This is a genomic window from Maribacter sp. MJ134 (assembly GCF_003970695.1).
Classification (GTDB): domain Bacteria; phylum Bacteroidota; class Bacteroidia; order Flavobacteriales; family Flavobacteriaceae; genus Maribacter.
This window is the reverse complement of sequence record NZ_CP034570.1, coordinates 3,863,990-3,979,332: the sequence shown is the minus strand read 5'-3', so window position 1 is coordinate 3,979,332 and position 115,343 is coordinate 3,863,990. Positions and strand designations below refer to the sequence as shown.

Here is a 115,343-nt window from a genome sequence, read left to right as displayed (position 1 = left end):
ATAATTAATTGCGGTCGGATTTCCAAAAAAGGAAATCCTTGCAATTAACTATCTTCGGTACAGGCGGACATTTTCCGTTGGAAAAGTCCGCAACTAATCATACACGAACCGTTGTAGGTAATATGAAAAAGGACATTCCACATATTAAATTTAATCCTTCTTCAGCCGAAAATTTTGGGTTTGAAATTCTTCCAATTGAAAAAATTGCTAGAGAAAAGGAACAATACAATCACAATCCTGAATTACCACATCAACTCAAATTTTACAATTTAGTTTTTTTTACAAGCGGTTCAGGAAGGCATTTTATTGATTTTAATTGGTTTCCAGTAAAAGAAAATAGTTTAGTATATCTGACAAAAGAGCAAGTTAATGCATTTGATTTTTCAAAAAACTTAAATGGTTTTTGCATCATATTCACAGAGGAATATTTTGTTAATTGCTTTTCTCATTTGCCTGAAGATTTTGTATTTAGATTGTTCAACCCACAATTGTTTTCACCAATTCTTCAAATTCCAAAACAATCTGATTTCAAAACTTATTTCAAGCTATTACAACAAGAATTTAATAACACAGAGACATTCAATCAGAAAGCAATTATTGAATCTTTATTTGTAATTCTTATTTCAAAAGCCGAAGATTTAAAGAAAAATCAAACTTTTCATATAACGGATTCTTCAAAAATTAAAATCTTTCAAAAGTTTACTTCTTTACTTGAGTCTCATTCTTCAAAAAGTAGAAGTGCTGATTTCTACGCGAAAGAATTAACTATTACCTATAAACACTTAAACACAATCTGCAAAGAGTTGGTAAATAAAACAGCAAAAAGTGTAATTAATGATTTTGTAATTCTACAAGCCAAAAGAAATCTAATTAATTCAAATCTAAAAATTACAGAATTAGCTTATAAATTAGGTTTTGAAGACCCAACCAATTTTTCAAAATATTTTAAAAAGCACACGAGTTTAACCCCAAATTCGTTTATTAAATCAATACCTGAATAGATTTGGTTCGATTTTAACCATTATTATCTCGTTATTAATCTTCCGCTTACACAAGAGTTGTTTCACCTTTGTATCAAATAAAAATCAAAGAAATGAAACAGCTAATAATGACAGTTGCAACAGCAATTTTAATTGCTTCTTGCGGTACTAATCAGAAAGAATCAAAAACAAAAAACACAGAAAAAATGGAATCAAAAACAGAATTAACAAACAAAGAAAAATCGGCAGCATTATTAGAAAGTCTTGAGAATGGAGACAAATCAACCATTGCGTACATCAATCCAACAAACTATAAACAACACAACCTAGGAGTTGCTGATGGTTTAGAAGGTTTTGGAGCCGTACTGCAAAATGCACCAGAAGGCGGTTTTAAAGCAAAAGTTCTTCGTTCTTTTCAAGATGGAGATTATACCTTTTCGCATACTATTTATGATTTTTTCGGACCAAAAGTTGGATTTGATATCTTCAGATATGAAAATGGACAAATAGTTGAGCATTGGGACAATCTTTCAGCAATAGAAGATGTAAACCCAAGTAACCGAACACAAACAGATGGAAGTACTACTTTAACTGATTTGGATAAGACTGAAACTAATAAAGCAATAGTCAAAGATTTTGTAAATACTGTTTTAGTAAATGGTGGTTTTGATAAAATGGGGAACTATTTTGATGGAGATACTTATATTCAGCACAATTCAATGATTGGAGATGGACTTTCAGGATTGGGGAAAGCTCTTGAGGAAATGTCAAAGAATGGAATTACAATGGTTTATGAAAGAAATCATATCGTGTTAGGAGAAGGTAATTTTGTGCTTGCAGTTAGTGAAGGACAGTTTGCAGGAAAACATACTTCATTTTATGATTTATTCAGAATTCAAAATGGCAAAATTGCAGAACATTGGGATGTAATGGAAACAATTGCACCAGTTTCTGAACATAAAAACAGTAACGGAAAATTTAACTTTTAGGTTAATAATACTACCTACAACAACGGTAACCGTTGCACAAGCTTAAATTCTGAATGAAACAGCTCCGTTTAAGCCTTTTTAAGGGGCTTTTTTCATGTCGGCTCAGAAACGGAAGTCCAAATTCCGATGCGTCATGGAAGCTTGAAACTGGTTTTGGAGCACACTTTTGGCCAATGCCTTCAAAGCAAGCCGTCCCGCCCCGCTTTCTGCCCGTTTTCGTTCGAATTTCAGGTACTTCTTCAAATTGTAGGCGATGGCCGAAAGGTGCATCACCTTGTTGGCCTGTGCAAGGCCGATGGTGTTAATCTTGCGCATGCCCATGAACTGGGTCAGGGTACCGAAGACCGGTTCCACGGTACTCTGGCGTTTGCCCTTCATGTACCTCCCCTGTGGACTGTTGACCCTTTCGTTATTACGTTCGTATTCTTCCCGATAATAGGTCACCGAGAACTTCTTCTCCTGTGCACTCTTTCCCAGACACGTGCTACGTATCGGACAATCGGTACAGACATGCTTCCTTGCCCTGTATTCCTTCTTTTTCGTTCCCGTACGGTAGTCCTTGAAAACCTTGGTGAAGGGGATCACCTTGCCTTGGGGACACAGATAACGGTCATGTTCCCCGATGTACTCGAACCCATCGGGACCGCCCTTGTAGGTGCCGTGGGGCGGAATGAAACTCTTCAGTCCCATGGTCTCCAGAAAAGCATAGTTCTCACCGCTACTATAACCCGTATCGGCCACACAGTTCTCGAACACCAAACCCTGTTGCCATAACCTTCTTTGTAAGCGGGGTACGATGTCCCGTAGCTGTTGATTGTCCTTTCCGTCGGCATGGTACGCCCTGATATCGGTGATCACGTGGTGCGCCGTGTCCACGCTCAATTGGGAGAGGTAGTTCAGCTTCCGCGCCTTACCGGGCTTTACGCTTATCCTGGCATCGGGATCCGTGGGACTGTCTTGCCTCCGACGAGCGAAGCGAGAGGAAGGCATTGTTGCTCGTGTATTTCGACCCCTTGTTCCCGGAACCGGGACGTTGATCTTGGTCTTTTGCCCATCTCTTGTTACGGCCCTTTATCGCGTCAAGTTCCCTCTTGCTCGCAGTAATACCCCGTTGACCTTCATCCGATCTATCGTTCTTGGATTTACGGTGGGGTCCTTCTCTGTCCATTGAACTGATCGCACGTATCTTTTTCAGATGCTCCTCCAAATCATCTTCGGGCACCTTCAGCTCCAAGGTATCCATACTTGCGTTCGCCTTTACAGGGGCCGAATCGATCGCCTGCGTATGGCCGCTCACCATACCCCTCTCCACGCACATGGACAGAATATTGGTGAACGCCTCCTCGAAAACGGACTCCGGGAACAGTTGACGGGTCCTGCTTATGGTGCTGTGCCAGGGCAGCTCCTCATCGATGTCATAGCCAATGAAAAATAGGATGTCCAAGCGCATAGAACAATGGTCGATAAGCTTGCGGTCGCTGATGATGTTCTCCAGATAGCCCACCAAACACAGCTTGAAGAAAACCACCGGGTCGATGCTCTTCTGGCCGCTCTCCCCATAATATCCCTTGGTCAACCGATAGAGGAAATCCAGATCGATTGTACCTCTTAAGCGTCTATAAAAATTGTCCTTTGGTATACGTTCGCTGAGCTGGAAGCTCGCGAACAGCTTTTCATGGTAGTCCTTCTTTCCCTGCATACCTAAAGTTACGATCCATCTCACGATCGGCAATGATTACGACCCGTTTTTTTCCTAACTTGTGCAACAGGCACAATGCCTAAACGTAATGCGGGTTTTTGGGCAAAATCGAAAGGTCTGCGTATATTTATGAGGTCGCTAAATCTTTGGGATTTAGCTTTGGACAAAAAAAAGAAAAAGCGAAACCAAAAGCTTTAGCTTCGTGAGCAGACGGAAACGAAAAGTTTCCTTGCCCCCGCACTACGTTTAGCCGAGACCGTTGTGTTTCATTATCAATAACAATATGCCAATTAATATATACGTAGAAAAAACTAGAGAAAAACTAGATTGGTTATGTTGTAGCCTTCCCTAAAAATGTAGCCTTACCCTTTCTAGGACATCGCTAAATTCATAAAAATATCTTAATGACCTCCTCCTGTAGCCTTCCCTAAAAATAGGATACCTGAAATATTTCCCTTATAAGCATCCGATATTTAGACATCTACTTTTTAAAATAGTATAAAACTGTAATTTGTTTGACCAAAATTAAAAAAGCCGACTTTCAAAAGTCGACTTTTTCCTTTGTACAGGCGGAGAGACTCGAACTCTCACACCTTGCGACACTAGATATCAAATCTAGCTCTACCAACTCCGTTAGCCATTAATTTCGTTACACTTATATAAATTTAAAATCAAAATTGCGTGCAATCTGCGTGCAACCAAAAATTAAAAAGCCTTTCAATTTCTTGAAAGGCTAGGTTTTATTGGGTGGGCCCTACTGGATTCGAACCAGTGACCCCCTGCTTGTAAGGCAGGTGCTCTGAACCAACTGAGCTAAGAGCCCTTAACGGGGTGCAAATATAGAATTCTTTTAATAAGTCCAAAAGAAAAATCGCAAAAAATTAAAGTACTTCTGCAACCACAAAAGTACTGCCTCCGATATATATGAAATCAGGTGCCAAGGCATTAGACTTTGCGCTATTGTACGCCTCTTTAACACTAGAATGTACAGACCCTTTCAAGTTAAAAGCTACTGCCTTATCTTGTAGTGTATTAGCCTCCAGACCTCTTTCAATATTAGGTTTACAAAAATAATACTCGGCCTCCTCAGGAAATAGCGAAAGGATACCCTCTAGATTCTTTTCTTTCACGAACCCCAGAACAATATGTAATCTAGAATATTTTTCTTCTTTCAATTGCATTAGAACTAACGCTAAGCCTTCCTTATTATGCGCCGTATCACATATAATTTTAGGGTTTTCTCCCAACTCCTGCCATCTGCCCATTAAGCCCGTGTTATCCGCAACCTTTAAAAGACCTTCTTCAATATGAATCTTCTTTATGGAAAACCCTTTAAGAGCCTGAAGAGCTGCAAGAACTCCCTTTATATTTTTATTTTGGTAGTCACCTAATAAATCTGTTTTATAAGATGGATAATGCCCTTCACTCGCAAAGGCCAAAGTAGTCCTACATTCTCTGGATTTATCATGGAATACCAGTGCCGTTTCCGGTTGATATTCACTAACAACTACAGGCACTCCTTTTTTGATAATTCCGGCTTTCTCAAAAGCGATCTCCGGAAGCGTATTGCCAAGTACATCAGTATGGTCATATCCAATATTAGTTATTAAGCTAACCTCTGGGGTAATTATATTCGTTGAATCTAATCTACCTCCTAAACCTACCTCTATAATAGCGATATCTACCTCTTTCTCTGAGAAATAATCAAACGCCATACCAACGGTCAACTCAAAGAATGATAGCTTTTGATTTTCTAAGAATGATTTGTGAGCAGTTATGAATTCTACTACTTTGGCTTTACTTATCGGCTTTCCGTTTATGCGAATTCGCTCTCTAAAGTCCTTAAGATGGGGAGAGGTATAGAGTCCAACTTTATACCCTGCTTCCTGCAAAATCGAGGCTAACATATGACTACTGGAACCTTTGCCATTAGTCCCAGCAACGTGTATACTCTCAAAGTGATTTTGAGGGTTGTTTAAGTACGAAGCAAATGCTAAGATCCCATCTAGTTTGGAATTATAAGCTTTTTTTCCTTTTTGTTGATACATTGGAAGTCGAGCGAACATCCAATCAAGAGTCTGCCTGTAGGTCACTCTCCCAATTTAAAGTTTACGACCACAAAACCTACTTGCTGACTAGGAGCATTAGCATCTAAATTCCATTTATGCATAAAAGCTGTTTTCCTTGCCGGTTCCAAAAGACAGGCACTATTATTGGTCGTACCGCGAACGCCCGGAGTTGCACTAATGACCTTACCATTTCTATCAACTACGATTTTTACGACCACCCTTCCAGATTCATTACACTCCTGAGGAACTTTACCTTTATTAACCAGTGACCTGCCATTAAGACCATACCCGCCTGTTCCGCTTCCAGAACCTGGTGTTCCATAATAACTAGTGGCATAAGGATCACCATCAGGACTTCCTTTATCTCCTGACCTGTTATCATCGCCTTCGCTACCAGTTGCAGTACCGTCCGATTTATTGAGACCACCCATCAATTCATCCAACTTTTTCTTTTTGGCCTCCTGTTCCTTTCGAGCGCGCTCTTCCGCATCCTTTTTTTGTTGTGCAATTTTAGCAGCCTTGGCTTTCTCACGTTTTATTTTATCTTCAGCTCTTTTCTTCTGCGCTCTTGCGGCGTCCTCGGCTTTCTTCTTGGCTTCTTCCGCCTGTTTTATTCGAATAGCTTCCTCGCTTTCTTTGGTCAACAACTTTTCGGCAGGAGCTTCTTTTTCTACGACTTTTTCAGGTTCTTCTTCTACCACTTCTTCCTCGACCACTTCCTCAATCACCTCTTCTTGTTCGGTAGGTTCAACAGGGGGCGTCTCCAGCGGTTCTAAACGGATTTTTTCCTTAGGTGGTACGGTGCCACTTCCAAAATCAGTGGTGCCAAAGTTTACGGATATTCCGTTTTCAATGGGCGGGTCCATATAAGTTAGACCAATGTAGAATAAAACCAACAACAAAACACTTAACAACAGTGTTGTAAGTGTAAAGGATTTCTTTTTGTGTCTCGTATCTAAAAATGCCATTTAGTTAGGCCGCACCGCCAAAATGACCTTGTAATTATTCCTGTTGGCAATATCCATAACGTTGACCGCTTCTTTAATGGCAACGTTTTCTTCTGCTCTTAGAATAATAGTAGGTTTTTCTTGACCTTCAAGTGCTTTTTTTAATTCAATTTCAATGTATTCTCCGTTTATTCTCTGGTTGTTCACAAAATACTGTAAGTCTTTATCTATGCTTACGGAAACATTTTGTGTATTGGTAGACTTTCCTTTCGCTTTCGGCAACAATAAATCCAATGCGTTGGGCGAATTTGCGGTGAGCATGAAAAATATCAATAACAGAAAAACAATATCCGTCATAGAGGACATACTAAAGTCTGGACTCACCTTATTTCTTCCTTTCAATTTCATAATGAAAAATTAAAGTGGTTCGTTCAATAAATCCAAAAACTCCACAGCATTGGCCTCCATCTTGTGCACAACCTTATCAGTTCTGTTAACCAAGTGATTATAACCCATATAGGCTATAATACCAACGATTAAACCTGCTACCGTTGTAGTCATCGCCGTATAAATTCCTGACGCCAACGAACCCATTTCTGCCTGTCCTCCACTACTTGCCATTTCATGAAAAGCCAAAATCATACCAATTACGGTTCCAAGAAAACCAATCATGGGTGCGGCTCCTGCTACCGTGGCTAATACACTAACATTCTTCTCCAGTTTGTAGACCTCTAAAGTTCCTGCATTTTCTATGGCCGTATTTATATCATCTAAAGGTTTTCCGATTCTAGAGATACCCTTTTCGGTTAACCTTGCCACAGGAGAATCTGTCTGAGCACATAAAATTTTTGCTGCTTCCAGCTTACCGGTGGTTACATGATCCCGAATCTGGTTCATGAAATTTTTATCAATTTTGGAAGCGGCATTAACCGCTAGTAGACGCTCAAAATAGATATATAATGCCACGCCTAACATAAGAAAAAGGACGGTGATTATAACTACACTTCCCGTTCCTCCGTTAAACACCAAATCCATTACGGATAGTGTCTTTTCTTCAGATAGTACTTCACCGGTGGAAACGTCTTGAGCCAAATCTTGAAATAATAACATAGTGTTCTTGATTATCAAATTTGCCTTAATAACGGTGTTTTATCGATAAAATTATCCGTGCAGGACAAAATCTCGCAATAAAATAAAAGCAGCTGCACCACTAATAAAACCTACGAATGCCAGCCAAGCTATCTTTTTTAGATACCAGAAGAAATCTATTTTTTCCATTCCCATAGCTACTACCCCGGCCGCAGAACCGATAATGAGCATACTACCCCCTGTACCAGCGGAGTAGGCTATAAAGTGCCATAAAGGGCTATCCATTGGTTCACCGAACATCCCCATACTGGCAGCTACTAAAGGGACGTTGTCTATGACCGCCGAGCCTACACCGAACAACAAAACAACTATATCAGTGTTTGGAATGGCTTCATTTAGGCTGCCTGCATAATTGAACAATATTCCCAAGGATTCCATAGCCGCCACGGCCAATAATATTCCCAAAAAGAAAAGAATACTCGGCAGTTCTATTTTGGACAAGGAGTGATGTACAGGACTGTGATGACCGCCTTCTTTATGCTCGTCCCCATCAACACTGGAAATACTAAATTTCTTATTACTATAGATTTCTGCAAAAGTAGCCACTACAGCCAAGGACAACATCATACCTACATAAGGTGGTAAGTGGGTAACCGTCTTAAATATTGGCACGAATAAAATTGCTCCGAGACCTAAATACAACATAGTAGAACCGTATTTTGATTTTGGACTCTCATCTTCCAATTTCCCATCAATCAGACCTTGAAAAACTTTAAACCTTCCAGCAATAAGAACGGGTACTAGCATACAAACAAGAGATGGTAGTAAAACATGTATTACCAATTGCGCCGCGCTTACCTTATTTGCTATCCATAACATGGTTGTAGTCACATCTCCAATAGGAGACCAAGCCCCTCCAGCATTTGCAGTGATGACAATCATACCCGCAAACCAAAGCTTTGTTTCCCTGTCCTTAATTACCTTTTGAAGAATGGTTATTAATACTATCGTTGCAGTAAGGTTATCGATTATTGCCGATAGCACGAAAGCCAATATGGAGAACAACCACAACAACTTTCCTTTTTTCTTTGTTTTAATAAAACCTTTTATGGTAGCAAAACCATCGAAATAATCTATAATTTCCACGATAGTCATCGCACCCAAAAGGAAAAAGAGAATTTCAGCAGTCTTACCCAAATGGTGTAAAAGTGATTCCTCCATTAAATGCATTCGACCATCGTGAGTCATATTAGAAAAACCATCCACTAAACTTTGCTTGGCCGAATCAAACCAGTTTTCATATCCATCTATACCCAAAGCTATTAATGCCCATAAAATGGCCATCATTGCCAATGCTGGTATTAATTTGTCTATTTTAAGATTGTGCTCTAAGGTAATGGCTAAATAACCCGCCAAAAAGACTATAATAATTATGGTTTCCATTATGAGTTGGTTTTAATGTTCTATTCTTTGGAAATGTGAAAATACAATCAATTTATAAAAATTGAAATTCCCTAAAGATATTTAAAAATGTCTTTCTTTCCATACTCCTTACCATATAAAAACGAAGTTTACTGAAAGTCAAACTTTTAGAAGTTCGCATGAAATGAAATTAATCCATATTATAAAGACTAACGGCAATTTAACTAGTGCGCCCCAATACACAAACCAACTCCTTTTGACGCTCATATTCTTTAAATAATACAAGGAATCCACGTATATTTGTTATCTCAATAAAATCACCTTGAAACATGGATTTTTCCTTAACTGAAGAACAACAATTAATACAACAGGCAGCAAGAGATTTTGCCCAGAATGATTTGTTTCCCGAAGTAATCGAAAGAGATGAAGAACAACGATTTCCTAAAGAAGAAGTTAGGAAAATGGGGGAACTTGGATTTTTAGGGATGATGGTAAATCCTAAATATGGCGGTAGCGGATTAGACACCTTATCCTATGTCCTGGTCATGGAAGAGCTTTCTAAAGTCGATGCTTCATCATCTGTTATTGTATCCGTAAATAATTCCTTGGTCTGCTGGGGTCTTGAGACCTATGGCACGGAAGAACAGAAAGAAAAATACCTTACCAAACTTTCTACAGGAGAAATCATCGGTGCGTTTTGCCTTTCGGAACCTGAGGCAGGAAGTGACGCCACTTCACAAAAGACCACCGCTTTGGACAAAGGAGACCATTACGTTATTAATGGAACTAAAAACTGGATTACAAATGGTAGTTCTGCCGAAGTGTATCTTGTTATAGCCCAAACCGATAAAGACAAAAGACATAAAGGCATAAATGCCCTTATTGTTGAAAAAGGTGCCGAAGGATTTGAAATAGGTCCTAAAGAGAATAAATTGGGTATTCGCGGCAGCGACACACATTCCTTAATATTCAATGACGTAAGGGTTCCAAAGGAAAACAGAATCGGCGAAGATGGTTTTGGCTTTAAGTTCGCAATGAAAACCTTGGCAGGTGGCAGAATAGGAATTGCAGCCCAAGCATTGGGTATTGCAGCAGGGGCTTATGAATTGGCCTTAAAATATTCCAAAGAACGAAAAGCATTTGGTACGGAAATAAGTAACCACCAGGCAATTGCTTTTAAGTTAGCCGATATGCATACACAAATAGAAGCGGCAAGACACTTGGTGTACAAGGCTGCATGGGATAAGGACAACGGCAACGACTATGATTTATCTGGGGCAATGGCCAAATTATACGCGTCGCAAGTTGCGATGGAGACTACCGTTGAAGCAGTCCAAATACATGGCGGAAATGGGTTTGTGAAGGATTACCATGTGGAACGTTTAATGAGAGATGCTAAAATAACCCAGATTTACGAAGGCACTTCAGAAATACAAAAAATCGTTATTTCGAGAAGTATCCTGAAAGGATAAATCATTATTTCGAACGATACCCCCTATTTATTTAGACCTAAATATCATTTTTTACTCAGTAAAAGCGTTATCACCCTCATAATTGAGGGCGATTTTGTTATAATCAATTAATATAACGAACTACACCCGCTAAAAGATAGGGCGCGTCACTTTTAACTTCTAAATTTATCAATCTGATAAATTGAGCATGCGAAAAATATGTAATTCAATATATTTTAACGTTTTTTCCTAAACGTTGAATATAATTATCTATTTGGATTAAAATGATGAATATTTTTCACATAAAATGATATTTTTGAAGAAATACCATAAACTATGAGACTGGAAAAGCAAGGACTATATTTACCGGAATTTGAACATGACAATTGTGGAGCAGGTTTTATCTGCAGTCTTAAAGGAAAAAAGTCGAACGACATTATTCATAAGGCCCTAGAGATATTAGACCGGTTAGAGCATAGAGGTGCCGTAAGTGCGGACGGAAAAACTGGCGATGGGGCAGGAATTCTAATTGATATTCCACATGACTTTTTCCAAGATGTTTGCGACTTTGAATTGCCAGCGCCAGGGGAATATGCGGTGAGCAACGTCTTCTTTCCAAGAAAAGAAAATCAGCGCTATTTTTGTATTTCTATTTTTGAAGAAAACATAAAAAAGCAAGGACTACAACTTTTAGGTTGGAGAGATGTTCCCGTAAACCGTTCCATTCCCGGAAGAATAGCTGCTGAAACAGAGCCTTTTGTAAAGCAACTTTTCGTAACCAAAGAGAATAAGGAACAATCCTATTTCGATTTTAACTTAAAACTCTTCGTTGCAAGAAAAACGACAGAGCACACCATTATCAAGTCCAAGCTTTCTGAAAGCAAATTCTTTTACGTCCCCAGCCTATCGACCAAAATTATAATTTTCAAAGGCTTACTGATGCCTCATGATATCAGTCTATATTATACCGACCTGTTAGATTCTAGGGTAGTAACGAGATTAGCACTGGTGCATCAGAGATTTTCAACGAACACCTTCCCGACGTGGGACTTGGCGCAACCGTTCCGATACATGTGTCACAATGGAGAAATCAATACCCTCAGAGGTAATGTTTCAAGGATGTTATCCAGAGAAGAGTTATTGGAGAGTGAATTATTCGGAGATGAGATAAAGAATGTACTTCCTATAATATTACCTGGAAAATCTGATTCGGCCACTATGGATATGGTCGTAGAGCTCCTACTTATGACCGGGCGTTCGCTACCGGAAGTAATGATGATTCTTGTGCCCGAAGCTTGGGAAAAGAATGACGAAATGTCCGCTGCCAAGAAGGCATTCTATGAATACCATTCCTGTATGATGGAGCCTTGGGACGGACCAGCTTCCATTCCTTTCACCGACGGTAATTATATTGGTGCCGTACTGGACAGGAACGGACTACGCCCCTCAAGATACTCTGTTACCAAGGACGATTATGTGGTGATGTCTTCCGAGACAGGTGTGGTAGAAATTGCGCCTGAGAATGTAGAATTTCACGGTAGACTAGAGCCTGGGAAAATGTTCCTGGTGAATATGGAAGAAGGACGAATCATCAATGATGAAGAGATAAAAGAAAATATAGCCAAAAAACATCCTTATCAAGATTGGTTAGACACCAATCTGGTTCACCTCAAAGACATTCCATATAACGACTGTCCTTTGTTCTTAGGAGAAGCACCTCTTGAAAAGAGAAAATCCGTTTTTGGATATACCCTAGAAGATATAAATACCATTATTCTTCCTATGGGAAAAACAGCAAAAGAGCCTATAGGTTCTATGGGGTCGGATACGCCCATTGCAGTTTTATCGCAACGTCCACAACTCATTTATAACTATTTTAAGCAGCTATTCGCACAAGTTACCAATCCTCCTTTAGACGGTATTCGTGAAGAACTTATTACGGACATAAGTCTTACCTTGGGAAGTGACCGTAATATCTTTGAATTTTCGGAATTGCATTGTAGAAAGCTTAAAATTCAAAATCCGGTAATCTCAAAAGAGGATTTAGATAAAATCAAAAATTATGACGTTAGTCCGGATTATCAAGTAGAATCGATTCCTATATTGTATGAAATCAACAAGGGTCATAATGGACTAGAAGATGCTTTAAACGCTATTTTAAACAAAGCCTCTAAAGCTGTAGATAATGGGACTAATATCATTATTCTATCTGATAGAAATGTAGATAAAGATAATGCACCCATTCCTGCATTACTAGCATGTTCTTTTGTAAACAGCGGTCTTCAGAAATTAGGTAAACGCTCTAAATTGAGTATCATTGTTGAATCCGCAGAACCGCGCGAAGTACATCATTTTGCTCTATTATTCGGTTTTGGAGCAAGTGCGGTCAACCCCTATTTGGTAAATGAAATCATTGGGGAACAAATTGAAGAACTGGACATTACCGAATTCACGTTCGATGAGGCAATAAAGAACTACAATAAAGCAGTTGGCAAAGGCATCCTTAAAGTGATGAATAAAATAGGGATATCAACCCTTAATTCTTATCGCGGTTCTCAACTTTTTGAATGCATTGGTATCAACACCAAAGTAGTGGAAAAATATTTTCCGAATACTCCTACGAGAATACAGGGTATAGGGCTTTATGAGATTGAAAAAGAAATCGCGAAAAGACATCAAAATGCTTTTGAGGATACCGAAGTAGCGGCCAACCTAGATTTAGAAATTGGTGGTGAATACCGTTGGAGACGTGATGGTGAGAAACACATGTTCAACCCATTAAGTATAGCAAAACTTCAAAAAGCGGTTAGGGGCAATGAACCCAATACGTACAAGGAGTTCTCTAAAATGGTCAACGAGCAATCTCAAAACCTTATGACCATACGAGGTCTTTTTGAATTCTCCAATTACGACCCCATTCCATTGGAAGATGTAGAGCCATGGACCGAAATCGTTAAGCGTTTCAAAACAGGTGCTATGTCTTACGGTTCTATTAGCCAAGAGGCGCACGAAAATCTAGCCATTGCCATGAACCGTATTGGTGGTAAAAGTAATTCCGGCGAAGGTGGTGAAGATGAAAACCGCTTTTATAAAAATGCAACGGGTGATTGGAGAAACAGTGCTATAAAGCAAGTAGCTTCAGGTAGGTTCGGTGTTACATCCAACTATCTAACAAATGCTACCGAAATACAGATTAAAATGGCCCAAGGCGCCAAACCTGGCGAGGGTGGACAATTACCGGGACCTAAAGTAAATCCGGCCATTGCTAAAACAAGAAACTCTACACCGTGGGTCGGTCTTATTTCACCACCACCCCACCATGATATTTATTCGATTGAAGATTTATCGCAATTAATATATGACCTAAAATCGGCCAACAGAGAAGCTAGAATCAATGTGAAATTGGTTTCAGAGGTTGGCGTCGGTACCGTTGCTGCAGGAGTTGCTAAAGCAAAAGCTGATGTAGTTCTCGTTTCCGGATTTGATGGCGGTACCGGCGCATCGCCATTGACGTCCTTAAAGCATGCGGGGCTTCCTTGGGAACTGGGTATCGCAGAAGCACAGCAGACCTTAGTCATGAACGACCTTAGAAATAGGATAGTTCTAGAGTGCGATGGTCAGCTAAAAACGGGGAGAGATGTTGCGATTGCATGTCTCTTAGGTGCCGAAGAATTTGGTTTTGCCACTGCGCCTTTGGTAGCTTCTGGATGTATAATGATGCGTGTTTGTCATTTGAACACATGCCCGGTAGGTATCGCAACTCAGAATCCTGATCTACGAAAAAAATTCAAGGGAAAACCGGAACACGTTGTAAACTACATGTATTTTGTAGCTCAAGAGCTACGGGAAATCATGGCGGAGCTTGGTTTTAGAACAGTTAACGAAATGGTTGGCCAAGTTCAAAAATTAGACCGTAAAAAAGCTATTGAACATTATAAAGCGGCAGGAATAGACCTTACTCCAATTTTACACCAGGTAGAAGTGCCTGCGGGAACAAAATTTTATAATACCCAAAAACAACAACACGACGTCAATAAATCAATAGAATTCGATATTATCGCAAAAGCGAACCCATCATTGTTTAGAAAGGAAAAACTTTCGCTAGACTTTCCAATCTGCAATACGGATAGGGCCGTAGGTGCTATTGTAAGCAATGAAATATCTAAAGTTTACGGCGCACAAGGGCTACCCATCAATACGCTAAAATTGAACTTTACAGGCTCTGCTGGTCAAAGCTTCGGGGCATTTGCTACAAGAGGACTTACGATGATTGTCAATGGAAATACGAATGACTATCTCGGAAAAGGATTATCAGGCGCTAAATTGGTGATTAAAGTTCCGGAAAATTCAACCATAATCCCCGAAGACAACGTCATAACAGGAAACGTAACGCTTTATGGTGCCACCGCAGGTAGAGCCTATATAAACGGAAAGGCAGGGGAACGTTTTTGTGTTCGGAATTCTGGTGCCAAGGCGGTAGTCGAGGGTATTGGAGATCATGGATGTGAATATATGACCGGTGGTATTGCGGTAATCCTAGGGGAAGTAGGCCGTAATTTTGGTGCAGGTATGAGCGGCGGTATAGCCTACGTTCTAGATGAGAATAAAACATTTAAGCAACGCTGTAATTCAGAAGCACTAAATCTATTGGAGGTTTCTGAAGATAATGACATCAAACAGTTAAAAGACCTGATTGAAAGTCATTATAATTCAACACTAAGCCCGCTGGCACAAAGAATATTAGAAAATTGGGAGGCATATTTACCTAAATTCATAAAGGTTTTACCGGAAGAGTATAAACAAGCGTTGATTAGGTTGGAAAAAGAAAAATTACAAACGATATAAATCGAAAAAGGAGATGGGAAAGATAACAGGATTTTTGGAATTCGATAGAAAAGTAGAAGCTTACAAACCAGTAGAGGAGCGCATAAAAAACTACAAGGAATTTACCGTACCCTTAAAAGAAAAAGAACTAAAAGATCAAGGGGCTAGATGTATGGATTGCGGAATTCCTTTTTGTCATAGTGGCTGTCCTTTAGGAAATTTAATTCCTGATTTTAATGACGCCGTATATCGAGGAAAATGGGAAAAAGCCAGTGAAATTCTACACTCCACCAACAATTTTCCTGAGTTTACGGGTCGTTTATGTCCGGCGCCATGCGAAGAAGCCTGCGTTCTGGGAATAAACGAAGACCCTGTTTCCATAGAAAATATTGAAAAAAACATTGTCGAGACCGCCTTTAAAAAGGGATGGATTACGGCCAAACCACCACTAACAAGAACAGGTAAAAAAATAGCGGTAGTTGGCTCGGGACCAGCAGGGCTCGCCGCTGCACAACAACTTAACAGAGCTGGGCATACCGTAACCGTTTTTGAACGTGATCAAAAAGCAGGAGGACTTTTAAGATATGGAATACCTGATTTTAAAATGGAAAAACAGGTTATAGACCGTCGATTAAAAGTTCTAGAAGAAGAAGGCATCGTATTTAATTGCGGGATTCATGTTGGTATTGATATAAAGGCGGATGAGCTTAAAAATGATTTTGACGCTTTAGTCCTCTCTGGCGGAGCCACGGTAAGAAGAAAACTTCCTATAGAAGGGGCCGACCTAAAAGGTGTTGTACAGGCTATGGATTTCTTAGGCCAAAACAATAAGAGAGTAGACGGCATTAAGGATTTGGGCAATGAGATTAAGGCTACGGACAAAGATGTAATTGTCATTGGCGGTGGCGATACCGGATCCGATTGTATTGGAACATCCTTTAGGCATGGTGCCACTTCTGTCTCGAATTTTGAAATTATGCCAATGGCTACAACGGATAGACCAGAAGACCAACCTTGGCCATTTTGGCCCATGCGCCTTAGAACAAGCTCTTCTCACAAGGAAGGGGCCGAACGTTTCTTTAGTACTTCTACGAAGCGGTTCGTAGGCGATAGCGAAGGAAATTTAACAGGATTAGTAACGTCAGAGGTAGAGTGGATAAAAAAGCCTGGACAGCGACCAGAATTAAAGGAGGTGGAAGGAACCGAAAAAGAATGGAAATGTGAACTGGCTTTATTGGCATTAGGTTTCACCGGTTCGGAAAAAACGGTGGCAGAACAGTTGGGATTAGAATTAGATGCAAGAACCAATGTTAAAGCATCGGAATCTGACTACCGAACAAACGTGCCAGGTATTTTTGTGGCGGGTGACCAAAGGAGAGGACAGTCTTTAATCGTTTGGGCAATTTCAGAAGGTAGACAAGCAGCCCATCATGTAGACGCCTTTCTAATGGGTGAGTCTAAACTTCCGCTAAAAGGTGAAGGAGATTTACCAAGGATTTAATCTTTGGTCACTTTGCTTCCCCACCAGTTATCATCGGGTTCATAGTCTTCTGAGAGCATCAATTGCCTTTCCCTTTCAAGAGTTGGTAATTTTTCATTTATTAGCGTTTGTAATCTTGCTTGATATTTTTGCCAATCAAATAAGGTATCTTTCTTAGGATAACGAGCACCTATGGCGCTAAGCCAGTTTAATAATTTATCTGTCTTTTCTCTAGTTATGTCCGGATGTAAGGGCGCCACATTATGTTGCTCTCTGGGGTCCTCTAGGAGGTTGTACAATTCACAAACATCGTTCTCCCAATAATATATCAATTTCCAATGGCCTTCAAGAATTATGGATGAAGGGTCTCCCCCCTGATTGCCATAGTGAGGATAATGCCAATACAAAGGCCTTTTTACTTCAATTTTTTGCCCTTCTAATAGTGGTTTCAGGCTAATGCCATCTGTATGTTGTCTAGGCAAAAGATCAACACCTACCAAATCCAAAAGAGTAGGGTAGAAATCAGCTCCCGTAACAGATACATCTATCTTTTGTATAGTATTATCAAGCCATGGAACTTTAATAACTAGAGGTTCTCTTATTCCACCTTCCCATTGATAACCCTTGCCTCCTCTCAGGGGCGCATTCGAAGTCGAAAAAGCATCACCTGATGCCACACCTCCATTGTCCGAAGTAAAAACGACAATGGTATTTTCTTCAAGGTTGTTATCTCTTAATGACTGCAACACAATTCCTACCGCTTCGTCCATACGCTCCACCAAACCTGCATAAACGGGATTATCCTGTAATCGCCTAATGGGAAGTACCCTCTCCATTTCGAAACCACTTTTAGCTATTCCCAGTTTCGCTGCTTTATTCCTATACTTACTCCATCTTGTCTCATCTGTTTGAATAGGACCATGAACCGCGTAGAAAGATAAAAAAGCTAGAAAGGGAGTATCCTTTTTTGCGCTTATGAAACTTGCTGTTTCACGAGCTAGTCTTATGGAAAGATTTTCTCCATTCTCCTGGTTTTCCAATTTAGGATTGTTCCAAGGTGAAAAGTACCCTCCTATTGGACTTCCCTTGGACCATCCTCCCTTATTAATATCAAATCCATGGTCCTTTGGATAAGAACCTTCTTCACCTAAGTGCCACTTTACAGCGAAAAAAGTTTTATATCCAGCCAGCTATAGAGCTTCTGCTAGCGTTGTATCCCTTGATGGCAACTGACGTACATACTCGGCCGGCAGTAACTTATCATGGCGCTGTAGTGTACGCCAATCCGAACCGGACTTGGCTCCAATCCAATCCGTTATCCCATGTCTAGCTGTAAATTTCCCTGTCATAATACTTGATCTGGAAGGACTGCAAACTCTGCTCGTTGCATACCCCTGTGTGAATATAACACCTTCCTTCGCCAGTTAATCAATATTTGGAGTTTCATAAAAAGAGCTTCCCGTATAACCCAAGTCCATATATCCCAAATCGTCTACGAGTATAAAAACAATATTCGGATTTGTTTCTACTCTTGTTTTCTTAGCTTCACACCCCATCAAAAGAATGGTGTTAAGTAATAACCAAACCAATCTTGTATTCATAAATACTGGAATTTCAACTAAAAATACTAAAACTAACTTCAATATGGCCTATACGGATAAATCGGTACGGTTATTGACCCGAATATGTTGGAATTTAAAGCTAATGATATGAAGAAAAGTATACTTGGTATGTTGGTCATAGTAATCCTTCAATCCTGCATTCCTATACGTATAGCCCCAAAAATAAAAGACTACCAGCTAACTAAAGGCAAAAGGTTTAAAAGAAGCCTACCAAAGCGACAAATGTTTGTATTTGAAGACCCTAAAGATGTTAATGAATTCTATAATTATGTCAATACCAAATTTAACCTAGACTACATAGATGTATATGACGATATACCATTCTCCATAGCCAACAACCAATACTTTTTCTCATTTTATGAAGTTGATATCCCAAACAAAACCATTAATCTAATACCTTTAGCAGTTGATGCTATTTTACAAAATGCAGAAATAAATCCCGTTATGGATGGGCTTTACGAGACAAGACAAGGTAATTGGTATATAGCAATAGAGGTGTATAGTGATACGGAAAATGATTGTTTAGAACCTGAATCGGTCTCGCGACCGGTCGTATCGGAATTCCTTAGAAATCTCAAAAACGAGTATTTGGCCTCTTCCAATTACAATGAGGTCATATTCAAGAATTAAGACAAAAGAGTTATCGCTATTTTTCATACTGAAAACGTTAAGCTTTAACACTTGTGAATTAAGAGCACTTCTACCTTACAGATTCTTTCATTTATGGATGAAGAACCATAAATCAACAAATTTTCCCATAAAAAAACCCCCTTCACTTATAGTGAAGGGGGTTTCGAAGTAAGGCGGCTACCTACTCTCCCACTTGGTATAGCAGTACCATCGGCGCAAACGGTCTTAACTTCCCTGTTCGGAATGGTAAGGGGTGTGCCCCGTCGCCATGGCCACCTAAAACTGTAGCCCCCCTCGTTCCCCCCGAAGGGGGGATGCAAAAAAGGGCAATGTTTTTAAAGCACTTCCGTAAAATGTTCCCCTTTGGGGAACCCGGAGGGGCTTTGACATAATAAAGGAACAGGTACCCAAAAAGAAAGTAACGTCGTATCCGTTACGTAGAAGCGAGACGGTCGTACAAGTAATGACGAAAAAGGAGTTGCACCCCCGTCCGGGGACGGGGGATGCGTGTGCGCAAGCCTGACGGGCAATTAGTACTACTCGGCTACGGACGTTACCGCCCTTCCACCTATAGCCTATCGACGTGGTCATCTCCCACGGCCCTTTAAAGAAATCTCATCTTGTGGCCGGTTTCGCGCTTATATGCTTTCAGCGCTTATCCGATCCCGACATAGCTACCCAGCAATGCCCCTGGCGGGACAACTGGTGCACCAGCGGTCGGTCCGACCCGGTCCTCTCGTACTAGGGTCAGATCCACTCAAATTTCTAACGCCCGCAGTAGATAGAGACCGAACTGTCTCACGACGTTCTGAACCCAGCTCGCGTGCCACTTTAATGGGCGAACAGCCCAACCCTTGGGACCTTCTCCAGCCCCAGGATGTGACGAGCCGACATCGAGGTGCCAAACCCCCCCGTCGATATGAGCTCTTGGGGGAGATCAGCCTGTTATCCCCGGCGTACCTTTTATCCTTTGAGCGATGGCCCTTCCATGCGGAACCACCGGATCACTATGCTCTTGTTTCCAACCTGGTCGACCTGTATGTCTCTCAGTCAAGCGCCCTTGTGCCATTGCACTCTACACACGATTGCCAACCGTATTGAGGGCACCTTTAGAAGCCTCCGTTACTCTTTTGGAGGCGACCACCCCAGTCAAACTACCCACCACGCACTGTTCTCTCCTTGGAGAGTTAGGCTTCAGACAAGCAAAGGCTGGTATTTCAACAATGACTCCACCACACCTGGCGATGCGGCTTCAAAGTCTCCCAGCTATCCTACACATTGCTTGACCGAAGTCAATACGAAGCTATAGTAAAGGTGCACGGGGTCTTTTCGTCCCACTGCGGGTAACCGGCATCTTCACCGATACTACAATTTCACCGAGCTCATGGCCGAGACAGTGTCCAGATCGTTGCACCATTCGTGCAGGTCGGAACTTACCCGACAAGGAATTTCGCTACCTTAGGACCGTTATAGTTACGGCCGCCGTTTACTGGGGCTTCAATTCAATGCGTCGCCGAAGCTAACATCTCCTCTTAACCTTCCAGCACCGGGCAGGTGTCAGGCCCTATACGTCATCTCTCGATTTTGCAGAGCCCTGTGTTTTTGATAAACAGTCGCCTGGACCTCTTCACTGCGGCCCCCCATACAGGGGGCGACCCTTCTCCCGAAGTTACGGGTCTATTTTGCCTAGTTCCTTAGCCATGAATCTCTCGAGCGCCTTAGAATACTCATCCCAACCACCTGTGTCGGTTTACGGTACGGGCTGCTTCACTCGCTTTTCTTGGAAGTCGATCCGCTGGATTATCACCTTGACCGTAGTCTCGGTGTACTATCGGGGCGTTACCGCTCCCTTCAACGTACAATTCCGTCTGTACGCACCAACTTCTCGCCTCCGTCACTTTTAGCGTGAGCAGGTACGGGAATATTAACCCGTTGTCCATCCACTACCCCTTTCGGGTTCGCGTTAGGTCCCGACTGACCCCCAGCTGATTAGCATAGCTGGGGAAACCTTGGTCTTTCGGCGTGCGGGTTTCTCGCCCGCATTATCGTTACTTATGCCTACATTTTCGTTTGTAGCTCCTCCAGCATCCCTCGCAGGTACACCTTCAACGGCACTACAATGCTCCCCTACCCCTCTATAAATAGAAGTCACGGCTTCGGTGATATACTTATGCCCGATCATTATCCATGCGGAACCGCTCGACCAGTGAGCTGTTACGCACTCTTTAAATGAATGGCTGCTTCCAAGCCAACATCCTGGCTGTCAATGCAGTTCCACCGCGTTATATCAACTTAGTATATACTTTGGGACCTTAGCCGGTGATCCGGGTTCTTTCCCTCTCGGACATGGACCTTAGCACCCATGCCCTCACTGCGCAGAAACATTTCATAGTATTCGGAGTTTGTCAGGAATTGGTAGGCGGTGAAGCCCCCGCATCCAATCAGTAGCTCTACCTCTATGAAACTATCTACACGCTGCACCTAAATGCATTTCGGGGAGTACGAGCTATTTCCGAGCTTGATTGGCCTTTCACCCCTACCCACAGGTCATCCCAAGACTTTTCAACGTCAACGGGTTCGGTCCTCCACTATGTGTTACCACAGCTTCAACCTGCCCATGGGTAGATCGCACGGTTTCGCGTCTACTACTACTGACTATGGCGCCCTATTAAGACTCGCTTTCGCTACGGCTCCGTTCCTGAAGAACTTAACCTTGCCAGTAAAAGTAACTCGTAGGCTCATTATGCAAAAGGCACGCCGTCACCCCGAAGGGCTCCGACCGCTTGTAAGCGTATGGTTTCAGGATCTATTTCACTCCGTTATTCACGGTTCTTTTCACCTTTCCCTCACGGTACTGGTTCACTATCGGTCTCTCAGGAGTATTTAGTCTTGGCGGATGGTCCCGCCGGATTCATACAGGGTTTCACGTGCCCCGCACTACTCAGGATACCACTATCTGAAAGTTCCTTACCTATACCGGGCTATCACCGTCTATGGCCAAGCTTTCCAACTTGTTCTAGTTCGTCACTCATCGAATGTCGTGGTCCTACAACCCCGTTATTGCCGAAACAACAACGGTTTGGACTAATCCGATTTCGCTCGCCGCTACTATCGGAATCACTTTTGTTTTCTCCTCCTCCGGGTACTTAGATGTTTCAGTTCCCCGGGTTTGCTTGCTTTCGCATGACATATCTTCAATATGCCGGGTTGCCCCATTCGGATATCTACGGATCATATCGTGTGTGCCGATCCCCGCAGCTTTTCGCAGCTTATCACGTCCTTCTTCGCCTCTGAGAGCCTAGGCATTCCCCATACGCCCTTTTCCAGCTTGTCGCCAAACCTTCTTGTTTGCTTACTTATTATGTATTCGTACTCTTTTCTGTAATCGCACACCATAAGGCGTACGATCAAGATTCGTGTTTCTTTCTTTTTAGGTATATACGACACTAATGTCGTATATCCTGTTCCAATATGTCAATGAACGTTCATGCCGGACTTGATCCGGCATCTCCTCGGCAAGGTACCGACCTTGGTCGGTGCTATCCCTCGGAGTTTCCCGCATGCGCGGGAATTCGTGGAGAATATCGGAGTCGAACCGATGACCTCCTGCGTGCAAGGCAGGCGCTCTAGCCAGCTGAGCTAATCCCCCAATTACTAGTAGTTAGCAATCAGTAGTTAGTAGTTAGTACAACTACCACTCAACTTCTAGAATTTCCTGTTCAGTATTTCAGTCTCAATGAACGTTGCCCGGTTCTCCCTTAAAAAACCCTTGGGCCCATTAGTAGTCCCAGGCAGACTCGAACTGCCGACCTCTACATTATCAGTGTAGCGCTCTAACCAGCTGAGCTATGGGACTGTCCCTACACTACAGCTCCCTAGGAAGCGTGTAACGTATTTACTTATATATCGTAATTGTGGAGCTGTTGTAGATAGTGATGGTCAAAATCGAATTATAAATCGAAAAAACGGGACCGGGAACTTCTTCCGAAAAGGTCAGGGACCGTCCTTAAAGGACAATCTCTAGAAAGGAGGTGTTCCAGCCGCACCTTCCGGTACGGCTACCTTGTTACGACTTAGCCCTAGTTACCGATCTTGCCCTAGGCCGCTCCTTACGGTGACGGACTTCAGGCACTCCCGGCTTCCATGGCTTGACGGGCGGTGTGTACAAGGCCCGGGAACGTATTCACCGGATCATGGCTGATATCCGATTACTAGCGATTCCAGCTTCACGGGGTCGAGTTGCAGACCCCGATCCGAACTGTGACAGGTTTTGTAGATTCGCTCCGCCTTGCGACGTGGCTGCTCTCTGTACCTGCCATTGTAGCACGTGTGTGGCCCAGGACGTAAGGGCCGTGATGATTTGACGTCATCCCCACCTTCCTCACGGTTTGCACCGGCAGTCCCGTTAGAGTCCCCATCATGACATGCTGGCAACTAACGGTAGGGGTTGCGCTCGTTATAGGACTTAACCTGACACCTCACGGCACGAGCTGACGACAACCATGCAGCACCTTGCAAATTGCCCGAAGGAAAAGGTATCTCTACCCCTGTCAATATGCATTTAAGCCCTGGTAAGGTTCCTCGCGTATCATCGAATTAAACCACATGCTCCACCGCTTGTGCGGGCCCCCGTCAATTCCTTTGAGTTTCATTCTTGCGAACGTACTCCCCAGGTGGGATACTTATCACTTTCGCTTGGCCGCCCAGCACTCAAGGTGCCGGACAGCTAGTATCCATCGTTTACGGCGTGGACTACCAGGGTATCTAATCCTGTTCGCTCCCCACGCTTTCGTCCATCAGCGTCAGTATATGGTTAGTCAGCTGCCTTCGCAATCGGTGTTCTATGTAATATCTATGCATTTCACCGCTACACTACATATTCCGCCAACTTCACCATAACTCAAGACGACCAGTATCAAAGGCAATTCTACAGTTGAGCTGCAGACTTTCACCACTGACTTAATCGCCCGCCTACGGACCCTTTAAACCCAATAATTCCGGATAACGCTCGGACCCTCCGTATTACCGCGGCTGCTGGCACGGAGTTAGCCGGTCCTTATTCTTACGGTACCGTCAACAAGCTACACGTAGCCCTTTTTCTTCCCGTATAAAAGCAGTTTACTACCCATAGGGCATTCTTCCTGCACGCGGCATGGCTGGATCAGAGTCTCCTCCATTGTCCAATATTCCTCACTGCTGCCTCCCGTAGGAGTCTGGTCCGTGTCTCAGTACCAGTGTGGGGGATCCCCCTCTCAGGGCCCCTACCCATCGTAGCCATGGTAAGCCGTTACCTTACCATCTAGCTAATGGGACGCATGGCCATCTTCCACCGGCCGAAGCCTTTAACCCTTTCACGATGCCGTGAAAAGGTACAATGGGGCATTAATCTTCGTTTCCAAAGGCTATTCCCCTGTAGAAGGTAGGTTCCATACGCGGTGCGCACCCGTGCGCCGGTCGTCAGCGGAGTGCAAGCACTCCCTGTTACCCCTCGACTTGCATGTGTTAGGCCTGCCGCTAGCGTTCATCCTGAGCCAGGATCAAACTCTTCATCGTTGTTCTGTATATATTCGTCCCAACCATTCCAACGTCCGTCCACGGCCCCGATTCTCTCGATTTAATTCTATTCTTCCCGAAACCCTAAGGCCTCGGGAAATCACTTGATTCTTTTTCTCTACCTAAAAACCGAAACGGTGACCCCGAAAGGCACCACTCAGCTCTTATTCTCTCCACAATATTTCAATGAACTCCTGTAATCCCCTAACGACCTCAAAACATCACTGCCTCCGCGTCAGTGCCTCAAGTATCTCTCAAAGCGGGTGCAAATATACGCACCCTTTTTGATTCTACAACACATAAATCAAAAAAAAAGTAAAATAATTTAAATAAAAATATAATGGTTTGATTTTGTGGTGATTATGCACTAAAAAATTGCAGAATTTTAGTCATGAAAAGTTAAATATCTGTAAATCAATCTTGTAATTAAAAGCCCTAAATTCAAAGAAAAAGTCAAATCACTAAATCACAGTGTTTTAAATTGTGCCTACGAAAAGAAATTCCAAACTAAACCGAAGCGAATTACAAAATCACGGTAGGGATAATTTGGTGCGGCATAAAAGTTGTAGCCACTAAAAGAAGAATTGAAATGTTCTGCTTTTAAAAATATCCTTGTCTGTTTGATCCTAGCGTTTATAAAGAAATCCAATAAAGGAAAACCACCCAACTCTTCCGTATTCTGAACATGAAACTCTCCCAATAAGGGGTTGTATGCATCCATATTGTAAGACGTAAAGTATTTAAATGTAATACCTGTCTGCAAAAACATAGCTTTTTTAAAAACATCTGAAGAAAAGTACACCGTATTCCGTGTAGTCAACTGTGGGACATTGAGGACATTTTCATCTTGACCAACCAATTGGTACATGACAGTGTTGTTCAATGCAAATTTACCTAGGCGCAATTCTTTAGCATATTTTACTTTGAGATATGAGATACTCTCACTGTTCTGCACCGGTTTAATGTTGGCATTTTCCGTCCCCTCCTCTATATCCGCCAAAGGATTCAGCCCAAAATACGTATAGTTATCTATATTAGTATATTTTGCCGATAGACTACCCAACCACTTAGTGTCTAATGTAAATTGAAAACTATTTATCCGTTCTTTATCAAATCTAGTGGTGTTTTGCCAATTGTAATTAAGGTATTCACTTTGATACAGCAAGAAATTAAAATCTGGCATTCTAGATGAAGAATGAATGGAAAACTTCGCTTTGTAATCATCATTGATATTATATTGAACTGTGCCGTCGAAAATACTTCCACTTAATTCTCCCGACAGATTATATTTAAAAGAGCCGTCTATCTTAAAACGTCTAATTTGCTTCTCATAATCCCCTCCCAAGGCAATTTCATTTCCTGCGAGCTGGTTTTGTATGGTCTCTCCAGATTCCGTAATTAAGACACTATCAAAGAAGTAATCATAATTGTATAGATTAAGACTTGCCTTTAAATTACCTAGCGTACTATTATAAAATGACGCGCTGAATTGATTATAAAATGTCTTTAACGAGGCCTTATCGTTAATCGATGAAAGAATGGCTTCCCCAAAGTAATCATTATTTGAAGTCTGAAGGTATTGATAGTATTTAGTTTCGTAGTTAAAAACATGACCAATAGATAACGATGTTTTTTCTACGAAACTTGAATCCTTACGTTTTCTAACCAATTTATATTGATGGTCCAAATAATATCGTTTCCCCAGAATTTTATTATCCGCATCACTAAACCTAACATCAACTTTAGGCCTATCTATGAAATCAGGATCGCCGGATTCAAATTGCAACTCTTTTTCCGTAAGACCTCCATTTTCCTGGGATAAAATATCCTGGGCCGCAATGTGCGCCCTTAGATTATACCTGCCGTTCTTTGAGACATAATTCGCCGTAGTTTTAAAATTACCGGACTGTATCTGGTCAGAATTATATTTCCCGAGAGACCTATGCCCTTTATATCCAACGGAAAAATTTAGCCGTGGAGAAGTATTAAAGGTAAGCATAGCGTCCAATAACTGCCCCTCTTCCAGAGTGGTCTTAAACAGAAGGTCCGTCATTGGAGTGGCCACATTATAATAGTCGATATCCTGTATTTCAAAATAATTATAATGTTTGGCCTTCGCCCCTAGATTAGGATAGAAATCGTTTCTCTCAAAATCTACACCTAACTTATTGTATGTCTGCCCAATGTTAGAAAACGACATTAGTTCAAAATCATCTCTGCGCAGATAATTGTACTTGTATTCTTTATATACGGTAAGCGTTGTATCTAAAAAGGTAGTGTCCCTAGCAAATGAGATAATTTTGTAATCTTTTATAGTAACCTCTAAGCCCTCGTTCTTTTTCTTAGGTTTAAGGGAATCCGGTTTTTGTAAACGCGTCAAAGAATCAGAAACCTTTTTTGCGGGATCACCTTCTTGTGCAACTAGCACCTGAACCATCAAAAGAAAAATAACTACCAGGAAATATTTCATGCAAACTTATTACGAGAACAAAGTTAATTTTTTTGTTCCTAACATAATGTGAAAGTTTTAGGAATAAAAAAGTCCTCACATATGTAAGGACTTTTTTATTTCTGCATAGATTCTAATTATTCAAAAGGAACTACTTCGTTAGATGATTTATTTGCTACTAAGATATCGTTTAAGTCTATGGCAGTCGTGGCCGTACCGGCCTCAGCATCATAAGTAATGGCATCTAAATCTGCAACTACAGCCGAAATAAATGAAGGTATAACACCGACTGTCCCGGGGTCACCTTCGTTCACGTTAGGATTTAATAAAATTTCATTTTCATCAATAACCAATTTAACGCCCATGTCAACTAAACGCAGACCTTCGGCGATAAATACCTCTTGTCTGGTTCTGTACAAAAGTGATAGACCAGCATCATCATCATTCATTGCAGCGATATCTGCAGCTGTCAATGAAGTTCCGGAAACTGATGGAATATCTACATCACCTGACTGTCTATCTAGAACAAGACCGGTTCTTCCGTTTACCACTACATCGGCATTATCCGGTCGAGAACCTTCGGCTACTTGTGAACGTTGTTCAATTGAATCGTCGATAGTCCTTACTTCACGTGTTGCAATCAAATCTAACAAAGCCGTTAAGTTTGTTCTAGCAGCATTTATATCGTTATCTGACAAAGCTGCTTCAGCCAAAATTAAATACGCCTCTTCTGCTTTCATATAATGTACAGGCGCATCTTCATTAGGGTCAAGAAAAGAGTATTTAGGATCTAAAAAGTCTAATGTTGGAAGTGGTTGCAAGTCATCAAAAGTAGCTCTCTCGTACAATGCGTCTTCAAAAGTATTACTCGGTCCGTTTGATTCATCAAACTTAACTGTTCTATCAAAATCAGTACTCAATGCTAGAGCTGCATTTGCGGCGCTTACAGCCTCACTTTTATTACCCAAGTAATAATTCGCTCTTGCTTTCGCTAAATGATACTCTGGCTTAGCATTGATACCTATTGCTACATCAAAAGCGGTTATGGCGTTTTGGTAGTGCTCAGCGGAAGTAATTGGCACCCCAACAGGCTCCTGAGGTAAAGTAGAAAAGTACATCGCAGAAATTAAATAAGAAATCCCTTCGAAATAATTGAATTCCGCTTCAGTCTCAGCATCATAATTTGGATCACCAGGTCCAACTGTTTCTTTACCGAAAAGAGCTAACTCTCTTAATCTTTGAATATCTCTCTGGGTATCTCTCATATCCGGGTCAGTAATCTGCATATCTAAACCATCTAAAAACTGGTTAAAGAATGTTTGCGTATTTACATAATTATCAGCACCTAGTTCCGCTAGAATTAACGTTTCTTGAAATACCAAAGCCAATTGCCTTTCTACACCAGATAACCAGATAGAGGCCGAATTTGGTTGCCCTACAACAGAAGCTTCAGAAAGATTAGGGTTCTGGACTTCTTTGAAATTTGTCACATCACCAAAATCGCCCGTACATCCAAAGGCTATCATGGCTAAAGAAAATATTATTAATTTTTTCATTTTTACAATTTTTTATTAAAATTCAAACCTTAATGAAGCTATGTATGTTCTTGGTGCAGATTCGGTACCGTAAGCAAACCCGCCACTTGCGAAACCATTTTGTGCAGCAATACCCGAACCTGTAGTTTCAGGATCGAAATTACCGGCCGTCCAGTTGAATGGATTTGTGACAGTAACCCCAAAACGTATATTACTAAACAAAGGTGCAGCGATATCACCAAAATTATAAGAAGCCCCAATATTTCTAACCTTCAAGAAGTCATTGTCAAAAACAAAGAAATTCACATAGTTGAAAGGTGATGTTGTTCCAATTAAATCTTCCGGAATCCCAGTATTATCAACTCCTCTTAAGTGCCGTAACAAGAAACTCAAATCTGTTATTTGACCACCAAACTGATAATCTGCGGTTGCAAAAAGGTTAAAATTACCGTAGGTATAATTTAAGCCCATCGAACCAAAATTAGGAGCAAAAGTATCTCCTAAAGCAGTATTAGCCTCAAACTCATAAGTACCATCATCTTGCAAAATTGCAGCTGTTCCCCTTAAGTAACCCAAACTTTGTCCTTCTTCAACAACAGAACCCAATACATTGAATCCACCAACTACAAAGGCTGGAGCACCACCTGAATCCGTTACTATGTTTTCATTAGTGTTATAAGAAAGATTAATACTAAGGTTTTGCTTTTCAGATTGGATTAAAGTGGCATTTAAAGCAAGCTCATAACCTGAGTTCTCCACTTCTCCAATGTTTTGGATTTGATTGGCCTGACCCGATGATGGTGGATCTTGAGGCGTAAATAGCGCATCTTCAGTAATACCCTGATATCTTGTACCGCTCAAATACAGTCTGTTACTGAAGAAACCTAACTCCAAACCAAATTCAGTTGTTTTAACTCGCTCTGAAACCAAATCTGGATTCCCTTGATTTGCAAAAGTAAATGAAGGCCCCCCAAGGAATGGATTCTGATTAAATGTTCTATCTTGATCAAATGGTTGTGCAAAATTAGTTGCCTCACCATAGTTACCCCTTAACTTGATTGTGGAAATAATATCGCTGATACCTGAGTTTATATAGAAATCATGGTCACTTAAGTTATACGTAAGCCCAATTTTAGGTAGTAATAATGGGCTGGTATTATCTCCTGATATAGTATTCTTATCCAATCTCCCTCCGAACTCCAAGAAAGCAACATCATAAATACCTATGTTCTCAAGGAAGTATAAACCGTAGTTTGCATTTTCCAAAACAAAATCAGAAAAAGTTTGTTCAGAGAAATTATTCAATGACCTAGTGCCATCTACACCACCAGAACCGTTAAGTCTATTTTGTCTATCCGATGATCTAAAAAACTGACCTCCTAAAATTGACACAAAGGAAAAATTATCGGTATTCGCTTTATGAGTAAGGTTAACATCTGTTGTTACGGTGAAAGCAGATCTTAAAACTCTTGTAAGATTACCTTGATCCGTAGTCCCAGGAGCAATTGAACCCAACTCTACTAAAAGGGCATTACTTTGTAACTCTTCCTGTACCGTATTCCTATTGTCTATACCTATTGTCGCGTTTACCTGAAGAGCATCGCTAACATCGTAAATAAATTTATTAGAGGCTGTGAAACGATTGGTATTGCTAGAAATATCCACCAATTCCCCGATTCTTTTGTACCTAGCGGTCTCCTCCTCAAATTCTGCATCGGTAAATGCTTCTGTATCGCCACGAGCAGACCCCTCTAAATTGGAAAACCTTGAAAAACTAGTATTGGCATTATAATCTAGGTTAGATTCAAAGTTAACATAAGAGAAAGATCCTTGATATCTTAACTTGTCCGTAACATTTGCAGTTAAACCGAACGTAAAAGTTCTTCTTATTTGCTCGTTTATATCGTTAAAACTATCATCCTTATATAAACTTCCACCAAAGTTGTAGGTGAATTTCTCCGAACCACCACTCAATCCAAGTCTATATTGTTGAGACCAACCTGGTTGGAATATAACATCACCTGTTCTGTCATATCTAAGAAAGTCTTTTGTGGCACTAATAGCACCAACATTGCTTTCAAAGTAAGCAGCTCCTTTTCCTGCTTTACCTTTTTTAGTAATGATTTGAATAATACCATTCGCGGCATCTGCCCCATATAACGTAGTTGCGGCACCACCTTTAATATACTCAATTCTTTCGATTGATTCCGCCGGTATGTCAGCTAAAGCCGAAACATTAGCCCCACCAGTTGCGATACCTAATTGGGGATTAGAGTTTAGATTATCAACACGAACACCATCTATAATCACAACAGGTGTCGCCGAAGATGCTGCTGAAATCGCACCACGTGTTCTAATAATGGCAGCCGTACCAGGCTGTCCTGAACTTAACCTTATTTGAGCACTTGGCGTAGTGGACTGTAATAATTGATCAATTTGATTTGCAGGCAACTTATCAATATCTTCAGAATCTAAAACATCAACTGTTGTTGATAGCTTTCTTCTTGCAATACCGGAACCCTGCCCAGTAACGATTACTTCCTCAAGCGCTTCGGCAGATTCTTCCATCTGTACGTTAATCGTGTTGGAAGAACCTACAGTCATATTGACTGTTTTTTGCCCTATATAACTGTAACGCAATACCTGACCCTCCGCAACGTTGATGGAATATTGTCCGTCAAAATCTGATTGTGTTCCGTTAGTTGTACCTACGACGACCACGGAGACCCCCGGGAGAGGCAACCCACTCTGGTCTGTAATTGTACCGGAAACTGACTTTTCCTGTGCGTAAGAAAATGAGATGAAAACCATCATTAAAGATGTTAACATCCATGCAAACTTCTGTTTCATAGAATTAGTTTTTGAATTAGCTTGCGTCAAAAGTCTAAAAAATTGCCAAGTAATCCAAAAGTATCTTATGAGATAGCCAATTCTTGTTAAAAAACACTTATTTATTATTTTATTCTTAAGTAAAGTATTTATTTTTTGAATTTAATTTATTTTTTTAACTTTTTTGATTCAAATCTTATACGACGATTTCCATCATAAAATATCTGTTATGCTTAAAAGATTCCACCGATTTCCAGAAGAAGCAGGAACTGATGAGGCAGGAAGGGGTTGTCTGGCAGGTCCGGTTACGGCAGCAGCTGTAATTTTACCCGAAAATTTCGAAAATATCATCTTAAACGATTCCAAACAACTATCAGAGGTCAAAAGGGAACTATTAAGACCCGTGATAGAATTCGAAAGCTCAACTTATGCCGTAGCCCATGTCTATCCTGTTGAAATCGATGAGATAAATATTCTGAACGCCTCTTTCCTAGCAATGCACAAAGCCATCGATCAATTAAAGGGCCATTTAAAATATATCATAGTAGACGGAAATAGATTTAAAAAATACCGCGAGGTTGCTCATGAATGTATCGTTAAAGGCGATTCTAAATACATGAGTATTGCCGCCGCTTCGGTCTTGGCTAAAACCTACCGCGATGAATACATGAATCAGATACACGAAGAGTACCCCATGTACAACTGGAAAAAAAACAAAGGTTATCCTACAAAAGAGCATAGGGAGGCGATTAAAAGATATGGTATAACAAAATATCACAGAAAAAGCTTTAGACTACTTCCGGACCAACTAACACTTGAACTCTAAAAAGTATAAATTTGCTAAAAGCATTTTTATGAGGTCTTACTTGTCACTCTTATTAGTCGTTTTGCTCTTTACGGGTTGTAACCCAGAAAGAACCGATGAAGCTTCTTTTTTAAGTCTCGTTCCTGAAAATTCGGCGCTTTTGCTCAAAATCGACGCGCTAGAGGCTTTAGAAAATGACATGGCCGAGAATAGCATTGTTTCCGAAATGAGGAAAGAAGTATTTGCCAAAGCAATTGCTGAAAAAATGAGACCTCTTAACTATCTCGAAGGCGAAACATCTGGCCTGTTAACCCTTTCGATTTCTGATACTACCAATTTTGACTTCACTTTCATTATCACCGATTCTACGGCAACAATTGATTTGGATTCCATAATAAACAAAACAGTGGAATCCATTTCTTATCAGAACTACAGCTTTAAGAAGTACCAAATTGAGGAAACTACTTTTTTTTCTTCCAATATAAGAGGAGCGGACGTATTGAGCTCCTCACAACAAATACTTGAAAATATTATTGAAAATTTAGACGCCAACAATTTTCCTTCTCCGTTGGAAAAACTTTACAAAATAACAAATGCTCATGGACAACACCATCTCTGGGTTAACTTAAACGAAGTAGATGCACTTTTAAATCATTTATTCAATGAAACCGATGATATCCAAAAATTGTCTGAATATGCCGACTGGGTTTCCCTTGACATTAATCTAGATAATGATGGCGTATTATTAAACGGCATCGGAATAGCCAACGACTCCACCGATTACCTAAGTCTATTTTCAGGGACTAAACCTAAACCTAGCATCACACCCGCACTCGTACCTAAAGATGTTTCAATTTTTAAATCGTACAATGTAACGGACTATCCACTTTTTGCGCTAAACCGAGAAAAATATTTGAACAGCAGTATGGTTGAAGATTCTCTTCTTAATACCATTGAAGAAATAGGACTAGCAGAAGTTAATAATGAGCAGATAGTTCTATTACAGACTTTTGGCACTGCTACCATAGACGACTATCTTACGACCATTATAAGTAGTTCTATTGAATACCAAGGAAGTGAAGTCTTAAAAATTCAGCCTACTAGCTTCCTAACCGATTATCTTCACCCTATTATTACCGATTTTAATCCTAGTTACGCCAGCATTATAGAAAATACCTTTGTTTTTTCAGCTACAGAAGAGACAATAAAAAAAGTGATTAGCAGCAACAAAAGCGGCGAAGTACTTTACAATACAACCTTACTTAAAAACACCCAAGATATTACCACTTCGGCTTCTTCCATATTCACTGTAGCGTCCTCAATAGGCCTGCAAAAGAGTCTAAGCGAATATAATTTAAATGAGATAGGCAACTTTCTAAAAAGAACCAACTTAAAGGACTATGTATTTGGCTCTCAGATAGTAGCGGATAATGCCTTCTTTCATGCAAGTTATTTCGCAAAAAAAATCAGCAAAAAACCATCTAATCGTGGTGTTGTTTCCCTGTTTGATTTTCAAACCGATGCAGCCATTGCCACGACTCCCCAGTTCGTAAAAAATCATAGGACCAACAAACAAGAAATCATTGTACAGGATGAAAACAATGTCCTTTACCTTATATCCAACAAAGGAAAAATCATCTGGAAAAAAGAGCTAGCGAGTGCCGTTCAGGGTAAAATACATCAAATTGATATTTATAAAAACGGAAAACTTCAATTGGCTTTCACCACCAATAACGAATTCCTGGTTCTAGACAGAAATGGTAAGGAAGTGCAGCCATTTGCCATTAAACATGAAGGTGGTAACCTCAACCCTTTAGCCGTATTTGACTATGACGGTAAAAAGGACTATCGTTTTGTAGTAACCCAAGGAACAAGGGTTTTTATGTATAATAATAAAGGTAAGATCGTTTCGGGTTTTAAATATAAAAAGGCCGAAAGTGATATTCTCGGCCCTCCCCAACATTTTAGAATCAACAGAAAGGACTATTTATGTTTTAAATTGGCCAATGGCCAGCTCAAACTACTTAACCGTGTGGGAAATGTAAGGGTCAGAGTTACTGAAAAAATAGACTTTTCGGAAAATGACATCAAACTGTATAAAAATAAATTCTCCCTAACCACAGCAAAGGGTGTGCTCTACCAAATAGACGCCGGTGGTAAAATAGAAAAAACGAACCTGAACCTTAATGCGGACCACGGTATGGATGCCACATCTAAGACCTTGTCCATTATCAATGATAATATCCTGCGTATACGAGAAAAAAAGGTAGCCTTGGATTTAGGGGTTTATGCACCACCGGTTATCTTTTATTTAAACGATAAGATTTATGTATCGGTTACAGATATTCAAAATCAAAAATCTTACTTATTCGATAGTCAGGCCAAAGCTATAGCGGACTTTCCTGTGCAAGGTTCCTCTATGGCTGATATGGCTGACATTGATAATGATAGAAAACCTGAAATAGTCATTAAAAATCAGGAAAACTCCATTATCGTGTACAAATTACATTGATACAGGTTTTAGAATACTTTATAAGACGTATCATACCAACCGTACGATCAGGACATCATTTTTTGAAGGTTTTATTTATTTTTAAAATCCTGAAGCGTTATCGGCAAAACATGCCCTACTTCAAATATTACAGATATACCTTATTACTAAAGACACTTAAAATGAAATCATTCCATCCCCTACTAAAGCCACTATGCTTTATTTGTATATTTCTTTTCTCCTGTTCCCAAGCCAACGGCCAATTCCTAAAAAAATTAGGAAAAAGGGCGGAAAAAGCTGCGGAACGCGCTGTTGAACGTAGGGTGGACAAGGAAGCTACCGAAAAAACGGACCAGGCCTTGGACAGTATTCTAGAACCAGGCTCAAAAGGAGGCAATAAAACACAAGTTCCTAAAGGAGTAGAGACGCCTTCCCCAACAGAAAAACCTGATAACGGCGCCATATCCGGCGATGGGGAAAGACAGCCAACTTCTACTGGACCAAAAACTTTAAAAGTATATAGTAAGTTTGATTTTGTTCCAGGTGATAAAATTCTATTTTCCGATGATTTCTCTAATGATTTTGTAGGTGATTTTCCGTCTAAATGGAATACCAACGGCTCTGGAGAAATTGTTTCTTTCGATGATGATTCTGGTAATTGGTTTGAACTTAAAGGAGGTAGAAAAACGTATCAAATAGCGAATATCAATGAACTGCCTGAAAACTATACTATAGAATTTGATGTAGAGACTATGGGTATTGATAAGAAGACCTCCTCTGCCGCCAAACTTGTGGTGATTATAGATGAAAATGATAAGTTCGGCTATGGAAAAAACACGGTGTACGCATATTTACCGCTGTGCCAATATATTGAGCGAGATATTCGAATTTGGAATAATGTCAATGGCTCTAATATCATTGACAACTACGTTGGTGCGGATATAAGGGAAGACATTATTTCTAGGCCCCATATATCCATAGCGGTTAATAAAGAACGATACCGCCTTTATATCAATGAAACTAAACATATTGATATTCCCAAGCTTATTGCCCCCAATGCCCCTTTGAACTCTTTAAAATTTCAACTTGTTGGGATCAATGAAGGCAAGGACAGGGTTTTTATCAATAATGTAAAGATTGCAGAAGGCGGTATAGATCTAAGAAGAACCTTGATGAAAGATGGAAAAGTATCTACCAACGGTATTCTTTTTGACTCGGGGTCGGCCAATATACAGCCACAATCCATGGGCATCATTAGACAGATTTATCAGGTATTGCAAAAGGACAATAAATTGAATTTAAATATTGTCGGGCATACGGATGCCGATGGTAATCAAGATGCCAATCTTAAACTTTCTAAGAATAGGGCCGAAGCCGTAAAAAATGCATTAGTCAGTATTTATTCAATTGAAGAAAGCAGATTATCCACAGAAGGAAAGGGAGCCTCAGAGCCTATGGGTGACAATAGCACTATAGAGGGCAAGGCACAGAACAGAAGGGTAGAATTCATAAAACAATAACAAATAGTACACAAACATGAAAATTAAACTTTTATTAAGTCTGGCATTACTTTGCGGAACATCTATAATTTACGCCCAATCTACCAATTGTAGTAGGTTTTATCCAATGGACGAAGGCACTTCCTTTGAATACACTTCGTATAACAAAAAAGGAAAGACCGAAGGAAAATCTAGCTATAAAGTAACATCTGTAGAGAACGATGGAGACACTACCGTGGCAACCATGGATATTTCTTTTGAAGACCAAAAAGGAAAAAAAGTTTATGATACCAATTACTCCTTTTCCTGCACAGGAAATATGGTCACCGTTGACTATGAGTCTCTTGTTCCCCAACAAATGTTAACGCAATACGAGGATATGGAAATGGAAATAACAGGAACCGATATTGAGCTGCCCAATGATTTGGGGGTAGGCCAAGAATTAGAGGATGCGAACGTGACTTTAAAAATGAATATGGGAGGCATAAGCATGAACACTACGGTGGACATGGTCAATAGAAAGGTGGAAAAAAAGGAAAACGTTACTACGCCCGCCGGAACGTTCGAATGCTTTGTACTTTATAGCGAAAACCAATCCAAGGTGATGATGGCAAAGAGCAACTTCCCGTCAAGAGTATGGTTAGCCGAAGGCGTGGGCATGGTAAAGCAGGAGACCTATAAAAAGAACGGTGACTTAATGAACAGTACGGAATTGACCAAGTTTAGCAAGTAAGCCTAATTTCATAATACAGAATACGAAACCTCGGTCTATACCGGGGTTTTTTGTTTTATCAATTTAGATTCAAACAGTACATTAAAATGACGCAGTAATTTCTCTTTTACTTCTTCCATATCAACTTCTTGCTTACCTAACTCAATATTTAAAGAAGTAACGGCCTTATCCTTAATTCCGCAGGGAATCATCATATCAAAATAGCCCAAATCCGCATTTACGTTTAAGGCAAATCCGTGCATTGTTACCCAACGGGAAGCTCTAACACCCATAGCGCAAATTTTTCTGGCAAATGGCGTTCCAACATCCAGCCAAACTCCGGTTTCCCCATCGGAACGCTCTCCTTTTACACCGTATTCCTCCAAGGTTAAAATAATTACTTCCTCTAAAAATCTAAGGTACTTATGAATATCCGTAAAGAAATTATCCAAGTCTAAAATGGGGTACCCTACTATTTGTCCAGGGCCATGATAGGTGATATCCCCACCCCTATTGGTTTTATAAAAAGAGGCTCCTTTTTTGGTGAGCTCCTGCTCACTGGCCAAAAGATTCACAAGATTACCGCTTTTCCCAAGGGTATATACATGCGGATGTTCTACTAACAAAAAATAATTAGGTGTCTCCAGACGTAATCCCTCACGTCTATTCCTAATCTTTACATCGATAATTTGCTTAAAAAGAAGTTCTTGGTAATCCCAAGTTTCCTTATAATCTTTATGCCCTAAATCTTGAAGATAAACCTTCTTGTTCATTACTACAAAGATAAGAATTGTTAAGGCCTAACTTATTGTTCTAGTTCCACTTCTAAATTCAGAATTTTCGGGTTCTTCATCAACTCTAAAAATCCAACTTCATAAATCAATGTTTTGCCATCTGCACTGAAGGTAGCTTCCTCCGCAGAGGCCGATTTTACCCGCTTGGGAAAATGATACTTCAGGGTGTACGTAGAACCGGTTAAAAAGAGCTCTGCCCCAGCCAAGCTATCAACGGCTTGTTGATGCAGTTGCGCATTCAATATTTTAGCCGTTCTCGAAAACGAATTTCCTTTAAAGCTATAGGAAACCTCCGAACTTTTAGTGTCGTTGGATAAGAATTGTGGTTGATTGGCTCTTCCTGCGGGACTCAAAGCATCCATATTCTGAAATGTATTGAAGGCATCACCAATTTCGTCAATGTTCTCGAAACTTGAATACATGTCAAACTTCATTTCTTGTGTGTCGGGATTCATGACCATATGAAGGTTAAAAGGCTCTAATTTTTTAAGTTTGGCTTGCTGTTCTGGAGACAATGCAGCTATACTATCCTTTTTCTCCTCTAAAAATTGCTTAAAGGACAACGTGGAGTCAATTGCCTTTTCGGTGCCTGCCATCATCTCATCACCACCCATTTGCATTAACTCGGACCCGTCAAAGTTGATACTGATTTTCCCGGAACCATTTTCTTCCAAGAATATTTCTTCCGTGAAATTACAGGATACCACTAGGGCTAAAAGCACTAGTAATAACCCCATCTTAATTTTGAACATAGCTATTTAATTTGGATTGTTGAGGATGACCAAAGCCGCAATAACGCCAGGGACCCATCCGCAGAAGGTCAAAAGTAGCACAATTAAAAATGACCCACAACCCTTTCCAATAACCGATAAGGGAGGAAAAAGAATGGCTAATAAAACACGAAGAATACTCATTAAATTATGATTTTGATTGATGTACTTATATGTCGCCAAAGCACCTGTATTGTTACAAAATCATCTATTTTTATCGCTCTAATGTATTACTATGAGAATTTTATCTATTGTACTACTCTTCTTTTTGGGCATTGCCCAAGGCATAAGTCAATACATTTTTAGTGGCGAAATTTCCCGCACAGCGGAAAACAGAACGGTTTATCTTTCATTGGTTGAGAATTACAGAAAATCTTCTCGGGTATATGCGGACCAGATTCTTAAAGAAACACAGGCCGATGCCGATGGTTACTTTAAGTTTGAAGGTGATAATCTTTCCGAACAAAATAGAATATACAGAATTCATACGGATGGTTGTGAGGACAACGCCGAAGGAGGAAGTCATTTTTTGAAGCATTGTCCTGATACTCAAAGTGTGCTTTTCATTGCAAAAAAAGGAGACACTATTCTGTTTCCTCTTTTAGAAAACAACCAACCGCTCTGTGAAATAAATTCGACCAATAAAAATGCCGATCTATTATTGGAAATAGATTACCTCAAGGAACAAATGATTCTGGATTTTATGGAGTACAACAGTAAGGCCAATGAATTGCTGACTTTCCAAAAGTGGTTCAAAATTTTTCAGGAGTACGGTGAGGAGAGTGGGGAACCCTTAGCAGAACTTTTTATTTATGATTTTCTATCGGATAGGGCAAGCGAAACATACCCCTATTATGTAGTAGATGCTAAAACCAATCCGTACTATTCACAATTAGCGGAAAGACTTGAAAGCCAATACCCCAATGCTACCTTTACGCAACAGTACTTGAACGAAATCGCAGCGGACCGGCTCCTTCAGAACCAAGAGACGTCAAAAGCCGATAGTAAAATTTTGATGTATTTGGTCTACGGAGTACTTGCAATTATGCTATTACAAGCAGTATTTTTTAGTATTAAGTTTATCAGGACAAAAAAGCGCACAAAAACACCGGAAAAACTTACCAATCAGGAGCAAAAAGTTTTCAACGCCATACGCAAAGGCAAAACCAATAAAGAAATCGCCTCTGAATTATTCATAAGTCTAAGTACCGTAAAAACCCATATCAATAATATTTACAAAAAGCTAAGGGTAAATTCTCGACAGGAGATAAAAAAGATGTGATTACAAACTACGAGACTTTCATCCTGTCTCAACTATAATTACATTTCCACCCATATTACTAAGGTTTCCACTAAAATCCACCTAGGGTCTAGTCCCCATTTCCACCTGAATCATTAAAAGACCAGCCCTTATTTTATTGAAATTCGGTTCTCATTTAAAATGTATATTTATGAAAACCATTTCTTTATTTATCCTTGCAGTAACTACCACGCTTTTTATATCTGGACAGGAACTCAACCAAGAAATAACCTTGGAAAATGGAAAAAAATTCCTAATCGGAGAAATAACAAAAGAAGGCTTGACCCAAACAACGTACAACGGATGGTATCAACCAAACTATGACCGTTATACTGTAAACCAGTCTGTAATAGAACAATTCAAGGATACACTTAAACACTATCAAATACTTGTTTTTTTGGGAACCTGGTGTGGTGACAGTAAAAGAGAAGTACCACGTTTAATGAAAATTTTGGTTGCTGCGGAACATCCCTCTAAAAATTTAAAAATCGTGGCCCTCGACAGCAGAAAGGACCACTACAAAAAAAGTCCGGATGGCGAAGAGTGGGGATTGCAAATCCTTAGGGTTCCCACATTTATTTTCTACAGAAACGGCAGGGAACAGAATAGAATTATAGAAACGCCTAACAGGAGTCTTGAAGAAGATATGCTCCAAATCATAACTTCGGATAATTACATCGCCAACAAAGCAAAGTCCATGCATTTCGATTGAGTTCTAAGCGCTTGGTGTTACCTGTAACAAATTAGGTATCCTAAAACATGGTTTCTGTTTTCCTTTTGTGTCCGCTAGATTGAAAGATTAGCGCATCTTACCTATCTTTGCGCCTTTAAATAAATTGCGATGCAGCTATCCGAGCAAGAAATTATTAGAAGAGAAAAGTTGGCCAAATTACGGGAGATGGGTATTGACCCTTATCCTGCGGCCCTATACCCCGTAAATGCTACCTCAGAAAGCATAAAACAGGATTATGAGGAAGGAAAAAGAGTTGTTATCTCCGGTAGATTAATGCGTAAAAAGGTACAGGGAAAAGCTTCTTTTGGCGAATTACAGGATAGCGAAGGCCGCATACAGGTCTATTTTAACAGAGATGAAATCTGCCCAGCGGACGACCATACCAAGTATAACGAAATCTTTAAAAAACTTTTAGATTTAGGGGATATCTTAGGTATAGAAGGAGAGCTTTTCACCACCAAGGTCGGGGAGAAGACTGTCCTTGTAAAAGACTTTACTATTCTCTGTAAGGCCTTACGACCTCTACCACTCCCCAAGCAAGATGCAGAAGGCAATACCTACGATGAGTTTAACGACCCAGAACTGCGCTATCGTCAGCGCTATGTGGATTTGGTGGTTAATCCCCATGTAAAGGAAACCTTTGTTAAGCGTACAAAGATTACCAATAGTATTCGCCAGTTCTATAATGAAAAGGGCTACTTGGAAGTAGAAACCCCTATTTTACAACCTATTCCGGGTGGTGCCGCTGCTAGACCATTTTTAACGCACCATAATGCACTAGACATACCGTTATACCTCCGTATTGCCAATGAGCTGTATTTGAAAAGATTGATTGTAGGCGGATTTGACGGGGTTTATGAGTTCTCTAAGGATTTTAGGAACGAAGGTATGGACCGTACCCACAATCCGGAGTTTACGGTGATGGAATTGTATGTGGCCTATAAGGACTACAATTGGATGATGGACACCACCGAGGCACTCTTGGAAAAGGTTTCCATAGATGCCAACGGCACATCGAAAGTAACAGTCGGCGAAAATGAAATTGAGTTTAAAGCGCCATATGCGCGGGTTCCAATTTTGGAAGCCATAAAAGTTCACACCGGTGTAGATGTTGCAGGCATGGGTGAAGAAGAATTACGCGAAACAGCCAAAAACCTAGGTTTAGAAGTGGACGAAACCATGGGCGTAGGCAAGCTCATAGATGAGATTTTTGGCGAGAAATGCGAACATTTTTACATACAGCCCACTTTTATAACGGACTATCCAAAAGAGATGAGTCCGCTGACCAAACAGCACAGAGATAACCCTGCCCTAACAGAACGTTTTGAGTTAATGGTAAACGGAAAAGAATTGGCCAATTGCTATTCTGAGCTCAATGACCCTATAGACCAACGCGAACGTTTTGAAGAGCAGTTACGTCTTTCCGCTAAAGGCGATGACGAAGCCATGTTCATTGACCAAGATTTTTTACGAGCCTTAGAATACGGTATGCCCCCAACTTCTGGAATAGGCATTGGTATAGATAGATTAGTAATGCTTTTGACCAATAATTCCTCTATTCAAGAAGTATTGTTCTTCCCTCAAATGCGGCCGGAGAAAAAAACTGTGGAGTTGACAGAGGAAGAAAAGGCCATTGTAGCTATTTTAAAACCTGAGGGAACCATGGAACTTGGAGCCCTAAAAATGCAAGCGGGGCTTAGCGGTAAAAAATGGGATAAATCCATGAAATCCTTAGCCAAACATGGCCTCACCAAGGTAAATAAAACAGATGAAGGTTTATTTGTTGAATTAACAGCTTAAGCGTCTAAGGGACCACACTTTAAAAATTAAAATTTGCTATATTTATGATTGTTGGCAGCAGCTGATACATTGTAATTTATGTGCAAGAATTTATTTTTAAGGCGTACAGGTCATCTTTTCGTTGTATTGATTGGGTTTTTAATTCATTCCTGTCAACACAAAGAACAGGTAGATTTTAGCACCCAAATAAAACCCATTCTCAACAATAACTGCATTACATGTCATGGAGGGGTCAAAAAAAGTGGAGGTTTTAGCCTTCTTTTTGAAGAGGAAGCTTTTGCAAATACCAAATCAGGCAAACCGGCAATAATACGCGGAGATGCTTCTGGAAGCGAGTTTATCAGAAGACTAACGGAAAAGGACCCCGAACTACGTATGCCTTATGAAAAACCTCAACTATCCGATGAAGAAATAGATTTGCTCACTAGATGGATCGATGAGGGTGCGAAGTGGGGAGAACACTGGGCTTATTCACTTCCTGATAAAGTGGCGGTACCACAAAAGACAGCAGAGGCCGGTTTTACACCAGAAACTTATTCTACGTTTTTACAGAACGATATTGATCACTTCATCAAGGTACGTCTAGACGAAGAATTTCTAACCCCTAATGCACCGGCCCAGAAAAATACCATCGCCAGGAGATTGGCATTGGACATTACAGGTTTACCGCCAAATAAAAAATTGCTCCAAGACTTTGAAAATGAAACCATTTCCTATGAAGCGCTGGTAGATTCTTTGTTAAGTCAAGAAGCTTATGGTGAAAAATGGGCCACTTGGTGGTTAGATCTGGCACGGTACGCAGATTCTAAGGGATATGAAAAAGATATGGGGCGTTCTATCTGGAAATACCGCGATTGGGTCATAAAGGCATTGAACTCCGATATGCCGTATGATCAATTTACCATAGAACAGCTGGCGGGAGATTTACTTCCAGAACCAACGGTAGACCAATTGATCGCAACGGCCTTTCATAGAAATACCATGAACAATGATGAAGGTGGTACTGATGACGAAGAATATAGGACCGCTGCGGTGATAGACCGCCTCAATACGACGTTTGAAGTGTGGCAAAGCACTACCATAGGTTGTGTACAATGTCATAGCCATCCGTACGATCCCTTTAAACACGAGGAATATTATGAGTTACTCTCGTTCTTTAACAATTCTCGGGATGAAGACACGCCAGACGAATCACCTATATTGAGGTTTTACACTCCAGAACAGCAAAGAAGGGTAAGCAACGTAATGCAATGGGTTAAGAAATATGGTGATGAAAAAACAAGCTTAGCCTACAAAAACTTTTTGCAGTTTACCGAACCGGTTTACAAATCACACTTCTTTACAAAATTTAATAATAGCGTGTACGATGACCATGCCTCTGTTGTTTTCTGGGATGACGGCAACCTCATCGTTGAGGACGCTCACACCAAAAATGCCGGTCGGGTTTATTTGAATTATCGCTCGCATTATAACGGCACAACAATGATTATCCGGGAGAATAACGCAGCGGGGTGCGTTCTTGGAAAATTTATCGTCAATAAGACATCAGGAAATACTACCGGTGCGTTTCCTTTAGAAAAAATAGACCGTAAAACAGATTTGTACATAGAAACGCAAAATACCAGTGTCGCTAAAGAAGTGAATATCCTCAACGTTTATTGGGTCGGGTTTATTGAAGACCTACCTGGCCAGAACCAATTAGGTTGGTCCAATGTGCACTCCGATTTTATTACGGCCCTGAATGCCGAAACGGAAACGGTACCTATCATGGTAGAAAATCCTAGATACATGGCCAGAACCACACAAATCTTCGATAGAGGAAGCTGGCTCACCAAAACGGATACGGTTTTACCGGACACCCCAGAGAGTCTTAACCCGTGGAACTCATCGTGGACCAAAAATCGTTTAGGGCTTTCCAAATGGATAGTGGACAAGAAAAATCCACTTACCGCCAGAACTTTAGTGAATAGGGTGTGGCATCAGATTTATGGTAGAGGGTTGGTGGCTACAGTAGAAGATATCGGGTCACAATCAGAGCCTCCCTCCCATCCTGCTTTGTTAGACTGGTTGGCAATACGCTTTATGAACGAACATGATTGGAGTCTAAAGGTATTGATCAAGGAAATTGTTTCTTCCGGTACTTACAGACAGAGCTCCAAAGGAACGCAAGAGTTACATGAACTAGACCCAGAAAACGAACTATATGCGCGGGGTCCAAGAATACGTTTAGGTGCAGAGCAGATCAGGGACCAGGCCTTATCCGTATCTGGATTATTAAGTACTAAAATGTATGGCCCGGGCGTGATGCCCCCACAACCCAAAGGCGTTTGGCAAACGGTTTATAACGGGGCCGATTGGGAAGAAAGCAAAGGGGAGAACAAATATCGCAGGGGTATCTACACCTATTTAAAACGCACGAGTCCCTATCCCTCGTTTCTGACCTTTGATGCTGGTAGCCGTGAAGTTTGTATGATTAGGAGAACCCCTACCAACACTCCCCTACAGGCACTGGTTACATTAAACGATCCCGTATTTCTAGAAGCTTCCTATCATTTGGCAAAGAATAACTATGTACCTAACGACATCGACAAAAGTATTGCTCAAAGTTATGAGACAGCTACTTTGAAAACCATCTCACCGGGAACCTTAGACGTTCTGAGAACGCTTTACAAAACTTCAGTGGAACAGTTTTCAAAAGACAAAAAATCCTCAGAAGCGTTTCTTCATTTTGAAACACGACCCACACCGGAATTAAGTGCGTTGACCGTGGTGGCCAATGCAATTATGAATTTGGATGAATTTTTGACAAAGGCATGAAAAACGATATTGTACACCGTTTATTACACGAAAAGTTGGCGCGAGAAGCCCAGGCCAAAACACGGAGACACTTTATTAAAAGTTGCGCTCAAGGTATGGGAGGACTAGCCTTAAGTTCCATTTTTATGGGATGCGACCCTATGACCAAACCAAAAAAAAAGGGCCGGAACGCTTTATCTGAAAGAGATTTAAATCCGTTCGCTACCCTTGCACCGCCTTATGCGCCAAAAGTAAAATCTGTCATCTACTTGCACATGGCAGGGGCTCCTTCGCAATTGGAGATGTTCGATTATAAGCCCGCACTACAAAAATTAGACGGTAAAGATTGCCCGCAATCCTTGCTAGAGGGAAAGAAGTTCGCTTTTATTAAGGGCACTCCCAAGCTAATGGGACCACAAGCAACATTTAAACAGGAGGGAGCATCCGGGAATTGGGTCTCTAATTTTTTACCTCATTTTAAAAAAGTGGTAGACGAAGTCGCATTTCTGAAAGCGGTACACACGGACCAGTTCAATCACGGACCGGCACAGCTCTTTATGCATACGGGCAGCGCTCGACTAGGGAGGCCTAGTATTGGTTCTTGGGCCACCTATGGCCTAGGTTCCGAAAATCAGAATCTACCAGGATTCGTGGTCCTGACTTCCGGAGGTAATACACCCGATGCAGGAAAAAGTGTATGGGGTAGTGGTTTCCTACCCTCTGTATATCAAGGTGTGCAGTGCAGGTCCGTAGGCGACCCCGTGCTCTACATCGAAGACCCAGAAGGTATTACCAGAGACTTAAAAAAAAGCACCATAGATGCCATCAACCAGATCAATAAAGAGGAATATGCAAAATATGCCGATCCTGAAATTTTGGCCCGTATCAATCAATACGAAATGGCCTATCGTATGCAAATTGCAGTTCCCGAGGTAATGAACATCAATAACGAACCAGAACATATCAAAGAGCTATACGGTGTTGAACCAGGTAAGGAATCTTTTGCCAACAACTGTCTCTTAGCACGTAAATTGGTTGAAGACGGTGTGCGTTTTGTACAACTCTTTGATTGGGGATGGGATACACACGGAAATGCCAGGTCTGGCTCCATTGACCTGGGCTTGCGTAATAAGTGTCGCGAAATAGATAGACCCATTGCGGCGCTGATCCTAGATTTAAAGCAACGGGGACTGCTGGAAGACACTCTTATCGTCTGGGGTGGTGAATTCGGAAGAACGCCAATGCAAGAGAACCGTGGAAATAAGAAAATGGCCTATAAAGGAAGAGACCATCACGGTGATGCCTTTACCATGTGGATGGCCGGCGGAGGCATTAAAAAAGGAGCCTCTCATGGCAGCACCGATGATATTGGTTTCTACGGTACGGACGGTCGTGTATCCGTCCATGATGTACATGCTACCATTTTACATCTCCTTGGTTTTGACCATGAGGAGTTCACCCATGAGTTTCAAGGCAGAAATTTCAGGTTAACAGACGTAGAGGGTAGCATTATTAAAGAGATTCTGGCCTAGGTTCTAAAAAATTATCCTCCTTCTTTTTTGTCCAGAGCTTAAATTAACTTGAAATAATGAGAATATTTATAATAATATCGATATCCCTCTTTACGCTGAACACCTTTTCGCAACAGAAAAAACAACTACAATTCTTCCAGACCAGTTGGGGCCGAACGGTTTCTTGGGATGCTTTTTGTGAAAAGACAAAAGCCTCTGGCTATGACGGTATAGAAACATGGTTACCATCGGATAATGAAGATCGTTCGGAATTAGAAAAGGCCTTGGCCAAATATAATTTAAAGGTTGCATTTTTAAACGGAACGAATTCATCAATCCCCTTTAAAAAAAGTTTGTCCAGATACACAGCAAATTTTAAAACGTTGATTGCCTTAAATCCCGCCTACATCAACTCCCATACGGGAAACGACTTTTTCACCTATGAACAGAACAAGGCTTTTATTGATGCGGCAAATACCATAGCAAAAGAAAATAATATTCCCATCTACCATGAGACCCACCGCGGTCGGTTCAGTTACAACCTTCCAGATACCAAAAAATATATGAAGTCTATTCCTGAACTAAAATTAACCTTGGACATCAGTCATTGGATGGTAGTCCATGAATCTCTGCTTCTAAACAAAGACGAAGAACTGGAAGAAGTTCTACAGCGCACCCATCATATTCATGCAAGGGTTGGTCATGCCGAGAGCCCACAGGTAAATGACCCTGAAGCCCCTGAATGGAAAAAAGCAGTAGACCGCCATATGGATATCTGGGAAAAGGTGATTCGTCTAAAATGGAAAACACAAGATGTATTTACCATAACTACGGAGTTTGGCCCAGCGCACTATATGCCCACATTACCCTATACACAGGTGCCCGTAGCAGACCAATGGAAGGCAAATAAATATATGATGCGCGCTTTAAAGGAACGTTTAAACATTGATTAAAAAGACATGGAGGTACTCACCCAATTACTTGGCAGGCTGCATCCTCTAATTGTGCACTTACCTATAGGCTTTATCATCCTAGGGCTCCTAATGTTATGTTACTACCGCAAACAGCACACGTACCCGGAGGCCGTAAATATCATTTTTCTCTGGGGAGGTTACACCGCCCTATTGGCCTGTTTCACCGGCTATTTACAGTATTTGGGTGAAGGCTATGCCTTTGATACGGTTAAGTTGCATCTATGGTCCGGGATTATTACCGCCTTGTTCTCTTTTTTAATGTATGCTCGTTTAAAGAAATTGAAATTAGTGCATTTCCTGACCAAGATTCCTGTGGTAACACTTTCGATTTTGACACTTGCTTTAATTTCCTTCACTGGTCATCAAGGGGGAAATATAACCCATGGGGCCGACTACTTAGTGGAACCTTTACCGAACAACATAAAAGAAGCCTTAGGTTTTGAAACTTTTGAGGAAAAGAAAATAGTGCTTTCTGAAAACAATTGGGAAAATGCCCTGTTGTATGATGATGTGATAAAACCTATACTCAATAATTCGTGTGTGAGTTGCCATAATCCAAAAAAAATAAAAGGAGGTCTTCTTCTGCACAATGAAGTAGGCATACTTGAAGGGGGTGAGAACGGTAGTATTCTTATAGCCGAAGATGCAACCAAAAGTGATTTATTTGTACGAATGAATTTACCTCTCGAAGATGAGGCCCATATGCCCCCAGAGGGCAAGAAACAGCCCTCCAAAGAAGAGATAAAGCTGGTAGGAGCTTGGATTAATGCCGGACACCCCTTTGAAGGCACCGTGCAAGAAAGTGGTCTAGAAAAAGAGCTGTTCACTTCTTTCTTCCCCAATGAACAAACTTATGATTATCCACAAATTGAAATACCGGCGGCTACTCTGGACAGTATACTATTAGTAAAAAGAACAGGTGTACATGTAGACCCCATAAGCAAGTCTACAACCTTCCTGCGGGTTTCCTGTCTTAATAAACCTTCTTTTGCGGATGCTGATTTTGAAACCCTGCTCCCTATCGCCAACAATATCGCCATATTGGATCTGGGCAACACACAAATAACCGATACTATTTTTGAAAAACTCATACAACTCCCCCATCTAACCGTATTAAAAATGGACCATACGAGCATTAGTGGAAAGGATATTGCCTTATTGAAAATCCTACAACATTTAAAATCCATCAATCTTACCGGTAGTAATTTTGAACAAGAGTATTTAAACGATTTTGCCGACTTTACGAATTTAAAACAACTTTACCTGTACAAGACCAAGGTAAATCCTAATACTACATCGACCTTAAACAGGGATGATATCCACATAGATTATGGAAACTACACCCTACCTCCGATTCCTTCTGATTCCATTATCTATTAAGATATCCAAATTCTCAGAAAATGGCGACGCTTTTTTAATTACTAAATAAAAAACATAGCTTAGAAGCCCTAATGCACACCAACTATGACCTTAAGCAGTAAAATAGGGCTCCTATTAGGACCTATACTCTTTCTAATAGCCATTAATCTTCCTAGCGCACTAATAAATGAAAACGCGGATGCTGTTATTGCCGTGGCGCTTTGGATGATTATTTGGTGGATCACCGAGGCGGTCTCCATATCGGTTACCGCCCTGCTGCCCTTACTTCTGTTCCCTATCCTTAAAATTATGCCTATGGGGGAAGTGGGTGCCAATTACGGCAGCCCCATCGTCTTCCTGTTTTTCGGAGGGTTTGTCATGGCACTGGCCTTGGAAAAGGTGAATCTGCACAAACGTATTGCCCTATCCATCATAAAAATAACGGGCACTACCCCGGATAAAGTGGTCCTAGGGTTTATGATCGCTACGGCCGTACTTAGTATGTGGATCAGCAACACGGCCAGCACCGTGGTAATGCTCCCTATAGCCATGTCGGTAATACAGCTGCTCATTAATGATGCCGATGGTTTTACGAAACGGGACCGTAATTTTGCCTTAAGTGTTATGTTAGGCATTGCGTTCTCCGCTAACGCCGGTGGTATTGCCACGGTCATTGGTACGCCCCCAAATTCCGTTTTAATCGGGCTTTTGGAAAATGAATACCAGATAGAGATTTCTTTTCTTAAATGGATGGTCATAGGGCTACCTTTTTCCATTATCATGATCAGTATGTGCTATTTGGTATTGGTAAAATTGATGTTTCCCAGCGGAACTCTAAAGTTCAATGCCTCCAAAGAAATTATTACGCAAGAGCTCCGGAAATTGGGCCCGACAAGCAAAAGAGAAAAAATGGTGCTGATTATTTTCGGAATTACCATATTCATGTGGATTTTTAGAACTGTCATCAATAGCATTATCCCAAACCTGGGGCTATCGGATACGATGATCAGTATTTTTGCTGCCATTTCCCTCTTTGCAATTCCTTTTAATCTCAAAAAGGGAAGTTTTATCCTAGAATGGAAAGACACGCAGCAACTGGCTTGGGGCATCCTTATACTTTTTGGCGGTGGTTTGGCCCTGGCCAAGGGTATGTCCGTTACCGGTATCGTAGATTTGGTCGCCGGTCTTATCGCAGAAAGTGATATTAGTGTGCTCTTGACCGCTACCCTACTTATTTTCTTGATGCTCTTTATGACGGAACTTATGAGCAACGTTGCCCTAGTAGCCGTATTGGCTCCCGTAGTTGCGGGTATCGCCCTAGGTTTAGGGCTTCCTATTGTGTATTTATTAATACCCGTTACCATGGCAAGCAGTTGTGCCTTTATGCTACCTATGGCCACACCACCAAATGCCATTGTATTTGCAAGTGGCTACATTAAAGTCCATGAAATGGCCAAAGCAGGTATTCTACTTAATATCCTCGCAGTGGTACTATTGGTAGGACTTTTTCAATTTATACTTCCCTTACTTTTTTAAAAAACAAAGCCCCTACTGCAGTAAGGGCTTCTAGCTTGACTAATTCAGAAAATAATTCTATATCTTCTTTCTTAATAGACTTCAAAAAGTTGAAATTGTTACAAAATCCGACTTATGATTTCATTAACAATTCCTTCGAATATTTTTTCGGTTCTTTGAAAAATGCTCAAACCAACACTAGAAATGACTAAAAAATTACGCTTCGCATTACTCACACTAGCCTTCATATCAAGTTATCAAACTACAGAAGCGCAAATCTTCAAAAAGAAAAAAAGTAAAACCGAAAAATCCGATGAAAAGCCAAGTAAGGACAAGATAAAACCTTATAATAAGGTCGTTACTAAAGATGCCAAGACGGACAAAGGTCTTTTTGACGTTCATGTGGTAGCGGACAAACACTATTACGAAATTCCGGATTCCCTGTTCAACAAAGAAATGCTGATGGTGAGCCGTATTTCCAAAACTGCGTCCCGCATAGGATTTGGCGGGGGAAAGATAAACACGCAGGTATTGCGTTGGGAAAAGAAAGACAAGAAAGTATTGGTACGTGTGGTGTCTCACGATGTGGTCGCTGCAGATTCCCTACCCGTGCACGAAGCCGTGGTAAACTCTAATTTTGAACCGGTACTGTACGCTTTTGACATAAAGGCCTTTAAGAAAGATTCCTTGAATCCGGCTACGGTAATAGCGGTTGATGATATTTTCACCAAGGACACCAAGGCTTTTGGCATGCCAGAATTTTATAGGAAAAGATATAAAGTTTCCCGCTTGGACGATAGCCGCAGTTTTATTGAAAGCATCAAGAGTTATCCCTTAAACGTGGAAGCCCGTCATGTAAAAACCTATTTGGCCAGTGCACCGCCGAGCAACGGCAGTCTAGGCTCTATTTCCTTAGAAATAAACAATTCCATGATCCTATTGCCCGAAGAACCTATGAAACGCCGGTATTTTGACCGCAGAGTGGGCTGGTTTGCCAGAGGACAGGTAGATTACGGGCTAGATGCGCAAGAGAGCAAGACCGTTACCTTTTTGGACCGTTGGCGTTTAGAGGTAAAGGAAGAGGATATAGAAAAGTATAAGCGCGGGGAACTGGTAGAACCTAAGAAACAGATTGTCTACTATGTGGATAGAGCTACACCGGAGCAGTGGGTACCTTTCATAAAACAAGGTATTGAAGATTGGCAGGTTGCCTTTGAGGCCGCCGGATTTAAAAATGCGATCATTGCAAAGGATCCGCCGACCAAGGAAGAAGACCCGGAATGGTCCCCTGAAGATGTTAGGTATTCCGTGGTGCGTTATTTGGCCTCGCCCATACCCAATGCCAATGGTCCACATGTCAGTGATCCACGGAGCGGGGAAATTCTGGAATCTGATATTAACTGGTACCATAATGTCATGACCTTGTTGCGAAACTGGTTCTTTGTACAGACCGCCGCTATAAATCCTGACGCCAGAGGTGTGGACTTCGATGATAAGGTCATGGGAAGACTCATACGCTTCGTATCCTCGCACGAGGTGGGTCATACCCTAGGGCTACCCCATAATATGGGAAGTAGTGTGGCCTACCCGGTAGATTCCCTAAGGTCTGCAAGTTTCACCAAAAAATACGGCACCGCACCCTCCATAATGGACTACGCCCGTTTCAATTATATTGCACAACCCGGTGATGAGGGCGTTGCCCTAATGCCAGATATTGGAGTTTATGACAAATATGCCATACAATGGGGCTACAAACCTATTTTGGACAAGACGGCAGAAGAAGAGAAAAAGACCTTGGATAGCTGGATATTAGAACACGCTGGTGACCCCTTGTACAGATTTGGCCATCAGCAAGTAGGAGACATCGTTGACCCAAGTTCACAAACGGAGGATTTAGGGGATGACGCTATTAAAGCAAGTAGCTACGGTATCGCCAATTTAAAACGTATTGTTCCCAAATTGGTGGAATGGACCAAAGAGGACGGTAAGAACTATGACGACCTGGAGACCCTTTACGGACAGGTAATTTCACAGTATAATAGATACATGGGCCATGTATCTAACAATGTGGGCGGCGTCTATGAGCATCACAAGACCTATGAGCAGGAAGGGGCCGTGTATACGCCCGTGGCAAAAGCACACCAAGCCAACTGTATGGCCTTTATCCAAGAAGAACTTTTCCAAACTCCGTACTGGTTACTGGATCAAGACATTTTTGGCCGTACCCAATACTCAGGTTTCGTGGAACGTATCAGGTCTATACAGGTGCGAACCCTTAACAATATGTTGAGCCTCGGTAAAATGGCGCGGCTTATCGAAAATGAGACCGCCAATGGTTCCGATGCCTATTCTCTGTTGCAAATGATGGGCGATCTAAGAAAAGGTATTTGGTCAGAATTACCCGCTGGTAGAAAAATAGACACTTACCGTAGAAACCTGCAGAAGGCACATATAGACCGCCTTGCCTATTTGATGACCGCGGAGAACCAGAAGAAAAAACCTGACTTTGGTGGGTATCAGAAATCCACCGTGGTAAACACGAGCCAATCGGATATTCGTTCCTTGGCCAGAGCCGAACTGAATAGTTTAAAAAGGGAAATCAGAAATGCGGCGTCCAGAACATCGGACCAGATGAGCAAATATCATTTACAGGATACCGCAGAACGTATTAACATGATTTTGGACCCAAAATAAGCGTTAAAAATAATGTAGGATTTTGCTTACATTCGATGAAAGGCAAATTTCTTCGATGACCCGATTTACTAAACCACATACAGCGGTATATTGCCATCAAGAAAAGCCCATTTCACAACAATGGGCTTTTTTGCGCTACTCTGTGTGCTACCTTTGAAGTGTAATCAAAAACCCCCAAATCATGAATAACAAATTAAAAAGCCTTGTTTACCTCAGCTGTTTTATGATAATGGCAGTATTGTATCATGTAGATGCATCTACGGAAACGGATAAAAAAGTAGTGGATACCGCACAGACCACCGAAGCGGATATCACCATAAACCCATTTACCCAGGACTTAGGCGAATAAAAGATAGCCACTTATACTAACCCCAAATCAAAAGCACGGTAAACACCGTGCTTTTTTAGTACTACCCTTTACTGTTCCAAGAAAACGCTTCATACAGTAAAGCAATACCACAGCAGTGTACCGTGTAAAACGCTTCCTACTATAAGGCTTTTTTCTTCCCCTTATGGCATCAACATATTGCTAGTTAATAATTACCCAAAATAGGTGTCCCCATTAAACCTTTGTTCTAAGTAGTGGTCATACCCATGAAATCAATAAAATAGATAACATGAAAAAAATAGTATGTGCAATGCTTGTCATGGCAAGCATTACGGTAGCCGCCCAAAGAGATGAAATGCGTGGACGTGAAAATTCCATGAAAGATTTAACTACGGAACAAATAGCGACCTTACAGACCAAAAAAATGACCTTGTCCCTTGACCTGAACGAGGAACAACAAAAAAAGATGAAGTCCTTGATAACTAACCATGTAGCGGCCCGGAAAGCTAAGATGGAAGCGCAAAAAGCTAAGAAGGAAAGTAGAGAAAAGCCTACGGCAGAGGAGAAATACGCCATGCAAATGGAACGGCTAGATGCCAAAATTGTCCAAAAACGAGAGATAAAAGCCCTATTGACGGAAGCGCAGTATAGTAAGTGGGAAAAGATGCAGCACAGGAAAGGAAAACATCGAAAGGGCGAGCGTAAAGAAGCGAGAAGAGGCGAAAGATAGTTTGGTTGGTTTAGTGATGGATGAAAAACCTTTGCATTAGCAGGGGTTTTTTATTTTCTATACAGTCATCTGATATAATCTATACGTTCATTTTATATAAATCGTGCATTAAATATACCTATAAACTTATATAAAATAACCGTACGTTTATCTTGTATTTCTATGTTACTCTAGGGCCATTTGATATATTTTGTACCTTTTGGGAAATTATTAGATATACAGACTTATAAACGAGTTAGAGCAAATTTAAAAAAATGAAAAAAACACTTTACATATTATTAATTCTATTGATTACCGCCTGCAACTTTGGAAAATCACAAAATTCGAATAATGGAATGATTAAACAAACCGAATTGACTAATGTAAAACTAAAAGATTATGGATTTTTAGATTGTATGTATAGAGACTCCTATTTTCCAAAATTTCTCGTGGACAAGTGTAAAAATATACTAGTAAATATGTGTGGGACTATCGAAACGGAAACGCCTGAAAATTTAGAAGAACTCTATAAAATAACACAAAGTGCTACTGATAAATTAAATGATTTGGAAGACGAATTTTTTGAAAATAATAGCGAAATTGAAACTGGAGCAAGAGAATGTTTAGGAGCTAATTTTGCATATATTTCTGAAGCTTATGGATTTGACGCTGATGTAGAAGAGTTAATCGCCACAAGAAACTGGTAAGAAAACTTGCTCTAACACAGCCTAAACGTAATGCGGACTTTAGGTCTAAATCTAAAGGTCTGTGCATATTTATGAAGTCGCTAAATCTTATGGATTTAGCTTTGGACAAGAAAAAATAAAACTAAACAATAAGCTTTAGCTTCGTGCTAAGACGGAAACGAAAAGTTTACTTGTCTCCGCACTACGCTTAGCCCAACCGTTGTGTGTAATTTGAGAAAAGCTAATGCAGAAAACAGAAATCATAGATAAAAATCAACTTTTTGAACTGATTGAATTCATTCTTTTGGACTCAAAAACTGAATTCTATGAATCATATTCTGAAATGGAGAAAGAATTAATTCGGATAAACAGTTTGTCTGAATTCCGAGCCTACTTTGACAATGGAATTGCAAACGGAAAAGTACATTTCGGATTTGGAATTTATAACCCTGAATCGAAAGGCAAGTTATTTACCTCTAAAATAGAGCTCAATCCTAAACATTGTGACGGAAAAACTTACCGCTATCGAATAGATGGTTGGGCAATAATCTTAATTCAGCTTGACTTGCAAAACGGAGAAAACCGAATTGAATGCAGAGTTTCTGTAAACTCAAAGAAAAGAGCTGAAAACTGGAAAAGCACAAATCCTGAATTCGGGAATCCGGAATTATGGGAATGGAAAATCGTGGAAAATACTGCTAGAAAAATAATCAACCAACTAAAAAAAACTACACACAACAATGGTAACCGTTGCACAAGCCTGTGATTTTCAAAATACAGATTGAATACAAGTCCCTTTAAGGGGCTTTTTTCTTGTCGGCTCAGAAACGGAAGTCCAAATTCCGATGCGTCATGGAAGCTTGAAACAGGTTTTGGAGCACACTTTTGGCCAATGCCTTCAAAGCAAGCTGTCCCGCCCCGCTTTTTACCCGTTTTCGTTCGAATTTCAGGTACTTCTTCAAATTATAGGCGATGGCCGAAAGGTGCATCACCTTGTTGGCCTGTGCAAGGCCGATGGTATTTATCTTTCGTAGCCCCATGAACTGTGTGAGCGTGCCGAACACGGGCTCGACCGTACTTTGCCGCTTGCCCTTCATGTACCTCCCCTGTGGACTGTTGACCCTTTCGTTATTACGTTCGTACTCTTCACGGTAATAGGTCACCGAGAACTTCTTCTCCTGTGCACTCTTTCCCAGACACGTGCTACGTATAGGACAATCGGTACAGACATGCTTCCTTGCCCTGTATTCCTTCTTTTTCGTTCCCGTACGGTAGTCCTTGAAAACCTTGGTGAAAGGGATCACCTTTCCTTGTGGACACAGATAACGGTCATGTTCCCCGATGTACTCGAACCCATCGGGACCGCCCTTGTAGGTGCCGTGGGGCGGAATGAAACTCTTCAGTCCCATGGTCTCCAGAAAAGCATAGTTCTCACCGCTACTATAACCCGTATCGGCCACACAGTTCTCGAACACCAAACCCTGTTGCCATAACCTTCTTTGTAAGCGGGGTACGATATCCTGTAGCTGTTGATTGTCCTTTCCGTCGGCATGGTACGCCCTGATGTCGGTGATCACGTGGTGCGCCGTGTCCACGCTCAATTGGGAGAGGTAGTTCAGCTTGCGCGCCTTCCCGGGCTTTACGCTTATCCTGGCATCGGGATCCGTGGGACTGTAATGCGTCTTGTTGCTCGTGTATTTCGACCCCTTGTTCCCGGCACCGGGACGTTGGTCCTGGTCTTTTGCCCATCTCTTGTTACGGCCCTTTATCGCGTCAAGTTCCCTCTTGCTCGCAGTAATACCCCGTTGACCTTCATCCGATTTATCGTTCTTGGATTTACGGTGGGGTCCTTCTCTGTCCATTGAACTGATCGCACGTATCTTTTTCAGATGCTCCTCCAAATCCTCTTCGGGCACCTTCAGCTCCAAGGTATCCATACTTGCGTTCGCCTTTACAGGGGCCGAATCGATCGCCTGCGTATGGCCGCTCACCATACCCCTCTCCACGCACATGGACAGAATATTGGTGAACGCCTCCTCGAAAACGGACTCCGGGAACAGTTGACGGGTCCTGCTTATGGTGCTGTGCCAGGGCAGCTCCTCATCGATGTCATAGCCAATGAAAAATAGGATGTCCAAGCGCATAGAACAATGGTCGATAAGCTTGCGGTCGCTGATGATGTTCTCCAGATAGCCCACCAAACACAGCTTGAAGAAAACCACCGGGTCGATGCTCTTCTGGCCGCTCTCCCCATAATATCCCTTGGTCAACCGATAGAGGAAATCCAGATCGATTGTACCTCTTAAGCGTCTATAAAAATTGTCCTTTGGTATACGTTCGCTGAGCTGGAAGCTCGCGAACAGCTTTTCCTGGTAGTCCTTCTTTCCCTGCATACCTAAAGTTACGATCCATCTCACGATCGGCAATGATTACGACCCGTTTTTTTCCTAACTTGTGCAACAGGCACAAAGCCTAAACGTAATACGGACTTTAGGGCTTAACCGAAAGGTCTGTGTGTATTTGCCAAGTCGCCAAATTTTTAAATTTGGTATATTTAAAACGAGAAAAGATAAATAACAAAATTTAAAAAATTCGGCTTTAGATTAATCTGAAAAGTATCGTTCATAACTGCCCTACTTTTCTTATACTAGGCCGTCAGACTGTCTAAAAACCTCTCCATTCTTGATAACCCTGTTGATTACTTTTAGGCCGGGATCTTGACCTTCGGCACATAGGGTCGTAATTTAAGGATATGAAGTACATAGAAGGAAAAGACCGTAGGCAGTCCTCCCTCTTTCCCATATCCCTGGAGGACGCCATAGACAACGAAAATACCGTAAGGGCCGTGGATACGTTCGTGAACGGCCTGGATATGGAAAAACTGGGGTTCAAGGTACATTTCCCTGAAAACGGCAGGCCGGCGTACCGGCCCGCCACTTTGCTCAAGCTCTATATCTATGGCTACATGAACAAGCTTCGTTCGAGCAGGCAGCTCGAAAAGGAGTGCAGGCGGAACATCGAGGTCATGTGGCTGCTCGAGGGCCTTGCCCCCGACCATAACACCATAAGCAATTTCAGGAAGGACAACCCCAGGGCCATCAAAAGGGTCTTCCGCGCCACCGTCGAGATCGCACGCAACTTCGGCCTTATCGGTGCCACGTTGATCGCCGGTGACAGTACCAAACTGCGCGCCCAGAACAGCAAGAAGAACAACTACAACCAAAAGAAGATAGACCGCCATATCGCCTACATCGACAAAAAACTGGAAGAGTACCAAGGGCAGCTCGAAAAAGGCGACGGGGACAAGGAAAGTATAAAGGACGATATCGACCGACACGGCAAAAGAAGGGAAGGGTACAGAAAATTGGAGAGGGAGCTAAGGGAATCCGGACAGGAACAGATCTCCACCTCCGATCCGGAGAGCCGCCACATGATAGTGCGCAACAACATTACCGAGGTCGCCTATAACCTACAGGCCACCGTGGACTCCGAACATTGTATACCCATCGATTACCGCCTGACGGGCGACAACGACACCAAGGCCATGGGGAACATGCTGCGGCGGGCCAAGACCATCCTGCGGACCGACCGCTTTACCGCACTCTACGACAAGGGGTACCATACCGGGAGCGAGTTCAAGATAGCCGACGACCTGGGCATCGATACCCTAGTGGCCGTTCCCGGAATCGGAAGGGCGTCACAGGCACCCGATCCAGCGTACAATGCCGAACGTTTTGCCTATGACCGGGAGGAAGACACCTATACCTGTCCGCAAGGGCATGTCCTGAAGAGCAACGGAAGCCGGTACAAAGGGCGCAACTATTATTTCAAGCAGTATAGAACGAACGCCTGCAAAGGCTGCCCTGTACGGGAGCTATGCACGACCGCCAAACAGAACGGGAAGATCGTACAGCGAAGCGAGTTCAAGGAACATACCGACGGAAATGCACGGCGAGTGGCACAAAACCAAAATCTGTACAGGAAAAGACAGGCCATCGTAGAGCATCCCTTCGGCACTATCAAAAGGCAATGGGGGTTCGACCATGTAATGACCAAAAGGACAAAGGCAAGGGCCTCGGCCGATGTGGGACTCATATTTATCGCCTACAACCTCAGGAGGATCCTCAACCTGATCGGGAATCAGCCCATTTTGCCGGCATACCTGACTTTAACCGCCATTTTGGGCAACCTAACAAAGGGGTTGGCCCGTTTCCGGACCAAATGCCGTCCAAAAATTATAACCGCACATTTTGGCCCACCAACGGGCAAAAGGATTATTTTCGATTATATTTAAAAAATCCGGCAGGGTTTTTAGACAGACTGCCGTTAGGCAACATTTTAAGAAACCTTTTACCAAATAAAAAATAATTACTTATCTTTGACGTTAGTAACGTAAAACGGTAATATGATTATCTCCTTTGGAGCGAAGGACACCGAACGGATTTGGAAAGGTATCAGGGTTAAAAAAATGCCGCTCGAAATCCAAAATATCGGACGTCGGAAATTGAGAATGTTGAACAACTCACAGGACATTGCCGACTTACGCATCCCTCCATCGAACCGACTTGAAAAGCTTACCGGAAAATTGAAGGAATACCATAGCATCCGGATCAATAGGCAGTGGAGGATTATGTTCATCTGGAACAACGGAAACGCAAGCGAAGTGGAAATAATCGATTACCATTAATAAAAAAATTATGGAGAAGTTATCGAACATCCATCCCGGAGAGATCTTGAACCTCGAATTTTTGGAGCCTCTTGAAATTACCGCTTACAGGCTGTCAAAAGACTTAAAGATACCGCAAACAAGGATTTCGGAAATCATAAAGGGCAATCGCCGGATTACGGCCGACACCGCTTTACGATTGAGCAAATATTTCGGTAATTCCGCAAAATTCTGGCTCGGAATCCAAGACGATTATGACATCGAGGAGGAAAAGGAAAATAAAGAGAAGGAACTCGATCAAATCAAACGGTACGCAAGGAAAAACGTTGCCTAACAAAACCTATACGCAATGCGGGCGTATGTGCCTTCCTGAAAGGTCTGGGCGTGTTTTCGGGCACCGCAAAATCTTTTGGATTTTGCTTTTACGCGGGACAAGATAAAACCAAAACAAAAAGATTTTTGCTATCGCATGGCGGGAAGGCATTCGCGTGCCCGCCCCGCACTGCGCATAGCCAAACCGTTGTGCATAATTATGAAGAAACTATTTTTCATTTTAATAATGACTTTTTCAATCCAATCTTTCGCTTGTTCTTGCGAATGCAATTGGGATTGTAGATTCGGAGCAGTTTCTGATAATCAGGAATTCGTAGCACTTATCAAAGTCATTGAATACACGGATTATTTGGAACACGGAAATGAGAAATTTCCTTATTCGATAACGGTTGAAATAATTAAAAAATATAAAGGTTCTGAATCTCGAAAACGAATAAAAATTTGGGGAGATAACGGAATGTTATGTCGACCATATATTGAGGAATTTAAAGTTGGAAAGTACTATTTAATTGCACCCTCAAAAATCAAATACGACTCAAAACCTGAACAAAAGAATGATTATGACTTATTTTCCTGTCATACCGATTATTTAGAAGTGGATTACGACAAGAAAATTGCATACGGAGAATACTCTTGGTGGAGGAAAGAAATTACACTTGAAAAATTTGAAAGTAAACTGGAAAAATAACTATGCACAACAATGGTAACCGTTGCACAAGCTTAAATTCTGAATGAAACAGCTCCGTTTAAGCCTTTTTAAGGGGCTTTTTTCATGTCGGCTCAGAAACGGAAGTCCAAACTCTGCGCATAACGCTTTACACGACCGGACTGCATCACACAAACATTATAACCATTATCATACAGATAACGGGCTATACCTTGGTGATAGACCCCAGTAGCTTCCATGACGACCAATAGTTCCACGCTAGGGTCAACCGAACCCTTTAGCCAGTTCAAAAGCGCTATATAACTAATATAAATCAATAGACAACAAACTTAGGATGGCTATAATTAATACGGGTTTTGATGCTTAACGCCTAGTTTTGTGTATACTTAGAGTGTCCGCCAAATCTTTGGGATTTTACATTTTAGTGGGACAAAGAAAAAAAAGAAAATCTATCAATCTCTTGAGCTAACGATTCTATTCTTGTGTAGGAAAATTATACTAAATTTGACCCTTATTCAGAATTTAAGTGAAAAGGTTACCAAAAGATTATGGACAAATACATTGATTCGAATCCAGAAGCTGGAAAAAGATTCTATAAGGACTTTTTCGACAAGGGAAAAGTAACAATGCTGAACTTACTGAAATTTCGAGTGAAAGCTGATTACACAGGTTTTGAAAATCTTAGTCCTGAAAAGGAAATCAGCGGGGAGGAAGCATACCAGTTGTATATTGACAATACTTTAACTGAATTAATTAAAGCGGGAAGTCGAGTATTATACTATGGAAAGAGTAAAGATTTTTTAATCGGCCCAGACACTGAAAAATGGGATGCTGTTTTAATAGTGGAGCACGAATCCGTATCAAAGTTTATGGCTTTTGCGCAAAGCAAAGATTATATAGAAAATGTTGGACATAGAGCTGCCGGGTTGGAAGATTCTCGATTATTACCAACGACTGAAATAAAAACTACACCTAACAAAGAACTGAGTTAAAAACAATCACTAATTGAGCTAATTTTGAAACAAAGTTTTCATCATAAGGCATCCACTTTTTACCGAATTTACGGTTACAGCGCAAAATGAGCTATGCTTTTTCGCAATGAGCCATAGGCAAACCGTTGCCATTAATTATAGAAAATCATGACCATAGATATCATTGGAGCAGGAATAGGAGGATTAACTACTGCAATTGCATTTGAACAAAAGGGTATTAAAACGAGAATATTTGAACAAGCTGAACAAATAAAAGAAGTTGGAGCAGGAATTATTTTAGCCAATAACGCAATGCAAGTTTATGAAAAGTTAGGTTTACGAAAAGTAATTGAGGAAAATGGCAACCCAATATCTTCAATGAATATTACCAAATCATGTCTAAAACCACTCTCCACAATTGATTTGTCCTATTTTGAACAAAAGCGCAACATAAAAAACATTGCAATACACAGAGGGAAATTACAACAGCTATTGACAGACAAATTAAAATCAACTGAAATTACTTTAGACCATAAACTCACTTCAATTGTTAAAAATGGGATTGATTACGATTTAAACTTTAAAAATGGACATCAAACACAATCATCAACGGTTATAGGAGCTGATGGACTAAATTCTATAGTTCGTCAAAACATATTCCCAAACAATAGTATAAGAAACGCGAAGCAAATATGTTGGAGAGGAGTTACGGAATATGAATTACCTCTAAAGTTCGGGAATGAACTGAATGAGGCTTGGGGAAAATCAGAACGCTTTGGATTTGTTCAAATAGCAAAAAATAAGGTGTATTGGTATGCTCTAAAATCATTCAAAAAAAATATGAATGAGTTTTCAATCAATGATTTAAATGAATATTTCAGCAATTACAATACAATAATTAAAGACATCATAAATTCAACTAAAAAAGAACATATTAATACTGCAGAAATTTCAGATTTAAAGCCCACAAATACTCGGTTTAAGGGAAATGTATGCTTAATTGGAGACGCTGCACATGCAACAACCCCAAATATGGGACAAGGTGCTTGTCAGGCTATCGAAGATGCTTATGTGCTTTCAGAATGTTTAAACAAATATAAAATCACCTAAGCATTTGCGGAATATCAAAAATTAAGATTACCAAAAGCACATCAAGTAGTAAAAGCAAGTTGGATTGTGGGGAAAATGGCCCATCTTTCTAATCCAATATTGATTGGTCTGCGTAATCAAATGCTGAGATCTATACCTTCTTCTGTTAATAGGAAGCAGAATGAGAAAATTTTTCAATTGGCAAAAATATGACGACAACCACAGTACTATCCGTACTCTTATTTGTGATTTTCAGTGCATTGGGTTTTATCCATTTCTATTGGTTTTTGGGAGGCAACTGGGGGCTTGATAAGGCTCTACCTACAAAAGAAATTGGAGAAAAAGCAATCCAACCACCTAAAATTGCCACTCTTATTGTTGGCGTAGGTTTAATTTTATTTGGCTTGATCTACTTGATAAGAACAGGTCTAATTAATATCGTAGTTCCTAGCTGGATAATTTCTTATGGAAGTTGGTTAGTTCCTTCTATTTTTATTTTACGAGTGATCGGAGATTTTAATTACGTTGGGTTGTTTAAAAAAATAAAGAATACCGAATTTGCGAAAGCCGATTCAAAATGGTTTATCCCTTTGTGTTCGACAATTGGATTATTTGGAATTTTGATACAACTTATGGATAACTAACCGGCAGTGACAAAGGTTAATATCATACCTCTTAGAAACCAAGACATCTAAATATGACGACTGTGATTTTATAGGGCTCTTGGTACTACGGTAATCTTTGACCAGATTATTTCTTATGCCAAAAAGGCTGCGCAATTGTTAGCGCTGAATATCGGTCGAGCAATGAATTTTTCAGCCTCTTTTGTAAATATCGATGCCAATGGATAACTTGGCTTTTGTAGTATGTTCTGTTTTTACGTCTTATTGTTTTGGGTTCCTTTTAAGATAAACAACATACTGCTTTTACCTAAATGTTATAAACGATAAGTTATTTGATTATTAATGGATAGAAAAAAAATAGTAGAAATAATCAGCAATCACTATTCACCATTGACCCCTGAATGTAAACTTGATTTAATAACTAATTCTAAACTTTTAGTTCTCCAAAAAGGCACAGTTCTGGTAAGAGGAGGACAATTCTCTGATAAAACATTTTTTATTGTAAATGGATGCGCAAGAGCATACTATTTAAAAGATGGAAAAGATATTTCTGACTGGTTTGCGTTTGAAAATGAGTTCATTAGTTCAATAAATAGTTTTTTTCTTAACATTCCTAGCCCTCATTTTATAGAACTAATTGAAGATTCTGTATTGCTAGAAATATCAAGAGGAAATATAGAAATATTATCGAATACATATCATGATTTTGAACGATTAAGTAAAGTGGTTGCGATAAAAACAATGTTGAAACAACAAGAAAGAATTACCTCTATGCAATTTCATTCTGCAGAAGAGAAATATAAAAACCTTTTATCCATCCATCCTGATATTAATCAAAGAATTCCTTTAACACATATTGCATCATATATAAATATTACACTTGAAACCTTAAGTAGGATAAGAAAACGTTTAACCCGAATTTGATTTAGGTCAAATGATAGCTCACCTTTTAATGCCAACTTTGCAAAAAAAAGATGAAACGAATCCATTATATATCAGGAATAACGATTACAATTTTTATGGCTTTACACTTGTTCAATCACATGTTTAGCCTCTTTGGAGCAAATGCTCATATTGAAATGATGGGCAGTTTACGTAATGTTTACAGAAATATAATCGCAGAAATCATATTGTTCTTTGCAATCGTAATTCAGATAATTTCAGGAATAAAATTGTTCCTAAAAAAACGAAAAAATGTGTCCACTTTTTTTGATAAACTCCAAATATGGACAGGGCTATATCTCGCCTTTTTTTTAGTAATTCATTTAGGGGCGGTTTTATCGGGCAGATTCATTTTGAATTTAGATACTAATTTTTATTTTGGTGTAGCTGGTTTGAATACCTTTCCTTTCAACCTATTTTTTATGCCCTACTATGGACTCGCTATTATTTCGTTCTTCGGACATCTTTCGGCAGTTCATTCAACAAGAGTGAAAAAAGAACTATTCGGGATTCAACCATACAAACAGTCTTATGGGATTTTGATTATTGGAATAGTTTTGACTCTGATCATATTATACGCATTGACAAATGGATTCAATGGAGTAGAAATACCAAAAGAATACGATATACTTATCGGAAAATAAAAACGAAATAACCAAAGCGCTACCAACTTTCTTATATCGAAGTTTTGGGACACACAGACTTTATATCTGCGTATATTTGATAACCTTAGTGTTTATTTACAGCACGAAATCATACATAAACACCCTATAGGTACACCAAAAAAGGAAGCTAAAAATTAAACGGAATAGCCAAAAACCGACCAAAGTAGGCACTAAATAATCAGAATTATGAAAAAACCAAGCAACCGAATGACTTTACTAGTAACACTCTGCATAGTGACTTTTGGATTACAAAGCTGTGAACAAAAGCAAAAGGAAGAAACGCAAGAAGTTGAAAAAGAGGTAATCGTTGAATCAGAGAAACCTGAATATTTCCTCTTGAGACCAGAGGTGGAAAAAGCATACGGATATTCCCATGCCGTGAAAATAGGAAATGACATTAAAATTTCTGGAGCGGTGAGTATGGACAATGAAGGAAACCCCACAGCTGTTGGTGATATAGAACAGCAGATGAAAAACTGTTACGCAGATTTAGAAAAAATATTAAAACACTATGGCTGCACCTTCGACGACGTAGTTAAAGAAGATATTTTTACAACGAATATGGCACAGATGCTTGAAAAATCGGCTTACCGAGCTGAAATTTATAAAAACGGATTCCCTACTGGTTCCTGGCTTGAAGTAAAGGGGTTAGCATTACCTGAATTTATGGTTGAAATTGAACTTGAGGTATATAAAGCAGAATAAAAACAAACCCAAAACATACAAATAATAGCTTGTCCAGGGCTTGCCCAGGACGTACCCGTGCCTTTTTTTATACGCACGAAATGCGTAATACGTAAACAGCCAAGGAATGAACGGAAATTTTATTGATGCGTTTAGATATAGTTTCAAGAAAAAACATATTACATTGGAAAGCAATTTTTCCCTAATTCCAACCGATTATGGGAATATTAGAGTGTTTGATACTAAAGGTAACAAACCGGTAATACTAGCTGTTCCTGATGGACCAAACGTTATTGAACATCATAAAAATCTGATTTCAAAATTATCGAGAGACTTTAGAGTAATTTGCTTCGAATTCATTGGTGTAGGGCTTTCCTATCCAAATTCAAAATATGACTATTCGTACGCTAAAGCATCACAACTCATTATAGACCTAATGGATATTTTAGGTATTAAAAGGGCCATACTTTGCTTTTCTTGCTCCAACGGTTTTTATGCCATCAAAACAGCGGAACAATTTCCTGATCGTATAGTTCATTTATTCTTATCACAGACACCGTCTATACATTCAATGGTGGAGTGGACCACGATTAATATTCCAAAAGTACTAAGGTATCCTATAGTAGGACAAATCGTAAATTCGTTTTCAGAAAAAAAATTCGCAAAGACTTGGTACCGATATGCATTACCTAAAGAAACGGACAAATCAGCCTTTGTAGCTACTTCCTTGGACAACTTAAATAAAGGCGGTTGTTTCTGTCTTTCAGGACTTGTTCAAGGGCTTGAAAAAGAAAGCTTATCAAAACTAAATGTGTTGGATGTACCATCGACTTTAATTTGGGGCACTAAAGATTACACCCACAGGAACACGGACCATACATCGATACTGGAACACTTGCCGAATTGCGGAATAATTGAATTTGAAAATTGCGGACATTTCCCTGAACTTGAAGATACGAATAGATATAGTCGGCTCTTAAAGGAAAAATTAAACTGGTGAAGTACGTCCGCATAGCTTAAGAAAAACCGAAGAAAAGACAAATCCTTTTTTAATCCAAGACATCTTTGTTCAACACCTGTAAACTGCATAATCAGGTTTTTAGAACTTATTCGGTATAACCATTTTCCGTTTTAACATTTTTTTTCAAACGCAAATCTCATCAGAAGATATTCTCGTTATTGTGATTGAAAATTGCTTTGTTTACCAGCTTACTGACCACTACTCTCAGTCCCAGCATCTTACACTTTTACGTGTAGATGACCCATTGATAGATTGTTTTGCCTCATCTTACTTCCCAAAGAAAATATATAAACTTCATTTCAACTTTACACATTGACCAATATCATTTTTTACTATATTTCCATTAACAACGTCCAAAAACATGAACAAAAAGTGCTGCCCCAAATGTTTTATATAGCACTACTTCACCAAATATTTAAAATTAGAAATGAAAAGAATTAGCCTACTACTCATCCTTTTTTTAGGGTGTGCATCAATGTTTTCACAATCTGGCTTGTATAACCTTAATCAAATCGAAATAAAAAAAACCTATCAAGAGATTAGCCCCTTGGGAAAATACAGATATGATAGTTTATCGTACGATAGAGCTAAAAATCAAAAAGAGTACGTTTTTGAGACCTTCAAGTATAAAAGTGATGAATTTGAAGTAGGTGGTTACTTATGCCGTCCAAAAAAAAACGATTGGTAAAAAGGTTCCGGTAATTATTTACAATCGAGGGGGGACAGGAAATTTCGGCAGACTGTCCGAAGAAGATTTGCCGGACTTTTACTGGCTTGCTAAAAATGGATTTGCCGTATTTGCATCTGACTATCGCTTCGTTGGCGAAATAGGCAAACTAGACCAATCAGGAGGAGATGATGTCAATGACGTTATTAACCTGTATGAGATTATAAAGAAGATTGATTACGTAGACAGTAGCAATATCTTTATGATGGGTGTTTCCAGAGGTGGAATGATGACCTACCAATGTCTCAGAAAACTGAACATCAATGCAGCCGCGGTGGTAGGTGGTGTTGCGGACCTTAAGCTACAGGCCATGCAAAGACCTATTTTCATAAACGGTTGGTCCGATTTAGAAGAAGAATATAATTACAAAGGATTAGCCAATATTTTACCCGATTTCAACAAGAACAGTGAAAAATATCTCAATGAGCGTTCTGCCATTGAATGGGCCGATGAAATAAATACCCCTGTTTATATTTTACATTCCAGACAAGATGGAAGGGTGTCCGTTACCGGAGCGATTACACTTGTGCAGCAGCTTGATAAGTATGATAAAGATTATAAATTCAAGATATATGATAGAAAAAGTCACGGCTTACCCTATTCAAAATTTGATTCGTTCGAGGAAATTATTAAATGGTTCAAAAGCCATACAAACTAACATTTTTCAACAGAGACTGCTATAAACACCTGTTTCCCAGCTGTTTAAAGACTTTGTGTATCGCTTCTGAAAGTCGTAAGGGTTTTATGTTTATGAAGAAGAAATTTAAAATTGCATGGCTATTCTTAATTTGTTTTGCTTTGATGGGCTGTCCCGCCGGTCATTTTCATAACTATGAATACTTGGGCACGGAATTACAGAGCGATCATCTAGATTTTACTAGAATCCCACTCAATAACGAGACTGATATACTTATAAAAGCTGGCTACTATTTTGAGTTTATCAATCAAAAAGAAAATGGACTAACCGTAATCGTCAAGGCAAATCCGGCGTTTATCTTAAATGAAAAAAGCATCATCAAAAAAGTATCATCATCACTGTTCGGAGATTTTGAAAAAGTGGTCAACCTACCCTATACCGCAAGGGTATATGATACCATTAATACGCTGATGTATAATTTAGCACTCCAAAAGAAAAACGAAACAAGCACACTAAAATTGTTAACTAAAGATACGATCAAGATTCATCTTAGCAACGGGAAAGCTTTACATTTCGTAAAAAAGGCTGAATAGAAGGGTAGTTAATATAATCCCGTCAAATGGTTTATAACCATCCATAAACTTCTTATTATCAGTAGTCCGTCTGTACTCACTAGGGCTGATTCAAAACAATCACCCAAGATTAAAATAATTCACATATTCATAGGCATCGGGCTTGGTCGCAATGTGCTATCTTTAAACCAGAGCTATAGTATTCGTATACCGAAAAAACCACAGCCAATAGTGCTGTTCTCGACACTTAATACATTCTATAAAAATGAAAAGAACACTGGTAATTTTAATAGTAGTACTTATTGGTTTACAAATAAAAGGACAAAAACCTAGAGCAAGGGACTTAGGCGTACCATTTGATGGCGAAACGGGCCTATTCAATGCCATAACCGATTTCAAAGGAGTAGAGGTCGGTTACAGTACCATCATATCAAGCAAAGGAGAGAATACGGTTGGGAAAGGTCCTGTTAGAACCGGAGTTACGGCCATTTTTCCTAGAGGAAAAGCAAAAAAATTCAGTCCGGTATACGCAAACTGGTATAGCTTGAACGGTAACGGAGAAATGACGGGTACGACCTGGGTAACCGAATCGGGTTTTCTGGAAACCCCGATTATGATCACCAATACCAACAGTGTTGGCGTAGTACGCGATGCCGTTTTAAAATGGTATGTAGACACAGATTGGTATAGCGGCGAGGATTGGTGGTATACCTATCCGGTAGTGGCCGAGACCTACGACGGTTTCCTAAACGATATTTATGGTTTTCACGTAAAGGAAAAACATGTATTGGAAGCGATACAGGACGCAAAATCCGGAAAAATTGCCGAAGGAAACGTTGGAGGAGGCACCGGAATGATGTGCTTGGGCTATAAAGGAGGTACAGGAACTTCTTCCAGAGTTTTTAAAATAGAAGAGGAAGCTTATACTGTAGGAGCACTTGTTCAGTCTAATTTTGGGGCAAAGTGGAACCTGTCCGTAGCCGGTGTACGCGTTGGCGTAGAATTAAAGGACACCTTGAACTACAAGTTCAACGGACCACCAAAATCTAGAAGACAGGAAGGTGACGGCTCTATCATCGTTATCGTGGCTACCGATGCACCTTTACTACCCCACCAACTAAAAAGAATTGCCCAAAGAATTCCTCTAGGGGTAGGAATCGTTGGCGGCAGGGGAAGTAATGGGTCAGGGGATATTTTCCTAGCTTTTTCTACAGCCAACGAAAATGCTTTTAATAGGGACAAAACTACTACCGTAAAATCCATGCCCAACGACAAATTAATGCCTGTTTTTGAAGCAACCGTGCAAGCAGTAGAAGAGGCTATTATCAATGCAATGGTAGCGGCGGAAACCATGGAAGGAATTAATGGAAATACGGCCTATGCCCTGCCACACGACCTCCTCAGGGAAACACTTAAGAAGTACAATCGGTTGAAGAAGTAAAAGTTTCAAGCCGATTCCTGATATGATTTTGAAATGCATGAATTAAAAAACTATAGGAATGATCGATTTACTTCCCAAGTGGATTTCAGTACTTTTCATCGCTACCGTTCTACTAACTATTGCTTTTTTTCACTACGCGAACGGAAAACCGAAAAATTTAACCATTTTTATCATTATATGGTCCGTAATACAATCCATACTAGCGTATCTCGGTTTTTATAAAGTGACCGATTCCATACCACCGAGATTTGGACTCGTCTTACTACCGGCTGCGCTTATTATTTTTTACGGCTTATTGCCTAAGCAACAAAAATGGATTTTTGAGAAAAGAAATACAACAATCAGTACTTTTTCACATGTAGTTCGCTTACCTGTAGAACTAGTCCTCTATGCGCTTTTCACTCATAAGATGGTTCCTGAACTAATGACGTTCGAAGGAAGAAACTATGATATCCTAATGGGGATTACGGCTCCAATTATGGGATGGCTATTTCTTAAGAAGAAGGTAAACAAACTTATTTTATTAGGCTGGAATACCACAGGACTTTTGCTGGTACTTTTTATACTCTTCAATGGAATTTTATCGGCAGAATTACCCTTTCAACAATTTGGATTTGACCAACCAAATCGAGGGGTGATGTACTTCCCTTTTATTCTCCTGCCAGCTACAATTGTTCCAATTGTTATTTGGACCCATATTTCTGATATTATCAAACTAAGAAAAGAAATAAAATCCTTACGCTAAAATCATTTTTTTTAATCATTTAACCTGCAGCAGAAACCATATCCTCTATCTTGAAAAAACTAAACCTAGAACCCATTAATTATGATAGGCATCTTTTAATAGGTAAAAGAGGTAGGTTCTACCATTTATGAGACCAGTTTCAAAATATTAAAAATCTATCTTTTCTAATGCCATGATGGTTTTATCCAAATCCTCATAACTTAAGGCATCGTTTAAAAAGTAGCTTTCAAAGGCACTTGGCGGTAAATAAACGCCCTCTACCAACATGCCATGGAAAAATTTTTTGAATTTATCATTGTTCCCCTTGGCCGATGTTTTAAAATCTACTACGGGCTCATCAGTAAAATGCACGGATAGCATACTTCCAAAACGGTTGATTTGATAAGCTACCTCCTTGTTAGACAAAACCTCATCTAATCCCTTGTGTAAATACGCGGTTTTCTTCTCTAGGCTTTCAAAAATCTGAGGCTTGTTGTTCAGTTCGGTAAGCATTGCTAATCCAGCGCTCATGGCCAAAGGATTACCGCTCAACGTACCCGCTTGGTACACAGGTCCGTCCGGCGCCAAATGATCCATAATTTCCGTTTTGGCAGCAAAAGCACCTACGGGAAGACCACCTCCAATAACTTTACCAAAAGTGACGATATCCGCTTGAATTCCCAAAGCTTCCTGTGCTCCACCTCTTGCCAAACGAAAGCCTGTCATTACCTCATCAAAAATGAGTAAAATGTCCTCTTGCGTGCATAAGGTGCGAAGCCCTTTCATAAACTCGTCCGTGGGAACAATGCAACCCATGTTCCCTGCTACGGGTTCAATAATAATAGCTGCGATTTCTCCCTTATTGGCCTGGATGAGATTTTGAACTCCCACTAGGTCATTATAATCAGCCAACAAAGTGTCTTTTGCGGTTCCTTGGGTAACCCCTGGACTATTAGGACTCCCAAATGTAATGGCACCACTACCTGCTTGGATTAGAAAAGAGTCCGAATGTCCGTGGTAGCAACCGGCAAATTTTATAATCTTATCCTTACCGGTATAGCCACGGGCCAAACGCACAGCACTCATACAGGCCTCCGTACCACTATTTACGAATCTAATTTTATCAATATTGGGCACCATGCTAATGGCCAATTTGGCCAACTCGGTTTCAATTTCGGTAGGCATTCCGAAAGAAGTTCCTTTCTGTGCTTTTTCTATAATGGCATCGATTACCGGAGCATGGGCGTGACCCAAAATTAACGGCCCCCAAGAAGCGATATAATCAATCAACTTGTTCCCATCCTCATCGTACAGATAAGCGCCCTTGGCCTCCTTCACAAAAATGGGGTCTCCTCCTACCGCTTTAAAAGCTCTTACAGGAGAATTTACACCTCCCGGAATATACTGCTTTGCCTCCGCGAAAAGGGCACTGCTTCTTTTATATATCATTTATTAATTGTTAATATCGGTAGTTCTTACCATAAGTTTTTGTCCAACGGAAAGATTGGCGTTTTTAAGATTGTTCATCTGCATCAACTGATCTACAGAAACGTAGTATTTACGCGAAAGTGCGTACAAGGTGTCTCCCTTTTTTACAACATGTACGGCATCAGTTTCCGTGGCGACTACTATTTTATTGCCGTACCCCGCTTTTGAAATTTCGGTATCGTACTTGTATAATTGATGTTTTTCTATGAGATAAATTAATTTTTGTGGATACCTTTTATCCGTCGCATATCCCGCTTTTCGAAGTCCATACGCCCATTTTTTATAGTCCGTATTTCGATAATTGAACAAAAAAGCATAGCGACTTCTGGTCGTCAGGAAAATACTATGGTCTCGAAAAGAGAACATAGGGTGATTGTACTTTCTAAAACATTCTCCTTTTTCATCATCATCATGAAAATCATAATCACCTTGCCATCCCTTATGACATTTAATGCCAAAATGATTATTGGTCTTCATGGCCAACTCACCCTTACCATAGCCACTTTCCAAAAGTCCCTGTGCCAGTGTAATACTTGCAGGTATCCCGTAGGCCTTCATTTCTAACTGTGCGATTTCTGAAAAGGTATCAATATATTCCGGAATGGATGCTATGCTGAAGGCAATAAACTTTCCGGAATCATTGGGTAAGGAAGTGTCCGTATTGGAAGAAGTTGCCCTGGTCTTCGTTTTTTTTCTTTTACGTTCAGAAAGCACATTCTTCGTACGTAGATTATCGGAGTAGGCCTTCTTCGATTTACAACCCACCACAAGGATGCTCAGCATCAAAAGCGTTACTATATTCTTTTTCATATATGTAGCAAAGGTAATTTTTTCTTTTTCAGCCTAAGGTTCATTCCCGCAATACCCTGAAGCCCTCCTGTATGAATGGCCAATATCTTGGTTCCTTTTGCAAAATTATCATTCTTAATCATATCCAACAACCCATAGAGCATTTTTCCCGTATAGACGGGGTCTAAAGGTATACCTGTTGTTCGTTTGAATTTATTGATAAAATGTACCAGTTCGCCAGTAACCTTACCGTATCCGTTAAAATGATAATCGGATATCAGTTTCCAGTGCTTTTCGGTAGTCATTTTGGTAATCTCCTCTTCTAAGAATTCCCCTTTCAACGCTGCAAACCCCATAACTTGTTGATACGGTCGTGAGGAATTTATCAGGCCGGCCATTGTACCACCTGTCCCCACGCAAGTACAGACCATATCAAAATCTTCGTCGGCCTGGGTCAAAATCTCCTCACAGCCTTTTATCGCCAAAGAATTAGTGCCTCCCTCGGGAACTAGGTAAAAAGGGCCATACTCCTCTTCAAGTGTTAGGAGAAAGTCCAAATCGGTTTTTTTCCTATAAGCTGCCCTAGAAATAAATTTAAGGACCATACCGTTCTGATGCGCCATGGCCAATGTCGGGTTATCTTGCCATTTATCCATTAATTCCTCTCCTCGGATAATCCCTACCGTCGCAAGACCCTTTTCCATTCCGGCATAGGACAAAGCGGCAATATGATTAGAATACGCCCCTCCAAAGGTGATTAAAGTCCGTAGGTGTAGATTTTGAGCCTCTTGGAGATTATATTTTAATTTTCGGTATTTATTTCCAGAAATCAATGGATGCAGCAAATCCTCTCGCTTTAGAGCCAGTGTAATTTCTTTTTCTTTTAAAACTGGAAGGTCTAGGTAACTATTTTTGGACTGCAATTAAACTTACTTTCAGTGACAAAGGTATTTAATAAAGCTAAACGGTTTGCGTTGCGTTAAATAGTTCAATTGATTTTCATTCGCATAGGCCTCTCTTTCAAAGCTTATATTCTGATAGGCACGATACGTATCCAAGTACAGTAAAGAACGTAAAAGCCATTCCGTCATATATAAAATATAGAAAGGAAGTAACAGTAATTCTTGCTGTTGCCTTAAATGTATTTTCTCATGATTTATAAGAACAGCATCCTCTTTTAAGGAATTACTTTTCAAGAATATAAATGGCCAGAGGGAAAGGCCCACATAGTTTTTATAAAAAAAATGTTTAAAAACTAAAATCATTGTTGCACTAGGAATTGATGCTAAACAAAGATAATTCTTACAAGGGAGTCTACGTTAACTTAATTGTTTTCTTGCCAACAAAACCGATAAAGGGTAAAATAGCTTGATATCCATAATAAAACTAGTGTTTTCCAAGGCTTGTAAAAATGGTTATCAACAGAAATTCTTTAACTTTACCTGTACTACAATGCAAGGGCTCGAATGAAAAAAATAATTCCTATTGAAGAAGGGGACTTTTACTGGTCCGATGAAGGTTATCGGGTTTTTACAAAGCAGTTTCATTTAAAAAGAGGCTACTGTTGTGAAAGTGGCTGCAGGCATTGTCCTTACGGGTACGACCCAAAAACTAATCCCCAATAGCGAATAAGCTATGTTCGGCATGATTTTTGAAGCTTAAATAAACAAGAAAAAGTCCGTAAACTTAAAAGATATTGTTATGAATAAATTAAAATTACTAGCGCTACCAATCCTTGCCCTGCTGTTCTTAAGCTCCTGTTCTTCAGTTCGTGTGCTATCCGATTATGACCAGAAGGCTGATTTTAACGGCTATAAATCATATGCCTTTTATAAAACGGGTATTGATAAGGCGCAAATATCCGACTTGGATAAAAAAAGGATTCTTAGAGCTATAGAAACGGAAATGGCTTCTAGAGGTTTCGTAAAATCCGAAAATCCGGACATACTCGTGAGTATTTTTACCAAAGAACAAGAAAGAGTTGATGTCTACAATAACAACTTCGGCTGGGGAGGCTGGGGAGGTTTCGGCGGATGGGGCTGGGGCTGGGGAGGTCTCGGATGGGGACCTGGACTCGGCTGGGGCTGGGGAGGTGGTAACCTTGTAAGTACTTCAACCGAAGGATCGCTTTACATTGACCTTATCGATACCAAGAGTAAGGAACTGGTGTGGCAAGGAAAGGGAGAAGGAACACTCGCCAACACCAAGAACATTCAAAAGAAAGAACAACGTATTCAACAATTTGTAGCACAGATTTTGGAACAATACCCACCTGATGCGCTAGTATCCAAATAAGAGAAACATACTTTTCAAAAAGCCTGCACGGTACATTGTACTATGCAGGCTTTTTATATATTTACAACAAAGGAAAATATTGCTGATTTTTAGCCTCATTGAGTACAAAGGCACTTTTTACCGCACCTATGTTCGGTAAGGTTGCAATCTTTGATTTCGCAAAATCATAATAGGCATCCAAATTTTTTACGGTTACCTTCAACAAAAAATCGAACTCCCCTCCTACAACATAACACTCGGAGACTTCGTTGAATTGCTTTACTTTTTCCAGAAAATCGTCCATTAAACTGCCTTTTTGAGCTTCGAGGGACACAAAACTGAACACGGTTATACTTCGTTCAATTTTATCCGTATCCAAAACAGCTACATAATTCTTAATATAACCTTCCTTTTCTAACCTTTTGATACGTTCATAAACGGGTGTTTTGGTGAGACCCAACTGCTCTGCTATGGACTTTGCGACCGTCTTTGCATCCTTTTCCAGGATTTTTAAAATTCCGCGGTCAATAGCATCCAATTTCTCTAACATACAAGTTCCTTTTAATTCGTTCAAAAACCTTTAAATTCTATACTATTTCCTTTTTATAAATACTATTAAAGGAAATATCTCTAAAAAATTATAATATATATACAATAATAACCAAAATAAATATCTTTATTAGAAAACCGTTTTTATGTATCATCTTGCTCAGGCCAACATAGCTCGTTTCAGAGCTCCTTTAAGTCATCCAACGATGAAGGAGTTTGTAGACTTCTTGGAGCCGGTGAATAAATTTGCGGAGGAAAGCAAAGGCTTTGTTTGGCGTTTAAAAGACGAGGAAGGTCGCTCTGCCTCTTATCTAGAGTCACCCTTTCAAGATGAAATGATGGCCATAAACATAAGTGTCTGGGAAGATATGGAATCTTTTAAAGGCTTCGTTTACGGCTCTGTGCACAGTTATTTTTTGAAGCATAAAAAGAAGTGGTTTGACCTTTCCAAACCATCACAATTTATATTATGGTGGATAAAAGCAGGTGATACACCAACGTTAACCACTACCAAAGAAAAATTAGAACTTCACCAATTACAGGGAGATTCTCCCGAGGTATTTTCAATGCGCTCCTTGTACGATGCGGAGGGAAACCCTATTAAAACACACTAACGATGACCTACGAAAGCAATCCTATTCTAGACAAGCTTCCCAAACATCTGAAGCAGTATATAAAGCCTCAAAATTACGAGGAGTACACTGCTATAAACCAAGCGGTATGGCGTTATGTTATGCGCAAAAACGTAGATTACCTTAGCCAGGTAGCGCATGGTTCTTATCTAGATGGTTTGCGAAAAACCGGTATCGCCGTTGACCATATCCCAAATATGTATGGCATGAACCGTATACTAAAAGATTTAGGATGGGCGGCCGTTGCCGTGGACGGATTTATTCCTCCAGCGGCATTTATGGAATTCCAAGCTTATAACGTTTTGGTCATCGCATCGGATATTCGCCAGTTGGCGCATATTGAATACACGCCCGCACCCGATATTATTCATGAAGGTGCCGGCCATGCTCCCATTATCGCCAATCCCGAGTATGCTGAATATCTAAGACGTTTTGGTGAAATTGGCTGTAAAGCGGTCTCTAGCGCAAAGGATTTTGAACTCTACGAAGCAGTGCGTCATTTATCCATTATAAAGGAAGCTCAGGGTACAACGCCATCAGAAATACAAAAAGCCGAAAAACATATCGAAGAATTACAGAAGCATATGGGAGTGCCCAGCGAAATGGCCCTTATACGAAACCTACATTGGTGGACCGTAGAATACGGGTTAATAGGTACCGTTGAAAATCCTAAAATTTACGGGGCGGGCCTTTTATCCTCAATAGGGGAAAGTGCTTGGTGCATGACGGATGAAGTAAAGAAAATACCCTATTCCATTGAAGCTGCCCACACCCCTTTTGATATTACCAAACCGCAACCTCAACTATTCGTAACTCCGGATTTCGCTTTTCTAAGCCAGGTGCTTGAAGATTTCGCGAATACCATGGCCTTGCGCACGGGCGGACTTAGCGGAATTAAAAAACTTATTGACTCCAAAGAATTAGGTACTATCGAGCTGAGTACCGGGCTCCAGATTTCCGGAAATTTCGATAATGTCATCGCCCATAACGGAGCACCCATCTATTTTCAGACGAAAGGAAAATCGGCCTTGGCCTTCAGAGAAAAAGAACTGGTAGGCCAGGATACCAATCAACACGTGACAGGTTTTGGTTCGCCCATAGGCAGGTTAAAGGGTATCAATATTCCTATAGAAGAAATGAGCCCCAGGGATTTAAAGGCTTATAAAATCTACGAGGGCGAGCATGTTTCCTTGGATTTTGTAGGCGGTATCAACGTAAGCGGAAAGATTATTACCGGTACTAGAAACCTACAGGGACAAATAATTCTAATCACTTTCGAAAACTGTACCGTAAGCCACCACGGCAAAGTATTATTTAAATCTGACGAAGAACTATACAACATGGCCATTGGAGAGCGTATAGTATCGGCTTTTAACGGGCCTGCCGACCTGAAGAGTTTTGACCTTCTGGACCACGAACTCAGTAAAACACTTTCAGATAAAAAGAGCGCCAATGAAAGTGAATTGGAAGGATATTACCAACAAATCAGGGATTTTAGGGAAGGTAAAAACACTACTATTTCCAGAAATAAAGTGTTTAAAGAAGTACAACAAAACTTTCCTAAGGACTGGCTGTTATCTGTAGAACTTTACGAACTGGCGATTACCAACGGAGATACCGGTTTTGCCACGGAGATAAAGCATCACCTAGAAAAAGTGAAACAGGACAATCCTAGCTTGGGACACCTCATCGATGATGGCTTAAATCTTGTAGAACCCGTAAAAACCACTTAAACCACCCTGCTCTTTATATATTTTATTTGACCGTTGTGATTAGACTCATGTTCCACAACATGAAACCATTTGCAATAGTTGTTAGTGGGTTGTCCTCCAAAGAAGTCCGTCTCCGTATAAAGCCAATCGTCGCCCTTGGTTTTGAGCATGGTTTTCGTATTTTCCCTCACCTCGGTAAGGTGATCAGTATAAAAGGAAAGTAGCTTTCCCTTTAATTCCTTCCTTGCGGCATCTCCCAAACGGCTTCCAACGTTCCAGATATCAGTATCTTTTCTATCAAAGTCTCCCCATTCCCTTTCATCGAACTTGTGAATTTGATAAAAACGCTCCGTGGCAGCAAGATGCATTAGCATAGCACCAATAGAATTGGACTCCTCGTCCAATAAAAAATCTAGTTCTTTCTGCGTAATTCCATCCACGGAACGCAGAACGGTTGAACGCATCCAGTCCATCATTGAAATAAGAATACTTATTTGATCCGTGTACCCCTCACGTTTTCCGAACTGGTGTAAATTGCCGTTCTAAAAAGTTGTTGTTTCCGCTAAAGATATATTGGGTAATAATAATCCCGCACCTAAAATGCCGGTTGTCTTCAAAAAATTTCTTCTATAATTCAATGGTCTGCTCTGTTTCATTTTGATGCTCTTTTAAGTGGTAGAACACCAATATACAGCATAACTAATTGTTTTTTAATATTTTAACTATTAAAAATTTAGTTTTTTAAGAGGAATGGATTAAAGTTTTCCTCAATTTCCTTATCCTGATAGGTCAGAGTCCAACCCAAGCTATTGGTCAATACATAAAATTGTTGAAGCTCGCTCAACAACCTGTCCCGGGCATTCGTTCTCAACGTAGATGCCGCTACTTTTTTCATCAAGGATGCTTTTACGTTATTCTTAATAGTATTGTAGTCATCAGCTTCAAAGGGGTTGAGATAGTCCGCAGTGACATCATAATACTCAAAATCCGGGTTTAAGCTAATTTCAGGTTCGGGAATTTGGTCAATACGAAGCGTGCGCTTATCTGCATCCAAGGTAAACTTAATTTCTGATAAATCATAGGCGATGGTTACCGCGGCGTTAACGACCACCAATGCTTTTTTATCCGCAGTCAACAAGGGTCCAAAGAGTTCTTTGGAATCCTTGTAATTATAGACTTCCGCAAAATGACCTTCCGTAACAATAAGCTTGGAAACGTTAGCTATTTGTTCTTGAATGAGCATGGAATTTTCCTTAAGGATTGCTTCAGATTCCTTTTCCTTCGCACAGGAACGAAATACCAAAACTATGGCCAGTGTAACTACTGCTCCTATTAAAATTCTTTTCATATAATACGCTTTAAACAAATATTTTGCCCATAAAGACGGTAACGCTAACCCCCTATTAGAAAGTCATAGCAGGATGTTCTTTTTTAATATACGAGATTTTCTCCTTGAGCGACTCTCGAAATTTTTGATGTTGTTCCGAATTTGGATTAAAAGGTCTATGATCCAATCCTCTTTGTATTTCTTCCACCAGTTCCATGGTAACCTGTGCATCATCTGAGACCCACACCTCGGAAAATTTTTCCCAGATATAATCAATAGCTAAGGTATTTGGATGAATCATATCCGCTTTATAAAAACGATAATCGCGCAGCTCGTCCATCATCAATTCATAGCTTTCAAAATAGGCAACCCTGCTTTTTTCTCCATCAGCATAAGCGTTTACGATGTCGTGCACTGCTGCAATCAGATGCGCCTTACTTCGTTGATTTTCTACAAAACCGTCCTTAAGATGACGTACTGGGGAAATAGTGAAAACGAGTTCTGCGTTTTTGTTAACGGTTCTAATTTGTTGTATTGTCCGTTGCAGACTAGCCGTGATTTCATCAACGGTCAGCAACTGTTTTTTAAATTCTTTTTGGGGTATTTTGTGACAATTGGCCACCGTTACACCTGTTTCCCTTTTTTGGTAGGTCCACCCCGTACCCAGCGTGATGATGATATGGCTTGCCTTAGACAAAAGTTGTTCTGTTTTCCGTAACTGCCCATTTAGGCCTTCCAAAACTTTTTCCTTGGAAAGATTGCTCGTATTGGAGTGGGCATCAAAACAATGCCAACGCTCATTATGATAAAAAAGGTCTTCCGGCGTATACCCTCGCTTTTGAATGGCCCTTGTAATCAAATTTTCTATGGCCAACGGATGAAAAAGGATGCCAAAGGGGTTTTGTAGTGTCCGGAATTTAAAGTAATCCAACTTTGCCCCAATATGTTCCGAGAAACACGAGCCTAAGAGCATTAACTCACTAGCGTAGTCTATTTGCTTGTCGGCTTTCCGAAAAGAAATCTGGGTTTGGAGGTTCATGTTATCTAGTATATTGCGTTTTGCTTTACGTAATGCTTAAGATTCCCCCTTTGGGGATTACGGGGCTAAATATCCTTTTGCCTTTTCCAAGGCCTCAGCTATACCGTTCGGGTTTTTACCCCCTGCCGTTGCAAAGAAAGGCTGACCACCGCCTCCGCCCTGAATAAATTTCCCTAGCTCGCGGACTATGGTACCGGCATTCAAATTTTTGGATGCAACCACTTCCTTTGAAATATAACAGGATAACAAGGCTTTACCGTTCTGTTCCGTACCAAAAAGCAAGAACAGATCATCTTGATTCTGCCCCATTTCAAAGCAAAGGTCCTTAATTCCTGCGGCATCTAAATCTATTTTCTTGGCCAAGAACCGAACCCCATTTACTGTCTCTAATTCCTGCGCCAATGCTCCTTTTAAGTTCTTGGCTTTTTCTTTGAGCAGTTGTGCTACCTGTTTCCTCAAATCCGCATTTTCTTCCTGCAGACTGCTTACCGCTTTTACAGGGTCTTGAGCATTGCCCAACGCATCCTTTATCTCATAAAGCGAGCGGTTATTTTCAAAATAAAAATCCTTTACCGCGTCACTAGTTATCGCTTCAATTCTTCTGATACCTGCCGCAACGGCACTTTCCGATTTTATCTTGAAATGCCATATTTCACTGGTGTTCTTTACATGGGTTCCACCGCATAACTCTACGGACTGCCCAAATTTTATGGTCCTTACCGTATCTCCATATTTTTCTCCGAACAAGGCCATAGCTCCGGATTCCAAAGCTTCTTTCATAGGAATGTTGCGCTGCTCTTGCAAGGGCAATTGCCCCTCGATACGGGCATTTACAAAATCCTCTACTTGGCGTAATTCTTCTACGCTAAGTTTGGAAAAATGTGAAAAATCGAAACGTAAGTATTTAGAGTGTACCGCAGAACCTTTTTGTTCTACATGGGTTCCTAAAATTTCTCGCAAAGCCTGATGCAGTAAATGCGTTGCCGTATGGTTCGCTTCTGTTCTTTGACGTTGCTTTATATCTACCACGGCCTTAAAACTACCATCCAATTTTTTCGGAAGGTTTTTGGTAAAATGTACTATTTCGTTATTCTCTCTTTTAGTATCGATGATATAGACCACATCACCATCAGCTGGCTCTAAGTAGCCCTTGTCCCCTACTTGACCGCCACCTTCTGCATAGAAAGGGGTCAAATTAAAGACCAGTTGATACTGAACCCCTTCTTTCTTAGATGTAATCTTGCGATACTTCACAATTTTCACATCCGCCTCTAACAGGTCATAGCCTACAAATTCCTGTTCCGTATCAATCGCCAATACCTCCCAATCTTGTTTGGAAATTTCTGATGCCGATTTAGAACGCCTCTTTTGCTTTTGCATGGCCGCATCAAATCCAGCTTCGTCCAATTCGTAACCCTTTTCATTGAGGATCAAGGCCGTTAAATCTATGGGAAATCCAAAAGTATCGTACAGCTCAAATGCTTTAGCTCCGTCCACTTTTTTATCTTTTGAATTGGCGATAATGGAATCCAAGAGTACTAATCCTTGGTCCAGCGTTTTCAAAAAGGAATGTTCTTCTTCTTTGATAACATTCTGTATTAACTGCTTTTGTTCCTTAAGCTCGGGAAACGCATCTCCCATGCTTTGGGTAAGCACATTGACCAAGCGGTACATAAAGGGCTCTTTGGTTCCCAGGAAGGTAAAACCATACCGCACTGCACGCCTTAGAATACGACGAATAACATAACCAGCGCCCGTATTGCTCGGCAATTGGCCATCTGCAATAGAAAATGCCACCGCCCTAATATGGTCCGCAATAACCCTGATGGCGATATCTATTTCTTCATCCTTACCGTAATCGGCATCCGCAATGGTCTCTATCTCTCTAATCAACGGCGTAAAAACATCGGTATCGTAGTTAGATTTTACGTTCTGAAGCACCATACACAGACGTTCAAAACCCATTCCGGTATCTACGTGTTTGGCAGGCAGGTTTTCTAAGGTACCGTCCGCCTTACGATTGTACTGCATAAAGACCAAGTTCCATATTTCTACCACCAAGGGATGATCGGCGTTGACCAAACTTGCTCCGGGAACTTTAGCCTTTTCCTCTTTGGAACGTATATCTACATGAATTTCAGAACAAGGACCGCAAGGACCTTGATCGCCCATCTCCCAGAAGTTATCCTTCTTGTTGCCCATGATAATACGGTCCTCGGGAACGATTGCTTTCCATAAATCAAAGGCCTCGTTATCCTTCTCCAAATTATCGGCATCATCACTACCTTCAAAAACAGAAACGTATAAACTGTCCTTGTCAATTTTCAGCACGTCGGTCAGCAATTCCCAAGCCCAGTTAATGGCTTCTTCCTTAAAATAATCGCCAAAACTCCAGTTACCCAACATCTCGAACATGGTGTGGTGATAGGTGTCCTTGCCAACCTCTTCCAAATCGTTATGCTTGCCACTTACCCTAAGGCACTTTTGCGTATCTGCCACGCGTGCATTTTTGGGTATGGAAATCCCTAAAAAATACTCCTTGAACTGATTCATTCCGGCATTCGTAAAAAGCAGGGTTGGGTCATCCTTTATGACCATTGGAGCAGAAGCCACGATCTTGTGCTTTTTGCTTTCAAAAAAGTTTAAAAATTGCTTTCGTATATCCTTGGAATTCATCTAAAATGCTAAGCTTTTACAAATTTTAACTGTTTATTGAAAACAATTTTTATATTTGTTTGTTATGTTAAAACGAAAGAACAAAAATAGAATAAAATCTATTCATGTCTAAAGTAAAATACTATTACGACCCGGATACACTTTCTTACCGGAAAATTGAACCTGAAAAATCCAAGCGATACCGGAACATCGCCTTTTTCTTTTTGGGATCCCTACTTTTCGGTTTTCTAGGTCTGCTATTACTTTTGAACACTAATCTAATCAATACGCCCAGAGAACTCTCATTACAACGGGAAGTAAAAAATTACGAACTTCAGTTTGACCTGTTGGATAGAAAAATGGGGCAAATCGAAGAAGTCCTTGCCAATATTGAGGACCGTGACAACAATATCTATCGGCTGTATTTTGAAGCCAACCCAATTCCAGAAGAGCAGCGTAAAGCCGGATTCGGTGGTATAAACAGGTATAAGTCCCTAGAGGGTTTCAATAACTCCGAGATGATTATATCCACCACCAAGCGCTTGGATATTATAAAAAAACAGATGGCCATACAATCCAAATCCTTGGATGAAATCACCAAACTGGCCGAGGAAAAAGAAAAACTTTTGGTTTCCATTCCTGCAATACAACCCATCAACAACGAAGACCTTACGCGCATGGCATCAGGTTACGGGTGGCGTTCGGACCCTTTTACAAAGGCTAGAAAAATGCATTATGGCATGGATTTTACCGCACCTAAGGGTACTCCTATTTATGCTTCTGGAGATGGCAAAGTAACAAGAGCGGACAATAATTCCTCTGGTTACGGAAAACATATCAGAATAGACCATGGCTACGGATATTTAAGCCTATACGCCCACTTGAGCAAATACAACGTAAAAAAAGGACAGAAAGTAAAACGAGGCGACCTTATCGGTTTTGTAGGTAGTACGGGACGATCCGAAGCCCCGCACTTGCACTATGAAGTGTGGAAGGAGAAAGACCGCATTAACCCTATTAATTTCTACTACGGAAGTTTATCTCCCGAAGAATTTGAAAATATGCTGAAATACGCAAACCAAGAAAATCAATCCCTGGATTAATGCAAATAGACCTGCCAGAAAGACGTTATTATGGAATTGGAGAGGTAGCACGTGCCTTTGGGGTAAATACTTCTTTAATTCGTTTCTGGGAAAAGGAATTCGATGTATTACAACCGAAAAAGAACGCCAAGGGAAACCGAAAATTTACTCCTCAGGATATTAAAAACCTGCAGCTCATCTATCATCTTGTCAAAGAGCGTGGTTTTACGCTTGAAGGGGCAAAAACACACTTAAGGGAGGAAAAACAAAAGACCTTATCCAATTTTGATATCATTCAAAAGCTGGAACGTGTTAAAACGGAACTCATCAAAATCAAGAATCAACTATAAACACTAATAATTCTCCTGACAGGGAGAATAATTTAAAACTACACTAATCATGAAAAAAGGAATAATAGCACTTGTGGTACTAGCGGTCCTAGCATTTGGCCTATACCAATGGGGAGTAGGATTTAACAATACCGCCATCGCTCTAAAAGAAACATCGACCAAGACTTGGGCAAACGTAGAAAGCGCATACCAAAGAAGAAACGACCTTATCGGCAATTTAGTGAAAACGGTACAGGGTGCTGCCGATTTTGAGCGCGGAACATTAACCGATGTTATTGAAGCCCGTTCAAAGGCTACAGCAGTGAGTATAGACCCAACGAACATTACACCAGAACAACTAGCGCAATTCAACCAAGCGCAAAGTGGTCTAAGCGGAGCGTTGAGCAGACTTTTAGTTACTGTTGAGCGATATCCCGATTTAAAGGCCAATCAAAACTTTCTAGAACTACAATCCCAACTAGAAGGCACTGAAAATAGAATTAATGTGGCACGAGATCGTTTTAACGCCACGGTGGAACCTTATAATTTGCACATTAAAAAATTCCCGAATTCTATTCTTGCAGGGCTGTTCAACTTTGACGAATTGGCCTACTTCAAATCTGAAGCAGGTTCCGAACAAGCGCCCGATGTAAATTTTGAATTTGAATAAACCCGGTATATGTCCAGAGTAGAAGATTTTTTGACGGCAGAAGAAGAACAAGAAATTGTTGAAGCTATACTGCAAGCAGAAAAAAATACCTCGGGCGAAATAAGGGTTCATATTGAGGCGCATACGCGAGCAGACCATTACGAAAGAGCAAAAGATTTGTTTCATTTACTTAAAATGGACAATACCAAAGAGGAAAACGGGGTTCTTATCTATGTTGCGGTAAATGACAGGAAGTTCGCCATCTGCGGTGATAAAGGTATAGATAGGGTAGTTCCGAAGGATTTTTGGAAAAGCACAAAGAATACCATAGAGAAACATTTTAAAGAAGGTGCGTACAAAACCGGAATCGTTGCGGGGATACTTAAAGCGGGAACCGAGTTGGAACATCATTTTCCTTGGAAGCATGATGACACAAATGAACTAAGCAATGAGATATCCAAAGGATAGGCCCCTATTGACCTTCCCAATGGGTAGGAGAATATTGAAAAACTTCAATCGTCTCATCCTTATGGAGCCAAGAAGAATTTCATCTGCTTTTTTTATTTTTCTTTTTGTTCATTCAAGTTGGGGGCAATTTCAAATCCCTGAAAAACCGCAGAAAGAAACTAGCGTTTACGACTATATTCAGCTGCTGCCTGCATCTCAAAAAACGAGTCTGGAACAAAAACTCATTCGTTATTCGGATAGTACATCTACCCAAATTGTAGTAGCAATAATTGCAAGTACTGAGGGAGAAAACATCACCTATCTTGGCGCCCAATGGGGACAAAAATGGCGTATTGGCCAAGCGGGAAAAGACAATGGTGTCCTTGTACTGTTGGCCAGGGATGACCGAAAAATAGCCATTAATACAGGTTACGGTGTAGAAGCTACCTTGACCGATGCCATGTCGCGCAGGATTATCGAGGGTATCATTATTCCAGAATTTAAGACAGGTGATTATTATGGCGGACTCAATAAAGGTACCGATGCCATTTTCCAAGTACTTACGGGAGAATTTAAAGAAGAACGTTCTTTTGAGACCAATGATGGTTTATCATTAAGGGCGCTTTTACCCTTCATTATATTCTTCATCATTTTAATTATCCTTTCCAAACGCAACAAGGGTAACGGGCGTGGTAATGGTGGTAGAAGAAAAAGAGGCTTGGACCTTTGGGATGTCATCATACTTAGCAACATGGGCCGCAGTGGAGGCTCTGGCGGTTTTGGTGGTGGTGGAAGCTTTGGAGGCGGTGGAGGTTTTGGTGGTGGATTCGGCGGTGGCGGCTTTGGAGGCGGTGGTGCCTCTGGAGGGTGGTGATTCCTTCACACAAATACAAGTTCAATCTTAAATATCAAATCCAAACTAGGCATTAAGTTCAAAATAATTTGTCACCTACTTAGAGTAATACAAAAACGCTGAACAAATTACTTTTTCCTCATAAAAATACTGATGGGAACGCCTGAAAAATCAAACTCTTCCCGCAACTTATTCTCTAGATAGCGTTTATAGGGTTCTTTAACGTACTGGGGAAGATTGCAGAAAAAAGCAAACTGCGGGTAGGGTGTTGGCAACTGCGTACAAAACTTAATCTTTACATGTTTACCCTTGAATGCCGGGGGCGGATAATGCTCAATTAATGGCAACATTACTTCATTGAACTTACGCGTAATGATTTTTTTACTGCGGTTCTTGTAGACCTCTACCGCCGTTTCGATAGCCTTAAAAATACGTTGTTTCGTTAATACAGAAATAAAAAGTATCGGTACATCTGTGAAGGGCTCTATGGCCTGCTTTATTCGCTGGGTATATTGTTTCATGGTGTTGGTCTCTTTATCGGCTACCAAATCCCATTTGTTCACCAGTATTACAATACCCTTATGATTACGTTGTGCCAACCAAAAGATATTGGCCACTTGCCCGTCAAAACCTCTGGTAGCATCCAACAATAACAAACATACATCGCAATGCTCTATTGCCCGTACCGAACGCATCACGGAGTAAAACTCCAAATCTTCCTTTACTTTTGACTTTCTCCGTATCCCGGCCGTATCGACTAGATTAAATTCAAAACCAAATCGGTTATACTTAGTATCGATACTATCTCGTGTGGTTCCTGCGATGTCCGTTACAATATATCTATCCTCCCCTATCAAGGCATTGATAAAGGATGATTTACCTGCATTTGGCCGCCCGACCACCGCAAATCTTGGCAGCTCACTTTCCTCTTCTTGAACATCTGGAAGCTTTTCTACCAGAGCGTCCAATAATTCTCCCGTACCACTTCCGTTGATACTGGAAAGCGTGTAATAGTCACCCAATCCCAAGGCATAAAATTCTACGGCGTCTTCTTGCCTCATGGCGTTATCTACCTTGTTTATGGCAAGAAAAACCGGCTTATTGACCCTGCGTAGTAATTTGGCAACGTCTTCATCCATTCCCGTAACCCCGCTTTCTACATCTACCATAAAGATAATGGCATCCGCTTCTTGTATCGCCAGTTCTACCTGCTTATCTATTTCCTGTTCAAAAACGTCATCGCTACCTACAACATATCCACCCGTATCGATGATGGAAAACTCTTTCCCGTTCCAATCACTTTTACCATAATGACGATCTCTAGTAACTCCGCTCACGGCGTCCACAATAGCCTCCCTACGCTGAATTAAGCGGTTAAAAAAAGTTGATTTACCAACATTTGGCCTTCCTACAATGGCTACGATAGCTCCCATACCTCTGAATTTGGCTGCAAAGGTAGTATAAACAAAAGAATATGAGTTAGTTGATGGCGTATTATAAAACTAAAAATCAGCTATTATAACCGAACCTTTTTAACTGCCTACTATTATTTCGCCAGTTCTTGTTCACTTTTACGTATAATTCTATATGCACTTGCTTGTCAAAGAATTTTTCAAGGTCTTTCCTGGATTCGATACCAACGCGTTTTAAGGCGGAACCTTTATGCCCTATGATGATTCCTTTTTGGGTTTCGCGCTCGACCATAATAACGGAGCGAATTCGGATGATTTTTTCGTCTTCAAAAAACTCTTCCGTTTCTACCTCAACGGCATATGGAATTTCTTTCTTATAATACAGTAGGATTTTTTCCCGTATGGTTTCGTTTACAAAAAAGCGTTCAGGCTTATCGGTTAACTGGTCTTTTGGATAGTATGCAGGGGAATTTGGCAATAGCTCCAAAATGCGTTGAAATACGTTTTTTACATTGAAATTTGATAATGCAGAAATTGGGTGTAACTCCACAGATGGTAATTGTTCTTGCCAGTACTGCACTTGTTCCTCCAATATTTCTTGGGTAGTAGTATCAACCTTATTCAGGAGCAATAAAACTGGAATTCTACTATTTTTTATTTTCTCGAAAAAAGCCTCATCCTTTAATGCTTTTTCTCCAATTTCAACCATGTATATCAGAATGTCCGCATCTTCAAAGGCCGACTTTACAAAATTCATCATGGACGACTGCAAATCGTAGGCCGGTTTTATAATCCCAGGAGTATCGGATAAAATAACTTGAAAATCGTCTCCGTTAACAATACCGAGAATACGGTGTCTTGTAGTTTGCGCTTTTGATGTAATTATGGACAACTTCTCACCAACAAATGCATTCATCAAGGTGGACTTCCCAACATTAGGATTTCCAATAATATTTACAAATCCTGCTTTATGCTCCTTCATTCCTTAGTTTTTGAAAATATATCTTAGCGGCGGCGTTAACCTTTGGAGCCAACAAAAGTACGGCAATCATATTGGGTATTACCATTAAGGCATACGATAAATCAATGAGATTTTTCACTAATTCTAAAGATGCTACCGCAGCGAACACAATCATAATTACAAAATACCAATTGTAATACCTACCAATTTTTGCATTCGTCAAGAAAGAAAGACATTTAACACCGTAGTAGGAGTACGTAAATAACGTGGACATGGCAAACGCCGCTACAATTACCATTAAAAGAACTCCCCCCCAACTTCCCAAAGAAGTATTGAATGCGTTTAATGTCATTACAATTCCGCTTCCGTCCTCTAGATAAGCCCCACTTAATATAATGACAACTGCGGTAAAAGTGCACACCAAAATAGTGTCAATGAAAGGTCCCAACATGGCAACCAAGCCTTCCCTAATGGGCTCATCGTTTTTAGACTGTCCGTGGTACATGGGCGCACTACCTAAACCCGCCTCGTTAGAGAACATTGCCCTACGAACACCAATGATGACCAAGCCCCAGAAACCTCCCGTTACCAAGGTCTCAAAATTCCATGCTTCGGTCACTATAAGATTCAGGGAGGGTATTACCTGTGAAGCATTCAGAACCATCACCAATACAACGGCAAGCAAATAAATAAATACCATAAAAGGTACAATTGCAGTGGCTACTTTTGCAATTTTAGAAAGCCCCCCGAAAATCACGAAGGAGGTGATTATGGCCAGTATTACCCCAACGGATAATTTCCAGTTGAAATCGCTCATTTCAAAAAGCGTTTCCGCAGGTTGAATAACACTCATAAACGTTTCCGTAAATTGATTGGCAGTGAATACCCCCAGAAATCCAAAGAGACCTGCAATACAAAAGAAAATTGCCAAAGGTTTATACTTTTTCCCTAGTCCTTGCGTAATGTAGAACATGGGGCCGCCCTGCAAATTTCCTTCGGAGTCCTTTCCCCTGAACATAATGGATAGACTACAAGAATAAAATTTAATACACATACCGATAAGGGCGGTCATCCAAATCCAAAATACCACACCCGGACCACCATCATGAATAGCAATCGCTACCCCAGAGATATTACCTAAACCTACCGTGGCGGCTACGGCAGCAGAAAGCGCTTGGAGCGAGCTCACATCTCCCTCTGCATTATCATCGTCATACTTACCTCTTGTTATGGCTATTGCATGCCCAAAAAAGCGATAGGGCAGTAATTTTGAACGGAATACCAAAAAAATACCTCCTCCGATAAGAAGAATAAACATAGGCCATTCCGTACCTGAGATGGCACTTACCAAAAAGTCGTTGAGTTGCTCCATGATTCCGAAGGTAGTTATTTCATTTAAAATTTTATTAGACACCTATGGATTCGATTTATTTTTAAATCAAATCTTCTTTAAATTTGGAAATAAGCTTAAAAGCGTTGTATCTTTGTCGTCCACATCGCAGGATAGAGCAGTATCCTTCGACCACGCTCAGGACATGGCACCTACTTGAACTGAGTTAACATATTGAAAATTCGTTTCCAAAAGAAACAAAACGCATATATCGCGGGATAGAGCAGTAGGTAGCTCGTCGGGCTCATAACCCGAAGGTCACTGGTTCGAGTCCAGTTCCCGCTACTAAGAAAGCCATCAACGAAAGTCGGTGGCTTTTTTTGCATATAGTTAAATCATTAGCGCTCATATCTGCCCAAGGCGGACACTGGTTCCCCCGAGGCTTCGGGGCAGTTCCCGCTACTAAATTCAACGATTCGCTTCCCAAAATACCTTGGGCACAAAAGGATGGACCAGAAAATACAGACCTTGGCATGTTGTTCATGTTGAATTCTTCGCTACCAGAACTTTGTCCATGAAAAGAGAAAAATTCCTTAAATCGGGCAAAGGAAGGCAGTGGAGAAAACAGAATATAGTATTGCGGTAGGGCCCATATCCGCCCAAGGCGGACACAGGTTCCCCCGAGGTTTCGGGACAGTTCCCGCTACTAGAAAAGTAGCTTCATAGAAATATGAGGCTTTTTATTTTCCCTATTATCAGTTCTTACTTTTAAAAATCTCTTGAATAAGTTATCTTTTGAAAAAATATAGAAATGACCTTCAAAAGACCTTTATCCGTTCTCCTATATTTCTTGTTTTCATTTCAATGGGGAATGGGGCAAATAGAATCAAATACCTCTTATGAAACCTTGGAAGCCCTTTACAAAGAATGGCGCGCTTTTGAAGAACCACCAAAGTACCAAGGGGCTCCAGATTATAGGACCATTACTTTTAATAAAAGACAGGCTGCTTTTAAGGTGTTACAAACAAAGTTAAAAGATATAAGTATCATAGACTGGCCAGTATCCGAACAAGTTGACTGGCACATTTTGCTTGCAGAAATGAACGGTTACGATTTTAATTATCGCATACTAAGACCCTGGCATCGAGACCCGGCCTTTTACAAAACCGTTTGGATGAGCCGAAGCGATGTTCCCGCTCACGAAGGTCCTACCCATCATGCACTGCTGGAGGTTTGGCAATACAACTTTCCCTTAGACCAAAAATCCAAGGAAAAAATGATGAAAGAACTGCAGGTTATTCCCGTTCTTAACGAGCAGGCAAAACTTAACTTAACCGGAAATGCCAAAGACCTCTGGATAACTGGTATACGAGATATCCGAGGGCAAATCAATAATCTAGAGGCATTGCAAAATATGCTAGGAATCGCAAAAGACAAAGCTCTTGCCAAAGCAATAACCAAAGCAAAAGAGGCTACGATAAATCTTGTTAAGTGGTTAGAAGAGCAGGCTTCTTCTAAGACGGGACCCAGTGGAATAGGGAAAGAAAATTACACATGGTACCAGCAGAACGTACATTTGGTACCCCTCACCTGGGAGGATGAAGTAGTATTATTAAAAAGAGAGCTGTCAAGAGCATGGACCGCTTTAAAGTTAGAGGAGCATAGAAACAGGAACTTGCCAAAGCTCGTCGCGGCAGATTCTCCTGAGGTGTATCAAGAATTAGCTGCTGCATCCGCTGAAAGTCTGCTAAAATTTTTGGAACAGGAGGATATTGTTACGGTTAAAGAATATTTTAAACCTGCGCTAGCCGAACATTATGGGGCCTTTGTTCCCGAAGAGAAACGTAATTTCTTTTGGATAACTGCGCACTATGACCCAAGACCCCTATTCTCTCATTTTTATCATTGGTTTGATTTGGCCCGTATGGACAAAGAACCAAATCCGAGCATTATTCGAAAGAATCCTTTACGCTATAACATTTTCGACTCTAGAAACGAAGGTTTGGCCACGGCGGTAGAGGAAATGTTTCTACAGGCCGGTCTTTACGACGATAACCCGAGAGTGCGGGAAATTGTATATATTATGATTGCGCAACGGGCGGCAAGAGGTCTGGGATCACTCTATGCCCACGCCAATGAAATGACCATGGAAGAGGCAGGAAAAATACATTCCGACTATACTCCACGAGGGTGGATGAAAACCGAAAAAGAACTTTTGATTTTTGAACAGCATCTCTATTTGCGTCAGCCTGGCTATGGCACCAGTTATATTACCGGTAAGTATCTGGTAGAGCAAGCCTTAGCGGAATATGCCCGTCTCTCTGAGAAAAAAGGGCAACCTTTTCAACTGAAATCTTTTTTTGACAAATTAAACGGTATCGGTAACATCCCCATTACTTTAGGACAATGGGAATTAACAGGAAGCAGGGACCATTTAAATAGTATCCTAGATTAATAAGTTCATAAGCCCAATTCAAGTTGAGTAAAGCACCCAAACTTTCTAGACAATTAGGCCTTTTGGCTTTGACGGCTACTGGCGTTTGCTCTATGCTGGGCGCTTCAATAAACGTTGTGCCGTTTATGATTCAAAAGAACGTTCCGGGTATTGGTCCGTACGTGCTATATGCTTTTGCCTTTGCCGCAGTGCCTGCCATTTTCGCTGCACTTGCCTACGGTATTCTCGCCTCGGCAATGCCCAGAGCAGGTGGCAGTTATATTTATGCTAGCAGGGGACTGCATCCCTATTTGGGTTTCGTAGCAAGTTTTTCGCAATGGTTTGGACTCTCTATCGTCATCGGGGTAATCGCTTATGTTACTATCCCTTTTATACGTGATATTGCTATGGAACTGGGATGGGTAGGGATGTCCCAAACCTTAGAACTGGGATGGGTAAGAATTTCTTTGGCACTACTACTGATATGGAGTTTTGTAGGGATCAATATCCGAGGGGCAAAATCCTACGCCTTCACCTTATTGCCCATGATGTTTCTTATGTTCGTTTTAGGCGGCATTGTTATCATAGCCGGATATTATTTTACACCTTCAGATTTTGTAATGGCCTTAGAACTTAGAGAAAATAGAAATTTTACACCCATAGAAAACGCTGTTTTTGACTGGCGTATCTTCCTCTCCTCAGCAGCACTGTTATTTTCTAGTTTTATAGGTTTCGACTCTATTGCTCAGGCTGGTGGTGAGGCCAAAAACCCAACAAATACCTTACCTAGGGCCATTATCTTATCTATAACTTCGGTTGGGCTTTTCTATTTCCTATTTGCATCGGCGGTATACCATACCGTGCCTTGGAGTTTTGTTGCAGAAGAAGCCATTAAGAAAGATATCTCGGCCCCTGGTCTGCTCAGTTATGTACTACCTTCCGGTCTTGGCATTGCTATTTTGTTGGGCGCCACCATCGCCTTGATCAACGATTTGCCCGCCATGTTGCTTTCCGTTTCGCGTTTAATGTTCGCATGGGCCAAGGACGGCATCTTTCCGAATTTTATCACGACTATCCATAAAACGTATAAAACCCCTAATGTTGCTCTACTACTAGCCGGACTCATGGCGAGCGTTGGCGTATTCGGTTCCCATTTTGCTGGCGATTTTTTCTTGGGAATAGATATTATGGTCACCTCAATGATGGTGAATTTTTTATTGATGTGCATTACCCTGATTACACTACCCAAGGTCAATAAAGAACTCGCGGATAAAATTAGTATGTTTAAAAATAGAAGGTTACAACTGGTCATCGGGTGGGCGGGTATCGTTTCCTTGATTCTTTTCCTAGCGGTACATACCTATAAGGACCTTAGTTCTAACGTGGAGGAATGGTATTTTCACTCCACTCCTATTTGGCTTCTTGTCATGGGAATGGCGAGCTTGCTCTTTGTAACTAAATGGAGACAGCTCAAAAACCAGGGCTCCGACCCAGATAAAATCTTTAAAGTACTCCCAGAAGAATAAATTATGACAGCTAAAATTCACCTTGCGAAGAATTTAGAAATTTCCAGAATCATTACCGGTCTTTGGCAAATAGCCGATATGGAACGTGATGGAAAAACCCTAGATCCAGTGGCGACCGCTGCCTTTATGGAACCATACGTGGTCGACGGATTTACCACCTTTGATATGGCCGACCATTATGGCTCTAGCGAGATTATAACCGGAACTTTTAAAAATAACAATCCGTTGGGAAATCAGGTACAGTTGTTTACCAAATGGGTGCCAGAACCGGGAGATATCACTTTAGCCGATGTAAGAACCGCCACACAAACAGCCTTAGACCGTATGCAACAAACGAGCGTAGACCTGATGCAGTTTCATGCATGGAACTATCCCGACCCAAGTTGGTTAGACGGACTCTTTCATTTAAAACAATTGCAGGAAGAAGGTCTTATAAAACATATCGGTGTTACCAATTTTGATGCTGCCCATTTACGGATTGCCTGCGCTAGCGGAATTCCTATTGTGAGTAATCAAATTTGCCATTCTTTACTTGACCAAAGGGCTGCCACGGAAATGACGGATGTTTGCACGGAGTATGATGTAAAGTTGTTAGCGTTCGGCACCTTAGCGGGCGGATTTCTAACCGATAAATGGTTGAACAAAGATGAACCTGCCGAAACCGAATTGACAACGTGGTCCCAAATGAAATACAAACGTTTTATTGATGCCGCAGGCGGATGGGACAACTATCAAAATGTGCTTAGTGCCACAAAAAAAGTAGCGGATAGACATGACGTATCCATAGCGAATATTGCAAGCCGATATATTCTGGAAAATCTTAACGTAGCGGCGGTTATTGTCGGCGCCAGATTGGGAGAACGAAACCATATCCAGGATAATAAGAAGATACTAACCATAGACCTTTCAGCAGAGGATATTAACACGATAAAAGAGGCCCAAAAAATGCTGCTGCCCATTCCTGGCAACTGTGGAGATGAATATAGAAAACCTCCTTTCTTAACGGCTTCGGGAGACTTGAGCCACCATTTAGAAAAAATACCTAAACCGTTTACAATCAATAAGTCAAGTGAATCTAGGGAACAAATTTTCAGCGGGACCGAGTGGGAGTCCTTTGCTGGATATTGCCGCGCTGTGAAAGAAGACAACCGTATTCACATTTCTGGCACAACGGCCACACATGGTTCGCGTAAGATTGGCGGAGCGGATGCAGCAGCACAGGCACATTTTGTCATCGATAAAATAGAAGCAGTACTACAAACTTTTGAAACGACCTTGGAAAGCGTAGTGCGTACGCGGATATTCGTTCACAACATAGATGATTGGGAACCCGTTGCCCGCGCACATGGCGAACGCTTTAAAGGCATAAATCCTGCCAATACTTTAGTAGAAGCGAAGTTAGTTGGTGAGGGTTATCTGGTAGAGATTGAAGCCGAGGCCATTATTCAAAACTAAACAGTAAGGATAAAGCATCTTGCGCTCTACCTTGCTCTAACCATGATTTGGCCAATTGATGAACTTTTGCCTTGTCCCCATCAGAAAGTTGCGCTTTAACCTCCTTATCCGTAAGAATGTTATTTATTTCCGATGCGGTTGGTACACGTTCCAAATTACCCAAACGTCCCAAGTTATTTCCCGTAAGAATTTCACTTTCCCGAATGGATACTGGAAGTTGATCCACTCCCATACCTTTTGTCCGGATGGGCTTGGGGATTTCAAAAAGTGCTGTGCCACTTGCCCGTGTATACCAACTCTCGCCCATTCTACCTACCAAATCCAGCTTTTGGGTATCTAACTTATTGTCCGTTAAATATTCTTTATTGATATGTATGAGCTCCACTTTGGCTAAAATCAAATTTCCTGCCCCGGGCGTGTCCGCCAACTCAATTACTTCGGTTACCGTACATTCTAGTGCCACCGGTGCTTCACCAACACGGGGAGGTTTTACTTTTTCGCTCTGCACCTGAGTAAGTCCCGCTTTTACAAATTCGTTTACGCCTTTATCGTATGCCGTACTGGATAAGGACATTTGCTCTACAATAGGGTAATTTACGATGTTAATGACCACTTCTGGTACTTCTTTTACATTCTGATGCGAATGTTTTAAACTACCGTCCCTACCGCTGCGTGCGGGGGAGAATATGAGTATCGGCGGATTGGAACTAAAAACATTGAAGAAGCTAAACGGACTTAAATTCACCCTACCCTCCGCATCAATGGTACTGGCAAAACAAATTGGCCTTGGTGCCACTGCGGAAAGTAAATATCCGTGTAGCTCCGGTTGAGAAATAGCTTTTGGGTCTATGGTCTTAATCATATGTGTTTCTTTCATTTAGGCCTTGGCATTCATTATAAATAGCGTACAGTGTAGATGCAACACCTTTCTAATCCTGCTTTTAAACAGACTACGTTTTCGCTGGCAGTATTTTGGCACTTACCGCTCCAAAGCCTACACGCTTACCTTCTTTTTCCGCAAAACCGCGCATGGTCACCGTATCCCCGTCATTTATGAATTTACGTTCGGAACCATCGTTCATTTTCAACGGTTTAGTGCCCATCCAAGCCAATTCTAGCATGGAACCATAGGAGTTTTCATCTTTTCCGGAAATAGTACCGGAACCGTATAGGTCACCGACTTTTATATTACATCCATTTACGGTATGGTGTGCCAATTGTTGCGCCATATTCCAATACATGTATTTAAGATTAGAATTACAGACCGTTTTTTCTTCACTCCCTTCCGGGGTAATGCTGACGGATAAATTAACATCATAATTCTTCTGCCCGTTATACTGTAGATATGGTAGTACTTCAGGTTCTTGTTTTGGCCCAGCAACCTTAAACGGTTCCAGTGCTTCTAGTGTTACTATCCATGGTGAAATGTGTGAAGCAAAATTTTTAGCCAAGAAAGGCCCTAGCGGTACGTATTCCCATTTTTGGATGTCACGTGCGGACCAGTCGTTCAATAAAACCAATCCGAAGATGTAATCATCTGCCTCAGAGGTAGAAACCGAGGAACCGAGCTTGGTATTCTTTCCGGTGATAAAACCCATTTCCAATTCGAAATCTACGCGTGCCGAGGGGCCAAAAATAGGTTGGTCCGCACCATTGGGAACGGTTTGCCCTTTTGGTCTATGCACTGCGACATCACTTACCATGATAGAGCTTGCCCTACCGTGATACCCCACGGGAATGTGTCTCCAGTTCGGAAGTAAAGCGTTTTCCGGGTCGCGGAACATTTTTCCAACATTTGTAGCATGTTCTATACTGGAATAGAAATCGGTATAGTCTCCTATGGAAACCGGCAGGTGCATTTGCGCTTCTGACTGCTTTACAAAAAGTTCTGGCCTTCCTGCCAATACCGAAGTATCGTCTTTTAACCAAGACTGAATATCTGTCCTTACCTTATTGGTAATAGGCTTGCCCAAATCTATAAAATCGTTGAGCGTGTTTTTTTCAAGCACCGCAGTGTTAAAGTCAAAGACCTCTAGTTTCGCCACAGCGACCAAATCTAAAATATGCTCGCCTATGGCAACTCCCGCTCTTGGACTTCTATCAGTTGTAGAAAAAATCCCAAAAGGAATATTATATATGGAAAAATCTGAATTTTCAGGTATGTGTACAATCATTTTATCAGTGTCTGGAAATAATAAATAAGTCTAAGGACGTTTGTCCTATATCTTGTTTCTAAGTTCTTGTTTCATTTGTTCTCACCCTTTTTGGGAATCAGAAGGATTTTCTAACCAAGATTTGTAATAGTTACCATCATCAATCTTCATTGCATTTTCGGTAAGCTGCAGTGGTTTAAAGGTATCAATCATTACCGCAAGTTCCTCGGTCTTCGTTTTGCCAATACTGGCCTCATAAGTTCCGGGGTGTGGTCCGTGCGGAATACCTGCAGGATGAAGTGAAATGTACCCTGGACCAATTCCCGTTCTACTCATAAAATCACCATCTACATAATACAACATTTCGTCAGAATCTATATTGGAATGGTTGTATGGTGCTGGTATGGATTTTGGATGATAGTCGTACAAACGTGGACAGAAGGAACATATCACAAAAGCGCTTGTTTCAAAGGTCTGATGTACCGGTGGCGGTTGATGCACCCTACCTGTAATGGGTTCAAAATTATGTATAGAAAATCCGTAGGGATAGTTATAACCGTCCCACCCTACTACATCGAAAGGATGTGTTGCATATACCAAATGGTGCAACATGCCCTGTTTCTTGATTTTCATAAGAAACTCTCCCTTTTCGTCATGTGTCTGTAAGTCTTGCGGTAGTTTGTAATCGCGCTCGCAAAATGGAGAATGTTCTAATAATTGACCAAACCAATTGCGATAGCGTTTTGGAGTATAAATGGGATGAAAGGATTCCGCGTACAGAATGCGGTTCTCTTCGGTATCAAATTCAATTTGATAAATCATCCCGCGTGGAATAATGAGATAATCTCCATATTCAAAAGGTATATTCCCCACAAAGGTTTTTAATGTTCCTGTGCCTTGGTGGATGAACAACATTTCATCTGCATCCGAATTTTTATAGAAATATTCGGTCATGGATTTTTTAGGAGCTGCCAGCCCAATATGAACGTCATTGTTGACAAGCATAGGTTCTCTGGATTCTAAAAAATCATCTTTTGGAGCAATATCAAAACCTATTAACTTTCTGGATTTTATGTGCTTTGCTTCGGCTATTTTTGGGCTCATATCAATGGCCTCGCCAATCTCCTTTACCTGTGTGGGCCTATGAACATGATAAAGTAGCGATGACATCCCATCAAAACCAATAGTCCCAAATAATTGCTCATAATATAAACCTCCACTTGGTTTCTCAAATTGAGTATGTCTTTTTGGCGGAAACTTTCCTAATTTATGATATATGGGCATGATTTTAAGTTATGCGTTATGGTTAGGAATGCTGAATTTAGAACCTAGTCCTGTATACAGCAATCCTAACTTAATTAATGTAATGTACCTCTTAATTGTTGTTCTAGTTCAATGGCTTCGAACAATGCTTTAAAGTTACCTTTTCCAAATGATTGTGCTCCCTTTCTTTGAATAATTTCAAAGAACATGGTCGGTCTTGGCTCTATGGGTCTGGTGAAAATCTGTAGCAGGTATCCTTCATCGTCCCTATCCACCAAAATTCCAAGCTCTTTCAGCGGTGCAATATCCTCGTCTATTTTACCCACTCGGTCCGTAACCGCGTCATAATAGGTGTCGGGGATAGTCAAAAATTCTATACCCCTACTTTTTAAATCGCGTACCGTTTGGATAATATCGTCGGTTGCAACGGCAATATGCTGCACACCTTCACCTTCATAAAAATCCAAATATTCCTCTACTTGAGATTTCTTAGCACCTTCCGCAGGTTCATTGATAGGGAATTTTATTCGTCCATTACCATTACTCATCACCTTACTCATTAAGGCGGTATATTCAGTAGAAATATCATTATCGTCAAAAGAAAGGATATTTACAAAACCCATTGCCTTCTCATAGAACTCCACCCAATAGTTCATCCTATCCCAATCTACATTACCCACCATATGGTCTACATACTTCAATCCTGTTGGCGCTGGATTATAGTCTGGCGTTTCCCATTTCGTATATCCAGGTAAGAAGGTTCCATTGTAATCTTTACGCTCTACAAAAATATGAACCGTTTCTCCATAGGTATAAATACCTGCACGCACCACTTTACCTTCCTCATCTTCTTCGGTAACCGGCTCCGTGTAGGATTTAGCTCCTTTACTTACCGCTGTTTCATACGCATAAGTGGCATCGTCTACCCAAAGTGCCACCACTTTAACCCCATCGCCGTGCCTATCAATATGCTTACCGATCTCGGTACCACTCTTCAAAGGCGAAGTTAATACTAACCGTATCTTATTTTGAATTACCACATAACTTTCGCGGTCCTTTAATCCCGTTTGTAATCCGGCATAGGCGTACGATTGAAAGCCAAAAGCTGTTTTATAGAAGTGCGCTGCTTGTTTGGAATTACCCACGTACAACTCAATGTAGTCTGTGCCATTGATGGGCATAAAATCCTTGGCATCTTCATGCAATTTTGGTAAAGCTGTAGTATCCATAATTATTTCTTTCTGTTTATTGTTGCATATGCAACAAATATATTAAAAAATTGTTTCGTTCTTAATCTTATCTATTATTTAACAGCTCCTTCAGAACTGCCAACATGGCTTCATTTGCCTTTCGGACTCCAAAAGATATCCTCACCTTTCCTGGAGCCCCAAACACGCCCACAGGCCTCACCATAATTCCCCTTTCTTCCATAAATTTTGTAAACTCCATGTCAGCTATGGGTGGGTCTATCATCACAAAATTTCCTTCGGTAGGCCAAAATTTAATTCCAAGCTCCCGTAGACCTTCTAAAACAAATTGCCTTTCTACACGAACCAATTCCACGGTGCGTTGTACAAAATCTACATCTTCCAGAGCGGCAATGGCCCCTTCCAAAGCCAAGGAGGACAATAAGAACGGTTTGCAGACTTTACGGATGTAATTACTTAGTTCCAATGGAGCGTAGCAATAACCGACACGCAAGCCTGCCAAACCATAGGTTTTAGAAAAACTGTTTATTGCAATAATAGGATGACCTTCTAGCACAAATGGCAATGCCGATGTATAATCCGATGCTACCGCAAAATGTCGGTACACCTCATCATAAACAACTATGATTTCTTTAGGTAATCGCGAAAGAAAGTCGGCTAGAACATGACGGGGAATGTGGTTACCGGAGGGGTTATTGGGCGAAGCTAAAAACACAAGCTTCGTCCGTTCCGTAATTACTTTTAAAATACCCTCTAAATTGTAGTCATAGTCCGGTGTCATAGGCACATTAATAGCTTTGGCACCCATCCAACGCGTAAAGGCCGTATAGGGCAGAAAGCAAGGTTGCGATACAATGACTTCATCGCCTTCTGACAAAAACACCTTTGAGATAATATCTATGATTTCCGAACCGCTATTTGCCGTAACAAAATGGTCAGGAGCCAATTTCCCCTCAAAATCCTTGGATAGGGCTTCTCGCAATCTTATGTCCGTATTATCCGGATACAGGCTCAAATCATTCAGCGCGTTGCTAATCGCAAGGCTTACTTTTTGGGAAAAACCCAACGGATTTTCATTCGATGACAACTTGTGTACCTCAATACCCTCGGGCATTACTAGTTTTTTACCTCCGCCCTTGTAGGTGCTATCTTCTTGAATATAGGATTTGTACATAATGCTATTAAACCTTAGTAGTCAAAAGTAATGCATTTTTTCATTATTGTTGCATTAACAACATTATTTTATATTTTCTGCTTACTTTTGAGAACTACAACGATTTTATCTATGGACACAACAGAAGGTTTTGGAGTGTATCTTGACCGTACCCTTAAAAAAGTACAACATACTTTCTTGAGAACTTTTATCGAAAACGATATTGATCTCACCATTGAGCAATGGGTTATTTTGCGCAGGGTACATCTTTTGGGGCCGGATGCCTCTCAAGCAGAAATAAGCAATACCAACTTTAGGAACAGGGCAACAACCTCTAGAGTTATCCGTGGACTTTGTAAAAAGGGGCTTTTAGAGAAAACGCGTTTTGGAAATGATCAAAAGCGTTACAGACTTTTAATGACCGATGCTGGCAAGAACCTCATGAATAAAGTAATGCCATTGATCAAGGATATTCGCAAAATGAGCATTAAGGATATCAGTGATTACGAATTTGATATATTCCTTAAAGTTTTGGACCAAATTTGGGAAAACTATGACCAATATGAAGCTAATAGATAAGTACTTAAGGGCAGTTGGAAATTAGCGTAATGTTCCTTTAGTCCATAAAATGAGTACGCTATAAGAAACGTGTCGTTTTTTATAGCATCTTTTAGCTATTTTGGTTTTACAGCTATATAAAATTTAGTAGATTTGCACCCACATTTGAAAAACCGTTTCAAATGTTAGGGTCGCATAGCTCAGCTGGATAGAGCATCTGCCTTCTAAGCAGACGGTCGGAGGTTCGAATCCTCCTGCGATCACAAAAAAATGCCTTAAAGACCCTACATCTTTAGGGTTTTTTTATGGCCAATCCGTAGGGCATCTGTAACTATGGAGTAAGCTTTAGCTCGCTACATCTTGCATTAATTGCAAAACTTGACTGTGGATTATCTTGATTTCTTCCATATTTCAAACTGATTTCCGATAGCATCATCCGTAAGCGGATAGAGTCCAACAATGGTTTTTCCGTTTTGAACTTGCTCCATCACAAATTCCTCATACAAGGTCATCTTTGAACATTCTTGGACCACTTCATCAATTAAATGAACGGGAATAACCATGACACCATCATCATCGCCCAGAATGATATCACCCGGAAAAACGGCGACATCTCCACATCCTATGGGCTCATTTATAGCTATGGCTTGGTGCAAGGTTAAATTTGTTGGCGCCGAAGGCCTGTTGTGATAAGCGGAAAAATCCAAATCAGCAATCTCAGCGGAATCACGAAAACCCCCATCGGTTACAATACCGGCAACGCCACGTTTCATTAAACGTGTTGCCAATATAGAACCCGCGGAGGCCGCACGCGCATTTTTCCTACTATCAATAACAAGAACGGCACCTTCAGGACATGTTTCGACAGCTACACGTTGCGGATGGTCAGGGTCTTTAAAGACTGCTATTGTATTTAAATCTTCTCGGGCGGGTATGTACCGTAGGGTAAAAGCCTCTCCAACCATGGTAGGTCTTCCTTTTTTTAGCGGAACAACGTTTTGTATGAATTGATTTTTTAACCCTTTCTTGAACAAAAACGTAGCTACGGTAGCCGTGCTAATAAACCTAAGCTTTTCTCTATTTGTTTTAGATAATTTACTCATATCTTGCTATGCTTTTTTCCATGCCTCTTTTAAGAAAGTCAAGTCTTTCTTTATACGTAGAAGGACTTCCTTTTTTGAAATATTTATTGTGGATGCGCCACGTTCTGCACCGCCCAAATCGTGCTCTACATGCAATGAAACAGGTACCTGTATATCGTATGCTTTCAATAACGAAAAATAACGATTAAAATCAACCATTCCCTCTCCTAGTGGCACATGTACAGGTATCCATTTACCATTAACCTTAGCCCATTTAAAATCTTTAATTACGATGGATTTAACGTAGGGTTTAATTAATCTTAGGCCAAGCTCCCAACTAGTTCCGCCTTCTACTACGGCATGCCTTATATCATACTGGCACCCCATAAATTCATTAGCTGTTGCAGAAAGAATCGTGGATAAATCCCATATGGGAGCTCCTACATTCTTACCTGCATGGTTCTGGTAACAGCCTACGATACCAAAACGCTTGTTGACCAACTCTAAGGCCCTGGCCTGCTCCCCGAACAAACGCTGACTATCCTTTAAATTTTTATGCTCATCATATTTTAACCAATCTGTACGGTAATGGGTAAAACCTAAATTACTGGCTGTTTCTAGCACCGTTTTATGCACTGCACTACTACTATCCCAAACATTGGTAGTCATGAGCTGTGGCCGTAACCCATACTTTTTCATGGCGGCTACAGCTTTAGGCAAATTAGCAACTACCTTTTCTGGCCATACGTGTCCTTTGGGCCTAACGGTTAAATCCAGACCGTTAAATCCCATATCGGCAGCTGCCGCAGACATCTCGTCGTAATCTAAGAACTGTAAATGTTTGGAAAATAAACTAACAGAAAGTTCTTTTTCTTTGTATGGAACGGCGGCGTACAGACGTTGCGGAAGCCCCATTAAGAACACACCCCCCGCTCCGCAAACTGTAAGTGCAGCAAACCTTCTTCTCGATATTTTTCCTTGATTATCTTTCATAAACACCGCTTTATTGAGCCACAAACTATTAGGAAATATGTTAAAAACTTGCTACTATTACAAATATATGTATTTTTGGTTAACCAAATTGGTTAACCAATTTAAATCCAGAGCTTAATGGTCTGTAAACCATAGCTAGAACTAAGTAGATACCTCTTATCAATGAAAAAACATTTAATTATTCTCTCTATATTCTTATTGAGTCTTTCTTGCAAAGAACAAGTAAATCTAAACGCAATCAAAGTAACCAACCCTGAAGAACTAAACAATGCTATTGCACAAGCTACGGCAGGAGACAATATTATCCTGGCCAACGGTATTTGGAAGGATGTACAAATTGCTTTTACTGGAAAAGGAACTAAAGACCATCCTATTACCATTACTGCAGAAACAGAAGGCAAGGTTTTCATTGAAGGGGTTTCTAACCTATCTTTTGGCGGCGAATATTTGGAAGTAAGTGGCTTATATTTTAGAAATGGGTACTCCCCATCGCAAGCAGTTGTTGATTTTAAAATAAGTCATGACGATAAACCGGAGCAAATATCCAATAATTGCAAGTTTACCAATAGTGTTATTGAAGATTTCAATAAACCTAAAAGAGACGATAGTGATCTATGGGTTCGGTTTTGGGGAAGACATAACGAGTTAAGCAACTGCTACATTGCCGGTAAAACAAACCGCGGACCTACAGTAAGGGTCAGTATAGCAGGGATAGAAAGTATAAACAACTATCATCAAATCATTAATAACCATTTTGGACCAAGACCTGTAAAAGGTGGCCCAAGTGGGGAGACCATTCAGTTAGGAGATAGTTATACCTCTATGTCTCCTAGTCACACCATGGTAGCTAACAATTTATTTGAGGAATGTAATGGAGAGGTAGAAATCATTTCTAGTAAAACAAATTTTAATGTATTTAAAAACAATGTTTTCTATAAAAGCGAGGGTTCTTTGGTTACGCGCCATGGAAATTATGCAACTATAGACGGCAACTATTTTATTGGTGATGGCGTTAATGAAAATTACGGCGGAATACGAATTATAAATACCGGACATTGGGTAGTGAACAACTATTTCTATAATTTAAAAGGCAAAAGTTTTAGAAGTCCGTTAGCGGTGATGAATGGAATACCGAAATCACCTATAAACCGTTACAACCAAGTTACCGATGTTGTTGTTGCCTACAACACCTACATTAACTGTAGTTCGCCTTGGCAATTTGGTGTCGGCACCAATATTGCACAGGCCGATGTACTGCCAAAATCTGAAATACGCTCTGCAAGAGCCATCAGAACCACTGTCGCCAACAATATTGTGTACAATGAAGAAGGACTTGATGCCATTGTTATTGAAAACGATAGAGCAGATGGCGTTACCTTCAAAAACAATATAACAAACAACCAAGGAGTTGCCTTTAAGGATTTTAACAATGGTATTATAGCCGCAGCGTTAGATTTAAAAAAATTGACAGATTATATCTACATACCCACAGGTATCCCTGATGATTTTAAAGCCTATGCAGGTTTTGATTTTGATATTATTGAAACGGATTTATTAGGCATTTCCAGAAAAGACGATACAAGCATCGGCGCCATAATGGGTAAGGATGTTTACAATCCTAATATTCTAGACAAATCCAAATACGGCACTACGTGGTATTCCAATGCGGTGGCTTCCAGAACGGCAATTACGCATACCGTTGATAATCCGGAAGCGTTACAGGCTAAAATCAAAGAAGCAGGCCATGGGGATATTATTATGTTGAAAGAAGGCCTTTATAGTATAAATACCAGTATCCCCATAAATAAAACTTTAATCCTTAAATCTCAAGAAAATACCAAAGCGCAGCTATTTTTTTCCGGAAAAGCTAACACTCCGTTGTTCTCTTTGCAATCTAAAGGAAAACTGACTATAGACAACCTAAGCTTAAAAGGAGATAATACAAATTATGCTTTCGCAAGTTTAAAAGAAAATATGTCCAATCATTTTGGACTAACCGTTTTAAATACGGATATCAGTAATTTTAATTATGCCTTAAAAGTCCATAAAGAATCCTTCGCTGAGCGCATTACTTTTGAAAATACCACAATTTCAAATTGTGAAAATGGTATAGAACTGTCGGAGGAAACTAATGACAAGGGCGATTATAATACCGAATATTTAACCATAACCAATTGTAATTTCAACAGGGTCAAGGCAAATGTCATTGATTATTACCGAGGTGGTTACGATGAGTCTACCATTGGTGGAAATCTTTTGGTAAAAAATAGCACCTTTACGCAGTGTGGGGGTGGAGAACAAAACAAAACGCTTTTAAATCATCGGGGTATTATCAATGTAACCCTTACCAAAAATACTTTTGAAAATAATCCGGTTACATTTATAGCAACACTTTGGGGCGCTAAAAACAATAATGCATCTGATAATAAAATCATCAACTCCGGAAAGTTAACGGTTGAGGAGAATTTGAAATTAAAATTAATGTACTAGAAACCTTATCCCAATGGGTCATGAAAACTATTTCTCAGAAGCTAAAAGAGTACACTTTAAACAATGTTGGTATTCTTTTATGATGCGAATAAATTGTGCTGCAAAAAACGTCTCTATGTTTATTACCGTATATGCTGTAGTAGCCCTACTACAAGTTTCATGTGCAACTAAAACAACTATTGTTACACAAAATCTCCAAATGCAAATACCCTTAGGTGAAACTAGCTTTATAGAGGAATTGCTTGCGGGTGAGATAGCTGACACCAAGATAGACCATGTTGCCTACCTGGGGCCTACAGCTAAAACCATGAATTTAAAGGAAGGCTACGTCACGATGTTCCTCGTGGTGAAAGGCCACGGAAAAATACAGGCAGACACGATAACCCGTAACCTTACGCCAGAATCTATTGCCATTCCCTTAAACAATATGCAACAGGTACAATTTCAAGTTCCCGAGGGCGAAACATTACATTTTTTACAATTCAGCAAAAAATTGTCGACCCAAGACCTTGATGACCTTAAGAATTTTCCAACGGAAAACAAATATGACCTTTTCTTTACCCGATTTATAGATTGCGAACCTTATACTGAAAAAATAAAGAGTCCCAACACGGTCAGTAGAACGGTATTACCGGCGGATATTGTGCCGCGCATTGCCCTTGGAACAGTAGAGGCCATGGGGTCTGATGCCGTTGGGGCACATGAACACCCTATGCTAGACCAACTTTTCCTGGGTCTTACCGATAATGATATTACGGTACATGCCAACGATGCTTCTACCCAGCTTAAAGCCTATTCCTTATTACACATTCCTATTGGTTCTAGCCATTGGGTAACTGTGGAGGAGAACAAAAAAATGAATTATATGTGGATGGATTTTTTCCTGACCAAAGAAGGTCAAGAATGGTTAAAAACACATAAACCAACACCTACCGATAAAACGGATTAACCTAAAGCTGATGATTACTACAACGAAATCAATTTTTAATCCTTGTTTAGCAATACCTTATGTATCCCTATTACAAAATCGGCAACATAGCAATGGCCTACATCATAAAGTTATCTACCCGCTACTTGTTTTTATTTTCATAACCCTCGTACATTATCAGGGAAACACTCAAGGACATCCCAAATTAATCCTTACAAAAGCCGGAGTTGAAAAGATCAAGGCAGAATTGGGAAACGTACCTTTGTTCGATGCCTCGTTAGCTGCTATAAAAGAAGAGATCGATGCGGAAATTGCTCTCGGAATTTTTACGCCAATTCCAAAAGACTATTCCGGAGGATACACACATACCCGTCATAAAAAAAATTGGTTTGCACTTCAAAAAGCTGGGGTGCTATACCAAATATTGGAAGACGAAAAGTATGCAAAGTATGTAAAAGATATGTTGATGCAGTATGAGGAGATGTACAAAACCCTACCCCTTCATCCTAAAACAAGATCATATGCTAGAGGTAAGTTGTTTTGGCAATGCTTAAACGATTCTAATTGGCTGGTTTACGTAAGCCAAGCCTATGACTGCATCTACGATTACTTAACCAAAGCGGAACGCAAAAAATTAGAGAACAATTTATTCCGCCCTTTCGCCGACCATATTTCGGTAGATAGTCCGCAATTTTATCAAAGGGTACACAACCATAGCACTTGGGGAAATGCTGCCGTGGGCATGATAGGTTTGGTCATGAACGACCAAGAATTAATTGACCGTGCCTTGTACGGCATAAAGGGGCTACACCTAGACAAAACAGCCAAAGATGATGATGGTGGCTATTTGAACAAAGATGGCAAAGCAGGTTTTCTGGCAAACATAGAAGAACCTTTTTCTCCGGACGGGTATTATAATGAAGGACCGTATTACCAGCGTTATGCCATGTATCCATTTTTAATTTTTGCCGAAGCATTGCATAACGTGAAACCAGAGCTACAGATTTTTGAATATAAGAACGGGGTTCTCCTGAAGTCTATCCATGCCCTGTTAAACCTGACGGACGCAGATGGTGATTTTTTTCCGCTTAACGATGGTCAAAAAGGGATGTCCTATTTCAACGGGGCTTTGGTTACCGCCGTAAACATCTCTTACCAACACGGTGGGCAAGACCCACAATTATTAAGCATTGCCAAAAAGCAAGGAAGGGTACTTCTTGATGATTCGGGCTTAGCGGTAGCACTAGGCGTACGTGACGGAAAAGAAGTTCCGTTCAAAAAAAAATCCCTTAACCTAACGGACGGGCCAAAGGGCACAGAAGGTGGGGTTGGCATATTAAGGAACAAAGGCCTAGAACTTGTTTTTAAATACGCTGCACAAGGCTCTAGCCATGGGCACTATGACAAATTATCCTTCTCCTTATACGAGCAAGGCAATGAAATACTACAAGACTATGGCCTGGCTCGTTTTGTTAATATTGAACAGAAAGGAGGAGGAAACTATCTTAAAGAAAATAAAACTTGGGCCAAACAAACCATTGCGCACAATACGCTTGTTCAGAACCAGACTTCCCATTTTAAGGGGCGATACGAAATAGGGAGTAAACACCATTCCGTTCTTTATTTCTATGACGACACCGACCCGGCCATACAAATCGTTAGCGCCAAAGAAGAAAATGCCTATCCGGGGACGAAAATGCACCGCACCATGGCAGTTATTAAAGATGAAGATTTTGAAAAGCCTTTTTTACTTGACATTATGAAGGTAACCGCAGATACCATAAACCAATACGATTTTCCTTTTTATTTCATGGGCCAGGTAATACATACCAATTTTGACTACGATTCTCCTGCGCTTACCGTTCTTGGGAAAGATAATGGCTATCAGCATCTGTACGTGGAAGGAAAAGGAAAACCCGCTGTGCAAAACACGAAGTTATCATGGTTGGGAAACGGACATTTTTACACATTAACGACCGTAACTCCCACTACCGACGAATTGTTTTTTACTCGCCTAGGCGCAAATGATCCTGAATTTAATCTGCGCAGGGACCCAGGATTTATGCTCCGAAGAAAAAACACAAAACATACCACTTTTGTCTCTGCTATTGAAGCTCACGGAAGTTATAGTCCGGTTACGGAGTCTGCAATAAACTCCAACAGCAACATAAAGAAAATAGAAATAGTCTTAGACACAACAGACTACACTGGTATCTCAATTACTACCAGAGAAGGGAACACCAAGCTGTTTGTGACAGCGAATAAAAACACTCTAAAAGCAGCAACGCATAAAATAAAAATTAAAACTAAGAGCTATACTTGGACAGGCCCTTATTATTATCAAAAACCATAAAAATATAAAAGAATGAATAGAGCAAGTGAGAAATATATTATTGCAAAAGATTTGGAATGGGAAGCTCTTGGCGGAGGCGTATCAAGAAAGTTTCTAGGTTATGATAACCAAATTATGATGGTACGCGTAAAATTTGAAAAAGGAGCCTTAGGCGCCCCGCATCAACATTTTCATACGCAAGCCACCTATTGTGTGTCTGGTAAATTTGAATTTGAAATTGATGGAAAAAAGAAAATCGTAGAGGCAGGTGATGGCGTATATATTGAACCCAATCTATTACATAGTGCCGTTTGTTTAGAAGAAGGAGAACTAATTGACACGTTTAGTCCCGTTCGAGAAGATTTTTTAACCGGTGAAGGACCGTCCTATTTTGGAGATAAATCCTAACATAATGCATAACAATAAAAGTTTATGGCAAAATACTATTAAAGCAAAAAGTTGAATGTACGGAAAAAATATACACCGAAAAGTAGAGAGCCACAGTACTGACTAAAACAGTACTGAACGACTTAGGCAGTAGAGTGATTTTAAAAGCATCTATACTGAAAACAATTATCTAGGCATGTTACGAATTAAGGCTAAAGGAAACTCCTTTATCTTGATGTATAATGAGACAAGTGGATTCGAGTTGGGTCGTCATGAAACGTTAAAACCTTGGATGGTTAACTTTATTAGTCAATAACAATAGCATAGAATCCTTATGGAGCGTGAGCGTTTATTCAACAACATTTAAAAAACCACTTTTATAACTTTATGTATTGTGGTTCTTTTTCATTCGCATCTTACAAATCTAAATTGTAAAAAACACTGGTATTATTACCGATTTGCTATTTCGTTCATCGAAATTCTACGATTAAAAAAAAAGATTTTATCATAAAATCTATTTTAAATTTTTTTTAACAAATCAATAACATATTTTTGGTAAACCAAATTGGTAAACCAGTATGGTTTACCAATTATATAGAACCTAGCTGTATGAACTTTAAATTAAGGCCCATCATGAAAACTTAAGGTAAATACAAATAAAAAGTAAGGAGTACTGGACACCCTTTATGAAGCGTCATTACTCCGATACTCAAGTAATTAATAGTTGAAATATGCTAATAAAATAATTCTAGACATCGCTATTAACAAATCGGAATTTTCAATACCTAACCTAAAAAGGTGGTTAGAGCTAGAATTAAAAAAGATAAAGCTCAATTGCTTAGTACTAACTTAATCAAACACAAATGAAACTTAAATTAAACTTTTTAATGATTGTTACGTTGCTGATAAACATACAGTTGTTTGCACAGGATACGTACAACGTAACCGGCACGGTTACGGACGAGGCCAACGTTCCCGTTCCGGGGGCCAATGTCGTCGTTACGTCCAGTGCGACAGGAACCTCTACCGATTTCGACGGTAACTATTCGATCACGGTAAGCGAAGGGGACGTACTGGAATTTTCCTCACTTGGTTTTACCACTGTTTCCAGAACCGTTACGGGACAGACGAGAATAGACGTTGTCCTCGCGGAAGACTCCGCTCAACTGGACGAAGTGGTGGTGGTCGGTTACGGCTCCAGAAAGAAGAGCGACATTACCGGTTCGGTATCCTCGGTAAAATCGGAGGAACTGAACGCCTTCCCGGTGCTCGATGCGGCGCAGGCGATACAGGGACGTGCCGCCGGTGTGGTGGTACAGTCCAACAACGGTGGGGAGCCCGGTGCCCCTATCAATATTCAGATCAGGGGCAACACCTCTATCAATGCCAGTAGTGCGCCACTGATAGTGGTCGACGGTTTTGTGGGGGCGGTCTTTCCCCAACCCAACGATATCGAATCCATAGAGATCCTGAAAGATGCTTCCGCAACCGCGATCTATGGTTCAAGGGGTTCCAACGGAGTGGTCCTGGTGACCACCAAAAAAGGTAGGAAGGGCAAACTGTCCGTTGAGTTCAATACCAACTATTCCGTTCAGAATACGGCGAACGAACTGGATCTGTTGAACGCGGACCAGTTCGCTACCTATCAACAGGCCATCAATCCCGGTTATGTGCAGGGTAGCGCCAATACGGACTGGCAAGATCTACTGTACAGGTCGGGAAGTACACAGAACCATCAATTCTCCTTTTCGGGAGGGACGGATAAAGTGAACTTCTATGCCTCCGCCACTTACTTTAAACAAGAGGGGGTCATCGTGAACTCGGAATTCGAGCGTGTATCCTTTCTGTCCAATATCGATGCGCAGGTAACGGATAAGCTTAAACTGGGATTCAACCTTTTTGGAAGTAGGGGTTCCAAGGACGGTGTTCCTACACAATCCACCGGTGAGACCGCCAACGGAGGTGGGGACGATGTTATTTCACTACTCTTCAGGTTTGCTCCCGATCAGCCCGTTCAAGACGCTAACGGCGTAAATACCATTAATTCGGTAGGCGACAACGTGGACAACCCCTTTGCAGTTGCAACGGAAGGGGTCAACGAGACGAAGACGGATAATTACAGGGCCAACCTTTATGCCAATTACGATATTGTCAAGAACCTGGCCTTTAAAACAACGTTCGGTCTCAGTACCGCCAACGGTACGGAAGGGGTCTTTAGACCATCCACTTTGGTGGTGACCGCCGGAGCTGGTACCGGGGGCAGGGCCACGGTACAGAACTTTAAGAGAACAAGTCTGTTGAGCGAGAACTATTTGACCTATAACAAGGAAATAGGTAAGGGCAATTTGAACCTTTTAGCGGGTTACTCCTACCAAAAGACGACAACGGAACGGTTTTCCGCAGGTGCTTCCGGTTTTACATCCGATTCTTTTTCCTATTTCAACCTACAGTCGGGCGCAGTTCAGCTGATCCCTACTTCGTCTTTCTCGGAAACGGAGATTCAGTCCCAGTTCGCTAGATTGAACTATGATTATGACGATAAGTACCTGATTACCGCGACCGTAAGAAGGGATGGAGCCTCCAACTTCGCCGAAAATGAAAAATATGCCATTTTTCCGTCCGGTGCATTGGGCTGGAAAGTCTCCAACGAGAATTTCCTGAAGGATCACAAAACCATATCCAACCTGAAATTAAGGGCCAGTTACGGTGTTACCGGTAACCAGGCGATAGCGGCATACCAGTCCTTGGCGAGTTTCGGTTCCGTATTCACACCGATCAACGGTACCACGGTGATCAACGTAACGCCGAATCAAGTTGCCAATCCCGATCTGAAATGGGAATCGTCCTTCCAGACGAATCTGGGTCTTGACCTGGGACTTTTCAACAACAGGGTCTCCCTTTCCCTGGACTACTATAATATAGATACGAAGGATCTTATCATCGAGGATACGAGCCAACCACAATTTTTAGGTTTTCTTACCGCGGCCAGTCTAAGAAATGTAGGTGAGGTGAACAACAAGGGGTTCGAGATTACCTTGAACACAAGGAACATAGTGAACGATAATTTCAGTTGGACGACCGATTTCAACTGGTCCAGGAACAGGAACGAATTCGTTACACTATTGAACGGAGAGGATATTTTCCAAGATGCCTCCCCCGGATATTTCAACGTACCCCGTACGCATGTCCTAAGGGAAGGTGAAGCGGTAGGTGTTTTCTGGGGCTTTGATTACAAAGGCGTATATCAAGGAGGTGCATTGCCAGAAGGTACGGCCCTACTTGCCGGTAGTGATGTAGGGGATCAATTGTTCGCCGATCTTGACGGTAGTGGTGATATTACTACGGACGACCAGACCATAATCGGTGATCCCAACCCGGATTGGACCATGGGTATCACGAACAACTTCTCTTACAAAAACTTTGACCTGAACATCTTTTTCCAGGGGTCTTTCGGAGGGGACGTGATGAACCTCACCAATGTGCAGTTGTTCAACGGAGATTCAAACGCTACGACGGCTATCCTTGATTCTTGGACACCGACCAATACGGATACCGATATACCACGAGCTAGGTTGAGAGGTAAGCAGATAACTTCCCGTTTCGTGGAGGACGGTAGTTATCTTCGACTAAAAAACATAGCTTTAGGGTATAATCTGCCTCAGGAGGTAACCGATAGAATAGGTATGGACAACGTTAGGTTCTCCATCAGTGGTCAGAACCTGTTGACCTTTACCGATTACTCCGGATTAGATCCCGAGGTAAGTTATGGTGTGGTAGGCCAGGACAGCTCGGCCAGTAATACTACCAACGGTTTCGATTTTGGTAACTATCCAACGGTAAGATCCGTTAACTTCAGTGTCAATTTAAAATTTTAAAAACAAAAAAAATCAATATGAAAACTTGTAAATTTTTATTCGCGTTCATTGCATTGTCGATAATGGGATGCTCCGATCTAGAGGAAGAACCGATAGGGCTATTGGCCCCGGACGGTTTCTTCCGATCTACCAATGATATCCAAACTGCGGCAAACGCTGCTTTTGGCCACATGACCCACGAAGATTTCTGGGGAAGGAAAATGTCCTTGACCCTTATGTTACGAAGTGATATGGTAGCTTTTGGCGACCCGACCACATCACAACGAAGAATCGACCACGACATATTCACCGTACAAGCGGATAACGGTATGATCGACGGGTACTGGCTTAGGGTCTACCAGATCATAGCCGCCGCCAACCAAGCTATCGCCGGTGCAGAGGACGTGGACGTGGACGAGTCCATAAAGAACCCGGTTACGGCACAGGCCTATTTTGCAAGAGCCTTCGCCTACTTTCATTTGGTAAGGCAATTCGGGGACATCCCGTACATATCAGAAACAGTAACTGATCTTGCAGCTGCAAGTAGTATCAGTAAAACTCCCGCTGCCGAGGTGTATGCCAATATAATCGCAGACCTTCAATTCGCCAAGCAGTGGCTGCCCGATACGCAGGCGGCAAGGTCCATACCCGCAAAATCCGCGGCACATTCCTATTTGGCACTTGTATACTTGACCATGGGAGAATATGCTAACGCGTATACGGAGGCCAAAGGGGTCATAGACAACGAAGGTGCCTATGGGCTAGGTCTGGAAGCCGATTTTCAAGATCTCTTCGACGCCACTAAGATCGACGGTTCCAGTGAACCGATCTTCGTATTGGATTTCATAGGGGCCAGTAACGGGGACGACGGTAGGGACTATCAGGCCGCCCTTACGGGCATACGTGACGACGAACAGTATGGCCTGGGAGGAGGTTGGTCCGTAGGAGTTCCAGCACTAGGAGTATATGAAACATGGGATGGACGCGACTATAGGAAGGCCGTAAGTCTGGATACCATCGGGCTTTTTGATGGTGTGGTACAACCCTTTACCGTTTTTAAGGAAAGTGGGGCGGGCAGAGCTGTGAACAGACCACATATTGCCAAGTATACGCGTGGTACGGGGGTTACTTCCACCGGTAACGGTAGGGGGTCCCAGCAGAACTACATGATGATGCGTTATGCCGAGGTACTC

At 40.8% G+C, this 115,343-nt stretch carries 93 protein-coding genes, 5 tRNA genes, 3 rRNA genes and 1 pseudogene (1 of these 102 cut by a window edge); 59 read left to right on the top strand and 43 right to left on the bottom strand.

Features of this window, described 5'->3' with window-relative positions:
* The first annotated feature begins 38 nt into the window (after positions 1-38).
* Together EJ994_RS17180 and EJ994_RS17175 are read left to right on the top strand one after the other, a co-directional pair.
* Positions 39-1,001 carry an AraC family transcriptional regulator gene (locus EJ994_RS17180; RefSeq protein ID WP_126593597.1) on the top strand — a complete coding sequence of 321 codons (963 nt, stop codon included), beginning with the start codon at positions 39-41 and terminating at the stop codon, positions 999-1,001.
* A 92-nt stretch (positions 1,002-1,093) separates the two neighbouring features.
* Positions 1,094-1,969, top strand: coding sequence for a nuclear transport factor 2 family protein (locus tag EJ994_RS17175; RefSeq protein ID WP_126593596.1), 876 nt, complete (start codon positions 1,094-1,096; stop codon positions 1,967-1,969).
* 102 nt (positions 1,970-2,071) lie between these two features.
* Here the strand turns inward: EJ994_RS17175 and EJ994_RS17555 are convergent, their stop codons facing one another.
* From EJ994_RS17555 to nhaD, 8 genes are all read right to left on the bottom strand, one after another.
* Positions 2,072-2,845, bottom strand: coding sequence for a transposase (locus EJ994_RS17555; protein ID WP_241240908.1), 774 nt, complete (start codon positions 2,843-2,845; stop codon positions 2,072-2,074).
* A 34-nt stretch (positions 2,846-2,879) separates the two neighbouring features.
* Positions 2,880-3,668 (bottom strand): transposase, encoded by a 789-nt coding sequence (locus tag EJ994_RS17550; RefSeq protein WP_206507158.1) that lies wholly within the window; start codon positions 3,666-3,668, stop codon positions 2,880-2,882.
* 748 nt (positions 3,669-4,416) lie between these two features.
* Positions 4,417-4,491, bottom strand: a tRNA-Val gene (locus tag EJ994_RS17165).
* Positions 4,492-4,549: 58 nt separating this feature from the next.
* Positions 4,550-5,761: a bifunctional folylpolyglutamate synthase/dihydrofolate synthase gene (locus tag EJ994_RS17160; RefSeq protein ID WP_126593595.1), complete on the bottom strand. Its 1,212-nt coding sequence runs from the start codon at positions 5,759-5,761 to the stop codon at positions 4,550-4,552.
* Positions 5,758-6,705: an energy transducer TonB gene (locus EJ994_RS17155; protein ID WP_126593594.1), complete on the bottom strand. Its 948-nt coding sequence runs from the start codon at positions 6,703-6,705 to the stop codon at positions 5,758-5,760. The genes EJ994_RS17160 and EJ994_RS17155 overlap by 4 nt, the downstream gene beginning before the upstream one ends.
* The gene (locus EJ994_RS17150) at positions 6,706-7,092 is read right to left on the bottom strand and encodes an ExbD/TolR family protein (RefSeq protein ID WP_126593593.1); all 387 of its coding nucleotides are present in this window, start codon (positions 7,090-7,092) and stop codon (positions 6,706-6,708) included. It abuts the gene before it with no gap.
* Between the two features lie 9 nt (positions 7,093-7,101).
* Positions 7,102-7,794: a MotA/TolQ/ExbB proton channel family protein gene (locus EJ994_RS17145; protein WP_126593592.1), complete on the bottom strand. Its 693-nt coding sequence runs from the start codon at positions 7,792-7,794 to the stop codon at positions 7,102-7,104.
* Positions 7,795-7,845: 51 nt separating this feature from the next.
* Positions 7,846-9,216: a sodium:proton antiporter NhaD gene (gene nhaD, locus EJ994_RS17140; RefSeq protein ID WP_126593591.1), complete on the bottom strand. Its 1,371-nt coding sequence runs from the start codon at positions 9,214-9,216 to the stop codon at positions 7,846-7,848.
* Between the two features lie 308 nt (positions 9,217-9,524).
* Here nhaD and EJ994_RS17135 point away from each other — a divergent pair, with 308 nt between their 5' ends.
* The 3 genes from EJ994_RS17135 to EJ994_RS17125 all read left to right on the top strand — a co-directional run bounded on the left by EJ994_RS17135 (position 9,525) and on the right by EJ994_RS17125 (position 16,971).
* Positions 9,525-10,667 carry an acyl-CoA dehydrogenase gene (locus EJ994_RS17135; protein ID WP_126593590.1) on the top strand — a complete coding sequence of 381 codons (1,143 nt, stop codon included), beginning with the start codon at positions 9,525-9,527 and terminating at the stop codon, positions 10,665-10,667.
* Positions 10,668-10,982: 315 nt separating this feature from the next.
* On the top strand, positions 10,983-15,491 hold the full coding sequence (gene gltB / locus EJ994_RS17130; protein ID WP_126593589.1) for a glutamate synthase large subunit: 4,509 nt from the start codon (positions 10,983-10,985) through the stop codon (positions 15,489-15,491).
* Positions 15,492-15,504: 13 nt separating this feature from the next.
* Complete coding sequence (locus EJ994_RS17125) at positions 15,505-16,971, top strand: glutamate synthase subunit beta (RefSeq protein ID WP_126593588.1); 1,467 nt, start codon at positions 15,505-15,507, stop codon at positions 16,969-16,971.
* Here EJ994_RS17125 and EJ994_RS17795 read toward each other — a convergent pair.
* Both EJ994_RS17795 and EJ994_RS17675 read right to left on the bottom strand, forming a co-directional pair.
* Positions 16,968-18,374, bottom strand: a pseudogene (locus EJ994_RS17795) (sulfatase). The gene EJ994_RS17125 and the pseudogene EJ994_RS17795 overlap by 4 nt on opposite strands.
* Positions 18,375-18,551: a hypothetical protein gene (locus tag EJ994_RS17675; RefSeq protein ID WP_241240816.1), complete on the bottom strand. Its 177-nt coding sequence runs from the start codon at positions 18,549-18,551 to the stop codon at positions 18,375-18,377.
* Positions 18,552-18,659: 108 nt separating this feature from the next.
* On the opposite strand from EJ994_RS17675, the gene EJ994_RS17115 reads away from it, so the two are divergent.
* Complete coding sequence (locus EJ994_RS17115) at positions 18,660-19,202, top strand: hypothetical protein (protein WP_126593587.1); 543 nt, start codon at positions 18,660-18,662, stop codon at positions 19,200-19,202.
* A gap of 168 nt (positions 19,203-19,370) precedes the next feature.
* Here EJ994_RS17115 and rrf read toward each other — a convergent pair.
* The 8 genes from rrf to EJ994_RS17075 form a co-directional block, all read right to left on the bottom strand.
* Positions 19,371-19,482, bottom strand: a 5S ribosomal RNA gene (gene rrf / locus EJ994_RS17110).
* Between the two features lie 229 nt (positions 19,483-19,711).
* Positions 19,712-22,537, bottom strand: a 23S ribosomal RNA gene (locus EJ994_RS17105).
* Between the two features lie 240 nt (positions 22,538-22,777).
* Positions 22,778-22,851 (bottom strand) — tRNA-Ala (locus EJ994_RS17100).
* A 133-nt stretch (positions 22,852-22,984) separates the two neighbouring features.
* Positions 22,985-23,058 (bottom strand) — tRNA-Ile (locus EJ994_RS17095).
* A gap of 168 nt (positions 23,059-23,226) precedes the next feature.
* Positions 23,227-24,755, bottom strand: a 16S ribosomal RNA gene (locus tag EJ994_RS17090).
* Together the 16S, 23S and 5S rRNA genes with 2 tRNA genes alongside form the textbook arrangement of a ribosomal RNA operon.
* Positions 24,756-25,242: 487 nt before the next feature.
* Positions 25,243-27,225 carry a putative porin gene (locus EJ994_RS17085; RefSeq protein ID WP_126593586.1) on the bottom strand — a complete coding sequence of 661 codons (1,983 nt, stop codon included), beginning with the start codon at positions 27,223-27,225 and terminating at the stop codon, positions 25,243-25,245.
* Between the two features lie 116 nt (positions 27,226-27,341).
* On the bottom strand, positions 27,342-28,760 hold the full coding sequence (locus tag EJ994_RS17080; RefSeq protein WP_126593585.1) for a hypothetical protein: 1,419 nt from the start codon (positions 28,758-28,760) through the stop codon (positions 27,342-27,344).
* 15 nt (positions 28,761-28,775) lie between these two features.
* The gene (locus EJ994_RS17075; protein WP_126593584.1) at positions 28,776-31,589 is read right to left on the bottom strand and encodes a TonB-dependent receptor domain-containing protein; all 2,814 of its coding nucleotides are present in this window, start codon (positions 31,587-31,589) and stop codon (positions 28,776-28,778) included.
* Positions 31,590-31,797: 208 nt separating this feature from the next.
* Between EJ994_RS17075 and EJ994_RS17070 the strand changes: the two genes are divergently transcribed.
* From EJ994_RS17070 to EJ994_RS17055, 4 genes are all read left to right on the top strand, one after another.
* Positions 31,798-32,394, top strand: coding sequence for a ribonuclease HII (locus tag EJ994_RS17070; RefSeq protein ID WP_126593583.1), 597 nt, complete (start codon positions 31,798-31,800; stop codon positions 32,392-32,394).
* A gap of 28 nt (positions 32,395-32,422) precedes the next feature.
* Entirely contained in the window at positions 32,423-34,885 is a 2,463-nt protein-coding gene (locus EJ994_RS17065) for a ribonuclease HII (RefSeq protein ID WP_126593582.1), read from the top strand.
* 161 nt (positions 34,886-35,046) lie between these two features.
* Entirely contained in the window at positions 35,047-36,384 is a 1,338-nt protein-coding gene (locus EJ994_RS17060) for an OmpA family protein (RefSeq protein WP_126593581.1), read from the top strand.
* Positions 36,385-36,400: 16 nt separating this feature from the next.
* A complete protein-coding gene (locus tag EJ994_RS17055) occupies positions 36,401-37,096 on the top strand; it encodes a hypothetical protein (RefSeq protein WP_126593580.1) in 696 nt (231 codons plus the stop codon).
* Between the two features lie 35 nt (positions 37,097-37,131).
* Here the strand turns inward: EJ994_RS17055 and lipB are convergent, their stop codons facing one another.
* From lipB to EJ994_RS17040, 3 genes are read right to left on the bottom strand one after another with little or no spacing between them, the layout of a single operon-like run.
* A complete protein-coding gene (gene lipB, locus EJ994_RS17050; RefSeq protein ID WP_126593579.1) occupies positions 37,132-37,848 on the bottom strand; it encodes a lipoyl(octanoyl) transferase LipB in 717 nt (238 codons plus the stop codon).
* A gap of 32 nt (positions 37,849-37,880) precedes the next feature.
* Entirely contained in the window at positions 37,881-38,621 is a 741-nt protein-coding gene (locus EJ994_RS17045) for a hypothetical protein (protein WP_126593578.1), read from the bottom strand.
* A gap of 6 nt (positions 38,622-38,627) precedes the next feature.
* Entirely contained in the window at positions 38,628-38,783 is a 156-nt protein-coding gene (locus EJ994_RS17040; RefSeq protein ID WP_126593577.1) for a YqaE/Pmp3 family membrane protein, read from the bottom strand.
* A gap of 91 nt (positions 38,784-38,874) precedes the next feature.
* Between EJ994_RS17040 and EJ994_RS17765 the strand changes: the two genes are divergently transcribed.
* The 13 genes from EJ994_RS17765 (at position 38,875) to EJ994_RS16980 (ending at position 55,810) form a co-directional block, all read left to right on the top strand.
* Positions 38,875-39,921: a response regulator transcription factor gene (locus EJ994_RS17765; RefSeq protein ID WP_317128091.1), complete on the top strand. Its 1,047-nt coding sequence runs from the start codon at positions 38,875-38,877 to the stop codon at positions 39,919-39,921.
* A gap of 169 nt (positions 39,922-40,090) precedes the next feature.
* Positions 40,091-40,651, top strand: a complete 561-nt coding sequence (locus EJ994_RS17030; RefSeq protein ID WP_126593576.1) for a thioredoxin family protein — start codon at positions 40,091-40,093, stop codon at positions 40,649-40,651.
* Positions 40,652-40,780: 129 nt separating this feature from the next.
* Positions 40,781-42,472, top strand: coding sequence for a lysine--tRNA ligase (gene lysS, locus EJ994_RS17025; RefSeq protein ID WP_126593575.1), 1,692 nt, complete (start codon positions 40,781-40,783; stop codon positions 42,470-42,472).
* 78 nt (positions 42,473-42,550) lie between these two features.
* Complete coding sequence (locus EJ994_RS17020; protein ID WP_126593574.1) at positions 42,551-45,289, top strand: PSD1 and planctomycete cytochrome C domain-containing protein; 2,739 nt, start codon at positions 42,551-42,553, stop codon at positions 45,287-45,289.
* Entirely contained in the window at positions 45,286-46,800 is a 1,515-nt protein-coding gene (locus tag EJ994_RS17015) for a DUF1501 domain-containing protein (protein ID WP_126593573.1), read from the top strand. The genes EJ994_RS17020 and EJ994_RS17015 overlap by 4 nt, the downstream gene beginning before the upstream one ends.
* Positions 46,801-46,856: 56 nt before the next feature.
* Complete coding sequence (locus tag EJ994_RS17010; RefSeq protein WP_126593572.1) at positions 46,857-47,732, top strand: sugar phosphate isomerase/epimerase family protein; 876 nt, start codon at positions 46,857-46,859, stop codon at positions 47,730-47,732.
* Between the two features lie 6 nt (positions 47,733-47,738).
* Positions 47,739-49,133, top strand: a complete 1,395-nt coding sequence (locus tag EJ994_RS17005; RefSeq protein WP_126593571.1) for a c-type cytochrome domain-containing protein — start codon at positions 47,739-47,741, stop codon at positions 49,131-49,133.
* 84 nt (positions 49,134-49,217) lie between these two features.
* Positions 49,218-50,648 (top strand): SLC13 family permease, encoded by a 1,431-nt coding sequence (locus EJ994_RS17000; protein ID WP_126593570.1) that lies wholly within the window; start codon positions 49,218-49,220, stop codon positions 50,646-50,648.
* A gap of 183 nt (positions 50,649-50,831) precedes the next feature.
* Positions 50,832-53,321, top strand: coding sequence for a zinc-dependent metalloprotease (locus tag EJ994_RS16995; RefSeq protein WP_126593569.1), 2,490 nt, complete (start codon positions 50,832-50,834; stop codon positions 53,319-53,321).
* Between the two features lie 181 nt (positions 53,322-53,502).
* Positions 53,503-53,670: a hypothetical protein gene (locus EJ994_RS17515; RefSeq protein ID WP_164721497.1), complete on the top strand. Its 168-nt coding sequence runs from the start codon at positions 53,503-53,505 to the stop codon at positions 53,668-53,670.
* Positions 53,671-53,938: 268 nt separating this feature from the next.
* Positions 53,939-54,379 (top strand): hypothetical protein, encoded by a 441-nt coding sequence (locus EJ994_RS16990; RefSeq protein ID WP_126593568.1) that lies wholly within the window; start codon positions 53,939-53,941, stop codon positions 54,377-54,379.
* 254 nt (positions 54,380-54,633) lie between these two features.
* A complete protein-coding gene (locus EJ994_RS16985) occupies positions 54,634-55,065 on the top strand; it encodes a DUF5713 family protein (protein ID WP_206507136.1) in 432 nt (143 codons plus the stop codon).
* A gap of 223 nt (positions 55,066-55,288) precedes the next feature.
* Positions 55,289-55,810, top strand: coding sequence for a hypothetical protein (locus EJ994_RS16980; protein ID WP_126593567.1), 522 nt, complete (start codon positions 55,289-55,291; stop codon positions 55,808-55,810).
* Positions 55,811-55,865: 55 nt separating this feature from the next.
* Here the strand turns inward: EJ994_RS16980 and EJ994_RS16975 are convergent, their stop codons facing one another.
* Positions 55,866-57,437 (bottom strand): IS1182 family transposase, encoded by a 1,572-nt coding sequence (locus EJ994_RS16975; RefSeq protein ID WP_126593566.1) that lies wholly within the window; start codon positions 57,435-57,437, stop codon positions 55,866-55,868.
* A gap of 359 nt (positions 57,438-57,796) precedes the next feature.
* Between EJ994_RS16975 and EJ994_RS16970 the strand changes: the two genes are divergently transcribed.
* From EJ994_RS16970 to EJ994_RS16955, 4 genes are all read left to right on the top strand, one after another.
* Complete coding sequence (locus EJ994_RS16970; protein WP_126590668.1) at positions 57,797-59,338, top strand: IS1182 family transposase; 1,542 nt, start codon at positions 57,797-57,799, stop codon at positions 59,336-59,338.
* Between the two features lie 111 nt (positions 59,339-59,449).
* Positions 59,450-59,731, top strand: coding sequence for a type II toxin-antitoxin system RelE/ParE family toxin (locus tag EJ994_RS16965; protein ID WP_126593565.1), 282 nt, complete (start codon positions 59,450-59,452; stop codon positions 59,729-59,731).
* Between the two features lie 10 nt (positions 59,732-59,741).
* Positions 59,742-60,044, top strand: coding sequence for a HigA family addiction module antitoxin (locus tag EJ994_RS16960; RefSeq protein WP_126593564.1), 303 nt, complete (start codon positions 59,742-59,744; stop codon positions 60,042-60,044).
* A 198-nt stretch (positions 60,045-60,242) separates the two neighbouring features.
* On the top strand, positions 60,243-60,731 hold the full coding sequence (locus EJ994_RS16955) for a hypothetical protein (RefSeq protein ID WP_126593563.1): 489 nt from the start codon (positions 60,243-60,245) through the stop codon (positions 60,729-60,731).
* Between the two features lie 92 nt (positions 60,732-60,823).
* On the opposite strand, the gene EJ994_RS17510 is transcribed toward EJ994_RS16955, so the two are convergent.
* Positions 60,824-61,000, bottom strand: coding sequence for an IS110 family transposase (locus EJ994_RS17510; RefSeq protein WP_164721496.1), 177 nt, complete (start codon positions 60,998-61,000; stop codon positions 60,824-60,826).
* A 258-nt stretch (positions 61,001-61,258) separates the two neighbouring features.
* Here EJ994_RS17510 and EJ994_RS16950 point away from each other — a divergent pair, with 258 nt between their 5' ends.
* From EJ994_RS16950 to EJ994_RS16900, 11 genes are all read left to right on the top strand, one after another.
* Positions 61,259-61,702 (top strand): DUF1330 domain-containing protein, encoded by a 444-nt coding sequence (locus tag EJ994_RS16950; RefSeq protein ID WP_126593562.1) that lies wholly within the window; start codon positions 61,259-61,261, stop codon positions 61,700-61,702.
* 147 nt (positions 61,703-61,849) lie between these two features.
* The gene (locus tag EJ994_RS16945) at positions 61,850-62,791 is read left to right on the top strand and encodes an FAD-dependent monooxygenase (protein ID WP_241240815.1); all 942 of its coding nucleotides are present in this window, start codon (positions 61,850-61,852) and stop codon (positions 62,789-62,791) included.
* Between the two features lie 188 nt (positions 62,792-62,979).
* Positions 62,980-63,414 carry a DUF3995 domain-containing protein gene (locus EJ994_RS16940; protein ID WP_126593561.1) on the top strand — a complete coding sequence of 145 codons (435 nt, stop codon included), beginning with the start codon at positions 62,980-62,982 and terminating at the stop codon, positions 63,412-63,414.
* 321 nt (positions 63,415-63,735) lie between these two features.
* On the top strand, positions 63,736-64,317 hold the full coding sequence (locus EJ994_RS16935; RefSeq protein WP_126593560.1) for a Crp/Fnr family transcriptional regulator: 582 nt from the start codon (positions 63,736-63,738) through the stop codon (positions 64,315-64,317).
* Between the two features lie 50 nt (positions 64,318-64,367).
* On the top strand, positions 64,368-64,979 hold the full coding sequence (locus EJ994_RS16930; protein ID WP_126593559.1) for a hypothetical protein: 612 nt from the start codon (positions 64,368-64,370) through the stop codon (positions 64,977-64,979).
* Positions 64,980-65,186: 207 nt separating this feature from the next.
* Positions 65,187-65,705 (top strand): RidA family protein, encoded by a 519-nt coding sequence (locus EJ994_RS16925; protein WP_126593558.1) that lies wholly within the window; start codon positions 65,187-65,189, stop codon positions 65,703-65,705.
* A gap of 106 nt (positions 65,706-65,811) precedes the next feature.
* Positions 65,812-66,684, top strand: a complete 873-nt coding sequence (locus EJ994_RS16920) for an alpha/beta fold hydrolase (protein ID WP_126593557.1) — start codon at positions 65,812-65,814, stop codon at positions 66,682-66,684.
* Positions 66,685-67,355: 671 nt separating this feature from the next.
* Positions 67,356-68,090 carry an alpha/beta hydrolase family protein gene (locus EJ994_RS16915; RefSeq protein WP_126593556.1) on the top strand — a complete coding sequence of 245 codons (735 nt, stop codon included), beginning with the start codon at positions 67,356-67,358 and terminating at the stop codon, positions 68,088-68,090.
* Between the two features lie 92 nt (positions 68,091-68,182).
* A complete protein-coding gene (locus EJ994_RS16910; protein WP_126593555.1) occupies positions 68,183-68,662 on the top strand; it encodes a hypothetical protein in 480 nt (159 codons plus the stop codon).
* 244 nt (positions 68,663-68,906) lie between these two features.
* Positions 68,907-70,082: a P1 family peptidase gene (locus tag EJ994_RS16905; RefSeq protein WP_126593554.1), complete on the top strand. Its 1,176-nt coding sequence runs from the start codon at positions 68,907-68,909 to the stop codon at positions 70,080-70,082.
* A 58-nt stretch (positions 70,083-70,140) separates the two neighbouring features.
* The gene (locus tag EJ994_RS16900; protein ID WP_126593553.1) at positions 70,141-70,827 is read left to right on the top strand and encodes a hypothetical protein; all 687 of its coding nucleotides are present in this window, start codon (positions 70,141-70,143) and stop codon (positions 70,825-70,827) included.
* 147 nt (positions 70,828-70,974) lie between these two features.
* On the opposite strand, the gene hemL is transcribed toward EJ994_RS16900, so the two are convergent.
* From hemL to EJ994_RS16880, 4 genes are read right to left on the bottom strand one after another with little or no spacing between them, the layout of a single operon-like run.
* On the bottom strand, positions 70,975-72,255 hold the full coding sequence (gene hemL / locus EJ994_RS16895; protein WP_126593552.1) for a glutamate-1-semialdehyde 2,1-aminomutase: 1,281 nt from the start codon (positions 72,253-72,255) through the stop codon (positions 70,975-70,977).
* 3 nt (positions 72,256-72,258) lie between these two features.
* On the bottom strand, positions 72,259-73,104 hold the full coding sequence (locus tag EJ994_RS16890) for a glucosaminidase domain-containing protein (RefSeq protein WP_126593551.1): 846 nt from the start codon (positions 73,102-73,104) through the stop codon (positions 72,259-72,261).
* Complete coding sequence (locus tag EJ994_RS16885; protein WP_126593550.1) at positions 73,101-74,006, bottom strand: 1-aminocyclopropane-1-carboxylate deaminase/D-cysteine desulfhydrase; 906 nt, start codon at positions 74,004-74,006, stop codon at positions 73,101-73,103. The genes EJ994_RS16890 and EJ994_RS16885 overlap by 4 nt, the downstream gene beginning before the upstream one ends.
* Before the next feature lie 12 nt (positions 74,007-74,018).
* Positions 74,019-74,348, bottom strand: coding sequence for a hypothetical protein (locus tag EJ994_RS16880; protein ID WP_126593549.1), 330 nt, complete (start codon positions 74,346-74,348; stop codon positions 74,019-74,021).
* A gap of 201 nt (positions 74,349-74,549) precedes the next feature.
* Here EJ994_RS16880 and EJ994_RS17505 point away from each other — a divergent pair, with 201 nt between their 5' ends.
* Positions 74,550-74,708, top strand: coding sequence for a DUF5522 domain-containing protein (locus EJ994_RS17505; RefSeq protein ID WP_164721495.1), 159 nt, complete (start codon positions 74,550-74,552; stop codon positions 74,706-74,708).
* 76 nt (positions 74,709-74,784) lie between these two features.
* Positions 74,785-75,378: a DUF4136 domain-containing protein gene (locus tag EJ994_RS16875; protein ID WP_099572571.1), complete on the top strand. Its 594-nt coding sequence runs from the start codon at positions 74,785-74,787 to the stop codon at positions 75,376-75,378.
* A 61-nt stretch (positions 75,379-75,439) separates the two neighbouring features.
* Here EJ994_RS16875 and EJ994_RS16870 read toward each other — a convergent pair whose 3' ends face one another.
* Positions 75,440-75,907, bottom strand: coding sequence for an Lrp/AsnC family transcriptional regulator (locus EJ994_RS16870; RefSeq protein ID WP_126593548.1), 468 nt, complete (start codon positions 75,905-75,907; stop codon positions 75,440-75,442).
* A 145-nt stretch (positions 75,908-76,052) separates the two neighbouring features.
* Here EJ994_RS16870 and EJ994_RS16865 point away from each other — a divergent pair, with 145 nt between their 5' ends.
* Positions 76,053-76,520, top strand: coding sequence for a DUF3291 domain-containing protein (locus tag EJ994_RS16865; protein WP_126593547.1), 468 nt, complete (start codon positions 76,053-76,055; stop codon positions 76,518-76,520).
* A gap of 2 nt (positions 76,521-76,522) precedes the next feature.
* Entirely contained in the window at positions 76,523-78,271 is a 1,749-nt protein-coding gene (locus EJ994_RS16860) for an aromatic amino acid hydroxylase (protein WP_126593546.1), read from the top strand.
* On the opposite strand, the gene EJ994_RS16855 is transcribed toward EJ994_RS16860, so the two are convergent.
* From EJ994_RS16855 to alaS, 5 genes are all read right to left on the bottom strand, one after another.
* Positions 78,268-78,723, bottom strand: a complete 456-nt coding sequence (locus tag EJ994_RS16855) for a DinB family protein (protein ID WP_410504185.1) — start codon at positions 78,721-78,723, stop codon at positions 78,268-78,270. The genes EJ994_RS16860 and EJ994_RS16855 overlap by 4 nt on opposite strands.
* A gap of 69 nt (positions 78,724-78,792) precedes the next feature.
* On the bottom strand, positions 78,793-78,906 hold the full coding sequence (locus EJ994_RS17670) for a twin-arginine translocation signal domain-containing protein (RefSeq protein WP_241240813.1): 114 nt from the start codon (positions 78,904-78,906) through the stop codon (positions 78,793-78,795).
* Between the two features lie 77 nt (positions 78,907-78,983).
* Positions 78,984-79,598 (bottom strand): DUF4230 domain-containing protein, encoded by a 615-nt coding sequence (locus EJ994_RS16850; RefSeq protein WP_126593545.1) that lies wholly within the window; start codon positions 79,596-79,598, stop codon positions 78,984-78,986.
* 55 nt (positions 79,599-79,653) lie between these two features.
* Positions 79,654-80,616, bottom strand: coding sequence for a GSCFA domain-containing protein (locus EJ994_RS16845; RefSeq protein ID WP_126593544.1), 963 nt, complete (start codon positions 80,614-80,616; stop codon positions 79,654-79,656).
* A 57-nt stretch (positions 80,617-80,673) separates the two neighbouring features.
* The gene (alaS, locus tag EJ994_RS16840; protein ID WP_126593543.1) at positions 80,674-83,292 is read right to left on the bottom strand and encodes an alanine--tRNA ligase; all 2,619 of its coding nucleotides are present in this window, start codon (positions 83,290-83,292) and stop codon (positions 80,674-80,676) included.
* Positions 83,293-83,396: 104 nt separating this feature from the next.
* On the opposite strand from alaS, the gene EJ994_RS16835 reads away from it, so the two are divergent.
* The 5 genes from EJ994_RS16835 (at position 83,397) to EJ994_RS16815 (ending at position 86,652) form a co-directional block, all read left to right on the top strand.
* A complete protein-coding gene (locus EJ994_RS16835; protein ID WP_099572564.1) occupies positions 83,397-84,374 on the top strand; it encodes a M23 family metallopeptidase in 978 nt (325 codons plus the stop codon).
* Complete coding sequence (locus EJ994_RS16830) at positions 84,374-84,703, top strand: MerR family transcriptional regulator (RefSeq protein WP_099572563.1); 330 nt, start codon at positions 84,374-84,376, stop codon at positions 84,701-84,703. Before EJ994_RS16835 ends, EJ994_RS16830 begins: the two co-directional genes overlap by 1 nt.
* 49 nt (positions 84,704-84,752) lie before the next feature.
* Entirely contained in the window at positions 84,753-85,352 is a 600-nt protein-coding gene (locus EJ994_RS16825; protein WP_126593542.1) for a LemA family protein, read from the top strand.
* Positions 85,353-85,361: 9 nt separating this feature from the next.
* On the top strand, positions 85,362-85,799 hold the full coding sequence (locus tag EJ994_RS16820; protein WP_126593541.1) for a TPM domain-containing protein: 438 nt from the start codon (positions 85,362-85,364) through the stop codon (positions 85,797-85,799).
* 61 nt (positions 85,800-85,860) lie between these two features.
* Positions 85,861-86,652 (top strand): TPM domain-containing protein, encoded by a 792-nt coding sequence (locus tag EJ994_RS16815; RefSeq protein ID WP_126593760.1) that lies wholly within the window; start codon positions 85,861-85,863, stop codon positions 86,650-86,652.
* 107 nt (positions 86,653-86,759) lie between these two features.
* Here the strand turns inward: EJ994_RS16815 and der are convergent, their stop codons facing one another.
* From der to EJ994_RS16800, 3 genes are all read right to left on the bottom strand, one after another.
* Positions 86,760-88,064 carry a ribosome biogenesis GTPase Der gene (der, locus tag EJ994_RS16810; RefSeq protein WP_126593540.1) on the bottom strand — a complete coding sequence of 435 codons (1,305 nt, stop codon included), beginning with the start codon at positions 88,062-88,064 and terminating at the stop codon, positions 86,760-86,762.
* A gap of 76 nt (positions 88,065-88,140) precedes the next feature.
* Positions 88,141-89,025 carry a GTPase Era gene (era, locus tag EJ994_RS16805; RefSeq protein WP_126593539.1) on the bottom strand — a complete coding sequence of 295 codons (885 nt, stop codon included), beginning with the start codon at positions 89,023-89,025 and terminating at the stop codon, positions 88,141-88,143.
* A complete protein-coding gene (locus EJ994_RS16800; protein WP_126593759.1) occupies positions 89,012-90,376 on the bottom strand; it encodes an alanine/glycine:cation symporter family protein in 1,365 nt (454 codons plus the stop codon). Before EJ994_RS16800 ends, era begins: the two co-directional genes overlap by 14 nt.
* A gap of 230 nt (positions 90,377-90,606) precedes the next feature.
* Between EJ994_RS16800 and EJ994_RS16795 the strand changes: the two genes are divergently transcribed.
* From EJ994_RS16795 to EJ994_RS16780, 4 genes are all read left to right on the top strand, one after another.
* Positions 90,607-90,679 (top strand) — tRNA-Met (locus EJ994_RS16795).
* A 466-nt stretch (positions 90,680-91,145) separates the two neighbouring features.
* The gene (locus EJ994_RS16790) at positions 91,146-92,789 is read left to right on the top strand and encodes a DUF885 family protein (protein WP_126593538.1); all 1,644 of its coding nucleotides are present in this window, start codon (positions 91,146-91,148) and stop codon (positions 92,787-92,789) included.
* A gap of 23 nt (positions 92,790-92,812) precedes the next feature.
* Positions 92,813-94,294 carry an APC family permease gene (locus EJ994_RS16785; protein ID WP_206507157.1) on the top strand — a complete coding sequence of 494 codons (1,482 nt, stop codon included), beginning with the start codon at positions 92,813-92,815 and terminating at the stop codon, positions 94,292-94,294.
* Positions 94,295-94,297: 3 nt separating this feature from the next.
* Positions 94,298-95,749 (top strand): aldo/keto reductase, encoded by a 1,452-nt coding sequence (locus EJ994_RS16780; protein WP_126593537.1) that lies wholly within the window; start codon positions 94,298-94,300, stop codon positions 95,747-95,749.
* On the opposite strand, the gene EJ994_RS16775 is transcribed toward EJ994_RS16780, so the two are convergent.
* The 5 genes from EJ994_RS16775 to EJ994_RS16755 form a co-directional block, all read right to left on the bottom strand.
* Positions 95,736-96,626 carry a flavin reductase family protein gene (locus EJ994_RS16775; RefSeq protein WP_241240812.1) on the bottom strand — a complete coding sequence of 297 codons (891 nt, stop codon included), beginning with the start codon at positions 96,624-96,626 and terminating at the stop codon, positions 95,736-95,738. The genes EJ994_RS16780 and EJ994_RS16775 overlap by 14 nt on opposite strands.
* Positions 96,627-96,699: 73 nt before the next feature.
* Positions 96,700-97,923: a fumarylacetoacetase gene (gene fahA / locus EJ994_RS16770; RefSeq protein WP_126593536.1), complete on the bottom strand. Its 1,224-nt coding sequence runs from the start codon at positions 97,921-97,923 to the stop codon at positions 96,700-96,702.
* An 81-nt stretch (positions 97,924-98,004) separates the two neighbouring features.
* Positions 98,005-99,186 (bottom strand): homogentisate 1,2-dioxygenase, encoded by a 1,182-nt coding sequence (locus tag EJ994_RS16765; protein WP_126593535.1) that lies wholly within the window; start codon positions 99,184-99,186, stop codon positions 98,005-98,007.
* A gap of 74 nt (positions 99,187-99,260) precedes the next feature.
* Positions 99,261-100,394 carry a 4-hydroxyphenylpyruvate dioxygenase gene (hppD, locus tag EJ994_RS16760; protein WP_126593534.1) on the bottom strand — a complete coding sequence of 378 codons (1,134 nt, stop codon included), beginning with the start codon at positions 100,392-100,394 and terminating at the stop codon, positions 99,261-99,263.
* Positions 100,395-100,461: 67 nt separating this feature from the next.
* A complete protein-coding gene (locus EJ994_RS16755) occupies positions 100,462-101,547 on the bottom strand; it encodes a pyridoxal phosphate-dependent aminotransferase (RefSeq protein ID WP_126593533.1) in 1,086 nt (361 codons plus the stop codon).
* A gap of 111 nt (positions 101,548-101,658) precedes the next feature.
* Between EJ994_RS16755 and EJ994_RS16750 the strand changes: the two genes are divergently transcribed.
* Together EJ994_RS16750 and EJ994_RS16745 are read left to right on the top strand one after the other, a co-directional pair.
* Positions 101,659-102,105 (top strand): MarR family winged helix-turn-helix transcriptional regulator, encoded by a 447-nt coding sequence (locus tag EJ994_RS16750; protein ID WP_164721494.1) that lies wholly within the window; start codon positions 101,659-101,661, stop codon positions 102,103-102,105.
* Positions 102,106-102,273: 168 nt separating this feature from the next.
* Positions 102,274-102,347, top strand: a tRNA-Arg gene (locus tag EJ994_RS16745).
* 126 nt (positions 102,348-102,473) lie between these two features.
* Here the strand turns inward: EJ994_RS16745 and EJ994_RS16740 are convergent.
* Both EJ994_RS16740 and EJ994_RS16735 read right to left on the bottom strand, forming a co-directional pair.
* Positions 102,474-103,187 (bottom strand): ribonuclease activity regulator RraA, encoded by a 714-nt coding sequence (locus tag EJ994_RS16740; protein WP_126593531.1) that lies wholly within the window; start codon positions 103,185-103,187, stop codon positions 102,474-102,476.
* Between the two features lie 6 nt (positions 103,188-103,193).
* The gene (locus tag EJ994_RS16735; protein ID WP_126593530.1) at positions 103,194-104,159 is read right to left on the bottom strand and encodes a sugar phosphate isomerase/epimerase family protein; all 966 of its coding nucleotides are present in this window, start codon (positions 104,157-104,159) and stop codon (positions 103,194-103,196) included.
* Between the two features lie 162 nt (positions 104,160-104,321).
* Between EJ994_RS16735 and EJ994_RS16730 the strand changes: the two genes are divergently transcribed.
* The 6 genes from EJ994_RS16730 to EJ994_RS16705 form a co-directional block, all read left to right on the top strand.
* Complete coding sequence (locus tag EJ994_RS16730; protein ID WP_126593529.1) at positions 104,322-106,649, top strand: chondroitinase-B domain-containing protein; 2,328 nt, start codon at positions 104,322-104,324, stop codon at positions 106,647-106,649.
* A gap of 115 nt (positions 106,650-106,764) precedes the next feature.
* The gene (locus EJ994_RS16725) at positions 106,765-107,598 is read left to right on the top strand and encodes a hypothetical protein (protein WP_126593528.1); all 834 of its coding nucleotides are present in this window, start codon (positions 106,765-106,767) and stop codon (positions 107,596-107,598) included.
* A 10-nt stretch (positions 107,599-107,608) separates the two neighbouring features.
* Entirely contained in the window at positions 107,609-109,930 is a 2,322-nt protein-coding gene (locus EJ994_RS16720; protein WP_126593527.1) for an alginate lyase family protein, read from the top strand.
* A gap of 12 nt (positions 109,931-109,942) precedes the next feature.
* Positions 109,943-110,317, top strand: coding sequence for a cupin domain-containing protein (locus EJ994_RS16715; RefSeq protein WP_126593526.1), 375 nt, complete (start codon positions 109,943-109,945; stop codon positions 110,315-110,317).
* Positions 110,318-111,159: 842 nt separating this feature from the next.
* A complete protein-coding gene (locus EJ994_RS16710; protein ID WP_126593525.1) occupies positions 111,160-114,171 on the top strand; it encodes a SusC/RagA family TonB-linked outer membrane protein in 3,012 nt (1,003 codons plus the stop codon).
* A 17-nt stretch (positions 114,172-114,188) separates the two neighbouring features.
* On the top strand, positions 114,189-115,343 hold the 5' portion of the coding sequence (locus EJ994_RS16705; RefSeq protein WP_126593524.1) for a RagB/SusD family nutrient uptake outer membrane protein. The gene runs 366 nt beyond the window's last position; only the first 1,155 of its 1,521 coding nucleotides appear in the window; its start codon is at positions 114,189-114,191; its stop codon lies beyond the right edge, outside the window.

What these genes read in the sequence shown, in the direction of transcription:
- EJ994_RS17175 (WP_126593596.1), top strand. Translation starts at nt 1,094, where the DNA reads ATGAAACAGCTAATAATGACAGTTGCAACAGCAATTTTAATTGCTTCT.
- EJ994_RS17550 (WP_206507158.1), bottom strand. Translation starts at nt 3,668, where the DNA reads ATGCAGGGAAAGAAGGACTACCATGAAAAGCTGTTCGCGAGCTTCCAG.
- EJ994_RS17155 (WP_126593594.1), bottom strand. Translation starts at nt 6,705, where the DNA reads ATGGCATTTTTAGATACGAGACACAAAAAGAAATCCTTTACACTTACA.
- EJ994_RS17150 (WP_126593593.1), bottom strand. Translation starts at nt 7,092, where the DNA reads ATGAAATTGAAAGGAAGAAATAAGGTGAGTCCAGACTTTAGTATGTCC.
- EJ994_RS17145 (WP_126593592.1), bottom strand. Translation starts at nt 7,794, where the DNA reads ATGTTATTATTTCAAGATTTGGCTCAAGACGTTTCCACCGGTGAAGTA.
- nhaD (WP_126593591.1), bottom strand. Translation starts at nt 9,216, where the DNA reads ATGGAAACCATAATTATTATAGTCTTTTTGGCGGGTTATTTAGCCATT.
- EJ994_RS17135 (WP_126593590.1), top strand. Translation starts at nt 9,525, where the DNA reads ATGGATTTTTCCTTAACTGAAGAACAACAATTAATACAACAGGCAGCA.
- gltB (WP_126593589.1), top strand. Translation starts at nt 10,983, where the DNA reads ATGAGACTGGAAAAGCAAGGACTATATTTACCGGAATTTGAACATGAC.
- EJ994_RS17125 (WP_126593588.1), top strand. Translation starts at nt 15,505, where the DNA reads ATGGGAAAGATAACAGGATTTTTGGAATTCGATAGAAAAGTAGAAGCT.
- EJ994_RS17675 (WP_241240816.1), bottom strand. Translation starts at nt 18,551, where the DNA reads ATGAATACAAGATTGGTTTGGTTATTACTTAACACCATTCTTTTGATG.
- EJ994_RS17115 (WP_126593587.1), top strand. Translation starts at nt 18,660, where the DNA reads ATGAAGAAAAGTATACTTGGTATGTTGGTCATAGTAATCCTTCAATCC.
- EJ994_RS17085 (WP_126593586.1), bottom strand. Translation starts at nt 27,225, where the DNA reads ATGAAATATTTCCTGGTAGTTATTTTTCTTTTGATGGTTCAGGTGCTA.
- EJ994_RS17080 (WP_126593585.1), bottom strand. Translation starts at nt 28,760, where the DNA reads ATGAAAAAATTAATAATATTTTCTTTAGCCATGATAGCCTTTGGATGT.
- EJ994_RS17075 (WP_126593584.1), bottom strand. Translation starts at nt 31,589, where the DNA reads ATGAAACAGAAGTTTGCATGGATGTTAACATCTTTAATGATGGTTTTC.
- EJ994_RS17070 (WP_126593583.1), top strand. Translation starts at nt 31,798, where the DNA reads ATGCTTAAAAGATTCCACCGATTTCCAGAAGAAGCAGGAACTGATGAG.
- EJ994_RS17065 (WP_126593582.1), top strand. Translation starts at nt 32,423, where the DNA reads ATGAGGTCTTACTTGTCACTCTTATTAGTCGTTTTGCTCTTTACGGGT.
- EJ994_RS17060 (WP_126593581.1), top strand. Translation starts at nt 35,047, where the DNA reads ATGAAATCATTCCATCCCCTACTAAAGCCACTATGCTTTATTTGTATA.
- EJ994_RS17055 (WP_126593580.1), top strand. Translation starts at nt 36,401, where the DNA reads ATGAAAATTAAACTTTTATTAAGTCTGGCATTACTTTGCGGAACATCT.
- lipB (WP_126593579.1), bottom strand. Translation starts at nt 37,848, where the DNA reads ATGAACAAGAAGGTTTATCTTCAAGATTTAGGGCATAAAGATTATAAG.
- EJ994_RS17045 (WP_126593578.1), bottom strand. Translation starts at nt 38,621, where the DNA reads ATGTTCAAAATTAAGATGGGGTTATTACTAGTGCTTTTAGCCCTAGTG.
- EJ994_RS17040 (WP_126593577.1), bottom strand. Translation starts at nt 38,783, where the DNA reads ATGAGTATTCTTCGTGTTTTATTAGCCATTCTTTTTCCTCCCTTATCG.
- EJ994_RS17765 (WP_317128091.1), top strand. Translation starts at nt 38,875, where the DNA reads ATGAGAATTTTATCTATTGTACTACTCTTCTTTTTGGGCATTGCCCAA.
- EJ994_RS17030 (WP_126593576.1), top strand. Translation starts at nt 40,091, where the DNA reads ATGAAAACCATTTCTTTATTTATCCTTGCAGTAACTACCACGCTTTTT.
- lysS (WP_126593575.1), top strand. Translation starts at nt 40,781, where the DNA reads ATGCAGCTATCCGAGCAAGAAATTATTAGAAGAGAAAAGTTGGCCAAA.
- EJ994_RS17020 (WP_126593574.1), top strand. Translation starts at nt 42,551, where the DNA reads ATGTGCAAGAATTTATTTTTAAGGCGTACAGGTCATCTTTTCGTTGTA.
- EJ994_RS17015 (WP_126593573.1), top strand. Translation starts at nt 45,286, where the DNA reads ATGAAAAACGATATTGTACACCGTTTATTACACGAAAAGTTGGCGCGA.
- EJ994_RS17010 (WP_126593572.1), top strand. Translation starts at nt 46,857, where the DNA reads ATGAGAATATTTATAATAATATCGATATCCCTCTTTACGCTGAACACC.
- EJ994_RS17005 (WP_126593571.1), top strand. Translation starts at nt 47,739, where the DNA reads ATGGAGGTACTCACCCAATTACTTGGCAGGCTGCATCCTCTAATTGTG.
- EJ994_RS17000 (WP_126593570.1), top strand. Translation starts at nt 49,218, where the DNA reads ATGACCTTAAGCAGTAAAATAGGGCTCCTATTAGGACCTATACTCTTT.
- EJ994_RS16995 (WP_126593569.1), top strand. Translation starts at nt 50,832, where the DNA reads ATGACTAAAAAATTACGCTTCGCATTACTCACACTAGCCTTCATATCA.
- EJ994_RS17515 (WP_164721497.1), top strand. Translation starts at nt 53,503, where the DNA reads ATGAATAACAAATTAAAAAGCCTTGTTTACCTCAGCTGTTTTATGATA.
- EJ994_RS16990 (WP_126593568.1), top strand. Translation starts at nt 53,939, where the DNA reads ATGAAAAAAATAGTATGTGCAATGCTTGTCATGGCAAGCATTACGGTA.
- EJ994_RS16985 (WP_206507136.1), top strand. Translation starts at nt 54,634, where the DNA reads ATGAAAAAAACACTTTACATATTATTAATTCTATTGATTACCGCCTGC.
- EJ994_RS16980 (WP_126593567.1), top strand. Translation starts at nt 55,289, where the DNA reads ATGCAGAAAACAGAAATCATAGATAAAAATCAACTTTTTGAACTGATT.
- EJ994_RS16975 (WP_126593566.1), bottom strand. Translation starts at nt 57,437, where the DNA reads ATGCAGGGAAAGAAGGACTACCAGGAAAAGCTGTTCGCGAGCTTCCAG.
- EJ994_RS16970 (WP_126590668.1), top strand. Translation starts at nt 57,797, where the DNA reads ATGAAGTACATAGAAGGAAAAGACCGTAGGCAGTCCTCCCTCTTTCCC.
- EJ994_RS16965 (WP_126593565.1), top strand. Translation starts at nt 59,450, where the DNA reads ATGATTATCTCCTTTGGAGCGAAGGACACCGAACGGATTTGGAAAGGT.
- EJ994_RS16960 (WP_126593564.1), top strand. Translation starts at nt 59,742, where the DNA reads ATGGAGAAGTTATCGAACATCCATCCCGGAGAGATCTTGAACCTCGAA.
- EJ994_RS16955 (WP_126593563.1), top strand. Translation starts at nt 60,243, where the DNA reads ATGAAGAAACTATTTTTCATTTTAATAATGACTTTTTCAATCCAATCT.
- EJ994_RS16950 (WP_126593562.1), top strand. Translation starts at nt 61,259, where the DNA reads ATGGACAAATACATTGATTCGAATCCAGAAGCTGGAAAAAGATTCTAT.
- EJ994_RS16945 (WP_241240815.1), top strand. Translation starts at nt 61,850, where the DNA reads ATGACCATAGATATCATTGGAGCAGGAATAGGAGGATTAACTACTGCA.
- EJ994_RS16940 (WP_126593561.1), top strand. Translation starts at nt 62,980, where the DNA reads ATGACGACAACCACAGTACTATCCGTACTCTTATTTGTGATTTTCAGT.
- EJ994_RS16935 (WP_126593560.1), top strand. Translation starts at nt 63,736, where the DNA reads ATGGATAGAAAAAAAATAGTAGAAATAATCAGCAATCACTATTCACCA.
- EJ994_RS16930 (WP_126593559.1), top strand. Translation starts at nt 64,368, where the DNA reads ATGAAACGAATCCATTATATATCAGGAATAACGATTACAATTTTTATG.
- EJ994_RS16925 (WP_126593558.1), top strand. Translation starts at nt 65,187, where the DNA reads ATGAAAAAACCAAGCAACCGAATGACTTTACTAGTAACACTCTGCATA.
- EJ994_RS16920 (WP_126593557.1), top strand. Translation starts at nt 65,812, where the DNA reads ATGAACGGAAATTTTATTGATGCGTTTAGATATAGTTTCAAGAAAAAA.
- EJ994_RS16910 (WP_126593555.1), top strand. Translation starts at nt 68,183, where the DNA reads ATGAAGAAGAAATTTAAAATTGCATGGCTATTCTTAATTTGTTTTGCT.
- EJ994_RS16905 (WP_126593554.1), top strand. Translation starts at nt 68,907, where the DNA reads ATGAAAAGAACACTGGTAATTTTAATAGTAGTACTTATTGGTTTACAA.
- EJ994_RS16900 (WP_126593553.1), top strand. Translation starts at nt 70,141, where the DNA reads ATGATCGATTTACTTCCCAAGTGGATTTCAGTACTTTTCATCGCTACC.
- hemL (WP_126593552.1), bottom strand. Translation starts at nt 72,255, where the DNA reads ATGATATATAAAAGAAGCAGTGCCCTTTTCGCGGAGGCAAAGCAGTAT.
- EJ994_RS16890 (WP_126593551.1), bottom strand. Translation starts at nt 73,104, where the DNA reads ATGAAAAAGAATATAGTAACGCTTTTGATGCTGAGCATCCTTGTGGTG.
- EJ994_RS16880 (WP_126593549.1), bottom strand. Translation starts at nt 74,348, where the DNA reads ATGATTTTAGTTTTTAAACATTTTTTTTATAAAAACTATGTGGGCCTT.
- EJ994_RS17505 (WP_164721495.1), top strand. Translation starts at nt 74,550, where the DNA reads ATGAAAAAAATAATTCCTATTGAAGAAGGGGACTTTTACTGGTCCGAT.
- EJ994_RS16875 (WP_099572571.1), top strand. Translation starts at nt 74,785, where the DNA reads ATGAATAAATTAAAATTACTAGCGCTACCAATCCTTGCCCTGCTGTTC.
- EJ994_RS16870 (WP_126593548.1), bottom strand. Translation starts at nt 75,907, where the DNA reads ATGTTAGAGAAATTGGATGCTATTGACCGCGGAATTTTAAAAATCCTG.
- EJ994_RS16865 (WP_126593547.1), top strand. Translation starts at nt 76,053, where the DNA reads ATGTATCATCTTGCTCAGGCCAACATAGCTCGTTTCAGAGCTCCTTTA.
- EJ994_RS16860 (WP_126593546.1), top strand. Translation starts at nt 76,523, where the DNA reads ATGACCTACGAAAGCAATCCTATTCTAGACAAGCTTCCCAAACATCTG.
- EJ994_RS16855 (WP_410504185.1), bottom strand. Translation starts at nt 78,723, where the DNA reads ATGGACTGGATGCGTTCAACCGTTCTGCGTTCCGTGGATGGAATTACG.
- EJ994_RS17670 (WP_241240813.1), bottom strand. Translation starts at nt 78,906, where the DNA reads ATGAAACAGAGCAGACCATTGAATTATAGAAGAAATTTTTTGAAGACA.
- EJ994_RS16850 (WP_126593545.1), bottom strand. Translation starts at nt 79,598, where the DNA reads ATGAAAAGAATTTTAATAGGAGCAGTAGTTACACTGGCCATAGTTTTG.
- EJ994_RS16845 (WP_126593544.1), bottom strand. Translation starts at nt 80,616, where the DNA reads ATGAACCTCCAAACCCAGATTTCTTTTCGGAAAGCCGACAAGCAAATA.
- alaS (WP_126593543.1), bottom strand. Translation starts at nt 83,292, where the DNA reads ATGAATTCCAAGGATATACGAAAGCAATTTTTAAACTTTTTTGAAAGC.
- EJ994_RS16835 (WP_099572564.1), top strand. Translation starts at nt 83,397, where the DNA reads ATGTCTAAAGTAAAATACTATTACGACCCGGATACACTTTCTTACCGG.
- EJ994_RS16830 (WP_099572563.1), top strand. Translation starts at nt 84,374, where the DNA reads ATGCAAATAGACCTGCCAGAAAGACGTTATTATGGAATTGGAGAGGTA.
- EJ994_RS16825 (WP_126593542.1), top strand. Translation starts at nt 84,753, where the DNA reads ATGAAAAAAGGAATAATAGCACTTGTGGTACTAGCGGTCCTAGCATTT.
- EJ994_RS16820 (WP_126593541.1), top strand. Translation starts at nt 85,362, where the DNA reads ATGTCCAGAGTAGAAGATTTTTTGACGGCAGAAGAAGAACAAGAAATT.
- EJ994_RS16815 (WP_126593760.1), top strand. Translation starts at nt 85,861, where the DNA reads ATGGAGCCAAGAAGAATTTCATCTGCTTTTTTTATTTTTCTTTTTGTT.
- der (WP_126593540.1), bottom strand. Translation starts at nt 88,064, where the DNA reads ATGGGAGCTATCGTAGCCATTGTAGGAAGGCCAAATGTTGGTAAATCA.
- era (WP_126593539.1), bottom strand. Translation starts at nt 89,025, where the DNA reads ATGAAGGAGCATAAAGCAGGATTTGTAAATATTATTGGAAATCCTAAT.
- EJ994_RS16800 (WP_126593759.1), bottom strand. Translation starts at nt 90,376, where the DNA reads ATGGAGCAACTCAACGACTTTTTGGTAAGTGCCATCTCAGGTACGGAA.
- EJ994_RS16790 (WP_126593538.1), top strand. Translation starts at nt 91,146, where the DNA reads ATGACCTTCAAAAGACCTTTATCCGTTCTCCTATATTTCTTGTTTTCA.
- EJ994_RS16780 (WP_126593537.1), top strand. Translation starts at nt 94,298, where the DNA reads ATGACAGCTAAAATTCACCTTGCGAAGAATTTAGAAATTTCCAGAATC.
- EJ994_RS16775 (WP_241240812.1), bottom strand. Translation starts at nt 96,626, where the DNA reads ATGAAAGAAACACATATGATTAAGACCATAGACCCAAAAGCTATTTCT.
- fahA (WP_126593536.1), bottom strand. Translation starts at nt 97,923, where the DNA reads ATGATTGTACACATACCTGAAAATTCAGATTTTTCCATATATAATATT.
- EJ994_RS16765 (WP_126593535.1), bottom strand. Translation starts at nt 99,186, where the DNA reads ATGCCCATATATCATAAATTAGGAAAGTTTCCGCCAAAAAGACATACT.
- hppD (WP_126593534.1), bottom strand. Translation starts at nt 100,394, where the DNA reads ATGGATACTACAGCTTTACCAAAATTGCATGAAGATGCCAAGGATTTT.
- EJ994_RS16755 (WP_126593533.1), bottom strand. Translation starts at nt 101,547, where the DNA reads ATGTACAAATCCTATATTCAAGAAGATAGCACCTACAAGGGCGGAGGT.
- EJ994_RS16750 (WP_164721494.1), top strand. Translation starts at nt 101,659, where the DNA reads ATGGACACAACAGAAGGTTTTGGAGTGTATCTTGACCGTACCCTTAAA.
- EJ994_RS16740 (WP_126593531.1), bottom strand. Translation starts at nt 103,187, where the DNA reads ATGAGTAAATTATCTAAAACAAATAGAGAAAAGCTTAGGTTTATTAGC.
- EJ994_RS16735 (WP_126593530.1), bottom strand. Translation starts at nt 104,159, where the DNA reads ATGAAAGATAATCAAGGAAAAATATCGAGAAGAAGGTTTGCTGCACTT.
- EJ994_RS16730 (WP_126593529.1), top strand. Translation starts at nt 104,322, where the DNA reads ATGAAAAAACATTTAATTATTCTCTCTATATTCTTATTGAGTCTTTCT.
- EJ994_RS16725 (WP_126593528.1), top strand. Translation starts at nt 106,765, where the DNA reads ATGTTTATTACCGTATATGCTGTAGTAGCCCTACTACAAGTTTCATGT.
- EJ994_RS16720 (WP_126593527.1), top strand. Translation starts at nt 107,609, where the DNA reads ATGATTACTACAACGAAATCAATTTTTAATCCTTGTTTAGCAATACCT.
- EJ994_RS16715 (WP_126593526.1), top strand. Translation starts at nt 109,943, where the DNA reads ATGAATAGAGCAAGTGAGAAATATATTATTGCAAAAGATTTGGAATGG.
- EJ994_RS16710 (WP_126593525.1), top strand. Translation starts at nt 111,160, where the DNA reads ATGAAACTTAAATTAAACTTTTTAATGATTGTTACGTTGCTGATAAAC.